This is a genomic window from Rhizobium sp. BK661, from assembly GCF_024808825.1.
Taxonomy (GTDB): Bacteria; Pseudomonadota; Alphaproteobacteria; order Rhizobiales; family Rhizobiaceae; genus Rhizobium.
This window is the reverse complement of sequence record NZ_JANTYT010000008.1, coordinates 57,672-173,014: the sequence shown is the minus strand read 5'-3', so window position 1 is coordinate 173,014 and position 115,343 is coordinate 57,672. Positions and strand designations below refer to the sequence as shown.

Below are 115,343 nucleotides of genomic sequence, written 5' to 3'. Positions count from 1 at the left end.
CGCCCTCGTACAGTTCCTGGAGCGTGACCGCAACGATCCGCTCCTGCGGTTCGAGCGCATAAGCTTTTCAGATAACGACTGCATGCATCGCGTGCCTCGCGAGGCTGAGGCAGCCGTTACGCTGCTTTTGAAGGGACGTCTCGCGCTTGTCTCGGCCAATGCCTTTCGGGCCTTCCCTGGGCAGCCCGCCTGCGTCGACTTTCAGCAGATGACGCGGCCGATCTTTGTTGCCAATTATTTCGTTCGGGCTCCCATTAGCCCTGCGCCGATCCCGGCCGCAATGCTTGCAACCAACATAGACCTTTGAGGAGAAGGCCATGGACATCGAGGAACTGCTCAAACAGCAATCGACCTGGGTCGACCGGTCTGTCGAGATGGCGATGGAAATCACGCGACGCGGCGCCGGCACCACGCCTGACGAAGCTGGCCTCGAACAGGATCGCACGATCCGCGATTTGGAAATCCGGATCAGAAGTCTGGAGACGCGTCGGGAAGCCACGGTGAAGGCCTTCGATACAGCCATCGACGCCGCTCGCAAGACCATCTCCGACATCCAATCAACTCGTCCGAGAAGTGCTCCCCCGACGACGTCAAGAAAACCAACCGCGTCGACGACAAGGTCGCGCAAGAAATAGGTCATTCGTCAGACCGTCGGTGAAGGTATTGTTGAAGCGTTCGCTCCCGCCGGCGGGCGCGAGACAAGTCAAACCGCTCATGCTGCCGGCAGCACCAACCGTCGCGACAGGGCTGAGGGGGGCGAAGTCACACCCGAGGTGCGGCAGGCCGGGGAACCTGACGCCGCCCCTAGCAACTGGTCGGCGGTCGAGTAACCAGAGGCTATGTTGCGTCGCGCTGCCAAGCAGAATTGGAAACGAGGACGCTGTTCTCGATTAGAATGCGCTGGAGGCGGAAGAAGCCCGTCGTGACGTCGTCTCCCTGTCCGGGTCGAGGTGTTGAAGCGACGCCTTAGCACCACCGCCAGGCCGGCCTTCAAGGCGTCGTTATTGTCATTGTCGCCAAGGTGCCGTTGCCGGTGTGGCACTGGCGTTCGGGCCGGCGTTGGAAGCGGACGTATTCGACCGGCTCCAGCTCGCCAGCAGCGATGGCCTCATCCGCCTATGCGCTCGGGATAGCAGCCAAGGCTGCTTGCCGAGCGCATCAAAACTCTTCCAATTTCCATTCCAAAATCCGTTCAAATTATAGGATGCAGGCCATCACTGCCGAAAACTGGCCCTGCCTGCTCCAGATGGTTTCGAAAAAGCCCTTGTGGGTACTTTGCGCCGGCTAGTTTGAACATTTTCCGGCCCTCGAGTCAGGAAGCGCATGTAAGGACTGCCTTACGGATCATCTCGAAGTTAAAATTTTTGCCATGGACATCATAACGGCTGACGCGGCGGTCGTGACAAACGCGCGCAACCGCGCCTCGCTTTCCTCCACCCTGCCCGCGAGCGTTTCTGCTTCGTGACGTCCTGGAATATCACGGCCTGCATCTGCCTCATGCGGACGGCGCGTCTGGGCACCCGAAAGGCGATGGTTTCTTCAGGTCGCATCGCGGTCGTCGCCTGCTATGCCAGCTGGCTAGCGCGGCAGTTTCTTGAACCAGCCTCAATTTTTCACGGGTCCGGCAGAGCGTCGCTCTACAATTCGGGACACCACACGGATGCTGCGTGGCGGCTGTTCCGGCAAGCGTGGCCGTCTGATGCGTTCCAGGAGCAGCTGCAGTGCCGCAGCACCTGTCTCTCTTCCCTCTTGCCTGACCGTTGTCAGTCCTGGCGAAATCTGCATTGCCGCGGAAAAGTCCCCGAAGCCTACGACGGAAACGTCGTCTGGAATACGAAAGCCCTGTCCAAGCAGTTCGGAAACGACAGTCACGGCAAGTCCATCGTGGGCGCAGAAGAAAGCCGTCGGATGCACGCCCTTTCCTCGCAGTTCACCGAGCGCCGTCGCAAACCCCGATTGCTCCTCGAACTGCATGACATGCAGTTGATAATCACTGTTCTGTTCCAGGATCTCGCGCATGCCGTAGTAGCGCTCGTGGCGACCCCGGTAGATCGGCAAGCCATAAACATATGCAATCGACCTATGGCCAAGGCTCGTCAGGTACCGCGCCACCGCCTGCCCGGCCTCATGGTCCGACCCGCTGACGCTGTCGATCTGCTGGAGGGGATCGGTCCAGCCGAGACGTACAATCGTGGCGCCGCCAGCCGCGGCGGCACGCGCTATGCCTTCCGGTGTATGAGGGCCGACAAGGATGAGACCCGCGAAATTGGCACTCAATTCCTCCAGTGCAAGTTCGCTATGTGTCCAGCGAATTCGGATGCCAACGCCAAGCCGCTCAGCCTCCTCCTGTACCCCCGTCTGGATCTGAAAGTTGAGCTCGCTGTTGACGGGGTCGATGTCATGGAAGACGACAGCGATCTCCTCGCTGTCCGACGCCTTGGTGCGAATGACGGGCTTTGTATAGCCCAGTCTTTCCGCGACCCCGGAAATGCGCTTTCGCGTCTCTTCACTGACACCAGACTTGCCGGCGAGCGATCGCGAAACGGCATATTTGGAAAGTCCGACCTCGTCGGCGATGGCCTGGATTGTCACTTTTGTCCTGGTCTTCATATCCGCCTCTTTTCTCGCCGCAGCCCATATGGCGCCCGCAGAAATTAATCTAACATAACGCTTTACCTAACAAAACTCCTATGTAAACCTCACTTACGTCCAAACAATAACAAAAACTATGGACGCTTTTAGGAGGAGAAACCCATGCTTAAGCTGAAACGCCGCGCGTTTCTGGCCGGGACTTCGGCCGTTTTCATTCTTCCAGCCCTGCCAAGCTTCGCTGGCGGCTACAATGAGGCTGTCAGCCTCAAGGAACAGTCAGCCAAGGGCACGCTGCCACCGGTCAAGGACCGGCTGCCTGAGAACCCGCTCGTCATCAAGCCGGTTGAGAGCGTCGGCAAGTATGGCGGCGACTGGAAGCTCGCCCTCGTCGGCGGCGGCTCGCTGTCACACCTTTTCCGCTACCAGGCATATGAGCCGCTGGTGCGATACACTCCTGATTGGTCCGGTATTACTCTCAACGTTGCCGAGGCATTCGACGGCAACGAGGATGCCACAGTCTATACCATCCGCCTTCGCAAGGGCATGAAGTGGTCGGACGGCCAGCCCTATACGACGGCCGACGTCAAATTCTGGTACGACACGGTTCTGACCGACAAGCGCGTTGCCATTACCGGGCAAGGCCACTGGAAAACCGACGGCAAGCCGGCCAAACTCGACATTGTCGACGAACAGACATTCAAGGTGACGTTCCCGAGGCCAAATGGCCTGTTCCCCCTTCAGATGGCCTGGGCGAACAATGACCACACGACACGCTGTCCCAAGCACTATCTGGAGCAGTTTCACATCGACTTCAATCCGAAGGCCGATGAGGTGGCCAAGCAGCGCGGTTTCCAGAGCTGGATAGCTGCGTTCCAGTCGATGGCGGGTTTCCAGGACGACAATTCCTTCTTCCTGAACTCGTCGGCAAAACCCTGTCTGTTCGCCTGGAAGTTCACGGTTGCGCCTGGAGAAAACACCGAAAGGGCGGTCGCCGAGCGCAATCCCTACTACTTCAAGGTCGACACGGAAGGGAACCAGCTCCCGTACATGGACCGCATCGTCTACCAGATGGTCGCCGATCCGCAGGTCTTGTTGCTGAAGACGATGCAGGGCGAAATCGACATGATGGACCTCTACATCGCCACGCCTAACAACAAGGCGGTCCTATATGATGCACGCCAGCAGGGCGGATACGACTTCTATACGCTGACCTCGACAGAGGCGAACGTGATGACGTTCATCTTCAATCTCAATCACGAGGACGAGACAAAGCGGGCGCTCTTTCGCAACAAGACTTTCCGTGCGGCAATGTCGACTGCACTCGATCGCCAGACATTGATCGACGCAGTACTCGTCGGGCAAGGAGCGCCGGCGCAGCCATCCATCAAGCAGGGCGACCCTCTCTACAACGAGCAGCTTGCCACGCAGTTCACCGCCTATGATGTCGAAAAGGCAAACGCCATGCTCGACGAGATCATTCCGAAACGGGATGATCAGAATTTCCGACTGGACGACAAGGGCCGCCGCCTTACGATCATCTTCGAAATCGACCAGGCGCGCGCGATCTTCCTCGATCTGTTCCAGCTTGTTATTCCCATGTTCCAGGCCGTCGGTATCGACGCGCAAATGCGCACGATGGACAGGTCCCTGTGGGAGACACGGGTCAGGCAGGGACGCAGCTTCGACGCAACAGCCCACCAGTTCGGTGCAAACGGCGGCGTCGCGGCCATGCTCGACCCGCGCTATTATGCACCGACCGACAGCAACGCGTTTTATGCGCCGGCCTGGGCCCTCTGGTATGTCGACCCGACGAATGCCAATGCAGAAGAGCCGCCCGCAGAGACCAAGAAGCAGCTGGAGCTCTACAACCAGCTCAAGGCGAAGCCCGACAAGGCGGGGCAGCAGGAGATCATGAAGCAATTGCTTCAAGGTGCGGCCGAGAACTTCTACGTCTTCGGGGTTTCGCAGCCTCCGGACAGCTACGGGATCGTCAAGAACGTGATGAAGAACACCACGAAGACCATGCCGAGCTCGTTCGGCTGGCCGACCCCGGCTCCGACCATGCCGGAACAGTTCTACAAGGCCTGACAGGCCACACCAATCAGATCTGCCGAGGCGCCTGCAAGGCAGGCGCCGAGCGCTACCTCTTTGTCAACAATTCGGATCTCGGATATGCTTGAAGCAAGACGACAGAACATAGACACTCTGAGAACGCCGGAGTGGTACAAGACCGCGACACGCTGGACGCAGTTGACCTTCGTTGAAGACGACCCCGTCCGCTACGACCCGGCGTTCTGGATAGACGTGTTCAAGCGTACCAAGTCCAATGCAGTCTGCCTTAGCGCTGGCGGCTACATCGCCTTTTATCCGAGCGAAATCCCCTACCATTATGTCTCGCAGCACCTCGGAGACAGCGACATTTTCGGTGCCCTTGTCGATGCCGCACGCAAGCTCGACATGCATGTCATGGCCCGCGTCGACCCGCACGCAATCCACGCTGACGCGGCCAAGGCGCATCCGGAATGGGTGATGGTCAACGCCGATGGGACGCCCCGCGAGCACTGGGCCTATCCCGGCATCTGGGTCACCAACGCCTACGGCGAATACAACACCGTCTTCATGCCCGAGGTCGTCAAGGAGATTGTCCGCAAATATGATATCGACGCGATCTTCGCCAATCGCTGGCAGGGGCATGGGGTCGATTACAGCCAGGACAGCGCCCGCAGCTTCAAGAACATGTTCGGCCACGCCCTGCCCGTCAAGGCAGACGCCCAGGATCCGGCCTGGCAGGCATGGCTGCAATGGCGCAGACGCGTTCTGACGGATATCATCGCCCAGTGGGATGATGCCGTGAAGGCGATCAAGCCCCATGCGAGCTTCATTCCGAACATGGCGGGATCGTCACTGATGGAATTCGATCTCGAGGTCATCAAGAAGCATTGCCCGTTCCTCGTCGTCGACCATCAGGGGCGCCGCGGCGTCGAACTTGGCTGGTCGGCCGGCCGCAATGGCAAGCGGATCCGCGCCACCTTCCCCGACCGCCCCGTCGTGCTCATTACCTCGATCGGACCGGAGGAGGAATATCGCTGGAAGGATGCCGTGACAGCCCCGGAGGAAATGCAGCTCTGGGTGAACGACGGCACGGCGCATGGGCTCTATGCCTGGTTCACCAAGTTCAACGGCGTCGTGCCGGACAAGCGCTGGGTGGAGCCGATCGCAGACTCCTTCCACCTTCAGGCTGCCGTCGAACCGGTTTTCGAGGCGACGACGCCGACCGCCGAGATCGCGGTGATCGATCCGTCGACGACGCTTCGCCACTGGGCTCCCGAAGAGCGAAACAACGGCGAGAAACACGATCTCGGCTTCTACCACGCGCTCGTCGAGGCGCGCCTGCCCTTCGAGCTCCTGTCCGACCAGGTCCTGACAAAAGAGAACCTTGATCGCTTCAAGGTCATTGTGCTTGCCAACGCGGCATGCCTGTCCGACGCGCAGATCGAGGCTATCCGGCAATATGTCGGTCGCGGTGGCAGCGTCGTTGGCGCCTTTGAGACCTCGCTCAGGGACGAGAACGGCAAGCTGCGAAAGAACTTCGGACTTTCTGACGTGTTTGGAGCGACATTCGTTGCCGGACCTCGCGGCATCGTCAAGAACACCTATGTCGCACTGTCGGCAAGTCATCCGCTCAATGAAGGCTATGATGGCGCCGAACGGATCATGGGGGGAACGCGCCTCATCGATGTCGATGTCAAGGGCGATGCCACTACGCCCTTCCTCTATGTGCCTGACTTCCCGGATCTTCCGATGGAGGAAGTCTATCCGAGGCACGAGCCAAAGGGTGCCGGCGTCATCGCACGCGAGACCGGCACGGGCGGCCGCGCGGTTTTCGTCCCATGGAACATTGGCGAGATCTTCTGGGAGGTCATGGCTGCCGACCACGGACGGCTGATCGCAAATGCCGTCCGCTGGGCGCTCGGCAAGGCCCCGCGCGTCACCGTGAAAGGTCCAGGGATCCTTGATCTTGCACTGAGAGAGAACGCTGACGGCGTGGCGCTGTCCATGCTCAACCTGACAAATCCGATGATGATGAAGGGGCCGGTTCGTGAGAACTACCCGCTCCCCGCGCAGACGGTTTCGTTGGAGATCCCGGATGGAAAGTCTGTTGCGAAGGCGTGGCTCGTCCTGGCGGATCGCGCTGCACCCTTCAACATCAAGGAAGGTCGCGCAGAAATCGATGTTGCGGCGATCGACCGGCTAGAAGTGCTGCACGTCACCTGGAAATAATGGCAGTACGATTCTTCGCCCCGGCTTGGAGGAAGCCGGAGCGAAGAGAAGACCTGGCAACAGGCGCCTGCAGACGCCTGTCTCGAGGGAGGAGAGACAATCTCATGCTTGCCTACATTTTGAAGCGCATCCTTTACATGATCCCGACCTTGATCGGCATGTCCCTGATCTCCTTCATGATCATCCAGCTGCCGCCGGGCGACTACCTGACCTCGATGATCGCCACCATGAGCGAAAGCGGCCAGGCCGTCGATCCGGGCCAGATCGCCAGGTTGAAGGAAATCTACGGCTTTGATGACCCGTTCTACATCCAATACCTCAAGTGGATGTGGGGGATCGTGAGCCGCGGTGACTTCGGATGGTCCTTCGAATGGAACCAGCCCGTTTCAGGACTGATCTGGGCGCGGATGGGCTCCACGCTGGTGATTTCGCTGCTCAGCCTCATCTTCGTGTGGATCGTTGCCCTGCCAATCGGGATATATTCGGCGGTCCGTCGTCACTCCGTCGGCGACCACGTCTTCACCTTTCTCGGCTTCATCGGCCTGGCGATCCCCAACTTCATCCTTGCCTTGGCATTGATGTATGTCGCTTACCGTTTCCTCGGCCAGAGCGTCGGAGGACTGAATTCCCCTGAATTTGCCGAGGCGCCATGGTCATTTGCAAAGGCCATCGACTTCCTCAATCACCTGTGGATTCCCATCATCATCATCGGCGCCTCCGGTACCGCCGCCCTGATCCGTATCCTGCGCGCAAACCTGACCGACGAGTTGCACAAACCCTACGTCGTGACGGCGCGCGCCAAGGGTCTTCCCGAATACAAGGTCATTTTGAAATATCCCGTCCGCATCGCGTTGAACCCGTTCGTCTCGGCGATCGGATGGGTCCTGCCGCATCTTGTCTCCGGCGTCACGATCATTGCCATCGTGCTCAACTTGCCGACGGCAGGCCCGCTCCTGTTCCGCGCCCTCGTCTCGCAGGACATGTACCTCGCAGGTAGCTTCATATTGCTTTTGTCGGCGCTGACATTGGTGGGCGTCCTGCTCTCCGATTTGCTGCTTGCTCTCCTCGATCCACGCATCCGGTTCAACTGAGGAGGCTGCCATGACCGCGAACAAGAATATTTCCGTGAACGAGGTTCACCCGCAGGCCGCTCTGGAGGGTCCCTCGATCAGCCCGCTCAAACAGGGGCGTGCCGTGTCGACCGCGACGGTCGGCCCGTGGCGGCTGGTCTTCGGCAAACTGGTCCGTCAGAAGGTTGCCATGGTCGCGGGCGCGATCATTGCGCTGCTTTATCTGGTCGCCGTCTTCGCAGAGTTCCTGGCGCCGGCGTTGCCGGCGACCGCAAAGCCCCAGTACACCTATGCTCCACCGCAGGCGATCCGGTTCTTCGTCACCAATCCCGACGGCAGTTCCGATTTCAATCTCCACGTGAAGGGCTACAAGATCGAAATCGACAAGGTGGCACTGCGTCGTACCTTTGTGACCGATGACACCAAGGTTGTCCCGATCGGGTTCTTCGTGCAAGGTCCGGCCTACAGGCTCTGGAACCTCATTCCGTCCACCACGCATTTCATCGGACCGATCAATCCGAACGACCCGATGTATCTGCTGGGAGCGGACCGTCTCGGCCGCGATGTCTTCTCCAGGCTCGTCTATGGCACGCGCATCTCGATGTCGATCGGTCTTGTCGGCGTGGCAATGTCCCTCGTCCTCGGGGTTGTTATCGGTTCGATATCCGGCTTTTACGGCGGATGGGTGGACACGGCGATCCAGCGGGTCATCGAAGTCATCAGCGCAATGCCGACGATCCCGCTGTGGCTGGGGCTGGCCGCTGCCATCCCTCTGACATGGTCACCTGTCAGCGTCTATTTCGTCATCACCGTCATCGTCTCCCTGCTCGGTTGGACGTCACTTGCCCGCGAGGTGCGTGGCCGTTTTCTGGCGCTTCGAAGCGAGGATTTCGTAACGGCGGCCAAACTCGATGGCTCCAGCGAGATGCGGCTGATCTTTCGGCATATCCTTCCCTCGCTGACGAGTCACATTCTTGCGGTCGTCACGCTGGCGGTGCCAACGATGATCGTTGCCGAGACATCCCTGTCGTTCCTTGGTATCGGTTTGAAGGCACCGGTCGTCAGTTGGGGTGTCCTGCTCCAGGATGCACAGAACATCCGCACGGTAGCGACTGCTCCGTGGCTGCTGATCTGGCCCTCGCTGGCGGTGGTGGTCGCCGTTCTTTCGTTCAACTTCTTCGGCGACGGACTGCGTGATGCGGCCGATCCCTACGACAATTGAGGAGGAAGCCATGACCGACAAAACCGACGACGTCGTCCTCAGTGTCGAAAACCTGTCGATCGACTTCAGCCTTCGCACCCATATCCTGCATGCCGTCGAAAGGGTCAGCTTTCAGCTGCGCCGTGGCAAGACACTGTGCCTTGTGGGAGAAAGCGGATCGGGCAAGAGCGTGACAGCGCGGTCGCTTCTCCAGATCGTCGACCGGCCCGGTCGCATTGTCGCGGGGCGCATCGTCCTCAAGCAAGCATCTGGCGAGACCGATATCGCCGCACTTTCACCGACCAGCCGGGCAATGCGTGCCATTCGCGGCAAGCGCATCGGCCTGATCTTCCAGGAGCCTATGAGTTCCCTGTCACCCGTCCACACCATCGGCTCGCAGATCGTGGAGGCGATAAGACTGCACAGCGATCTCGACAGGAAGGCAGCGCGAGCGCGCATGATCGACCTTTTGCGCCAGGTCGAGATTCCAAGTCCCGAGACCATGGGCGATCGCTACACCTTCGAATTCTCAGGCGGCATGCGACAGCGGGCGATGATCGCAATGGCGCTGGCGGCAAACCCGGACATCCTGATTGCCGATGAGCCGACGACAGCGCTCGACGTGACCACCCAGGCAGAGATCCTCGACCTCATCAAGCGCCTTCAGATCGAACGCGGAATGGCGATGCTTCTCATCACACACGACATGGGCGTTGTGGCGGAGGTGGCCGATGAGGTGGCCGTGATGCGCTTCGGGCGGGTCGTTGAGGCTGGCACCGTCGATGCGATCTTTCATGATCCGCAGCATTCCTATACCCGCCAGCTTCTTGCCTCGACGGTAAAGCTCACACATCACGTCGAAGGCGTCGTGCCTGCCACGGCCGCAGCCAACGCATCGCCCGCCCCCGTCCTTTCCGTGCGCAATCTGAGCAAGGTCTTCGGCTGGCACGGTACGACCAATACTCTCAAGGCGGTCGACGATGCGAGCTTTGACCTCTATCCCGGGGAAAACCTCGGCATTGTTGGTGAAAGTGGCTCCGGCAAGACAACACTCGGACGGCTGATCCTGAGGACAGTGGAGCCGACGACCGGCTCCGTGATCTTCCGGGGAAAGGACGGCCAGGAAACCGATGTCACAACGCTCGGGAAAAGGGATCTCCGTGCCTTCCATCGCGAGGTGCGGCTGGTCTTTCAGGACCCGTTCGCCTCGCTCAATCCGCGCATGACCGTAAAAGAGGTGATCGGCGACCCGCTCGTCGTCAATGGCCTTGCAAAGGGCAAGGCCCTGGAGGAGCGCGTTGCCGAACTGATGCGCCTCGTCGGCCTCGATCCACTGGCGATGGAGCGCTATCCGCATGCGTTTTCGGGCGGGCAGCGCCAGAGGATCTGCATTGCCCGGGCGCTGGCTCTTGATCCGAAGATCATCATTGCCGACGAGGCGACCGCTGCGCTCGACGTATCGATCCGCAGCCAGATCCTCGATCTCCTGCTCGACATCCGCCAGCGCCTTGGCTTGAGTTTCCTTTTCATCTCGCACGACATCTCGGTGGTCCGATATTTCTGCGACCGGGTCGCAGTCATGCATCGCGGCAAGATCGTCGAACTGGGTGACGCCGCCCAGATCTGCACGGCCCCGCGCGAGGCCTACACGAGAAGCCTGATCTCAGCCGTTCCCAACCCCGATCCGCGCGACAAGCGTCTCATGCACCGTCAGCGTTTCGTTGCGCCGGCCAATGCATAGGCCGGCCAATGCACAGGAAGGAAAACACGTGCCAAAATTCTCTGCCAATCTTTCATTTCTATACCAGGAGCTGCCTTTCCTCGATCGGTTCGAGGCAGCCGCCAAGGACGGGTTCGGTGCACTCGAATATCTCGGCCCCTACGCTGAACCCAAGGAGAAGGTGGCCGAGGCGCTGACATCAAGCGGACTGAAACAGGCGCTCTTCAATGTCCCTTCCGGCGATTGGGCGGGCGGCGAACGCGGGATTGCCTGCCTGCCCGATCGCGTCGAGGAATTTCGGGCCGGTGTCGCCCAGGCGATCGACTATGCGACGGCGCTTTCCTGCCAACAGCTGAACGTCATTTCCGGCCTTGTCCCACCAGGTGCCGACCTCGGCAGCCTGGAGGAGGTTCTCGTCGAAAATCTCAAATACGCGTCGGCTCGATCAGCGGATGCAGGGATCCGGTTGCTGATCGAGCCGATCAATCTGCGTGACATCCCGGGCTTCTTCCTGTCGACGACGGATCACGCCGAACAGATCCTCGACAAGGTCGGTTCGGACAACCTCTACATCCAGTACGACTTCTACCACATGCAGATCATGCAGGGCGACCTGATCGAGACCTTCGCGCGACTGGAGGACAGGATTGCCCATGTGCAGATCGCAGACAATCCGGGACGAAACGAGCCCGGCACCGGCGAGATCAACTACCCCTTCATCTTCTCCGAGCTTGACCGGCTTGGCTACGACGGCTGGGTCGGCTGCGAATACAAACCGAAATCCAGCACCAGCGAAGGCCTCGGCTGGATGAACCCCTATCGGAGGTGAGCGTGACATGAACATTGGTTTTATCGGACTGGGCGTCATGGGACGTCCGATGGCAGAACACCTGATCGACGCGGGCCATCAGCTCAACCTCAGCCGTGTAAAGGAGGCCTCGGAGTATCTCGTCAAGAAGGGCGGCAAAGCGATCGACAGCGCCAAGGCAGTGGCCGAGACCTCAGACATCGTCATTCTGATGCTGCCGGATACCCCGGATGTCGAAGCCGTCCTTTTTGGCGAGAATGGCGTCGCCTCGGGTCTTTCGGCGGGCAAGCTGGTCATCGACATGAGTTCCATTTCGCCGGTCGCCACGAAGGATTTTGCCGCGCGCGTTGAAGCGCTCGACTGTGACTATCTGGACGCGCCGGTATCGGGAGGCGAAGTTGGCGCCCGGGCGGCCTCGTTGACGATCATGGTCGGCGGCAAGGAACAGGCCTTCGGACGGGCAAGACCACTTCTCGACAAGATGGGCAAGAACATCACCCTTGTCGGCGGTGTCGGTGACGGTCAAACCGCAAAGGTCGCCAACCAGATCATTGTCGGGCTGACAATCGAGGCCGTATCGGAAGCGCTCCTGTTTTCGAAACGAGCAGGCGCAGATCCCGCCAAGGTGCGCGAGGCGCTGATGGGCGGATTTGCCTCTTCCCGGATCCTCGAAGTGCACGGCGAGCGCATGGTCAAGGAGGCGTTCGATCCAGGCTTTCGGATCCGCTTGCACCGAAAGGACATGACGCTGGCGGTGGACGCTGCGCGTGCGCTGGATCTCGCTCTGCCAAACACTGCGGCGACGCAGCAGCTCATGAATGCCGCGGTTGCCTCGGGAGACGGCGAGCGTGACCATTCCGCGCTGATCAAGACACTCGAACGGCTCTCCGGAGGCGCCCGCTAACCTTATCCCCTGACGCTCGGCTGATGCCTCAACAACCGGCGCCGACACGTCGGACGGCGAAGCCATGTCTGGTATTTCCCAAATCTTGGAGGACCATAGAATGGTACGTGATGACATCCAGTTTCCCTACGGGGCCGTTTACTTCCGAAAATCAAATCCCCCGCAGGAGCATTGGGACCGCGACTATGGCGTCGCGGCCGAAGACGGCCTGAACGTTTTCCGCCACTGGTTCATGTGGGGCGCGATCGAGACGGCACCCGGCGTCTACGACTGGGAAGAATATGACCGGCAGCTCGATCTTGCCGCAAAAAACGGAATAAGGACCATCATTGCCGAGATGACACAGACCGTTCCTGACTGGGCGGTCCGCAAATATGCCCATGCGATCCAGATCACGTCAGATGGCAGGAAGCTCAGTTCAAACATGGGCGTGTCGTCAGCGACAGGCGGTTTTGGCAAGAATGGTGGTGGCGTTCTGACCCTGAACTGCCCGGAGGTGCGCGAGGCGGCCGGCCGGTTTCTGACGGCAATGGCCAAGCGCTACAAGGATCATCCGGCGCTCTACGGCTATGATATCTGGAACGAATGCAACTACGCAGAGGACGTCGACTATAGCAGCTATACGAAGGCTGCCTTCAGGACGTGGCTCAAGGCGAAGTACGGGAACCTCAAGACATTGGCCAAGGCATGGTATCGCTACAGCTATGCGGAATGGGACGATATCGAGCCCCCCGTCCAGATGGCAGCCTATCCTGAGTGCATCGACTGGCTGCAGTTCAAGCGTGAGAACTTTTATGAGCAGATGCAGTGGCGCATCGACACGATCCGGTCAGTCGACAGCAAGTGCCTGATTGCCGCGCACGGCGTCTCGGGTGCCATACCCGACATGGCCTCGCATGGCTGCGACGATTGGCTGGCAGCGTCGAAGGTTGAGCTCTACGGCTATACATGGATCCAGGCACGGAAAGGCACGGAGCCGTGGAAAACCTGGTACGGCGTCGACATCAATCGTGCTGCGGCACGCGGAAAACCATTCTGGCATGCAGAACGTCAGGCGGGCCCTCTTTGGCTGCAGCCCCAGGTGATCGGGCGTGACAAGGAGGACGGACGTGTCGCCGAGCCGGAAGACATCCGGATCTGGAGCCTGACGTCACTTGCCGGGGGCGCACGCGGGATGATGAACCTGCGCTACAGGCCATTGCTCGACGGACCTCTGTTTGGGGCCTTTGGTGCGTACGGCATGGACGGCTCGCGTACGCCGCGATCGGAGATGCAGGCGTCGCTCGGCAAGTGGGCCAATGATCCTGCCCAGGCAAACCTCTGGGCGGCAAAGCCCGTTCGCGGAGAAATCGGGATCATCGTCGTGCGCGAGACGCAGGAATGGGACTATCTTCTCAACCACGACCGAAAGGAGAAACCCTACAAGGATGCCATGTGGGGTGCCTACAGGGCGTTCCTTGACCAGGGCGTTCAGCCTGACTGGGTGCATATCGACGACATCGACAGCTATCGTGTGCTCTACTTCCCCTACCCGATCATGTTTACGTCGGAACAGGCGGACCGGTTGAAGACCTGGGTCGAAAATGGCGGAACGTTGATCTGCGAGGCATGCCCCGGATATTTCGGCGACCGCGGCCATGTCGGTCAGCAACAGCCGAACCTCGGGCTCGATGTGATGTTCGGGGCCCGTCAGGTCGATGTCGAATACATGCCCGACATCGGTGACCGGATCCGCTTCAATTTTGGCGGCCGCGACGTCCAGGGCGGGGGCATGCTCCAGTCCTATGAAGTAACCAGGGGAAAAGCACGCGGGACGTTCGACGACGGCCGCCTGGCGGTTGTCGAGAACGGCTATGGCGAAGGGCGCACACTCCTGATCGGCACAAATCCGTCGGTTGGTTACTTCACGACCAACGGAAAGGCCAACCGGGCGTTCTTCGGGGCGCTGATCGACTGGACGAGCATCGAGCGTCACGCCGCATTGTCCAATACCGGCCTTTTCGCCCGGGTACACAAGGGCGAAAACGGCAGCTTCGTGTGGCTCGTCAACCCGACGCGGGAAACACAAATGACGGAGGTCAGGCTTGCCGAGGCCCATGGGTGCATTCAAGCCGGAAAGGCTGCATCCTGGCCGCCCGGCCACCACTACCAGGGCAGCAAGGTCGAAGTCCCGGCCCGGGACGTCGTCATCCTGCAGATCGGCTAGTCATCGAACGGATGCGGGGCGAACCGGTAACCAGCGGCTCGCCCCGTTCTCTTCGCCTGTTGCCGGCTCGATTTCTTGAAAAAGGGCAGACGACACATGCCGACGATGACGCGGAGGTCGATCATTCATGGCAAGGATCGCTCGAGATAACGATTACGGGGCCCTGCAGAAAGTCGTGAGGCTTCTTTGTGGCAGCGAGGATTCAACGCACACGATCTTCTCCTTGACGGGCTGTAAAGCACCCCCGAAGGAACGCCCCTCCGCAGCTGCTAAGCCGGGAGAAACGCGGGCGGGCATGGAGGTTTGCCAAGATTCTTGCAAGGGCAATTGAGTTTTCGGATCACTTGGCGAAGCCGAACGATGGCTGGAAAGATCGTCGACAGGCTGGAGCAGCGACGCCCGGTCGATCTGTTGGGCACACCGGCGACGACGCCAGTCCCCGTGCTTCCGATGATATGGGCAGTCACATGAGAGAGACCCGCATTTGGTGCGTGGATCGGCGCAGGAACGGTGTTTGCGGGAATGATCGCCCTGCTTTAGGAGACCAGCGGCAGTGCGTTCGTCCGTCACGATCAGTCGCGCCCAACGCCGCCTTGCCGGACGGCGTTAGTTATGGCGCATGTCCAAAGACGTAATGGCAGCGAACGAGTAGCCGTAAATGCCCGCAAATGGCCCGTGGTTTTTCACTGCTTCTTGCAGCCCTCTGACTTGTATGAGCATTGCACTTCGGACCGTGCACCGGCTTTGTCGGCTATGGTACAGGCGACGTGATGGTCATCGCTTGTGCAGAGATTGGAACATGAAATGAAAGAGGAGTTCGATGCTTGGGCAAAGTTTGTCGCGCCGAGTTCGGCGATCTTGCTTTCTGCCGAAGTCAAGGTGTATGGCTCCGCACCGTGAGCGGCCCATGCCAACAAGGATAATATGGTGGTACGGATGATCAGTTTCATGATTCGCTCCTTTCATGCGGACACCGGCATTCGTTCGCTAAAAGCTCGTTCGATCACGCGTCATATATTCCACCGTGATCATTCGCTCGTCCACCGGAGATTTCTGGAATTAGATCCCGTGTGAGGGAACCGCCTATGCGGTCAGGAAGTCGCAGCTTTCCATGATGGCGTCTTCCATGAGAGGGCCGCCCCGCACAGGCTCGACCTCCATGGCGAAGCTCGGTCAGTCAGCAGTTAAGGACGAGAACCGTCCTCGGTGGGGCGTCCGGACTTCAAATCCGGGTGGGGCAGCGAGGCTGTCTCGGGTGGGTTCGACTCCATCCTCTTCCGCCATCGCAGATGCGGGGACACCTTGCGGGCGACAACAGGCTCTTCCGGCAAGTAGAGATGCGTGTTGATCCGCACAGAACATTCGGACAGTCTGTTGCAAAGCAAATGAATCCAATATGAAGGTCGGCATGACGTTTTTTTTGAGGACTTTTGGCCGGCTGCAGCTACTCGACCGAAATGGCGATACCGTCGTGTTTCCCGAAAAAGGACTGCTGCTCTTCGTATACTTGCTCACGTCCGATCAGGGCCAGGCAGATCGTCCGGCAATAGCACGCTTTCTATGGGGCGACGCAGATGACGACGTCGCGCGTACTACGCTGAGAAAGGCGGTCTCCAGAATTATGGCGCGTCAGAATGAACTGGGCACCGTAATACTGTCCTCTGAAAACGGACTGCTCTCGATTAACCGACAGGCTTTGTGCTCGGACCTCCTCCTCGAAGCCGGTGGAGCGGAGCGCGAGCCAGTCGCGTTCCTCCAGGACCTTTTGAAAATTCTCAGCCAGCCATTTTTGGGGACCTCTCAAAGTGCGAGCCAGGAATTTAGAAGGTGGTTCGCCGAGCGGGAGAATTATCATGCATGCCTTCTCAAGGAGACGTTGAGAGACGCCTCAAAGCTGCCAAAAGGAAAAGAAGCGCCCGATATCTTGCGACGAGCGGCGACGACACTCTCCTGGCTGGATCCACACAATCCAGAAACAAAGCGCTTTATTTTACAGATCCTCAACGCTGAAGAATACGTGGCATCCCTTAGAAAGGATGTCGAACGTCGTCAGATTTCCCTTTCATTGAAGAGTAGCCGCCTGAGATCTGACGGCGACGTGTTGACATCGTCAACTCAACCGGCCGGACCTTCAGACGACGTTACATCTGCGAGCGAAGACGTGGTAGCCGCGGTCCCCCGCCTGATGTTGCTGCCACCCCGGAGTCAATCCGTGCAGTCAACTGCGTGGCAACTTGCTGGATCACTCATCGAGGACATCACGATTGGTTTCTGCGCCTTCGACAGCGTTCAGGTGATTGCGCCTTACTCAGCAGCTCAAGTGGGCAAGGATGCAAGGACACAGTCAGATTTTTGTGCGCGACATCGCGTTAACTACGTCCTTGACACCAGCACCAGCGGCGACACGGACGACGCCACACTGTTCGTCCAGCTCATCTACTTTGACCAGCACCAGGTCATATGGGCGGAGCGTTTCAGCCTCCACCACATGGCTCTTGCCAAGGACAGAAGGGCGGTTACCCGACAGGTTGCGCTGTCTGTTTGCAGAGAAATAGAACGATATGAAAGCCTGCGAGACAATCTCAGTCCAGTAGCCTATCATCGATATCTGGTTGGCAGGCGCCACCTGGTGCGCTTGACGCTTCCGAACTTGCGGCGTGCGCGTGCAGAGATGAAAGCGGCGCTGAACGTGAGCCCGAACTTCGCGCCAGCGCTAAGTTCAATGGCGCGGACCTATTCGAAGGAATGGCTGTTGACAGCGCGAGGTGATATCGAACTGCTGAACACGGCCGAAACATTAGCGAAGCAAGCAGGCCGGACGCGTTCCGACTTCGCTGACGCTTACCGCGAGTTGGGCGTCGCCAGATTGCTAAAGGGGCAGTTCGACGAAAGCGCCGAAGCAATGGAATTGGCGGAAACCTGTGGGCCGCACTATGCCGACGTCATCGCCGACTACGCTGACACGCTCGTCCATTGCTCCCTACCTGCGATGGCGTTGCAGAAGATCGAGCGAGCAATCGAGCTCAACCCCCTCAGCCCCGACACTTACCTCTGGACGGCTGCAGGGGCGAGTTATGCCCTCGCCGATTTCAACCGGGCACTGGATTACATCGGTCAAATGGCCGACCCCACCCTGGCTGACAGGCTTTCTGCCGCAAGCTGGGCGATGTTGGACAATCAGGAAAAGGCGCGGCTCCACGTGCGGAGATTTCGCGAAGCCAATCCAGACTTTGATGTCGACCGATGGCTTTCTGCGGTCCCGAGCAAGGAGCAATGGCACAAGGATCTCTATCGTGAGGGCCTGAAGAAGGCGGGATTCTAATAGCAAAACCTTCAGAATGGCAGTTTGCGCGACAGGAGGTGCTTGTTTAGCCGCTTTAACGTCGCTGAGGATTGGAAGCAGTGACGTCTTCCTCCCTGACGGACCAAAGTTCTGGTGGTCTCTTGATCACGCCGCATTTGAAAACTGCTACCGTATTCGCTTCACGGCCAAGTCTCTCTTCAAGAGAGGTCCTGTTCACGGTTGCCGATATTCGAGGCCATGGCATCGCCGCAGCGTTACGTTCCTCGACGGGCGCATCGAGATGGATCAGGACGGCGCCCAACGAAGGTCATGACGCTGGAGGGCTGTAAATTTCGGACCGCCCATGCAATCTCGAGGCAAGACTTTGCTGATCGGCATAGCGAGGATTGCCAGTGCGAGGATGGGCTTGCCGCCCATGGCATAAACGTCGGAAATTGCGGTCGTCGCTGCATGCGTCCGAAATCAACAAGGATCATCGACAACCGGCATGAAGAAATCGGTCGTCGTGACGATGCAGGTGTCCTCGTCGACCTGCCATACGGCAGCATCATCCGCCATTCCATCGCCGACCGGGAACTGGGCGAATGGCTGCGTTACAAAAGGACGTAGCGCCGAAAACGGACGAAAAAGCCCAGTCCGTCTTTTTTGCGCGCCCGACCTTCAGGCGATCTGCCTCTTCGGGCCAGAATCGGTCGGAATGCCGTTTTCAAAGGGATTAATCAAAGGAGGCGAGAACCAAATCCGGAGCTGCGTGGCGTTAGCCAGCGTTCCTATAGGCCGTCTGCGCCTTCAACGCCTCTTCCCGCGAAACCAGCGGCCCCTCTTCGTCCGGCATGATCGGCGGCACTTGCACCACAACCGGCTTCGTTTGCCCCGCCTCGATCATTTCGAACATTTTTTCGAGCATGGCCGGCACGTTTTGCCGCACCATTTCGATGTGATGCCCGAGAAGGGCTGCAAACGGATCCCAGTCGAAGCAGCCGATGACGACATCCTGGCGGTCGATCGCCCCGGCCCGTCGCAGCCACCGCATCACGCCTTCGAGCGAGATCGTAGAATTGACGAACATGCCTTTAGCCGGCAAAACGCCGCGGGCGACTAGCTCATCAAGCGCCTTTTCCGCCTTCTCGGGCGCATATCCGCAAGGCAGGATATTCTCCTCGCTGACGGAAACGCCCATTTCGGAATGGGCCTGTCGGAAGCCTCGAATACGTTCGGCCGTATTGTGATCGCTGCCACGGCCGCCGATGAACAGGAGCGGGTTCTTCTCGTTTAGCTGGCGCTCGCAGTTCAGCAGGATTTTTCGGGTCAGTTCCCGTGCGCCTTCAAAATTGTCCGAGATCACGGATGGCGCCAGAGTGCCGGGCAGATCGAGGTTGATGCTGCGAACACCCGCCGCCGAACACATTTCGGTGATCCGGTCTGGATCCGTCGCACCCGTCGAGATCAGGCAGTCCACCTGATAGGAAAGCATGGTGCGCGCTGCCTCGACCTCGAGCTGCGGATCGCGCCGCGTGCAGGTAATAATCGGAAACAGCCCGCGAGCACGCGCCATGTCCTCAAAACTTTCGACGATCGAACCGAAGTACCGATTGTCGTATTTCGGAACGATCATTCCAATGATGTGCGACTTGTCACGCCGAAGAAGGCTTGCCTGCATGTTGGTCGCATAACCCTGCTCCTCGGCCAGGCGTGTAATTTTCTCGGCGAGTTGACTGCTGATACGCCGCTTCTTCCAGTTCCCGTTAAGAACCGCACTGACAGCGCTCGCCGACGTTCCTGCGAGGCTCGCAAGATCGTAGATGGTGGTGCGCTTGGCCTGCTTTGGGCGAGTCAAATTTCAATCTCCATTTCGCCGCCACCTTGACACCTTTATGAAGAGGTGGCAATTGTTGCTTCATCGATTGAGCAAAGAGGTGCAATCGATGAAGCAAGCCGGCGGGAGTCCGGCGCGGGAGGGTGATGCTCTAAAGAAGCCGCAACATCGAATCTCGTGATCTGGCGTCCATGGCCTGCCGTGCGCCCCATGGTGAATTCGCGGCGACCGTCGACAATGCCTCAGCCTGTTTTTGTCGTCATTTAAACGTAGGAGGAGAGAATGAAGTCTTTTAATTTGCTTTTGGCCTCGGCCGCCATTGCCCTTGGCACTGCCGCTGCAGCATCAGCGCAGGAAGCGTCAACTGTGGCGTTTCTGATGCCGGACCAGGCGTCGACGCGCTACGAGCAGCACGATTTCCCGGGGTTCAAGGCGGAGATGGAGAAGCTTTGCCCCAAGTGCACGGTCGTCTACCAGAATGCCAATGCCGACGCGTCGCTCCAGCAGCAGCAGTTCAACTCGGTAATCGCCCAGGGAGCCAAGGTCGTCGTTCTTGACCCGGTCGATTCAGCCGCTGCGGCCGGCCTCGTCGAACTCGCCCAGTCCCAGGGTGTCAAGGTAATCGCCTACGACCGCCCGGTTCCTGACAAGCCTGCCGACTTCTACGTCTCCTTCGACAACGAAGGTATCGGTTATGCAATCGCCAAGTCTCTCGTCGAACATCTTAAGGCAACTGGCGTGGCAGATGGCGCGGGGGTCCTTGAAATCAACGGATCGCCGACTGATGCGGCAGCGGGTCTGATCCGCGACGGCATTCACCGTGGCCTGAAGGAATCTACCTACAAGACGCTGGCTGAATACGACACTCCGGAATGGGCTCCGCCGAAGGCTCAGGAATGGGCCGCAGGCCAGATCACCCGCTTCGGTGGCGACATCAAGGGTGTCGTGGCAGCAAATGACGGCACCGCCGGCGGCGCCATTGCCGCATTCAAGGCAGCTGGTGTCAATCCTGTACCGCCGGTGACAGGCAACGACGCGACGATCGCAGCACTGCAGCTCGTCATCTCCGGTGACCAGTATAATACGATCTCCAAGCCTTCCGAAGTGGTTGCCGCGGCAGCAGCCAACGTCGCAGTCCAGATGCTCAAGGGTGAAAAGCCGGAAGCCAAGACCACGCTTTATAACACGCCGTCGCAGCTCTTCATTCCAGCGGTCGTCACTGCCGAGAACATCAAGGCCGAGATCTTCGACAAGAAGATCCAGACACCAGAGCAGATCTGCACCGGTGAATATGCGGAAGGCTGCAAGAAGCTCGGCATCCTTAAGTAAGAACCGCCTTGTCATTCCGGTCGCACGATGTGCGGCCGGACTTTTCTGGAAGCACAAAGGGCTTCAGCCATGAGCACCACAGCAAGCAATATGCCGGAGCGAGGACAACCCATCCTCCGACTCAAGAACGTGTCGAAACACTTTGGTGCCGTCTCGGCGCTGACCGACATCGAACTGGAAGTGAAGGCCGGTGAGGTCGTCGCCCTTGTTGGCGACAACGGTGCGGGCAAGTCGACGCTGGTCAAGGTCCTTGCCGGGGTTCATCAGCCCTCCGCCGGGTCGATCGAGTTCTGCGGACAGAGTGTTACGCTCGACAGCCCTGGCACGGCGCTTGAACTCGGCATCGCGACCGTGTTTCAGGATCTCGCCCTGTGCGAAAACCTCGATGTCGTGGCAAACCTCTTCCTTGGCCATGAGCTTTCACCCTGGGGCCTCGATGAGGTTGCGATGGAAGTCCGCGCCTGGACGCTGCTCAGGGAGCTTGCGGCACGCATTCCTTCGGTGAGGGAACCGATTGCATCCCTTTCGGGTGGACAGCGCCAGACAGTGGCTATCGCCCGCTCGCTCCTCCTCAATCCAAAGATCATCATGCTTGACGAGCCGACCGCCGCACTCGGCGTCGCGCAGACCGCAGAGGTGCTCAATCTCATCGAGCGCGTCCGCGACCGTGGCCTCGGCGTCATCATCATCAGCCACAACATGGAAGATGTCCGCGCGGTCGCTGACCGGATCGTCGTGCTGCGGCTCGGCAGGAACAATGGCGTCTTTACACCCGACGCGTCCAATCATGAACTCGTGGCGGCCATCACCGGTGCGACCGAAAACTCCGTCTCCCGCCGCATCGAGCGGAAAGCCGGTGGGCCCCAGGAAACCAGCGGGAGACCGGCATGAGCCAGAAACCAACCACCCCCATCAATGCGCCGGCCGCAGCACTCGACCGAAGCGATGAGCGTGTCCGGCATGACGACAGCGTCATGGCGATGGTCGGTGCCTTCATCGACCGCGTGAAATCCGGTGACCTCGGCATGCTGCCTGTCGCTGTCGGATTGATCGTCATCTCGCTGGTCTTTTCGATTCTGAACCCGGTATTCCTGGCACCCAACAACCTCGTGAACCTTCTGTTTGACTGTGCGACTGTCGGCGTCATCTCGCTCGGCATTGTCTGCGTCCTGATGCTTGGCGAGATCGACCTGTCGGTCGGTTCCATGAGTGGATTGTCGTCAGCCATTCTCGGTGTTCTCTGGGTGAACAACGGCTTGCCATTTGCCGTCGCGATCGTTGCCGCGATTGTCGCCGGTGCGCTGGTCGGAACCATCTATGCCGTCCTGTTCAACCGGCTTGGTATGCCGAGTTTCGTCGCCACCCTGGCTGGTCTGTTGGCGCTCCTTGGAATGCAGCTCTATATCCTTGGCCCGACCGGCAGCATCAACCTGCCTTACGCATCGTCCCTCGTCCGCTTCGGCCAGATTCTCGTGATGCCGGACTGGCTGTCCTATATGCTCGCCCTGATCCCTGGTGCCGCCATCATCGCGAAAGGCATCAGAACGCGTCAGCATCGCGCCGCGGTCAACCTGTCGTCGCAACCGTTCGCAGCAACGGCCATCAAGGCCATCGTTCTCACGGCCGCGCTCGAATTTGCGACATACTACCTCAATCTCGGCAGAGGCATCCCGTGGATGTTCGGTCTGTTCGTGGCGATTGCCGTTGTACTCAACTACGCACTGACCCGTACAAAGTGGGGACGCTCGATGTTTGCGGTTGGCGGCAATCGCGAAGCCGCAAGGCGCGCCGGCATCAACGTCCGCCGTATCTACCTGAGCGCCTTCGTGCTCTGCTCGACACTTGCGACCATCGGCGGGATCCTGTCCGCCTCGCGCCTGGCATCGTCCAGTCAGCAGGCTGGTACCGGCGATGTGAACCTGAATGCCATCGCGGCAGCCGTGATCGGCGGAACCAGCCTCTTCGGTGGCCGTGGCAGCGCCTATTCGGCCCTGCTCGGGATCATCGTCATCCAGGCGATCTCCAACGGCCTTACCCTGCTCAACCTCAGTTCCTCGCTGCGTTACATGATTACCGGAGGCGTTCTTGCGACCGCCGTGATCGTTGACTCGCTTGCCCGTCGTTCCCGCGTCAGCCATGGACGCGCCTAATATCATTGGAGTTTCAGCATGACCGACCTCATGAAAGGCAAAGTTGCTGCCATCACCGGTTCGGCGTCCGGCATAGGCTTGGAATGTGCCCGCACGCTTCACGCCGAGGGTGCCACCGTCGTCCTTATCGACCGCGCCAAGGACAGGCTTGAGGCGATCTGTGAGGAGTTGGGCGAACGAGCCTTCCCGCTGGTCGTCGACCTTCTCGACGGCAAGCAGCTGTCGGGAATATTGCCCCGCATCCTGGACATAGCGGGCAGACTCGACATTTTCCATGCCAATGCCGGTGCTTACATCGGCGGGCAAGTAGCCGAAGGCGACCCAGATGCCTGGGACCGGATGCTCAATCTGAACATCAACGCGGCCTTCCGCTCGGTTCACGCAGTCCTGCCGCACCTGATTGCCCAGAAATCCGGAGACATCCTGTTCACCAGCTCGATCGCCGGCATGGTGCCGGTTGTATGGGAACCGATCTATACGGCGTCAAAGTTCGCGGTCCAGGCCTTCGTGCACTCGACACGTCGTCAGGTTGCCCAACACGGCGTAAGGGTTGGCGCTGTACTCCCGGGTCCGGTGGTCACCGCCCTTCTCGATGACTGGCCGAAGGCGAAGATGGACGAGGCGCTCGCGAATGGAAGCCTTATGCAGCCGAAGGAAGTCGCCGACTGCGTGCTGTTCATGCTTTCCAGACCGCGCAACGTGACTGTGCGCGATCTGGTGATACTTCCGAACAGCGTCGACCTTTAAGGGGCGATCTCCGCGACCACGCGGAGACGAGCCATTCATGCCCGGAGACACCAGAGACCATGAGCGACTTAACCCAAATCCCGCCAACCGACGCCAGCTACGTCATCGGAGTTGACGTTGGCACCGGAAGCGCTCGCGCAGGGGTGTTCGACCTTTCAGGACAGATGCTATCCTCGGCCAAAAGGGACATCACCCTCTACCGTGAAGCGGGCTCAATCGTGGAGCAGTCAACCAGCGAAATATGGCAGGCGGTCTGCAATTCCGTCCGCGAAGCCGTTCGCATCGCAGCTATTGATCCAGCCAATGTTGTCGGCATGGGATTTGATGCGACCTGCTCGCTCGTGGTGCTCGGAGACGGGGGTGCGCCCCTGCCCGTCGGGCCGTCCGAGGATCCCGATCGAAACATCATCGTCTGGATGGATCACCGGGCAGTGCCGCAGGCCGAACGCATCAACGAACTCGGTCACCAGGTCTTGCGTTACGTTGGCGGCCGCATCTCGCCGGAAATGGAAACGCCGAAGCTGCTCTGGCTTAAGGAGAACAAGCCACAGGTGTTCGACGCGGCATGGCAATTCTTCGACCTCGCGGATTTCCTGACCTGGCGCGCGACCGGCGATCTCTCCCGATCCACCTGCACGGTCACCTGCAAGTGGACATATCTAGCCCACGAAAGCCGTTGGGATGCTAGCTATTTCCAGGACATCGGCCTGGGGTCGCTTGCAGACGAGGGATTTTCTCGCATCGGCCAGGCAATTGTCGAGCCTGGCTCAGCTCTGGGCCAGGGACTGACTGCACTTGCAGCCGAGGAACTGGGGCTAGTTCCGGGTACGGCAGTCGCTGCCGGTCTTATCGACGCCCATGCCGGAGGGATCGGAACGGTCGGGTTTGGTGGCGGACCGACCTCAAACCTCGCCTACGTCTTTGGCACCTCATCCTGTACCATGACATCGACGAACGAACGGGCCTTCGTGCAGGGAGTGTGGGGACCCTACTACTCGGCGATGGTACCCGGTCTGTGGCTGAACGAAGGTGGTCAAAGTGCCGCCGGAGCAGCGATCGATCAGCTCCTTTCCTTCCATCCTGCCGCCGCCGAGGCAACCGATCTTGCCAAGGCAAAGAGCATGGCGCTTCCCGTCATGCTCGCCGAACTTGCCGCCGAAAAGGCCGCAACGCCCTCGGATGCGGTCTCACTTGTAACCGGCATGCATGTCGTGCCCGAGTTTCTCGGAAACCGCGCGCCACTCGCCGACCCGCACGCCCGAGCGATCATAGCAGGACTTGGAATGGAGCGTGACATCGATAATCTTGTCCAGTTCTATGTCGCAGGCCTCTACGGCATTGGATACGGGCTGCGACAGATCATCGATGCACAGGCAGATGCTGGTGTTGAGTTCGAAAACGTCGTCATCAGCGGCGGCGCCGGCCAGCATGCCTTCGTCCGTCAGCTCCTCGCAGACGCAAGCGGCAAGCCCGTCGTGGCGACGAAGGCTGAAGAGCCGGTCCTGTTGGGGGCTGCGATCCTGGGAGCCGTAGCAGGCGGCTGTTTTGCCAACGTCCGCGAAGCCATGAACAGGCTGACGACGGTTGACAAGACGTACATTCCTTCCCCGGGAGGCGTCGCTGATATTCACGCAAGACGCTATGGTGCATTCAAGGAGTTGCAGCGATTGGCACAGGGTCTGCGGGACGTCTGATCAATCTCGTCACCCGAGATGGGAAAAGACAAAAAGGCGTTTTTAACCTGGCAGGGACCGGCGAGGTCGTCGCTCATATGAACGCGCCGTCTTGGGGGAACCTATCCGGTGTGTAGAGCAGCAGCCTCGCGGACATGAAGTCTTCCCGTTCGTTCCATATCTCGTTGCTGACCATCCATGCGTTGCATCCCTGCCATGGGCGGACGACAACGCCCATCTGATGCATCGACCATATGCTCTCGGATGTTTCCGAGAAACGCTGTTTGCCTCGCCGCATCAGCCATAGAAGCGTGGCAATCTCATTTGCGGTGAGTGTCGCAGGCGACACGGTTTCGGAGGGCTCAGGGGACGCGACGACACCGGGCTCCATCGTGAGCATCGCAAGGGCCAACAACGCCCCAAGCACTGCAAGCGCAATAAGGGCTTTCGCATCGGTCGACAGGTCGGGCTGGACAAGAGCAATACCAATCACGCCGTAGAGGACCACGGCAAGGAGAGAGGTTCTGACATGGCTATGGAACAGGTACCTCATCGCGCTCCACCTTCGATGAAGAGGAAGTTGCAATACTATCAGAGCAAATGCAACTTTTAATGTTCCACTGCCGTTCTCTGTTTGTTTTAAAGTTAATTAGCTTTACCTAATTTACAGTCGAATTGACGTCGGGGCGGGCGAAACCTTCGGCCTATCGCTCTCGCTCGAACGGGCACGCTGCATCCCTTCCCTGAACGGTCAGAACAAATGTTCATATGAACATTTGTTCTTTCAAAATCAACTTTGCCTGATACGGTCCCGGACAAGTTTGGAGCGGGAGGCTCTGAACCAAAAAGGGAGTGAGCATGAAAAAGACGGCTTTGTTCCTGTCCGCAGGTGTAGCGGCAGTTCTTCTGGCGTCGCAGGCTGCGTCCGCGGCGACCAAGATCCAGTGGTGGCATGCCATGGGAGGCGAAAACGGCGCCAAGCTCGAAGAGATCGCCAAGAATTTCAATGCTTCGCAGAGCGACTATGAAATCGTGCCTGTCTTCAAGGGCACCTATGATGAAACACTGACCGGCGCTATCGCGGCGTTCAGAGCCAACCAGCAACCCGCAATCGTACAGGTCTATGAAGTCGGGACGGGCACGATGATGGCAGCAAAGGGCGCCATCTACCCGATCTACCAGTTGATGAAGGACCAGGGCGAAGCCTGGGATCAGAGCAAGTTTCTCACTCCGGTAGTCGGCTACTACTCCGATACGGACGGGAACGTGCTGTCCTTGCCTTTTAATTCCTCGACGCCAATCATGTATTACAACAAGGACGTCTTTCAGAAAGCCGGCCTCGATCCGGAAACCCCGCCAAAGACGTGGGCGGACGTCGAATCCTTCTCGCGGAAGATAGTCACGTCAGGCGCTGCCAAATGCGGGTTCACCAGCGCGTGGATCTCGTGGATCCAGACAGAAAATCTGAACGCCCTGCACGACAAGCCTTATTCAACGAAGGCCAACGGGTTCGGCGGAGTGGACGCCGAATTCACCTTCAACAACGACCTCACGGTGCACCACTGGGACAACCTCAAGAAGTGGCAGGACGAGGGCCTTTTCAAATACGGTGGACCAGGTGGCGGTGACAATGCTCCCCCGATGTTCTACTCGCAGGAATGCGCCATGTACATGAACTCCTCGGCAGGGCGCGCGGGCGTCGTCAACAACGCCAAGAGCTTCAAGGTCGGCTTCGCGCCCCTGCCCTACTACAACGACGTGATCAAGGAACCGATGAATTCCATCATCGGCGGTGCAACACTCTGGACCCTGCAAGGCAGACCGGCAGACGAGTACAAGGGAGTGGCAAAGTTCTACACCTATCTCCAGAAGCCCGAAGTCCAGGCTGACTGGCACCAGTTCTCCGGCTACCTTCCCATTACCGAAGCAGCCTACAAGCTCGGCCAGGACCAGGGCTATTATGAAAAGAACCCTGGTTCGGACGTTGGCATCAAGCAACTGACACGGGTCGCCCCGACGGAAAATTCCAAGGGTATCCGCTTCGGTAACTACGTGCAGGTACGCGGCATCATCGATGACGAGTTCGCAGCTCTTCTTGGCGGCAAGAAATCAGCCAAGGAAGCGCTGGACTCGGTGGTTAGCCGTGGCAACGAGCAACTGCGCGATTTCCAATCGGCCAACGAATAGTCCCCGAGGCCGAGAGCCGGTCAAGCCGGCTCTCTCCTTGCCATCTGTTCTTGCGTGAGGGGACCATGCAGACCAAGCGAACCGTCTTTCCGAACAAGGTACTGCCCTATCTGTTGATTGCGCCGCAGATGCTGGTAACCATTGTATTCTTTCTCTGGCCGGCCGGAACTGCGTTCTGGCAGTCGTTTTTGCGTAATGACGCATTTGGCTTCAAGACCACTTTCGTGTGGTTCTCGAACTACCGAAAGCTGTTTGCCGACCCGATCTACATAAGCGCCTTTGGCAATACCATTGTATTTGCCGTGCTCGTCACCTTTCTTTCGCTGTCGATCTCGCTGCTGCTGGCGGTTGCCGCAATGCGCGTTCTGCGGGGATCGCGGACCTACTCGACGCTGCTGGTCTGGCCTTATGCCGTCGCACCCGCGATTGCTGGCATCCTGTGGTGGTTCATGTTCAATCCATCGATCGGCATCGTGGCTTACATGCTGCGCGCAATCGGGATCAACTGGAACCATCTGGTCAACGCAACCGATGCAATGGTGCTCATTGTCATTGCGGCCACGTGGAAGCAGATCTCCTATAACTTCCTGTTTTTCCTTGCGGGCTTGCAGTCCGTCCCGCGATCCCTGCAGGAGGCTGGTGCAATCGACGGAGCCGGTCCCGTCAAGCGCTTCTGGACAATCGTCTTCCCGCTCATTTCTCCGACGACCTTCTATCTGATGGTCATCAACATCGTCTACGCAATGTTCGACACGTTCGGGATCATCCACGCAACGACACAGGGCGGTCCGGCACGCGCAACTGAGATCCTTGTCTACAAGGTCTATTTCGACGGCTTCGTTGGCCTCAACCTTGGCTCCTCGGCCGCCCAGTCCGTCATCCTGATGCTGATTGTCTGTGGCCTTACGGCAATCCAGTTCCGCTTCATCGAGCGGCGTGTCCAATATTGAAAGCGCTTCGCCCATGGTTGAGAACCGTCCATTCCTGAACCTCCTGGCCCACCTTGTTCTGATTGTCGGTGTTGCCATCGTCGTTTTTCCTGTCTACGTCGCTTTCATCGCCTCAACCCATGGCGGCACCGACTTCCTTTCCGACGTCGTGCCCCTTGTTCCAGGTCCCCACCTTATCGAGAACTATGCAACGATGCTGTCGGCCGGGATGACGAGTTCGGGCGCGCCGCCAATCGGGCCGATGATGCTCAACTCACTCGTCATGGCCGTTGGTGTCGCAGTCGGGAAGATCGTCATCTCCATCCTGTCGGCATTTGCGATCGTCTATTTCCGTTTCCCATTCCGAACCCTTGCCTTTTGGATGATCTTCATCACCTTGATGCTCCCGGTCGAGGTGCGCATTGTACCGACCTTCAAGGTTGTTGCCGACCTAGGGCTCCTCAATAATTATGGTGGACTGATCATTCCGTTGATTGCTTCGGCAACAGCAACGTTCCTGTTCCGCCAGTTCTTTCTGACCGTGCCGGAAGAACTGATGGAGGCCGCACGCGTCGATGGCGCCGGACCGATGAAGTTCTTTCGCGATATTCTTCTGCCCCTCTCGGTGACCAACATCGCAGCGCTCTTCATCATTCTGTTCGTGCTTGGTTGGAACCAATACCTCTGGCCACTTTTGATCACCACCGATCCAAGCCTTTACACGGTGGTCATGGGCATCCAGCGCATGGCGGCGGTTGCTGATGCAGAGCCCCGCTGGAACCTCGTCATGGCGGCGGTCATCCTCGCTGCCCTGCCACCCGTCCTCGTCATCCTCGCCATGCAACGCCTTTTCGTCAAAGGCCTGGTTGAAACGGAGAAGTAAGAATGGCCACGATCGAAATCGTCGACCTCAAGAAGAATTACGGCTCCGTACCTGCCGTCAAAGGCGTCACCCTTTCTGTTGCCGATGGCGAACTGATCGTCCTCGTCGGACCATCTGGCTGCGGCAAGTCTACATTGCTTCGGATGATTGCGGGCTTGGAAACGGTCAGCGACGGGAAAATCGAAATTGCCGGTCGCAACGTCAACAATGCCGAGCCTGCAGAGCGCGATATTGCAATGGTCTTCCAGAACTATGCGCTCTATCCGCATATGACGGTGCGCGGCAATCTGGAATACGGGCTGAAAAACAGGAGAACGCCGCGGGCCGAAATTGACCGACGCGTGCATGAGGCGGCCGAGATTCTCGAGATCGGGCCGATGCTTGAACGAAGACCACGCGAGCTGTCGGGAGGTCAAAGGCAGCGCGTCGCGATGGGCAGAGCGATCGTGCGCGAGCCAGCAGCGTTCCTGTTCGACGAGCCGCTCTCAAACCTTGACGCCAAGCTACGTGTCCAGATGCGTGTCGAAATCCGCCGGCTCCAGCGTCGGCTGAAGACGACGAGCATCTACGTCACCCACGATCAGCTTGAAGCAATGACACTCGCCGATCGGCTGGTGGTGATGAATGGCGGGCTCGTCGAGCAAATAGGCTCGCCTGTCGAAGTCTACGACCGCCCTGCAAGCCTGTTCGTCGCTGGCTTCATCGGATCCCCACCAATGAATCTGATGCCGATTGAGGTCATCGCCGGCTCCAACGGCCAACATAGCTTTGAGTTTCCCACTGGGACCGATATCGTCGGCGTGCGCCCCGATCAGCTGTCGCTGGTCGAGCCAGCCGAACCGTCAATCCGCCTCAACGCGACGGCCGAGCTTCTGGAGCCGATCGGTGGAGAAAGCCATCTTCACGTGCGCCTCGGCGATCGCGGCCATAGCGCAATCCTCAGCGTCCCCGGACGTCCAGAAGTCGCTGAAGCGGCAAAATTTCCAGTCTATGCCCGTGTCAGCGCCATGCATCCGTTTAACCGCGAAACCGGCAAACGAACAGATGTCGCACCGGCATCATAACCGGAATGTAGCAGCCAACAGAAAGCCAGAACATGACGATTTCCCAGCAGCGCATCGGTCCGGCGCGTAACGAGGTCCATGCACATCGGGGCGCTTCGGCCGTTGCTCCCGAGAATACGATTGCAGCCTTCCGGGCCGCTGCTGAGCAGGGCTGCAAATGGGTCGAGCTCGATGTTGCACTCCTGCAGGATGGAACGGCTGTCGTCATTCACGACGTTTCTGTCGATCGATGCTCTTCCTCGCGCGGCAATCTCGGTGACATGGTGGCCGCAGATATTGAAAGCATCGATGCCGGCTCGTGGTTTTCAGAAGCTTACCGCGGAGAGGCGCTGCCAACACTGGCGCTCGCGATCGAACGTCTCGGCGACCTCGGGCTCAATCTCAACGTCGAGATCAAGCAGCACGCGCACCACACATCGCTCGCGCAGTTGACGGAAACCGTCCATTCTCACCTCAGAAAACGCGCACCCCATACTGAAATCGTCATTTCAAGCTTTGATGCCGAAGCGCTAAAAGCGATGCATCGGCTCGATCCAGACTACGAGCTCGCCATGCTGTGGAGCGAACTGCCGCGTGACTGGGCCGATGTTCTGGCCTCTATCCCGGCAAACACGATCCATCTAAATTACAAGTCGTTGAGCTTCGGGTTCCTCGAGGAGGCAAGTCGGCGCGAGATAAAGGTCAGGGCATGGACGTGCAACGCACCACACCTTCTCCGTCCTTTCTGGGGTGCTGGCTTGACAGGTGTCATTACTGACGACCCAAGTCTCTTCCTGACTTGAAAGCGTGCAGGGGGCGGTAATGATATCGAGCAGACAGCGCGACATGCTCGCGCTCATCGAGAACGAGGGGATGCAGTTCATCGAGGATTTGGCGCGTCGGTTCGGCCTGACGACGCAAACGATCCGGCGCGATATAAACGCGCTTTGCGACCTTGGTTATGCCAGGCGTTTTCATGGTGGCGTCGATGTGCCCGTCGAGGGAAGGAACATCTCCGTCAATGCACGCGCTCAGCTCAACAGCGCTGCCAAAAGGCGCATCGCGAGACGCGTTGCAAGCGACATCGGTCCGAATTCCACAGTCTTCCTTGGGATCGGCAGCAGCGTCCAATTTGTTGCCGAGGCGTTGCGGGATCACCAGGGCCTTACGGTCGTTACCAACAATATCCATGTCGCGCTTATCCTTTGCGACGCCTCAAACATCGAGGTGCACCTGACTGGCGGGCTGTTGCGCCATGACGACCGGGATGTGGTCGGCGCCGACGTCATCCGGTTTTTCGAAAAGTTCTATGCCACGCACGCCGTCGTTGGAGCCGGCGCCCTCAGTCACGTTCATGGGCTGATGGACTTCAGTTACAGTGAAGCGCAGATCACCAACGCCATTATCGAAAATTCCAAGAGCTGTTTCCTGGCAGCTGATGCCAGCAAGTGGATGCGCAACGCTTCGGTGCGCGTCGCCCCCTTCAACAAACTGACCCGGTTCTACACCGACCGGCTGCCTGACGACCAAGGTGTTGTCGCCGCTTGCGCGGCAAGCGGCATGGACATCGTGTTGTGCGGCGAGGAGTATTCATGACATTCATAGGCGCTGCCCCATCGCCGGCGGACCTGCGCAATGTGCGTTACCTGTTCACCGATATCGACGATACCCTGACGACAGAAGGTCAGCTGTTACCACAGACTTACCAAGCCCTCTGGGATCTCTACCGCGCCGGGATTTCAATCATTCCCGTCACCGGAGGATCGGCTGGCTGGTGCGAACACATCGTTCGAGCCTGGCCGGTGGCCGCGGTCATCGGCGAGAGCGGAGCCTTTGCTGTTTTCCGGCGAGATGGCGAGGTCGTCTTCGACTATTGGGAAGACGGCGCCCTGCAGGCGCGACGCCAGCGTGAACATCTCGAAGCAATCGGGAAGATTATCAGATCCACGCCCTCGCCATTTCGGATTGCCCATGATCAGGCATTCCGGCTGGCGGATGTTGCCATCGACATCGGTGGTGTACCCTACGAGGAGGTCGATATCCTGGCTGATCAGATTCGGCAGATGGCGGCGACCGTCGCCATCAGCTCCATTCATATCAATACGTGGATCGGAGACTATGACAAGAAAGCCATGAGCGAGCGATTGCTCAATGAAGCTTTTGCGGTGGATCCCCTGACGACGCCTTCAGTCACGGCTTTCGTTGGTGATTCACGCAACGACGCTCCCATGTTCGGCTACATCCGCAATTCTTTTGGCGTGCGCAACATTTTGCCCATAATGGACAAACTTCCGCATAAGCCACGATGGGTTTCGTCGGAACCGGCTGGCCTCGGGTTCAGAGATATTGCGACCACACTTTTGCGCGCGAAAGCATAGAATGTGGCCTCGCGAAATGATGATGATCGGGCACGGGGGGCGGATCGCCTCGACGAACTCTTCGATCGTCTTGCAGGGAATGATCTGCTTCTTCAGATCACCGGCGCTTTCGTAGAATTCGTCGGTCTTCTCAGGCGTGCGGTTGAAGACAGCAATCTTGTTGCCTTTTTCCGCAATGTTGAGCGCCAGGTTAGAACCCATGACGGCAAGCCGATCAGCCCGATTTCTGCCTTCTCCGCGATACATCCGCTTTTTTGGTTTCTCGCAATGACGGGATGCACCGCCAAGTACGCGGCGCCCCAAAGCTGTCCGCTATCGCCCGGCTAGAAGGCCAGCTGTACCTTCATCGATTTGCTCCGATCCCCGGCAGCTTCGAAAGCCTGAACCGCTTCCGTCAGCGGATAAATGCCGCTCAACAGGGGCTTAAGATCGACCCGCCGGCTATTGATGAGATCGACCGCAACGCCGAACTCCTCATGGAACCGGAACGTGCCCTTCATCTCGATCCTTGGCGACGACCATGTTCTGCGGAATCGAGACGTCACCCCCTCGATCAGATGACGCAGCACAATGCGGCCATGGTGAAGACCATGAGTTCGACCAGTGAAGCCCTCGCTGCCGGTGCTGCCCTTTTGGCAAGCCTCGTCGGACGCTTCAAACTCGACCGTCGCCGGTCCATTCGGGAGCCTGGTTCGGCAGCCTGTGGGAAAGGACCAGAATATCGCCAGCGCGTCGCATAAATGAATGAATCGGTCGGGAACTTTCCCCGACCTCGTTTGTTTGCAGGACGCAGCGATTTTTGAAACACGCTGCGGGATCAGCATCGCCCTATGCAGGTCCGCTCAAGGCCCGGCGCTGGTCACCTGATCCGCCGGGCTTTCGATTCAAATCTTTGCCATTAAAGTAGAATCGACTGGGAACCTTTCCTAAGCTGAATGGTTTGAAGCTCGCAATGCTTTCACAGCGGCATTGTCAGCTGGTATCCGTCCCTCAGAGAAACCAGCGCGCAAAGGGCTCGGTGCTCCCAGCACCGGGCCTTTTTCTGCAGGCGGATTTTGTTCGAGCGCGAGGCTTGGAATAAGCGGGAACAAACGAGTCCGAGTTCATTACGAGCAAAGGCGGCGCGTTCGCCCTGCTTCGACGTTCAAAAATGAAGATCATTTCAGCGCTTGCCGCTACTTGCCTACTAACGCTCAGCCTTGCCTCATGCGCAAACACGATCAAAGGTGTTGGACGCGACGCAGCCAATACTGTGACACCGCGGGGCACTAGTTTTGCAAATCGTCACGACGAGGTGGACAACTTCTGTCAGACAGAGATGCTTGACCAGCGATCTCGGTCGTGAGCTGTGCTGGTCATTCATGTCGGCGGTACCTATGGAGATATTCCCAGCAGGCGGTCGAAGACGAGGCTAGAAAGTTGGAAATTCGAGCGTTGCCTTGGCCTAGTGTACGTCTTTTGCCACACCTAATATACATTTTACGCCTCCTCTAATAACCATTCTAAGGCGTCGCTGGTGCTCCCTTGATGACCGGGCAAGCGGGCACATGCAACCCATTCCCTTTCTCCACGTTCGTGCGCACGATCGATCATCTTGATTTCGACCTCATGCTGGAAGGGAAAGCCAAAGACCTTTCTCCTTCGACTTCGGTCAGATGTTCTTCGCTATGCTCCCCACCTCGCATCGCGCTTTGAAAGCGAAACGGATCGGCATCTGCCGGTTTTGAATTAGGGCTACAGGCACTCGGCCGCGTTTCGATTTGAGCGCTGCCTACGCGCCCACAAGAGCCGCAATTGGAGCAGCAGGCAAGTTGGAGGACAACGTCGATCTCAGCGGAGCGACCGTGGGAGTTCCTCGCCATGAATTGGCAACGAGCAGGACGACGAGGGCGAGGAGCAGACCAAGGCCGACAGTGGACCAGACGGAGATGCCCTTGTTCCTGGCTGAGATAGGCGTTCGACGGCCTTGATAGGCTGTGCGCTCCCGATCGCCATTAAACTGCGCTGGTTCCCGCATGTCATTCATCCCGGGCTACGTGGTATTCAATACCGGACCGCCGCTTCGTGGTCTGCGGGGAGAGATAGGCGATAAATGCGGGATGACCAGGCTGCATTTTAGGCGATCACCTTGCACCTGAACAGTCGAAGCGCCCTGATGACAAACCGCGCAATCTCGACCCCTGCCCGATACGGCACCACTGTGGGTGGCTTGCGCCAGCCCAGCTTGTAGCGTGATAGTCTCTCCTGGATTTGAGATTTGGGCTCGGCGTCCTGCCTGGCTGGCAGGGGATCAACAAAAAACGCCCTCAGACCAACCAGATGTTCCATGTCAAATGCCAGATCGTATGGCAATCGCATCGGCATCAGGCGATCGACGATCCAAGCCGCGGCGCGGCGATTTACCAGGTACGCCCCAGCGCCCTTTTCCCGTGTCAGTGAAATCGCCATCGAATGTTGAGAGGTCAGCCGGCGAAACCGGAACTTCCTTCCCTTGTTGACCGTCGAAAGCCTGACGATGTCCCATTGGTTTCGATTAGCCAGCACCTCCTTCAGGACGGCCATGAAATTCGGGTCGAAATTGAGATCGTTCTCGAGGATCAGGGCATGTTCATCAGGTGATGCAATGAGACGCCGGGCGCAGTCGACATGACTGAGGTAACAGCCGATTTCGTATGGATTTGGTCTTCGCCCGTGCCGAAAGAGGTAGCCGCGCTCATCGAAGTCCGAAATCGGCAGTCGAAGGTCAGCTCCATCCACGGCCGAAATCCTTTCGAAATTCAACCCGAAGGTTTTGATCAGAAACGTCATGCGCCTTCCGCGATCGGGCGCCCGATCGAGGTTGATGAGAAAGGTCCGCAGCTGCGGCAGCGCCTGGCGGGCGATTAGATTGTCGTGCTCGGGAAGGTAGTTCATTGAAGGCCCGGGGATGATCACATCTGCCAGACCTTGCCCACCGAATATCTCCCTGCTCTGTCCGCTTGCTTACGTTTTTGTAAGGTCGCTATCTGTCAGGAAGGCTGAAAGCTAGTTGAAAGCTTCGAGAAGCTACGAACGAGCTGCATCGTGGAGGAAGCACCTGTATCGTGATGAAAGGCGATGCGTAACTCGTACCGGAGGAGACTTTGATGCGTTCATCACGCAGGCTTTTTAATTCAATCGCTATATCTGCAATCATTGCCGCGGCATGCGCGCAGCCGTTCATCGCAGGTTAATGCTTGGTAACCGAGACTCACTGCCTGAAAGGATGCCCCGATGAAGACGCTTTTTTCACCTCTCGCAGCCATGGTCCTGGCTGCATCGTTCGCCCTGCCGCTGAGCGCTGCGCCGATCGCGGTGCCGAAAGCAGCGCCATTACACACCACCGATGTCGAGCTTGTCAGGCACAAGGGCCACGGGAATGGCTATGCTTATGGCCACTACAAGAACCGGAATTACGCCTACCGCGACTGCCGGTATTACGGCTCATGCTACCGTCATCGGTATTCCGGCTATCCACGGTATGGATATCCCCGGTACGGCTATCGCGACTACTACTCCTACCAGCGTAGGCCGGGCGTGAGCCTGTACTTTAATTTCTAGTCACAGTCCTACGGGACAGACGTGGGACAAAGAGACTTTTTAGCCCGTCAGCCCGAACGTTGGCGGGTTTCAATTGCCTGACACTCGCCCGCAAGACTTGAAATCCCTCCGCGATCAGCATGTTTCGACCATGCCTATCCCGCGCCACGATCTCGTTCTTGAACGAGCATTTCCGATCGCAGAATCCTGCCCCGGCTTGGTGCGTGGCGCCGTGCCGCGGGGCGACGGCAACGCACCGCGTGACGGATCTGGCGCTGCCACTGACGCGACATAAGCTCCTTACTGCCAGCACGGTCTTTTAGGACGTAGGAAATGGCGTCCCAGACGACGCTTCGACAATCCTCGATCACCCTCACACAGACCGACCACACGCGATTGTCAAAACTCGCGGAGACCCATAGCTCGAAAAGCACTGATATTGCCGGGAATTGCTTTCCGAACTCGAACGCGCTTGCATCGTGTCCGACGAGGCTATCGCCACGGATGTCGTCTACATGGGTTCCACGCTGCGATTGGTGAGCGACCTCGGCGAAGACCGTGCGGTCACGCTCTCTTTCCTGGAGAGGCGAACATCGCAAAGGGCAAGGTTTCGATACTGACCCCGATTGGAACGGCCCTCATCGGAGTTTCAAAAGGACAATCGATCGACTGGCTGGCTCGCGATGGGCAAGTTCATCGCCTCACGGTGAAGGCGGTAGAAGCAGAGGCGATATGATCTTGGTTTGACGGCATCTCCCGCCCTGTCCGGGGGAACTGAACGCAGTTCGAGCACCACCACCTTCTGGCGCGTAATTCAATGCCAAGGGGTCAGAGATCTTTGAGAGGGGGGTTAGCTCCCGCGCAAGACTATAATCGGTTTCGTTGCCCAGCCGGCGCCGCGCCGCTAAAATCGAAAGCATACCTTTCCGTAGGGCGCCCGCAAGAATTTGGGCGCTCTGTTCCCCAAGCGGTAATGGGAGGCCACAAGGGGGTTTCCGCGACACCTTGTGGCCTCCATGTCCTTCCCCCGGACGGAAGAACGATGACAAGATTAGGTCGAGGAAGTCCAACGACAACTGGACTTTGGTCCGACGTTCTGCCTGCGCAATTGTTTGTACGTTATCGTACGGTTGCATTGCCGAGGAGGCTCGCTACATGCCAGCCGCGTGGCGCAAAGGCTGGTTTCTGGGAGACACCCTATTCGTTCTCTTGCCCTTACAGCGTCTCCAGGATCGGCAATCGCAGGGTAACCAACAGGCCCACCACCGGCTGCATCGCTGAGATACGCGGTACCTCCCGCTCCCTGTATGACTTCTCGCACGATGGCGAGACCCAGACCGCCGCCCTCTTCCTGGGTTCCCATGACCCGGTAAAATCGCTCGAAAACGTGCTTGCGTTCCATCGGATGGATTCCGGGACCATTGTCCTCGACGGTAAACAATGCCCTACCGTCGAGGCGGGTCACCGATACCTTGACCTTGCCGCCCACGGGAGTATAGCGGATTGCGTTGTCGACGAGGTTTACAAGCATCTCTCCCAACATCGTGCCGTCACCTGCGACCCTAATCGGACTGGCTTCCTTCAATCCGATATCAATGCCGCGGCGAAGCGCTTCCTCGGCTTGGGCTCCGAGAACGTCTTCGGCCGCTTTTGCGAGGTCAATGACGTCGCAGCGCAGCCGCCTGCTACCCGGCTCCGCGCGCGACAGGGTCAAGAGCTGGCTTGCGAGCCTGGATATCTGTGTCCGTTGAAAGCGACGGGAATTGGTGCCGTTGGTGCGCGAAGAAAAGGCCCAAAACTCAACAAATCACGCCAACCGGCTTGACCACCCCGCCGAGATCCGGTTCTCGACAATGAGCATTCCCATAAACACGATCACGGCCAGCAACCAGCCGAGGAGTGCATCGGAAACGTAGTGCGAGCCAACTGCAACGCGCAAGGCGGCCATCGTCGCTGCATGCCTCGCTTTGACCGGAATAGCGACTGGTGCGTATCCTGCCTATCTGCAACTGTCAGAAAACTTTCATACGGTTGTCGATGGCGAACTCTATCGATCAGCCCAGCCAAGTCCGCAACAGCTTGAAGCCTATGTGCGGGACTATGGAATCAAGACGGTCATCAATCTGAGGGCACGGGGTGATAAGGGCAGCTGGTATGCAGCTGAGGTGGGGACCACAGAGAGGCTGGGCGTAACACATGTGGACTTCCCGATGTCCGCATCGAAAGTGCTGACGCTGGATCGCGCTGATGAACTTATGAAACTGATGGCTTCGCTACCGAAGCCAATCCTCGTCCATTGCCAGGCAGGAGCGGATCGAACGGGTCTCGCCTCTGCGATTTACAGCACCCGTATTGCAGGCCGGGATGAAGAAGCTGCTGAACGTCAGCTGTCCTTCTACTTCGGACATGTTGGCATCCCGCGCCTCTCCGCAGCATATGCAATGGATGAGAGCTGGGAGGATCTTGAAGACAGCTCCCGAACTTCCAGCTAATCGGGCGGAGGGACCGACGACAGTCCCGCGACATGGTTCTGTCGCGGGCCAGATTTCAATCAAAAGCGCTTCAATGAGCGGTGGTCATCTTGTCAAAAGCCCCACGCTTCTTGAGGGAACTGACGAGCCCCGTAAGAGCGATGACCCCCACGAACAAAGCGACGAGAGCAATCGCGTACGACAGTTCCTGGTCTGAAATAGAGTCCGCCGCGATCCGGTAGAACTCTGTTGCCAGAAGCGCGATAAGTGTCGAGGACATGGTGGAATAGTCTTTGGCGATGACCCGCCTGATATTGAAGCTCATACCATCCGTCGATGTCGAGAATGCACTGAGCTTGAGTGCCCATCGGGGTACGTCACGGCAATAGGCGCTATAGGCATCGCCGAACTTGTTGGCGAGGAACTCCTCTTCGGCATGGATGATGCACTGATAAATGAAGGCGAAAAGCAAGCATCCAACAACCACGACCACTGGGTTTCCGTGAAACAGGAAAAGCCCGGAATAGACGAGCATATTCCCGACATACAATGGATTGCGGCAAACCCCGAACATGCCTTCTGTGACCAGATCCTTGGCGTAGACCCGCTTGTTCAAGCCGCCCCGTTTGATATATGCGTATCCGATAACTGTTGCACGCAACAGCAATCCGGCAAGCACGACGAGAATCGCCAGGATATTCTTCCACGCCTCGAGCGCTTCACTTCCGAACACCGTCGTTGTCGGCGGCGTGGAGATGAACAGGGCAACAATAATCAGCGGAAATGCCTGGTTTCGGTATTTGAAGAAGAACGTTCCGATCTTCAGCATAAGGGACTTCATGGCAATGGGTTCTCACTTGATCGCGACGATGCCGCAGAAATTATACCAACGGAAGAACACCTCCGTGCTCTTGAAGCCCACCTCCCGGAGCAACTGGATATTTTCCTCCAATCGATAGGGAATGAGCACGTTCTCCAGCGCTTCTCGTTTCTTTGAGATCTCGATCGACGAATATCCGTTGCGCCGCTTGAAGTCGTAGTAGTGGTCGATGAAGAGCCGGTTGAACGTCGTGTCCTCGCTGGTCAGCTTTTCGATGAGCAGCAGACAACCATGTTCGTTCATACCGTCGTAGATGGTCTTCATCACACGTTCGCGAAACAGCGGTCGCACGAACTGCAATGTCAGCAGCATGGTCACGACGCTGGCATTCTCCAGGGAGAAACCGCGATGGAGATCGCCGGTGATCAAATCGATCGAACGGTTCGTTCCCGACGCTTCAATTTTCTCGGCGGCCTTCTTCAGCATCTCCGGGGCATTGTCGATGCCGACAAAATCCACCTGATTGTCAACGAAATGATCCAGCGCAAGCAGTGTTGTGGCTGTCGAACAGCCAATGTCATAGAGATTGGACTGAGGCTGTGGAAATCCTTTGCCAGTTCGCAGACCATTCGCTGCATCTCGTCATAGAACGGTACAGAGCGGCTGACCATGTCGTCGAAAACATTCGCGACAGTGGAGTTGAATGAAAAGTCTGCGACCGCATCACGTTCGTCGGCGAAAACCTCGTCACGCAAATTCGTATGCAGGACAAGTCGGTTAGACTGATCGGTCATATCCGCTCCAATACACAGCAATGTAAATGGGCGGCTTCGTTCCCCAAGGCACACCCGGCGCATAGCGATTTGGCCATATGTTCCTGACGAGAACCTGAACACCGGGCTGCCCCCGGGGGCCTTCACAAGCGGCGAAGGTGTCCTTCATCCAGCCAAATATGGGCCAAAAAGGAGACTTCCTCGGTCAGCAACCTGTGCGGAATTCTAGTCGCGTTCAGCACGCGAGAGCATCTTAGTGGCGGATGAGCTTCATTCGAGCTGAAAGTTCACGGAGATCGAAGGGTTTGACGAGAAAGTCGTCCGCTCCTCCCTTTATTCCTGCCAGACGATCACTGTACTGGTCTTGTGCGGTCATAATGATGACGCGAACCGTATTGTTTGCCGCCCGAATGTCGCTGAGGAGTGAAAGTCCGTTCCCATCCGGCAGACGCAGATCAAGCAGTACCAGGTCGTAGTTCGCTGATACGAGCCTACGGGAGGCTACCTTCAGGTTCCTGCACCAATCGACAGTGTGTCCCTCGCCAACCATATGAGCTGAAACAGCATCCCCGATCTCTACGTTGTCTTCGACGACAAGAACATTCACCGGCCGGGGCCCCTGATCCACTTCTCATCGTCGGCGGTCTCGCCCATCAGGAATTCCCGCCCCTACACGGTGAAAACACGTCCAGCTCGCGCTGGTAGACCGAGGTCTGCACATTCATCATTCCAAGCACGCTGTGAAAGAGGTTGTCGTGGGAGGTTGGACGAGTTGCCTCCTTGCGAAGGCAGGCGGTGTCCAGCTCCATTGATTTCGTGAAGTCGTCGTCAAGCCACGTCAGGAAAGGCACGTGCGTTTGCTGCGATGGAGCGAAAGTGTACGGCGCACCGTGCAGATAGAGCCCCTTTTCACCCAGGGATTCTCCATGGTCTGACATATAGATCACGCCAGCCGCCATCTGGCTGGACCGGGCCTTGAGGCGATCGATAACGGCGGAGAGGAAATAGTCGGTATAGAGGATGGAATTGTCATAGGCGTTGGTGATTTCGCCTTCCGAGCACCGCCCGAGTTCTGCCGTTCGACAGTCCGGAATAAATCCGCCCATGTGTTCAGGGTATCGAAGGTAGTAAGCAGGACCGTGACTGCCCAACTGGTGGAGCACCAGGACGCTGTCGCCTTGGACGTGATCCAGCCAGTCGTCGAGCTTCTCCAGCAAGATGGCATCCAGACATTCACCTTGCTTGCAGAAGCGCCGATCCTTTGAGCTCGCCAGGTCAACGTACAGGACCCGGTCCGCAACGCCCTTGCTACCCGTGTTGTTATCGAACCAGGCAACGTTGACCCCGGCATGGGAGAGCACGTCGAGTAGGTTTTCGTTGGCGCGTGCCTTTGCGTGCGTGAATTCCGCCCGCGTGAACCGCGAGAACATGCAGGGAATTGATGTTGCGGTAGCCGTACCGCAGCTCTCGGTATCAGGGAAATAGACGACCTTGCGTGCCTTGAGCTGCGGGTTCGTTTCTCGGCCATAACCCCCGAGTGAGAAGTTTTCGGCACGGGCAGTCTCCCCAGCAACAATAATCGTCACTCTCGGCTTGTTGATGCGCGCCAGAGGCGGTTTCACAACAGCGTCGGTCCCGACAGGCTGGACGACAATCAATGCTTCCTTTCGGGCGCTGAGGAAATAGCGCGCCGTGCTTACGATCGGTGTAACGGGATTGAGGCTTTTGGTGATGTCGCGTCGTTCTCTGACAGCGGCACTATACTCTTTCGAGTAGGTGATGCCGCAAACCGCGACAATTCCGAGCGAAATCACGATCGCTGCCAGGTTCCATACGACCTTGCTGACGAACGGTCGGTGATCGACCTTCGTCCACGCAATGATCAAGGACGGTAGGACACCGAAAATCGCAAGATGAAAGGCGAGGTCGCGGGTGATCAGGTGCTGTGCCTCCGCAGGCGTTGTCTCCATCGCATTGCGGATCATGTCGGTGTCCACGACCACGCCAAATCTGTCTATGAAATGGCTTGCCACGGCAGCGACGATGACAAGAAAAATCAGGAACGGCTTTATGAGGTATTTCATCGAGAAGGGAGTGATCGCGGCAACGCAGAGAGCCACCATTGCAAGATATAGCGCCCACAGGGGACCAGTCCCACTTCCGAGATAGTCGTTGGCCTTCTGCCAAAACGTGTTGTTGCAGAAGACAAGAATATAGATAGATACAAAAATGCAAAGCGGAATGCTGCCGATAACGGGCCGTGGCACGCTCACGTTTGCGGGCTCGTTCTTCACTTTCACTTCTCCAACGCAAACGGGCCTTTTGAAGAGGATTGCTGACACCAACCTGAAGCGACGAGAATGAAGGGCGTCCAGATTCATCGCCGGCCGGACGTCGATTCTGTCAAGACATTGCGTCGAACCACGCCCGAATCTGCCGTGCGGACCAACACCAACGGGTCATCGTCCTCCCTTCCCAGGCGATCGCCATTCAATCGAACCGCTCACCGGCCAACGACCGATACCCGCACCGCTTCCGGCCGGTAGTCGTTTGGGAAAAGCCGTTTCAGGCTTTCGATCTTCGGCAGGTCGTTGACGACGATATACGGATACGTCGGATTGTTCGTCAGAAAGTTCTGATGGTAGTCTTCTGCCGGGTAGAACGCCTTCCCAGGTTCAATTGTCGTGACGATCGCCTCATTGTAAACCTTCGCCTGATTGAGTTGGCCGATATAGGCCCTCGCAACTTTTGCCTGCATGTCGTTCGTGGGAAAGATTGCCGAGCGGTATTGGGTCCCCGTGTCAGGACCTTGCCGATTGAGCTCCGTCGGATCGTGTGCGACTGAAAAATAGATCTGGAGCAGATGGCCGTAGCTCACCTTCTTCGGATCAAAGACTATGCGAACTGACTCGGCATGGCCTGTCGTTCCGGTGCCGACCGCTTCGTATTGAGCCGTCGACCTGCCACCACCAGCGTAGCCCGACGTTGCACTGACGACACCGTCAACATGCTGGAAGACCCCCTGCACTCCCCAGAAGCAGCCACCGGCAAGGACGGCGGTCTCAAGCTTTTGTTGGGACGCCATATCCTGAAGCGGTGCTGGAATGGCATGAGCCTCTTCCGCGGCGAGGACGGCGATTTGAAACGCAGACCCGGCTGCAACCGCCATGGCCAGGGTTGGCACGAGAGCCACTTGTCTCAAAAGACCCCCATGACGCGTCATTTCGATCTCCTTAGTCTGATGGGAACAGGTAGGCCTGACGCCAAGGTTCGGGAACGTGATGTCGAGTGCATGGTCGCTGATCGGTGCCGCCTTCGCGTGAGGGCCGGTCGGGCCCGACCGGGTCAGGATGTCGCCGAGCGGAAACGGAATCATGCGAATACCCCTGACCTGTCAGCCCGCGAGTGGATGGAATTTCATGGCGACGCCGTTCATGCAATACCGATGGCCGGTAGGCTTTGGACCATCATCGAAGACATGTCCGAGATGGCCGCCGCAACGACTGCAATGGACTTCCGTACGCACCATTCCAAGTGTCGCATCCGTGGAGGTCCCAACCGCGTCCTTGAGCGGCGCCCAGAAGCTCGGCCATCCTGTCCCACTGTCAAATTTCGTGGTGGACGAAAAGGCATTCTGGTCGCAACCCGCGCAAGCGAAATTGCCTTTTCTATGCTCCTTCAACAATGCACTCGAGAAAGGACGCTCCGTGCCTTCCCTCCTGAGGACGGTGTACTGATCCGGGGTGAGTAGCTTCCTCCACTCGGCATCACTATGCGATATGGCGAAGGTCTCGCGGGCGACCGCAGACTGCCTTCCGAAGCAAAGCCCAAACGCGCCCAGTGCAGCGCCGATCAGAACTTGACGCCTGCCCACCATCTTGTTCTCCTCCTCGGTTCCCTGACCCGCGTCCGACGTGTTCGGGCTGCGGTATCGGAAGATCTGCCTTTTGTTGCACACATGGAAGTGGCAACACTGAAAAGTGAAACCGCCTTTTTCCCGATCTGTTCAGGACGAGCAACACCGGCATCCACGACAACAGGCCTATCTTCGCAGATTCCAAAGTTTCAAAAGCTCGAGCGGTCCCGAAATACCAGCTTCGATGACGAACGGGTCCGATTTCAGAGGGCTTTTGACCGGTAGCCCGTGTCCGAAGCCTCTGAGCGAATAGAACGACACCTGCCCCTTGTGGAACCCATCCCATCGCACCACGTGCCCCCAGGGCTTGTGCAATTGCTTTGCCGTTGCCACTTCGATGCCAACGATATCCAGCCACTGTGAGGCGGCTGCGACAGCGTTGTCCGGATGGACCGTACGATCGCCGCTCCCCTGCCAGATCGATATGGGCGGCCACGTCTTCCGCTCCGGGGAGATCGTGCGTGCCAGATCGCCCCATTCGCGAGGCGAGCGCGAATGACCGGATTTCATCGTTCGAAGCGCCGAAATTGCATCGCGTGCCGCCCCATAGGGCATGCCGGCAAAGATCGCCCCGCCAGCGAACAGATCAGGGTAGGTGACAAGGAGAGCCGATGTCATCGCACCACCGGCCGAAAGTCCCGCCACATAAACGCGGGCGCGATCGACTTGGTATTGCCTGACAGCATGATTGATCATTTGCCTGATCGACATCAGTTCGCCCCGGTCACGGGCGATGGCGCTCGGCCGAAACCAGTTGAAGCAACGCTGCGGGTTGTTCGCTTCTCTCTGCTCGGGATAGAGAAGGATAAAACCGCGCTGGGCTGCAAGCTTTGAAAAGCCGCTCGCAAGGTCGAGGCTCTCCGGTGTCTGTCGGCAGCCGTGAAGGAACAAGACGAGCGCCGGCTTTGGGGGATGCCTTCTGGGCACGAACAGCTTCATTTTCAGGCGGCCGGGGTTTGAGCCGAAATCCGTTACTTCAGTGAGCACGGGCTTTGGACTTGCCGGTCGGCGCCGACGTGTGGTCGGCTGTTTGGGTATGCGAAAGAACGACGTCTCGAAGAGGCGCCGGACCTTCTTGCGATTTTTCAGGAGTCGTGAGAGTGACCTGGAGAGTTTCAACGTCATTGGCGGGCCCCGTTTTGACGTCCTCGACGCTTCTCCCGCGGCACGCCGCCATCGATAGACAATGCGCCAGTTTAACTAGGCGACGATGACCGCTATCCAAGCGGCAGGAGAAAAAACCTCGCAGGCTGCCGATACCTGCTCAACACTGAGGCAGGGGGAATGGGGAGGGGACCAGGCGCACGGTTGATGGCTTCTCCCGGGAGACAAAGATGAAAAAAACGCCCGTCACGATGTGACGAGCGCTTTCAAATTCCAAGTCTGGATGGCGCCGATTAACGGCCCGAGGCTGCCTTGGCAACGCTACGAATTTCGGCGCGATCGATACCGAGATCGTGCAGTTCGCGATTGCTCATGCGGCCGAGCTCTGAGACCGTCTGCTGGTACTTGCGCCAATTGTTGAAAGAGCGTGCTACGTTCATAATGACTCCCCTTTCCTGGGCTTTCAAAGCTCAGCTGCCAGTCCGTGGCGCTTCGTTCGCTTTGTTGAAGTTTATGTAGTGATCTTGGATCTGAATGTGCAGCGCTAAGGGGTGATCCCAGCCCTGCCTTAGGTGCATAGCGCCTGGCTACTCGTTCGGCACGCGCCTCCCTTTCCGCACATGACGTTGTGTCCACCTTTGGGCCAAACGTGGTCAATGCCCTGTCATCAGAAGGGCTACCGGCTCGCTTTCAAGCAATTCCCTGAGGTAGAGGCATTCTCGAGAAAAATCTCGTCCAGTCAGGAGCTCGGTCAGTTTGCCGTTGATCGATGACAGCTCGAGAACCGTATCGTCCCAGAAGTCGGGACCAGCGCTGAAGGCCCTCGTCGTGACATGCCCCAGCATCAGACGGGGTGCGACGACGATGAGCGTAAGATTTCCAAGAGACCGGGCATAGGTGACAATATTCCTGGCACGACAACCTTTTGCGCTGATTGGCAGGTAGTTGCCTCGTTCGAAAAGGCGCGGATGAGCTCGTCGCAACTGCAGGACCGTTCTGATCATGTGCTGCTTTCGACGTTGAAATTCGTTGCCGCAATCTTTGCGACCGTCCTGGTAGACCGCCCCGGCCAGCCGTTTAAAGTCGGCCGGGCGCCTGTTATCAGGATCGACAAGGCTGAAGTCGGACGCCTCGCTTCCCTGGTAGATGTCGGGAATACCCGGCGCGGTAAGCTTTATAAGGGTCTGGGACAAGGAATTCACGGCGCCTGCCGCGACGAACGGACCGATCGTCGCCACAAGATCCTGCCGGAAAGCCGAATTTTCGGCCGATGTCAGGGCCTCGGCGTAAGTCTTGACGGCATCTTCGTAGGCTTCGTCCACATCGGTCCAACTTGTGGTGAGCTTTGCCTCCCGGACGGCCTTCTCGGCGTACGCGGTGAATCGCCGCGTGATGTCGTCAGCACGGTCAGAGTCTGGCCAGATTCCGGCCAGAGCCTGATAGAGCATCCATTCGACATCAGGCTCTGGCACGGTCTTGCCGGAAAGATCGGTCAGATACCTGGCGTTCAAGCTGCGCCAGCGCGCGAAGGCGATTGTCCAGTCAACGGGCGCTTCGCTCAGCGTATACAACAGAGCGCGTGCATCCTCGCCTCTTTTGGTGTCGTGGGTGGAGGTCGCCGACAATCCTTTTGGTTGCCTCTTTTGCCTCTCCATCATCAGGTCGTGGAACGCCTCGATCCCCCCTGGAACGGAACTCGGATCACCCCCGACCTCGTTGGCCGCGAGAAGCAGGGTGAACCTGTAGAAGAGGGTGTCTTCGACAGCCTTGGCCATGATCGGGCCGCTTAACTGCTGCAAACGGGCACGGAACTCCGGTTGGCTTCCGTCGCGGAGCACGGATCCGACCCAATCCAGGGCATCTCTTTGTTCTTGATGTGGCGCTGCTTCGACAAGGACTTTTCGGAGGACGATCGCATCCTCTTCATCGAGAGCGCCCTCTTGCCCGTATGTGCGATAGACCCGAAATGCCACCAGGATTTCCTTGATGGCCTCCCCAATCGCCGCTTCCGACAGGTCGGTGCGCGCGCCGCTTGCGAGCCCTATCAATCTCTGCATTTCGCCTTTGAAATTGTGCTCGACCATCAGGCGTTTGGCCTCGCGCAGATCCTGCTGGTAGTTCGAAGGCGCGGAGGCAATGGTGGCGTAGGTCTCACCAACCGAACGCACCCCCTCCGGATCGATGAAGAGGTTTGAAAGAGCCGCGATGAATTCGTAGCCAGTCGTTCCCTGGACTGGCCAGTTCCGGGGCAGGCTCTCCCCCTTTTCGAGGATTTTTTCCACCACGACGAAGACATCGGCCCCTATCTTCTTTCGAAGCCGGTGAAGGTATGAGGTCGGATCGGTCAGTCCGTCGATATGATCAAGCCGCAGACCCTGAACCTTACCAGAACGGACGAGGTCGAGGATAAGGGCGTGGCTGGCGTCGAACACATGGTCGGCCTCCACGCGCAGCCCGACGAGACCTGTCACCTCGAAGAACCGGCGGTAGCTGAGGTGCGAGGCTGCCTCCTTCCAATGGATCAACCGCCAGGCCTGGGCGTTGTGAACGGCTGCGATCTCGGCAGGGTCAGCAGGGTTGGGAACGGAGACGACGCTTGCCGGATTGAGCGGCAGGCGAGTATCAAAATAGGCGAGGTTCCAGTCGCCGGTCGATTGATCCCGCTGCAGCTCAAGCTCTCCGTCAGCGAGTGTGTCGTCGAACGTTTTGCCGAGAATTGGAAGGGTGAGCGGCTCGCTCCAGTCGATATCGAAATAATCGCTAAAACGGCTACTCTCTCCGAATTTGAGGACATGCGCCCACCATGGGTTTTCCACCGACGCGGCCATATGGTTGGGAACGATATCAAGGATGAGACCAATACCATGGTGTTTCAGGGCCTCCGATAGCCGTTCGAAGCCCTGCCTCCCGCCAAGATCGGGATCGAGCTCGTTGCAGTTCGTCACGTCGTAGCCGTGGGACGATCCTTTCGTCGCGGTGAAGATCGGCGATGCGTAGAGATGGCTTACGCCAAGATCGCGTAGATAAGGCAACGCCTCGACCACCCGGTCAAACGTCATCCCGTTGCGAAACTGTATGCGGTAGGTCGACGTCGGAACAATCATTGACTGATGCTCCAGAGTACGGACCAGGGCGCGAGTGCGCCGCGTGTCATCGATCCGGTTGAAAAGAAGGGTGGGTCCCGTCCGACATCGCCCAGCGACACCCTTTCATCGGTCAGATTGCAGAGGAGCTTTAATATTTCCCCGTCCGACACGCGCCATTCGACGCACAGTGCATCGCCAGGCAATCTCAGGAAGGTCCCGTTTTTCGAAATCATCGTCAGACGCGGGATGACATGCTCGCGCCTTGCCTTGAGTGCTCCCTTGTAGAACTCAAGCCACCCGATGGATGCCGGCATGCAAGCCGTCAACCAATCGAGCTTTGCTGACCTGAAGGAGGCTTCCGCTGTCGGATCCGGAAGGTCGTCGACATCAAATCCGGGAAGCCTGGAAAGCTCGTGTCTGCGCCCAACCCTGACTTTCTCATTCAAGTCGTCATTGAAGTCGCAAAAGTAGGGGAATGGCTCCACCGCGCGCCATTCCTCGCCCATGAAAAGCATCGGTATTTGCGGAGCAACGAGATAGATTGCGGCGATGGCCTTGAGCGCATCGGCAGGAAGCGAGGCGATCCGTCTGTCACCCAAGGCCCGGTTGCCAATCTGATCGTGATTTTGAATGAACGAGACGAAGGCGGTGGGGGGTAACCCCAACGCGGATTTGCCTCTCGCTGCCCTGTGATAGGACATGTACTCGCCCTGATAGACAAAGCCTTCTGCGATCGCCCTGCCGAGCTTTTCCAGATCGTCGGCGAAATCCGCATAATAGCCGGACACTTCACCGGTCGCTGCAGAATGCAGAACGTGATGAATGTCGTCGTTCCATTGCGCGGTGAAGATTAACGCCCGCCCGTCAGTATCGCGTGTCAGAAGATCGCTGTCATTGCTCTCGTTCTCCCCAATCAGGTGGATATGTCGCTCGCCGGCGGCCAATCGGACCCGCCGCGCCAACTCCGCAAGAATGTGTTCTTCGGAATGGTCCTTAATCGCATGGACGGCGTCTAGGCGAAGACCATCGAGCTTGAAGCAGGTGATCCAGTAGATTGCATTCTGAATTACGAACTCCCTGATCAGCCGCGATTGTTCTCCATCATAATTGATGCCATTGCCCCAAGGGGTTTGGTGATGGTCCGTGAACAGTGGCGCATAGGCACCCTGGTAGTTCCCGTCGGGGCCAAAATGGTTGTAGACGACATCAAGAAAGACTGCGAGCCCGCGTCGATGTGCTTCATCGACGAGCTTCTGGAGTTCCTCGGGCCGACCATAGTTGCTGTCAGGAGCGTAGGGCAGCACCCCATCGTAGCCCCATCCCCATCGGCCGGGGAAGTCACCAACCGGCATGATCTGGATCGCGGTGACGCCGAGCTCTCTCAGATGGTCGAGCCGATCGATCGCGGCAAGGAAAGTTCCTTCTTCGGTGAACGTTCCCACGTGAAGCTCATAAAGTACGATTTCTTCCCAAGGTCGGCCGTGCCAGCCCTTCGTGATCCACTCGTAGGATGCGAGGTCGACCACCTCACTGGCCTCATGAACGTCTTCTGGCTGAAACCGGGATGCCGGATCGGGGACGGCAAGTCCGTCCGACAGGATGAACGAGTAGAGCGATCCGGGCGTAACATTGGCAACCTCGCATTCGTGCCAACCATCCGCCCTTCGCGCCATCTCGAAGCGATCCATTCCTTTCACATTCAACCGGACAACGTCCTGCAGTGGCGCCCACAGCCGAAAGGCAACCAAACCGACGCCCCGGACGGACGGACCAAAATCGAAATCCCTCAATCCCGCCTCCTGGAGACCCCGCGACGCTCCATCATTCACGCAATTGACAACATGTCCCTTCAGCTCATCGCAGGCAGAGCCAACCTAATGTCCTTGCCGCGGATTGGTTCCGAGCGCCGGCCATTTCTGCGGGATGGCACGCACAAAATATTTGCCTCGGCCAGGAACTGTGACGCCGATTTGTCGTTTCGAAGCGCGGTCAAACAGCTGCGTTGATCAGCCCCGGCTTTAGATCGGGATCCGCGGTAAAGATTGGAGGCGCGCTCATGAACGATAACAGGGAAGAGTGGATCGCGGCGCGGGCTTACGCGTTGTGGGAGCAGGCAGAAAAACCCTTGTGGCAAGATCAGGCTCACTGGCAGCAGGCGGTTCTTGAGCGCGATCTCCTGGAGCAGACGCGCGCGTCAGCCGATGGACAGGAGGTGATGAGCCGTGTTCGGTCAGCTCGTTCGCGAGGCACGGACGCTTCGAGCATTCTTGTGGTCGAGGACGAGCATTTTCTTCGCTTCGAGACTGTGGATGTTCTCGAGCAGGCCGGATACCGGGTCCTGGAGGCCGCCAACGCCGACGAGGCCCTGGTTCTTCTCAAGACAAACTGCGTCAACACGCTCTTCACCGATATCGACATGCCTGGCACGATGGATGGGCTCGGCCTTGTCAAGACCGTCCGGTCGAAATGGCCGTCCACGAAATTGATCGTCACGTCAGGCCTCATAAAACTCTCACATCGGGACCTGGAGAGCGGCGTTCACTTTATCGCCAAACCTGCACCGAGCCGGGAGTTGCTGAAGCTGATCGTATGAGCGCAGAAAGGCGAACCCAAAGAGGTTGGCGACTGTCTGCTTGGTCACAGCGTTATCGATAGCACAGAGGATGCCGTGACCGGCGACACGCAGTGACTGCATTGAACTCCGCCTTGCGTGTGATCCTGCGTCCCACAAAGCGAGGGGCAGCGGAGGCTTGCAAACTTAATGCCAGCGCCTCACCACGGGTGGTGGATCGTCGTGGGCGGCTGACCCTGGAAAAGGCTTAACACCCGTCTACCAACCCGTTTTCTGGACCAGGCTCCAGCGGCGGCACTGAAAGGCGTGGACCTCACGGGTCCCTTTTTCTTGGACTTGAACAGACGGTGACTTTCCGGATCGCGGGCGTTTCCCGATACCCCGACGAACCAAGCCGTGGTGGGGGTTGAAAAAGCCGAGGCCGCGGCATGTGCAGCGGCCTGGCTGTAAACAGAGTTGCAAAGGCCCCGACTGGGGCATGTCGGGTCCGGTGCGGCCCTGCTCGCAGAGGATTTCAGGACGCACCACAGCATAACCGTTTGCGGCGGAAACGTTATCCAGTCGTTTGGATGAGTGGCTTATCACTTAGATTGGGCGGGGAGAAAGTGCGGGTCCGCAAGGGGTGTTAGAGCGGACCCTTAGCACTGTTGACAGAAGAGGCCAGTTCTGGGCCGAGCTCATATAAGCACAACCAGCCAATGCGTGCACTTACCTCAATAGACGTATAACCGCCTACTGGCAGCTGATTAAAATGACAGGCTCCGGCCTGACGCGCTCGTCGTGCCAATTGAGATCGAACCAGGATGCGTGTTTGTCTGTAAGCTGACAGGCAAGGGCCCGGTCTTCACAGGTGACCGGACCCTCCCGCACCGCCTCATCACGTCAGAGCACGGCGGGAGCGGAATAGTGCGTGAGTCGCAGTCGGTCAAGCTGGTACGGCGAGAAGTCGTTGCCCTCTCCCTCCCAGGCAAGGTCGAGGTGAAAGTGAAGTATGAGCGGGGCCGGCCCGTGCCAGTTCAAAGCCACACGGCCCTTTTTGTCGGCCCGAGCCTGGCCAACAAAGGTCGAGGGGTTATGGTCGACAGAGACGGATGCGAGCACGTTCGCCCGTTTCAAAAAGCCTTGGCAATAAATCTCAACGTGCACGACACCCAAAGGGCGCAATCCTTGATAATTATCCTGCCGTGTTGGTATCATCGACTTGCAATGCCGACTTGCGCGAAGGTTGAGTCTTTAGCCGGGCATTGCCGGCCAGATGAATTCGATAAATCCAGGCCCAAGCACGTCACAACGGACGTGATTTCATAGCGTTCAAGCAAGTGTCTGGAACAAAACCGATCGAGAACTCGTTGCCGTGATCTCGATCAAACGGGGTTTCTCGATGTTCAAGGCGATTAAACTTGCGCCGGTGCTCGGCGTTACTTGCGGGCTTTATGTATCATCGCTGCTACCGGCGCAGGCTCTTAGCGTCATTGCTCCAGCAACGCAGGTCAAATCCGATGACCAAGACACTTTGTCGGCTTTTGCCTCCAGCGGTCAGAGAGAACCTCGCGACAGCTTTCTGCTTTCAAGCAAGGAAATCGCCCACGTCAGGTGGTGCGCCAGACGTTATCCGTCCTACCATGCAACCGATAACACCTACGAAATGCCCGAGGGGGCCAGAGCCGAATGTCGCTCTCCGTATTGACGGCTTAAACCATCCATGCCGTTGACCGAATTGCTGATCGCGTGGTCGGCACCCGGCAGATTATGCCCTCCCCTCCCCGCCTTTTTTCTACGCCTCGGTTGCGGCGGCGTTCGAGAACAGTCCGAGTGCGGCGATGATTGCGGGCAGGACAAATGCGGCTGCTGGTGCAACAACGAAAGCAAGTGCGCCAAGTCCACAGCCGGCTGCAAACGCAATCACTGCGACAACCATGCGCTTGATTCGAGCGGACGCTGCCGCGCTCTGCTCGCCTTTCTCTCCTGCCATGATATCGGCCAGATCGAGCATGATCTGCGTCGTCGTTCCAGTCATGAGCGTCGAAGGCGGTGCCTTGGGAAGATGAACTCTGTGGACAGCGTTCTGGATTGCCATTGCGGCAACAAGCGTCATGCCAACCCCGAGCATCACATCACTCTCGGCTACTGCGAAAGGACCATGCCAAAGTGCGTAAGCAGCAACCGCCGACAGCAAGAGCAACTTTATGAACAGAAGCGGTCTGAGCACCGGCAAATTCCGACGTTCGAGGCAAAGGCCTGCCCAGCGCGTCAAGAATACCACGACACAAAAGACCGGCAATGCCAGCAGCTTTGGAAGTGCACCAGCCGTGCCGAGGGCAAGGGTCGCGCCAAAGGTTACGAAGTTGCCGGTAACATGTGCGGTGAACAGGCCCGAAAGCGCGAGAAAGCCGAGTGTGTCGACATAACCGCCATTGAAACTCAGGAGCAGCGGAAGAGCCGGGAACTTCATCTGTCTATCCAATCCGTTTAAGTCTGTTCGGGAGACTGGTCTGCCAACGCGTCGTCGGCAGATCAGGGAGCCTTGGTCAGGCCTTTACGAAGGCAAGAAGGTCGGCGTTCAGCACATCGGCGTTGACAGTCAGCATGCCGTGAGAAAGGCCAGGATAGGTCTTGAGCGTGGCATTTTTCAAAAGCTTCGCGGCTTTCAAAGCGGAGTCTGCAATCGGAACGATCTGATCGTCCTCGCCATGCAGGACAAGGGTTGGGACCGAAATTGCCGTGAGGTCAGCGGTCTGGTCGGTTTCCGAGAAGGCCTTGATCCCGTCATAGTGCGCCTTGGCGCCACCCATCATTCCCTGACGCCACCAGTTCTGGATGATGCCTTCCTGCACCTTGGCACCGTCGCGATTGAAACCATAAAACGGTCCGGCCGGTACATCACGGAAGAACTGGGCGCGGTTTGAGGCAAGAGCGGCACGGAAGCCGTCGAAGACCTCGATCGGCAATCCCTCCGGATTGGCTTCAGTCTTCAGCATCAACGGCGGTACCGCCGAAACCAGGACCGCCTTGGCAACGCGGCCAGCGGGTTCTCCGTATTTGGCCACGTAGCGAGCGACCTCGCCGCCGCCTGTCGAATGACCGATGTGAACGACATTTTTAAGATCGAGCGCTTCAACAACTGCGAATGCGTCCGAGGCGTAATGATCCATGTCATGGCCATCGGCGACCTGGCCAGACCGGCCGTGACCGCGACGGTCGTGAGCGATGACACGGTAGCCATTTGACAGGAAGAACAACATCTGCGCGTCCCAGTCGTCTGATGACAACGGCCAGCCGTGATGGAACATGATCGGCTGCGCATCCTTTGCGCCCCAGTCCCTGTAGAAAATCTCGGTGCCGTCTTTCGTGGTGATAAAGCCCATTGTCTTGTTTCCTTCGTTTAAAGTGGAATTCGGTGAAGTAGAGGTTGAAATCTGGAGGGGCTGGAAATGGTCGGTCCCCCGTTGCGAGAGGGCCGGTATCGAAATTGCTGCGGTCGCTTCTCCTTCTCCTACTATGCTTTCCCGAGCGGCATGACAGGCGGCTCTCGTCGTTTTGGTGGAGGAAGAATGGCCGGAAAAGGTTGATCATACAATTGCAAGAATAATTCATATTTCATTGCCATTTTTGCAATAAGCCCGGTCCCTGCCGCGTGAGGTTCCGAATGTGCAACAGCAAGGCGGCAAGGCGCCCGGCCGGCGCCGTGTCCCGAACAAAGACCGCAAGCAGCCCTTTATCCGCGTATCGCCTCGAGCTAGACAGCCCAGCAAGAGCAGCCGAGGGCGCCAAAGAAACCCTTCAGATCAGCTATCGGAAGTTTTGCGGTCCATGCGCCGGCATGGTCATGGCCATGGACGCCGCAATTGCTGGCGCAGCCACAGGAAGCAATTGTAGTCTCTCTGAGTGATTTCCTCCCTGCACCATCTGGCTCTCCCCAGGCCGCGTAGCCTCCGAACCCGCGAACGGGCAACAAATCAGGCATGGCTGGCGGGATCTCGTCAAGGAAGTCATTCGACGCCCGACGCAGCGTTCGCAAGGGATGCGGGCGCGACGGGGCACACGAGAACTCGACCATTCGCGCCTGACATTTGCCGGTCCTGGCAAGTTTATAACTGGTAATCCTCTTCGGGTCGCGCCAGCTTGCGAGCGTGATGCAGGAGCGCGTCCCCTGGCCGATGAACTTGGCCTCCTGCTGTCGCGGCGCATCGAAACCGATAAGCATCTTTTCAACGAAGGCATGTCCCCGGAGTCGACACACAGTCAACGTTGACGGCACGGATCCGACATCTTTTTGAAATTCTCCATGCTCCGCCATAAACAGGTAGCGATCATGCCGGACGGCTGAAAGCCTTTGGCACCTATGCTTCCGCTTGGCCAGGTTGATGGCGGGATTTGGCTGCTGCGAGGGTAATAGACTGTACCAAAGGACAGACATCGCTACGCCGAATGGTGGCCTTGCCTTCCTGTCGGGCTTTGGCTCAGTCTCGGAGTCAGGACCACGGGGGTGGCTGATGAATCACGCAGCAAGGCGCGCAGGGCAGATCGATAGGGAGATTGGCGAACGCCTCAGGTTCCTAAGGGAAATGAAGGCACTCAGCCAGACAGAGCTTGGCTCCGCAGTAGGCGTCACTTTCCAGCAAATACAGAAGTATGAACGCGGCATAAGCAGGTTGTCGGTTTCGGCCCTGATCATCATCTGCAGGACACTGGACATCCATCCGCTCGAATTCGTCGGCGGTTATTTCGATGGCGTTGACGGTCTCGCCACGATGGATCTGCTCATGAGGCGCTTGAAGGATGCCGAGGATAGGCTGGGGCAGATCAAGTCGATCGTCACCTGAGCCACACAAACCACCAGATACAAGCCTGCCCGTCGAACAGCGCGTCGGTGCCGTCGAGGTTCGTCGCATGCCCTGGAATGGTATCACGAAAAAGCTTTGAGACCTTCGACAGGAGGCTCTTGAGTTCAGTCTCCTTGACAAACGATGCTGCGTCCAGCGGACGGAACCATTCAAGCTTTCGCTGGCCGCGCTCTGGAAAGAGTGACCTGGTCTGCCGCACATCCACAAGATGGACGTCGACCGTCGCGCGTACTTCACTCCCGCGGCAAGGGTTTTCAGGTATGTGAATTTGCCGAAGACTCGCTTTCGCGCCCTCCCTTGACGCCCGCTTCTTCCCAACCCTCCTGTTCGGCCACCTTGTGCGATTTCAGGCCCGGGATGAGCCATCCCTTGGGAAGGTCCATCTCCCAGTCTCTCGTGTGGTGATTAAAAGGATTCTCCATTGGCCCCTTGCTGCAGATGGCCCCCAAAACCAGCGAGCCTTGTCAATATATTGCGTTCATGAGAACGAAGTGGAGCGGGAACGGACGAGAGCAAGCGTTTGGCTTTTCTGTTTCTCGTTCGCTTTGAACCGCGCAGAGATCCTGTCCCGAAGTGCGGCAAGGTCGTAAGGCTTTGGCAGGTAGACAACGCTTTCACCGAATTCTGAAATGTCCACATCGCGTCCGGAGGTTATCCAGACCGGAAGGGACGGTCGGGTGACGGTCAGCATCCGGGCAAGGTCCAGACCGCTTAACCCACCGGGCATGTCAACATCAGTGACCACAGCCTCGATGCATCCGTTCGTTCCCAGGGCTGCAACCGCTTCGAGCACATTACGGCATTCGATGACGACATGGCCGTCATCGGCCAGTTCGTCGGCGAGTGCGAAGCGGATCAAGGGTTCGTCTTCCACAATCAGGATTCTTGCCATTCTCGGTGTCTCCATTGTCAGACGATGGCTAAACGCAAGGTGGATCAAATTGGTACACGTAGCCCCATCAGTATTTTGATTCATGCTTAACAAAAAACGAATGACGGAGTGAGCAATCGGCATGTCTTTGGCTTTCCGCTTCTTGCGATCAGTTTAATTGTGAACAATGGCATGGAAAATTTGCAATGGGTGTCCGACCGGCGGAATCCCCACGACCGTCGCCGGAAGACAAGGACGACACCGCAGCCGCCCGACGCTCTCGCATGTAGGACAAGACAGTGACCTCCGACCAGAAGCCAGGCATCCTATAGCGTCATTGTTGTCGGATCGGGATTTTCGGTGTGATATAGGATTCAGACGTCGCCGATCATGTGGCGAGGTCTATCGGTGACGAGAAGACCGAGGTCAACTAATCAAACCTTGATGTGACGTGGCTCGGCAATGCCTGGCCGATTTACGAGACAGAATCCAATGGCGCACGTTCAGTCGGTGAATTCGACCACAATGCCGGGCTTGACCATGCCGGCCAGTTCCTGCGCATCCCAGTTGGTAAGCCGCACGCAACCGTGTGAGCCGACCTTGTCGATGAGTGACGGTTCGGGGGTTCCGTGAATTCCGTAGGTCGGCTCTGTCAAATCAATCCAGACTGATCCCACGGGACCATTGGGACCGCCGGGTAGTTTCAGGATCTTCTTGTTCTTGCCCTGCTGGAAGTTGATTTTCGGATTGTAGATATACGGCGGCATCCGCGCGACGCCCTTGACCTTGTGCGTCCCGGTAGGTGATGGCGTCTCTTCGCTTCCGATGGTCGCCGGATAGGCAGCAATTAGTGCACCGTCTGCCGCAAAGGCTAGTACCCGTCCGGATTTTCTGTGAACTTCTATTTTTTTGACGGAGCCAGCCTTGGGACCACCGGGCATCGCAACGAGCACTGTCGCTCCGACTTTAAAGTCCACACCGGAATTCAGTGCCTTCAGCAGGTCTATGTCCATATGGAAACGTTCGGACAGTTTTTCCGCGATGCTTGTGTAGCCAAGATGTTTCATCTTTGCCTGCTTGGCGTAGTCCTTGGGAATTTTGTCTAGCAAGTCAGCGGCATCGTCCTCGGTAATCCGATAGGGTTGGATGACAGCCGCCTTGTCTGAAAGCCGTTGAACGACGTCCGGATCGAGCTTTCCGTCCGATGAAAGATTCTGCAAGGTTTCGAACCCGGCGACCGCCTTTGTAACGTTTTCACCGTAATGGCCGTCAATGACCCCGGGCGACGATCCCGCGCGGTCAAGGAGAACCTGAAGGCGGACAATGGCGGGGTCCGGCTGAGAGGGGGCATTCTGCGCGGGGCGCTCAGGCGGTATTGCCTGCAGCGAGGCGGAGTTGATCGCCTCCGCCGTAAGCTCATCCGCAGCCGCAGTCCCAAACAGTATGAGAACAATGGATGTTGCGAGAGCGATAGTCTTCATCATAGAAGTAAAATTGACATCGCACCAACTTGTTCCAAGCCTTCGCGCGATTTCGCTTTCAACCTGATAGCGCGCGTCGACGATGCCCGTCGGACGGCCTGGCGAGGGTACGCTCTCAGAGCGTGTCGCGCACAAGCTAGTGCTTGGAGCCAAGCGAAACATGCAAGACAGTTTTACGTGTACTACCTTCCAACTAGAGCAACGCTCTGGGGTCAGCGCTAGGCGCTGGTCCGCGGGACATGCCGGCATGAGCCATTCTGCGAAAGGGTCGGAAATGCAGTGCCCGATTTTTCGCCTGGCGACGCCGGGGCGATCAATGCCAATCCTGCCAGCGTCGCGCCCGCTGCTCTAATGCGCCGACGGGATCGTTCATGTCGGCGACGCATCTCCAGCAACTGCAATCCGGCGCGGCTATGTCGGAGCGTCGAGCGTGGCCAGCACCCGCCATTCGTTCCGCGCCGAGATCGCCTCGTCGGCCCTAGATCGACGAGCGCTATGTACCGAAGCAGCTCGACCGGCAAGTATCTGTGTCGGTCCCCTTTGAAGGGCCCTCGCCTGCCGCTACACCCCTCGTAAGGTGAAAACTTCGCGTCGGGGTTTCAGCTGACAGCTTAAATTGAAATCGACAGGTCAAAGGCACAAGAACTGCCCCGTTTACCCAAGCCGTGTAAGCGGGGCAAAATCGGTGGCAGCACGTTTGTCGTTGAAGACGGTGTGATTGTTGGGATGCACTACATCCGAACTAATCGTACCGGCGGAGAAAAACATGTTAGCAACCGCGGCTACGTGACAGACACGGCGGCAAGTGGTCGAGGCTTGGCTCGTCGGATGCACGAGCATTCGTCTGCTCACATAGTGCTTCTTGATTAATTGCAGGACATGGCAAAACGCTCTATTTTCCCTTGCAGGGCGCCTCGACGAGACGGGAGCGGGCTTGCCAGGCCGGACCGTCTCGGTTTCCGCACCAATCCCAGATGCCGTTCGACGATACGATCCAGGAGGAGACGTACGATGGGCGAAACGACGCCGGACAACATCATGCAGCTCGGGATGGGGTTCTGGGCCTCCAAAGCCATGCTCACCGCGGTCGAGCTTGGCGTCTTCACAGCGCTCGCAGCCGGCCCGGCCAACCTGCCCGACCTGCAGGCCAGGCTGCAACTGCATCCCCGCTCGGCCCGCGACTTCTTCGACACCCTAGTGGCCCTGAAGCTGCTCGAACGCGAGGATGGCCGCTATCGCAATGCCCCTGATACAGACCTCTTCCTCGACAAGGGCAAGTCCTCCTATATCGGCGGCATCCTCGAAATGGCTAATGCCCGGCTCTACGGTTTCTGGGGCTCGTTGACCGAAGCCCTGCGCACCGGCGAGCCGCAGAATGAAGCCAAGCAAAGCGAAGACTTCTTCGCCGCGATCTATGCCGAGCCGTCGCGGCTGCGCGGGTTCCTGGAGGCGATGAGTGGAATCAGCGCCGGTGCGGCCCAGGCGATCGCCGCCCGGTTCGACTGGTCGAAGTACAAGACCTTCGTCGATGTGGGCGCGGCGCAGGGCATGGTGCCGGTGGTGATCGCGCAAGCGCATCCGCATCTTCAGGCCATCGGCTTCGACCTGCCCGCCGTGCAGCCTATATTCGACGAGTTCGTCGCCCGGCATGGTCTCGCTGACCGTATCCGCTTCCAAAGCGGAAACTTCTTTGACGGCCCGATGCCGAATGCGGATGTGATCTTGATGGGGCACATCCTGCACGACTGGGATCTTGCCGAGAAGAGGATGCTCTTGGAAAAGGCCTTTGCCGCACTGCCGAACGGCGGGGCCGTGATCGTCTACGATGCCGTCATCGATGACGAGCGCCGCTTGAACGCTTTCGGCCTGCTGATGAGCCTCAACATGCTGATCGAGACCCGTGGCGGGTTCGACTACACCGGCTGCGACTGCCAGGCCTGGATGCGCGACGCCGGTTTCGTGGCCACGCACGTCGAGCCGTTGCTGGGGCCTGACTCGATGGTGATAGGCTTCAAGCCCGACTGAGCGGAAACCGCGACCGCGGCCGGTGTTCCGCAATCTCGACCAAGGATGCGATGTCGATCGCCTGGCGCTGACGTGGTCGATGGCCTCGCGTCGCTCTTGAACTGAACAAGCTTCTCGACGATGAGATACCAAGCAGGCTGCCAGCGCGCAGCAATGAACCCCGCAGCCGCTTGGCTCGGCCGCACTCGGCGAAGTTGCCCCGAAGTGTAACTGGAGCAAATCCGGTGGCATCGGGCATTCCTGTTTTCTGGAAGCCACCATTCACTCCTTTCATGACGAAGCGCCGCCTGCCCATGACCGAGCATGGCGATACGCTGCCGCTGAAGGCGCTGCGGGAGCTTGTGACTGGTCTGGTAGAACGGGCCGACCGGGCAGACATCCGGATCGAAAAACTCGAGACCGAAAACCAAAAGCTTCAAGACGATACCTGCCAGAAGTTGGGCCTGTCGTTCTGGCACTATCTTGGCGGTCGGCTAGGCATAGGCACACCCGGGCGGGCCGCTCCTCTGCTGGCCACGATAGTCGCTGCCAGAACCTCGGCACATCAACGGCGATCAGGATTGGGGAACGCAACGATCCTGTCCGACGCACCAGTCCTGTCTGGCTTGCCCGTCACGACATCATCCAGCGTATCGAGCACATGGGAGCCGGTGAGCGTCAGCAAAGTCGGCGACACATTCCATTGCCGCTCATCATCGGCATGCACCGTCACTGTCTTCTTGTTGCGGCGAATGACAACGCCCCGGATCGTCACCCCGCCTGGCCCTTCGAAGGTCACGCCGCTTCCAACACGGATGTCCTGCAGCGCAGCTGCAGTCCGCTGATGATGCAGCAACTGCAGCCTCTCGACGATACGGGCGTTGAGTTCGACGAGCGCCGCCTCGTCCAGGCTATCAATTTCGATCAGCCGCATTGTCAGCCCCTCGCTTTTGTCGACGAGGCTATCCTGCCAGGGAGTGGTGACAGGACGGACCCCAGTCTCCGATTTGCCCTGTCGTTCGGCGGTGCCTCCGAATTTACCCCGCTTGACCCGAAGTGTTCAACAAAACCGGCAGGGCATCAATCTGTAACCTACTGAAAGAACGAACTCAAACTGCTCAACGGAAGCCACTAGAGCATTTTCTTCCGTTAGTGGATAACCCCCCAATCTCGCCCTTTATGGGTCTGGATGAATGCCGCGGAGAGAAATGAAGCCCTTTGCGAGATCAAGTTACTACGCGCCAGCATATCACCTCGTCGGGACCTGACGAACCGGCTTCTGGTCTTGATCACACGGCATTCGTGCGGCTACCGCCGGAGCGGCGCGTCTTGTATCGATCTAGATGCGGGCCTTGCCTGGCGAGACGTCGAGGATCGGTTCAGTCCCACCTTCGTCGCGACGCCGGAACTGGCCCCTCCACGGTCCCCCGTGCCGACACGGTCATGCTCCCGATCTTGAGGTTTTCGAGATAGGTCACGTCGCAGCGTCTGACGACGTCAGTCGTCATCTTGTGCCTGGGGTCTTTCGCGTAGCGCAGACCCGCGCCTTGAAGGCTGGCAGCGCCCATAGAGCAGCCCGATCAATACGCCATTGCTCGAACCTCGCCATCAGATTGATGATGAAGGTCGCCACAAACCGCGTTCCACATCATCACGAAAGATGGAGGACAGACAGGTGACAGACTGTGCAAGCGGCGCTGCGCTTCCACGTTGCTCAGTCGACCCAAGCCACCTGGAGGCAGATATATGGCGGTACTTTTTGGCATTGGAGTTGATCAGGAGTCTGGAATGAGCTAGCGCGTAAGCCCCCATATACCCCCCGCACTAGCCGCTCTTTAAAGGACCTGCGAATGGAACCGGACACCGTAACAATTGAAAGCCGCAATGACTTTGCCCTCTGGGCGATCGAAAAGGCTCGGGCAATCGTCGCTGAACAAGGCGGCGATCTGGCGATAGCGGCGCGTGACATGGACGAAAAGGCAATTGCGGAAACTGGCAATGCACTCGGTGCCGCGATCACGCAAGCCTTGCTGGAGGTCTATGACGGATTGACTCCTGCGGACGAAGACTAGCCAATGCAAATGCCGCCTGCCCTGACGGGTAGCCCCAAACTTGGCTGGGAAGAACCGGACGGCCGGCTAGGAAGACTTCCTTTCATCACGCTAAGCAATCTGGCTTGGCAACGCTGATTATCGGAGTAAGCGGCGAGATCGAGCACATCGCCTTTCAGCTGCCGAACCGTTCAGGTCTGCTTTTTGCTCCCCAGATTCTTGAATGCAAGAATTGCCAAACATGTTCGTCCGGTCATTCACTACCAGGTCGCAGCATATGACCCGCATAGGCAATGTTGAGGGAAGCTGCGCCGGTTCTTCGGTTCTCCGGGATATAAAGTCCTAGTTCCGGCAGAAGCACACACTCGGGTCCGCCCACACGAGACCAATGCCGGATGCAATCGCGCGGGCGGTTTGCCACCCCGCCAGGGTTCGGCGGTCCGAACCCCGGCTACCCAACGGTCTGGTGGCCGAGGAGCCCTCCCCGCCCGAAGAAGGCAGCGGCCGCCTCCAGCCGCGCAAACACAGTGACCCGCACCAGACCGCTCCGGGAACAAGAGCACCACGGCATCGTTTCCAATTTGGTTGCAATCACGCAACGCTACCAAGGAGGACGAAATGTCCATCAAGCTTGTTACGACGTCACTTCTGATCATCGGCCTTTCAGGCTCAGCATTCGGGCAGTCGAACCCCGCTCCTGCTGGATCCACCATGGACAAGAATCATGGGGCCGCCACTCAAACGACCAAACCCATGAAGATGAAAAAGGTCGACCCGATGAAGACCCACAGCACGACTCAGAATGTCAACAAAGAGAACTGCAAGTCGCTGAAGGGCAAGAACTCGCTGCAGACGCAGGGCGGCAACAGCAACACCGAGAATGTTGAGAATACGTGCGCCGATAACAACAACTGACAGCTCGTTGTTTCGCGCCGGGTGACGGCTCGAACCATGGGCCGTCATCTGCCCCTCCTCTTCATTCACAGGGGCAAGCGACAACCTATGCGTCTCGGCGACTGAATGCTGAATGTCTCAGGAGTTCTTCCAACAACTTCACCGCACCTGCGGTTCGCTTTGCAAAGCTCTTCGAAGCCTTTTTCGCTCCAGGCGACGCAATTCACAGGCTAATATTTTTGACAGCCGTGCAAACATCAAAATTATCGTTGAAAATCATTGAGTTGATTCGCATTTGCCGGATCGCGGCACACCTGCCAGCGTCCGAAGCCAGCCTATGATAAAGAATCGGCATATTAAGCCTTTGTTAACTAAAAACTTCTTGCGCCGGCTAGAGAATCGCATCTAAATCACGCTTATGATGCAGATCGCTTGAGAAAAGCGTTATTCCGGAAGATGGCAAGATATGAACATGGCACCAGTCTTCATCGAAGACCTTGATTTTGACAAGGAAATCCTTGAGCAGGGCGAGCTGATTTCTGACAAGCTGAACATGCTTCGGCTAGAGCAGTACCCCCCTAACGCGATGAAAGGGCTTCGGCAGTTTTCGTTGGCCGAGGTCGCCGAGTATCTCGGCGTCACGCAAAACCACATCAAGAAGCTTCACCTCGAAGGCAAGGGCCCTGCTCCTCAGGTCTCTGGCTCGGGACGTCGGTCTTACACTGCCGAACAGATGATGGAGTTGCGCCGCTATCTCGACAAGCATGGCCGTTCGGATTTCAAAAAGTATGTTCCTCACCGCCGCAATGGTGAAGGCTTACAGGTCATTTCCGTCGTGAACTTCAAGGGCGGCTCCGGAAAGACGACTTCGGCAGCGCATCTTGCCCAGTATCTGGCTCTGACTGGTCACCGTGTCCTCGCCATCGATCTTGACCCGCAGGCATCGATGACAGCCCTCCATGGGATTCAGCCGGAACTCGATCGAAATCCCTCCCTTTACGAAGCACTGCGTTACGACAGCGATCGCAAGTCGATCACGGAACTCATTCGTCCTACCAATTTCCCGGGGCTTGATATTGTTCCCGCCAATCTGGAGCTTCAGGAATACGAGTATGAGACACCGCTTGCGGCATCCAGCAAGAACCTTCAGGAAGGCAAGCTCTTTTTCACGCGGATCTCGAATGCCTTGAAGGAAGTCGACGATCGCTATGACGTTGTGGTGATCGACTGCCCCCCGCAGCTTGGCTACCTCACCCTGACGGCACTCACGGCGTCGACTGCCGTTCTGATCACCGTCCATCCCCAAATGCTTGACGTCATGTCGATGAGCCAGTTCCTCCTGATGCTTGGTGGCATCCTTGAATCGATCAAGAGCGCCGGCGCTTCGGTGAAGCTGAAATGGTTCCGCTACCTCGTGACACGCTACGAGCCTACCGATCAGCCGCAGGCGCAGATGGTCGGGTTCCTTCAAGCCCTTTTCAACAAGCGCATGCTGAAGAACCAGATGCTGAAATCGACGGCAATTTCAGATGCCGGGATCACCAAGCAGACCTTGTACGAGATCGAGAAGTCTCAGTTCACCCGGTCAACCTATGAACGTGCCGTCGAAAGCCTGAATGCGGTCAATGGCGAGATTGTTTCCTTGATCCATAATGCGTGGGGACGGAAGTGAGGTTTTTGACAGCCGTGCAAACCGCGGAAAAATTGTTTTCTTTCAGAGGGATGGGCACTCACAACGGAGACGGAAATGGCTAGAAAAAACCTTCTTGCGAGCGTGACGGCGACGTTGGGCGACGATGTCGACCGCGGCGCCCCGTCTGCGTCCGAGGCCCGGGCGTCCTATACACGGCGCGGGGCCTCCAGGTCGATGATCCAGTCGCTGGATGAGCTCGCCGAGACGTCCATGCGCGTCCTTGATGGCGAGGCAGTCATTTCGCTCGATCCCGGCGATCTCGATGGGTCTTTCGTTGCCGATCGAATTGGTGACGACGATGAGGCCTTTGAGAACCTGAAGGAGGCCATCCGTCAGTCCGGGCAATCGACCCCTATCCTGGTGCGGCCGCATCCGAGCGATGACGGCCGATACATGATCGTATTTGGCCACCGCCGAGCCCGTGCAGCCCGGGAGCTCGGGTTGAAGGTGAGGGCAGTCGTCAAACCGCTCGCCGATATCGAACATGTGATCGCCCAGGGCCAGGAGAACACGGCTCGCGCAGATCTGACCTTCATTGAGAAGGCGATTTTTGCGAGCCGGCTCCAGAGAAGTGGCATGTCGAGGGAGGTTTTGAAGACGGCCCTCACGGTCGATGACAGCCTGTTGTCGCGAATGCTTTCTGTCGCCGAGATCGTTCCGGACACAGTTCTTGACGCCCTCGGGGCAGCCAAGGGTGTTGGACGAGACCGCTGGGAAGAGCTGAAAAAGCTGGTACTGAACCCTTCGATTAACGCGCGCGCGCGCGAGGCTGTGCAGGACCAAGCATTCCTCGCATGTGAAACAGATGAAGCGAAGTTTCTCGTTCTTCTTTCCGCATTGAAATCAGCCGGAAAATCGAATCGCCGTAGCAAGCAGACACGGGCAGGTACCGCGTGGACACCGTCGGACCAGTCCGTGAGTGTCCTGGCAACGCCAAAGGGCAACGGCCTCGTTATGGAATTTGGAAATCCGAAGGGCAAATCCTTCGGGCAATGGCTCTCCAGCAACCTAGAAAGCCTATTCGAGCAGTATTCGCATTCTGAAGAGAAACAGCAAACGGGAGATTGAACAGCAAAAGAAAAAGGCCCCCTCAACGTTGCCGCCGTGGAAGCCTTCCTCTGATCTAGACAACCAGAGAATCGCACTTCCTCGAATCACAGTCAAGAGTCTTTGGCACCGTTTTGGTGAGCAGATTTCTTTTGCCTTCTGAAAGGTGAAGGAAAATGCAAGGTGAACATGTGACGACGCCCTTTGGGCGGCGGCCGATGACGCTTGCGCTGGTGAAACGGCACACCGCCGTATCCGAAATCAGCCAGGGCAAATCGGTAAACAAATGGAGCGTCTTTCGTGACGTCTCTGAAGCTATGCAGTCGCTCGGCCTGAAAGACCGCAGTCTGGCTGTGCTTGACGCGCTGTTGAGCTTCTATCCCGAGAATGAGCTTCGCCAAGACGCCCAACTCGTCGTCTTCCCGTCAAATGCGCAGCTTTCGCTCCGTGCCCACGGCATAGCGGGCGCCACACTTCGCAGGCATCTCGCGTTTCTCGTTGAGGCGGGCGTGATCCTGCGTCGGGACAGTGCCAATGGCAAGCGATACGCCCATAGGGGCAGGGGAGGGGAGATCGAAAGCGCCTATGGTTTCGATCTGTCGCCCCTGCTGTCGCGCGCTGAGGAGTTCGCGGGCATTGCCAAGCAGGTCGTTGCGGAGCGCACAGCCACGCGCAGGGCAAGGGAGAGTTTGACCATCTGCCGGCGCGATGTGCGAAAGCTCTTCGGCGTCGCCAAGGAAGAAGGCATTGAAGGCGACTGGCAGATGATCGAGGTGGCCTATCAGGATCTCGTGGATAGGATTTCCCGCTCACAATCGCTCGATGATATCCATGTCATTCTCGACGGTATGCGCCGTTTGCAGGCAAGGATCATCAATATCCTGAAATTCCACCAAGATTTGGATAATTCGAGCTCCAATGACGCTCACAATGAGCACCACACACAGAGTTCTAATACCGAATCTTATCTTGAATCTGAAGCATCCGCGGAACGGCCAGTTCGCGTCAGCTCGATCGGGGAGGAGCCTCCACCATCCACGTCCAGCCAGGCACTGCCGCTTAGTCTTGTTTTGAAAGCATGCCCTGATATCGCCGCCTATGGCCCGCGCGGTGTGATTAACAGCTGGAGGGACCTGATGAATGCGGCTGTTGTCGTCAGATCGATGCTCGGCGTGAGTTCAGCGACGTTTGAAGACGCCTGCCACGCAATGGGCCCGGAGAACGCGGCTATTGCCGTGGCCTGCATCCTGGAGCGAGGTCGGTGTATCAACTCGGCTGGCGGATACCTGCGGGATCTGACACGCCGTGCCCAGCGAAAGCAGTTTTCACCAGGACCGATGCTCATGGCCCTGGTTCGAAAAAGCATGACCGGAACACGGATAATCTCTCCGTCACCTGATGAGGAATAGCGTCTCTAAACCCACTGTTTCAGCGATCCCGGCGAAATTCCATGGACGTTTTTGACCACAATGCGTATAACAATGTCACGTCGAACGCCGGAAGCTGCTGACCCGATTCGAGCATTCCGAAGCCAGGTGGCGGCCCTTCTCAACACCATCTTCACAAACGGTTCTGCAGGCGATAGAAGCGCCTATACGAACGAGCGGAAGGGAACGGCCGGTTTACTTCCGTTATCGCTTCCGGCTTCAACGGAGCGAAGCGGTTACGGATTGCGCAACTCGGCCACCATCGGTGCCCACGGAGCAGTGGCTAGCGAATGCGACTGGCCACACCCACCTGCGCGCGAGGTAGAAGACCGGCGCGGATCCGATCTGCTTTCGCCAACAAAGGCGCAGCAGGTTCCAACGCAGGAGCATCAGTTCGTCGCAACATTTCATACCGCTCTTGGGCCGCAAGGCGATCCTCATTCGAGACCGGGGCCGCCGGCGCGCCGTCGATGTCGAAGCGCAGGGAGTCGGGTTGCGCCATTGCAAAGAAATATCGTTTTGAATGGAGGTACGCGCCCGTGGCCTTCCGCAACGATGTAACGGAAACACCGGGCCGCAAGCGCAGTCTCAAATGGTTCCAGAGGCCGCATTCGAATGGCTTGATAGGATCGCCGACCCTTACCGGCAATATGCCAACCGGTTCACGGAGGAGATCATTGATCGTGGTTGCTTTTATGATATCCGGTTCCGTTGAACAGATCGGTCCGCGGCTATAGGTCCAAGGCTTCGTCATGAAAGATTACCTCTGCGTCCCGTCCTAGTGGACTCCGTGAAGTGATTTCGACGGCATATAGGCGATCGAATGGACGCATTCGGCCTCTAGCGGCTGAGAGCGATTAAAATTATCGTAAGCATGGTCCTGGGTTTGCGACCGGAAGGAAGGGGGACAGAGCTAGCCACCGGCACCGGGTGGCGCATCGTTTACGAGATATTCCTTGTATTGAACCGTGTCCGCTTCATCGGTATAGACCCTTTCTGCTGGTTTGAGGCGCACGCCTGGTCCACCCTCATTCGAATATTCTGTTAAGAAGACAACACCGCTCCTCTCCACCGAGGCGATGATATCCCTTAAGCCCTCGGTATCGTCAGCAATTATCCCCATCTGGTTTTCCACAAGATCGATAGTGCTTGCCGTTACTCCCGCGGCCCTGGCAAGGTCGCTCACCTGCCAACCCAACAGGGCCCTGGCCGCTTTGATCTGACTGCCCAGTATCATGGTGTTCTCCCACGGCTTCGGTCATGTGTTAGACAAGCAGGGATATTGTGTCCCGGACATATGGCTCGAACGTGCAAATCTCTTTCCCGTTCCGCATTTCATAAGAATTACTGTCGGTCCTGCGATCGAAGGCCGTAATGGTTAGCGGGCAATTCTTTGGCATCAGACAGTATAGCAGTCGTTTGGATACTCGCTAGGACAGCGCATGCATCAAGTGCTGGCGTGCACGGTTGACGCGGCTTTTAATGGTGCCGATAGGGCACTGAAAATGATCCGCAGCTTCCTCGTAGCTGCGTCCGTCAATGAAGACGAACTCGAAGGCGCCCCGATATTTCTCAGGCAGGCGCACACAGGCCGCTTCCAGTTCATGACCTCGAATGCGCCATTCCTGGTCCGGCTGAACGCTTTCCCGCGAGGACACGCATTCCAACGTCCCGACCGCTTCCCTTCTTGTCACTCGATAGCACGAGCAGAAGGTGTTGCGCATGATTGTGAAGAGCCAGGATTTGAGCCGGGTCCCCTCTTCATAACGGTCCAGGTGAATAAGTGCGCGGACCAGCGTTTCTTGAACCAGATCATCGGCATCGGCGGCGTTCCGATAAAAGGTTCTCGCAAACGCGCGCAACGCCGGCATCAGACTCACGATTTCCCGGCGAACGGTTTCGGTTGAACTGTACACGAGTATGGCCTTCCCTTGGAGATACATGAAGGAGAAGGACTGACCGGGTACTTCGTTCCGGCCTCATGCGTTAAGTACGAAACCGCACGAATTGAAGATGGCAGTCTCAGATCGAGGCGACAGTTCCAAAAAGAGCCTCGGCAATCTGCTGGAGTTCTGTCGTCCTTGCGCAAAGATGGAAGCCACCATAGATGCCCGAAAGTTCCGGGCTGACATAGGCTGTGGCGAAGATGAAGGGAATTTCGAGGAATAGCAGCCTTTCGGCTAATGGAAACACTGCGTCACCATCGAATTGTAGATCGAGGATGGCAGCGTCAATGTTCTCATTCGTCAACAATGTCAGGCCTGACGGCACCGATGCTGCAGCGATCACGATGGCACCGCCTGTTTCGAGAAGCAGGCGCGTGTCATCGTCGAGAAGGTGTCCCTCCTCAACAATGAGGACGGTTCGTCCTTTGAACAACAGGGGCGCTATCTGTTTCAGTCGACAAATCCTTGGTTTGCTTCCGGCGTAGACTGCCGGTGGGATGATACGGACAAAGTCCGGTCTTGTCTTTTGCGGGCAAGCTGTTCGTGTCGCCAAGGCGTTCGACACCGCGTTACCCACCTGTTTGAATACGGCTCTGGTGCCCCATCAGCTTACGCACCGAGAAAACTACGAACCGCGGCGGCGTCGTTTAGTTCCCGATCAAACGACTGAATTGATGGGCAGTCTTTTGCACCTTTGGTTTTCCCAACGCGGAGCTCAGCTGGCCACAAGCTATATCAATTCCCGTGTCAGGTGAGATGAGTAGTGGTTCGAACAGGAACCTTATGCTCGCTCAGCCAGACCGTTGCAAATCCAATTCAACCATCAGCGGCAGATGGTCCGATGCCTGGCGGGCGAGAAGGTTGGTCTGGATCTCGGAAGCAGTGACACCAAACCCCTCGGAAACGAAAATATGGTCAAGACGCAATAGTGGGAACCTCGATGGGAAAGTCGGCCGGGGCTTGCGAGGCGCCATCAATTGTGCGTCCTGAAAGTGCTGCGCCAGGTGCCGATAGGCGGCGGACGAGCCCACGGCATTGAGATCGCCACAAATGATGGCAGGCAGTGCGCGAAATGCGGCGCTACCCATCCAGTTCTCACCGAGGAGTGTTGAAACCTGTCGCCTTCGATCTCCTGCTCGCAAGCCGAGATGGGTATTGATCACGTTGAGACGGTGACCCTGGGCAGTCACTTCCGCCCAGATCGCGCCACGCGTCTCGCCGACCGAGGGCAGGGACCCGGCCCTTACCAGTTTTGTGGGAAGCGCTGTTAGGATCGCATCGCCGTAACGCTCTTCGCGCACGTGCAGCGCAGGATGGAAGTGGGATTCCATCTTAAGAAGGCTTGCAATCGTCTGGGCCTGATCGATACGGCCGGTTCGCTTTCTTCCCACATCAAGCTCCTGGAGGGCGATGATGTCGGCTTTCGATTGCGCGATGACCTCTGCTATGCGGTTCGGGTCGAGGCGTCGATCCGTCCCGATGCAACTGTGAACATTGTATGTAAGGATCCTCAGTCCGCGCAGAGGGGCCGGCAATGACGCTGACGTGATACTCATTCGGCGGGAACCCGCGTTGGTTTATTTCGTTCCCATTGAAAGCTCAATGCAATCGGGATCTTCATGACAGCCAAGCGCATTTTCATCAATCTGACTCTTATGTTGGGCCTTCTTCTTGCAGCTTACCTTCTTTACAAGGTCTTCAAGCGGTACTCGCTTGACGAAATCATGGCGTCTGTTGTTGCAATTCCCAAAACGCGACTCATGGCGAGCCTTGGGTGCTCAGCGCTTTCGTATTTGTGCCTGACCGGCTTTGATTGGATGGCACTCCGCTACGCAGGCAGGCCGTTGAGCTATCGGCGGGCTGCCGTTGCATCCTTCACCGGACTTTCGATCGGGCACAATCTCGGCGTTGCAGCCCTTAGCAGCGGAGCCGTACGATACCGATTCTACTCGCGGTGGGGTCTCGATGCTCAGCAAGTGGCCAAGGTCATACTGTTTTGCGGCGTCACTGTTGGCATCGGCTTGTCAACGCTGGCTGGCATTGCCCTGCTCGTCAATCCCGGCGATGCGAGCAATCTGCTCCGCATCGGCTCGGCTGGGCTGCTTTGGATGGGAATCCTTTGCCTCCTTGTTCCCGTGGCTTACGTCATTTTGGCCGGGACAGTGCGATCGGAACTGAAGCTCTGGAGATGGAGCTTCGAAATGCCTAACACTAAATTGGCAGTGGGGCAGGTCATTATCGGTACCTTGAATTTCATTTTCGTGGCGGCCTGCCTGCACCAGCTTCTGGCAGCGAGCGGCGACGTCAATTTTGTCCAGACGGCTACGGCCTTCGTCCTGGCTAATGTGGCAATCCTTGTCACACATGTTCCAGGCGGTCTTGGCGTGCTGGAGGCGACTGTCAACCATGTCTTGCCAGGCTCTGCCTCGATTGGGGCGCTCGTCGCTTTTCGCGTCGTATATTTTCTTCTTCCCCTCATGATCGGCCTGGCTGTCTTCGGGATCAGCGAGCTGACCTTCCGCAAGCGAAAGGCCACATCCTCAACCAAGCCCGCTCAGGATACGACCGAGGCGCAGGCGCAATCGTTGTAGCGGCCAATAGGGTTTGCGTGGATCGACAAACGATGTACCGGGTAACAACTCTGTTTTTCCCTGGATATCGACCGGAAATTCTCTCAGTTTTCGTCGTCCGATATTCAGCTCATCGATTGTTGTCAGCATTGATCTGCAAGATCGTTCCAACTCGGTGACGTCTGCAGGACTTGCGTCCAGATGCTCTGCCATCAGGCGATGCCGCAGGAATGAGATCGCGTCTTGATGCTTCTTTGAATTTGCCTCGAGGGCAAGATCGCACTCGGTGTCCAGGCCCTCTGATCGGTTGTTGAGATTGGACGAGCCAATGCGCATGAAGCGGTCATCCACAATGATCAGCTTCGAATGAACAGTGAGTTCTTGATCTTTATCTTGCTCGTCCGGAACAACGGCATACATGACTTTCAGTCGACCATGACGATCGACGCGCTTCAGTCGGCGGATCAACCTGTCACGATTGTTCCCCATTGCGAGCTTTTCGATGAAGCCGTGCGAGCTTTTCGTAACGACCACCGCGATCTCCGGGCCATCTGGATCCTTCAATCGCTTCGCAAGGGCCCGAGCGACACTGGATGATGCGAGGTACTGCGTTTCGACATAGATAAGACGCTGTGCGGAAGCGATGGCATCCCGCGTCAGCCGCCTTGCCTCATAACGCCCCCTCTTTCCGATGAGACCAGGTTCGGTCAAAGCAATGGCGGCAGGAATGTTCTCCATCTCGGCAGCAACGACTGGCCAGATATCCGATGGCCGCTTTAAGGGCTCGATCTTTTCGCCCGTTGCTTTCTTCCAGCGCCGGCGCGCGACATCGCCGACCAACTCTGCCGCCTTGCCTGAGATGACTGACTGGATGTCGTGAACCGGCTCGTAAGGCGTGCCGTCGGGAGAACGACGCAGCGGATTTGACACGCGATGATCAGGCTCGTCCCATCGTCTGGCGGTAAGGTCGATCCCGCCGAGGAAGGCCAGGTTTCCGTCAATCGATACAAGCTTTTGATGGTGGCATGCGCGAAGCGGGTGCCGGAAATCAAAACGCAAGGAAATCTGCGGATGGGAGACGGGGTTGCGATGGAAGAGCTGGAGCGACTTGCCTGAATAGATCGGGCCCATGCCCCAGACCAAAATCCGGACCTGTAGCTGCGGATGGCTATCGACGATGGACAGAAGCAGTTCGCCAAGTGTTTGGGTGCTCGTCTTTGGCTTCAGCCGGATGTCGGGGTTGAAGTCCCAGCCGACGATCCAGATCTCGCGGCGTGCCTGTCTCAGAGCATGATCGAGGGCGGAAAAATAGGCTGCGCCATCGACGAGGAAGGCTGCTTTATCCGCACATTCGCTGCGCCAGGCGTTCCATCCCGGGCGAATGACCGGTTGGCCAGGTAAGACCGGTTTCGCTCGTCGCAAAGCTGAGCCAACAACCTTGATTGGATTGCCAGCTTTTGGCGCGCCCGTGGTATGAAACTCCAGCATTTGGTCCCGTTTTCTGTTGCCATGGAAGTCTCGCGTAACGCGCAAGCCTGCGTGTGGGTTCCAGCCTCCTATCGAGGTGCACCCAGACAGAGGTGTGTAACATTTTGCCGCTGGAACATTCCGGCCGTCACGTCGTTTGGGCCGAAACTTCAGCCGGATCAATGCCATGTCATCTCACGCCCTGCTTCCCCTTCAACCTGTGGCCCCCAGGACCGCCTTCCGCTCTATTCCCCTCCATTTCTCGGCAACCTGTTTTATCGGTGCCCTGCTGACCGACATCGCCTATTGGAAGACCGCTGAAATGACCTGGGCCGATTTCTCGGCCTGGCTTCTGATGGCAGGCTTGGTATTGGGCGTCGTCGGAGCGATAGGGGTTGTTGCGGATTGGAGCCGTGGGGTTCTGACGACGGCTCCATTGCGCCTTGTCATGTACTTCGGATGTCTTCTGGCAGCGTTTCTCCTCGGTTTTCTAAACACACTCATTCACAGCAGGGATGCCTGGACGTCTGTCGTGCCGACGGGCCTGGCAACCTCGATCGCAACCTTCGTGGCAATCGTCATTGCCGCGTTGCTTGGCGCGGGCATTCAGCGCCATCCGGCAGAGGAGGTAATGGGATGAACAACCTTTCGCCCAATCTGAAGGTCCGAGCCTGTTCGATACTGCTGGCTTCGACGATTTTGGCTGCATGCAGTGACAACGATCCGGATCCATCCGGCGGCATAGGCCCGACGCCCGATCTTCCCGAGCAGTCGCAATATCTCTTTCCTCCGATGCATCTTGCCAAGGTCGTCGGCTGGAAAAGCAACGAAACGCCGTCGGTCGCGTCTGGGCTGAAGATCCAGGCTCTCGCGCAAGGACTACAGCATCCAAGATCACTCTACACGCTGCCGAATGGCGACATCCTCGTGGTCGAGTCAGAGGCTCCTGCCGAGGCACCAGCCAAGCGGCCCAAGGATATCATCATGGGCTTCGTTGAAGCCTTCGCCACCAATAGCGGGGGTGGCAAGCCCGCCAATCGAATTACGCTTCTGCGTGACACGGACGGTGACGGCAAGGCCGATATCAAGCAGACGTTCCTCGAACATTTGAATTCACCGTTCGGTGTCGCGCTCGTCGGGAAAGAGCTGTACGTTGCGAACACGGACGCGATCATGCGATATCCCTACAAGGACGGTGATACGAAGATCTCCGATCCGGGCACCCGCCTTACCGAACTGCCGGGTGGGCCGATTGATCATCACTGGACGAAGAGCCTTGTGGCGAGCGAGGACGGTTTGCGCCTCTATGTTGGTGTCGGTTCTAACAGCAACATTACCGAAAACGGGATCGAGGCCGAAAAGGGGCGGGCCGCCATCTGGGAGGTTGATCGCGCATCGGGACGGGCACGGGTATTCGCCGATGGGCTTCGCAATCCAAACGGCCTCACATTCGAACCGACGACAAAGGCACTCTGGACGGTGGTCAATGAACGTGACGAACTCGGCCCCAACCTCGTTCCCGACTATATGACCTCGGTGAAGGAAGGCGGCTTCTATGGGTGGCCATACAGTTATTACGGAAAGAACGTTGATCCACGCGTAATGCCGCAAAGGCCCGACCTTGTCGAAAAGGCGATCGCACCGGATTATGCCCTCGGCTCTCACGTTGCCCCGCTCGGTCTGGTGTTCAACCAGGGACAGAGCCTTACAGCCGCCTATTCTGGTGGCGCCTTTATCGGCGAGCATGGCAGTTGGAACAGGCATTCCTTCAACGGATATAAGGTCGTCTTCGTGCCGTTCGAAGCAGGTAAGCCGAACGGAAAACCGGTCGACATCGTCACCGGCTTCCTGAGCGACAGGAATGAAGCCAGAGGCAGACCGGTCGGTCTGGCACTGGACAAGGGAGGTGCACTGCTGATCGCTGATGATGCGGGCAATACTGTCTGGCGCGTCACGTCTGGCTGATAGTTTGAGTTTTGCTTCGAAAACGAGCTGTCGTTTCGTCAGTAGAGCTTACAGATCAAGGATCGCGTACGGCTTCCCGTTCGGTTTTTCGACGTGGGCGGCGACATTGTAGACCGGAGCCCCCCGCGGGGTTTTGCCCTCATAGGTACCGTGGTGTGCATGACCGTGAACGACTGCGGCTACATTGAAACGATCGATGGTTTCCGCAAGTCTCGAGGATCCGAGAAACGGATAGATTTCCGGGGGCTCACCTTCCACGGTCTCCGCAATCGGAGCATAGTGAAGCACCACCATTGCCCGGTCCGAACTGATCCTGCGCATTGCGTTTTCCAGCCGCATGGATTCGTCGATGCTTTCGGCGACCATGGCCTTGATGGCGCTTTCTCCAAAAGACCCAAGCATATGGCGGCCAAAGCCACCGGCAAAACCCTTGACACCGACGAACGCCGCACCGTCTATCTCGGTCGGGTTTCCGTCAAGGAGTACCACTCCCGCATCGGTCAGTACCGTGGATACTTCCTCAACCATCCCGCTTTCATAATCATGGTTGCCGAGAACCGCGACAACCGGGATCGTGCAGCTTCTGAGATCCGCCGCCAGCAACTCGGCCTCCTTTGGTTTGCCGAGATCTGTCAAATCGCCGGCTATGACCAAAACGTCCGCGACGCCTGATATTTCTGTGAACATGTCCTTGTAGGAGGTTTTTCCATCCTCCTTCACATGCAGGTCGGCGACTGCCGCCACCTTGAGCTTGCCGGCACTACTGGTCATCATCGATCTCCCAATTGCCTCGCATCTCGCCTTCGCCACCGACATCCGCAAAGCCCCACTCCTTCACGTCGATTTCGTAGTCGACACGGGAGTACATCCGCCCGCGGCAGATGCGCATTTGCGGCAGGGGCATGTCGCATTGGGTCTTCAGGCGATCAATCAGTTCATCCAGGAGCCACTGGGGAACCCTGTCTCGCTCGGTAGGATAAATCCATCGAAAGTTGAGGAGATGGATCAGAAGCACTTCCCACTGCACCTCGAGGTATCCGAGCAGTCTTGCCCAATCGATTTCTTCGCTGGCCCGCAAGATGACGTGGGCGATGTCAGCACCATCATAGCGGTGTCTCAGTTGAATGAAGCATTTCGACCAGATCAGTTCAGTCGGACTGACGATGCGGACGGGAAACCCGCATAATTCAATCATCCGGGCGTCATCGAACCACGCGTCGCCGACCGGCATCGTGCCATTGGATGAGGCGAAGATGACATCAAAAAAGTGCTTTCCTTTCAGCACTTTCCCGATCCAGCGCTCGTCCTCGACCGCGATCTCGTAATCACGCTCCCTGAAGTAGCCAAGGATGCGCCCGCAGTCTCCGGCCTTGCAGAATATGTCCAGATCCTTGGTGAGACGGGAGATGCCCGTATAGGCACTGACGGCGTAAGTCCCTGCGACCAGAAACGGTATTTCGGAGGAAGCAAGTTCCTCGATCGCCTTGGCGACGAATGGCTCGGCGTCAGGATCGATCAGCTGCGGGATGGCCCGTGCCTTCATCATCGGACTGTCTGAAGTCTCGGATGTCATCGGGGGTACGCTCATCCAAATTCCTCTGAAGCGGTCGCTTCCATCAACCCGCGAAAGCGACTGATGTTCCGGAATGGATTCTTAACCGGCCGGGCGGGCGCTTGCGGTTTTCGACAACAGGGGTACGGCGCGAAACACAAGCACGGAGCTTCCGTCTACCGCTCAAGCTCGCCTCAAGATGACAAGGCTTCTGGGTTCCAGGTCATAGTGATCGGTGTCGTTGAGATCGACCCTCTCCACGTCAGGGTCGGCGGTCGTAAGCTCCAAAATCCATTGGCCGTCTTCCAGTGATGGAAGATTGAACGGCACCTGACCGTCGTGAGGGTTGAACAGCACCAGCGCCTCCTTCCAGGCATTTTCATTGCCATCGAGCTTGGTGGTCAGGCGCAGCCCAAGTGTCGTGCTTCCCTCATCGTCCCAATGGTCTTCGGTCTGTTCACCGCCGACAGGGTTGAGCCAGCTAATCGTAAGGTCGTTGCGCCAGCTTTCACGCCGCAGTAGTGGTTGTTCCTGGCGGAGCGCAATCAGCCGAGCTGTAAAGACGCGCAGAGCCTGTGCGCTGTCCGGCAGCCCTTGCCAATGCAGCCAGCTTATATCGCTGTCCTGGCAGTAGCCATTGTTGTTGCCCATCTGGCTGCGGCCGAATTCGTCGCCAGCCAAAAGCATGGGAACGCCATGGGACAGGAGGAGGGTGGCGAGGAAATTTCTCTTCTGGCGATCGCGGACAGAATTGATCCCATCATCGTCGGTGGGGCCTTCGGCGCCGTAATTGAAGCTTCGGTTGTGGTCGTGGCCATCACGATTGGCTTCACCATTCGCTTCATTATGTTTTTCGTTATAGGAGACCAGATCGTTCAGCGTGAACCCGTCATGTGCTGTCACGAAGTTAACACTTGCCCAAGGTCTGCGCCCGCGGAAGTCGTAAATGTCACCTGATCCGAGCACGCGTGCGGCAAAGTCGCGCGCGGTTCCGTCTTCATCCTTCCAGTAGTCGCGCATTGTATCGCGGTATTTGTCATTCCACTCGGACCAGCCGGGGGGAAAACCACCGACCTGATAACCGCCCGGTCCAATGTCCCAAGGCTCGCCAATCAGCTTGAGACGGGAAAGGACCGGATCCTGCCCAACCGCATCGAAGAAGCCTCCTCGCTGGTCGAAACCCTCTGGTTCCCGCCCGAGGATGGTGCCGAGGTCGAAGCGGAATCCGTCGACATTCATGACCTGCGCCCAGTAGCGCAAGGAGTCCGTGATCATTTGCAGGACACGGGGATGCGAGGTGTTGACGGTATTTCCGGTGCCGGTGTCATTGATGTAGTAGCGTGCTTCGTCGGGCATCGTCCGGTAGTAGGAGAAGTTGTCGATACCCTTGAACGAAAGGGTTGGTCCGAGCTCGTTTCCCTCCGCAGTATGGTTGTAGACGACATCAAGGATGACTTCTATCCCCGCATCATGGAAAGCGCGGACCATATTTCGGAATCCTGAAAGGCCATGGGGCCCGTAGTAGCGCGAAGCCGGAGCGAAGAAGCCGATCGTGTTATACCCCCAGTAATTCCTCAGCCCCTTGTCGAGTAGGTGGGCATCATCGGGAAAATAATGGACGGGGAGAAGCTCAATGGAGGTGATTCCCAAGCTTTTCACGTACTCGACGACGTCCCGGGTCGCCAAGCCCTCAAACGTGCCCCGCAGCTGTTCGGGGACGGCAGGATGCAATTGCGTCATCCCCTTCACGTGTGCCTCGTAAAAGATCGTACGTGACCAGGGTATGCCGGGTTTGAGATCGTCGAGTGAAGTGAAGTCGTTCGGGTCGATCACACGGCATTTGGGCATGTCGGGTGCGCTGTCGGCTCCATTGAAGGAAAGGTCCTTTTCCTCGCTTTCGAGATCGTAGCCGAAGCAAGATTGACCCCAATGGATGTCTCCGACGAGCTCCCGCGCGTATGGATCAATGAGAAGCTTGTTGGGATTGAAGCGATGGCCGTTTTCCGGATCGTAAGGCCCGTAGACCCTGTAGCCATAAAGCGCTCCCGGTTTCAGGCCAGGGATGCGACCGTGCCAGATCTCGTTGGTGTATTCCGGAAGCTCGATACGGTGTTCGTTGCCGCCCTCTGCATCAAAAAGACAAAGCTCGACCCGTTCGGCATGCGCCGAGAAGAGAGCAAAGTTGACACCATCAGCGTCAGGTGTCGCGCCGAGAGCCAAATGGTCACCTGCCTCGACGTCGAACCCAGATTTTTGCGGCATAAAAGTCCCCCAAATGTGGTCAGCGGGACAGGAACACAATTTCCGTCCGTTTGTTCCACCGGTGCCCCGACATGAGCAATCGATCAGGTTCGGCTTGGTTCATGACCCCAGAGTAATGCCGGGACGGCTTGCGTTCTGGGCGATCATGACTTTCCGTTGATAGGAGAGAGATCGGACGCACAAAAGCGCAGTCAGGATGACCGGAAGGCAAATGAAAAACGCGGTGCGAATGCCAGCCTGTTCGGCGACGAAGCCGAGGAGAGGCGGGGCCAGGAAAAACACGACGAACGACATCTGACCCAGGGCTGCGACGTTGACATGGGCTGCCCTGTCGACTCGTTGAGCGGCTGCCGAGACAGCAAGAGGATAGACGGCACTGCATCCGGCACCCATCAACGCGAATCCGACCAGTGCGATACTCTGGTGGGGCGACAGTGAAACCGCGCAAAGACCCGCGGCAGATGTAATGAGAAGGACGACGGCCACGGAACGTGAGCCAAAGCGATCGACAAACGGGTCTGCAAATAACCTTGCCAGGGCCATGAAGAAGGTGAAGAGGGTAAGGCCAAGCCCCCCGACGAATGGTTCCGACTGGAATACGTCGCGCATATAGATGGCCGACCAGTCGATGCCTGCTCCCTCGACAAGAAATGCAGCAATTCCGATCAGGCAGAGGGGCAACAGGCCTGCCGTCGGAAGAGCGATATGCCCGGCATCGACATGTTCGGTGTTCGGTTTGGCCGGGGCATTGCGCATTCCACCAATGACGACCCCACCAGCGACAAGGACGAAGGTGAATGTCAGCGCGAGATGGAGTTGCATTGACATTCCCGCCTGACGGAGAGCAGCCGATATGAGCGCGGTGACGAAGAAGCCAAGGCTCCAAAACCCATGGGCCCTGTTCATGACCCCGCGGCCCAGCTGGGCCTCTATGCGATCAATTTCGACGTTTAAATTTATCTCGAGTGCACCGGCCAACAGTCCCTCCAGGAAGAGGAGACCGAATACGAGCGGGGCAGCGGTCATCCATGGCACGAGCGCAAGCAGAGCGGAGGTTCCAAGAACTGTTGCGAATGCCGTCGTGCGTGCACCAAGGCGGGCAACGAGCGGGGAGGAGAATGTCAGTGACAGCAGAGCGCCGATTGCGGCGCCGATCAGTGTCAGGCCCAATTCCGACTTGTCGATCCGCAGGGCATCCTGAAGATCGGGCAGGCGCGACAATGTCGCTCCCATCGACACCGCAAACAGGAAAAAGCAGATATAAATCCGCTGTTGCGGCTGAATGTGCATGGCTCGCTCCGGAGAATCCCTAGCGATTTCTACCCGAATGCGACCAGGGTCTGCAATCGAAGATAGATGTTCGGATCGGTTATTGGCCGATCAATCTCTCATTGCGTGCGATCGGAGCATCCTATGGCTCGTGACCGCGTCTGGCCATCCCTGAGGTGCCAGGGTGTTGCCGGTCTGGCCTCGAGCAGTGCGCGATCAGTCTGCACTGATCATCAGCGCAGGTCGGATGTCCACGGCCGAATCCTTGGTGGTCCTTTCATCGTTAAACTGTCTTTTGGCGTTCCGATTGCCTTGGTTCCTTCGGCTGCCTCTTCCGTCGCCCCGTGGTTTTATTCCGCCCGTGCCCAGTGATCACGATGTCGGCCTTTGGGGCCCGCATCCTCCCATATATGATCGCAGCGCATGCGCCGCCGCTGTTCCTTTTCGTCCAAGCAAAGCTCCTTCTCGCAGTACAGTTGACGATCCTGGAATGAGGCAGACCGGTGACGACAATGTGCAGTTAAGGAGAAGACGGCGTCGCCGTATCATACTCACCCTAGGTGTTCCTGAACGTCGCGTGTAAAATCGGACCCACGTTTTATGAAAAGTCGGCAATATGGGACCAAAGTCTTGCGCCCCCACTCCCATAGGTCTGATGCCCTCCTAGTTTGGAAACAATACAATGATCTAACGCGTATTGACTTGCGTAGCTGATACCGAAATGAGGCATGCCATGATTCTTTCCAAACGCTCTTTGCTGAAGCTTTTTGCAGGCACCGCTGGAATTGCGGTCGCTCTTCCGTTCTCTGCATCAGCGAAAGACAATGGAAACGGCAATGGCAACGGCGGCGGTAACGGAAACGGCGGCGGAAATGGGAACGGCAGCGGCAACGGAGGCGGTAACGGCGGCGGAAACGGAAACGGTGGCGGGAATGGCAACGGCGGAGGAAACGGGAACGGGAAGTCCGGCGGCGGCAACAACAGCAACAACGGCAACGGTGGTGGCAGTGCCAGCACAGGGAACGGTAGCTCGAGTTCTACGTCCAGCGGATCGACGGTGACGCAATCGAGTGAGGGCAGCGATGGCTCGATCAATGTCCGCCACGCCAACGGGATCACGGAAACCCTTCGCAAGGGTCGCTACATCATGCGGGATTCGAAGGGACGGACAATCATCAGTCGGGGTGCAACCGCCGACGATGCGCGGCGGCTTATCGGCATTCTACGCTAGTCTGTCTCGCCACCGCATAGCGGCTTCAGTCCTGTTCGAGACCCCAAGCTTGGTCAGGATCTGGGTCATGTGATGCTTTACTGTCTTTTCCTGCAGGTCGAGCTTCAGACCAATCCGCTTGTTGGACAGACCCATTGAGACGAGATCGACAATCTCGACTTCGCGTGGGGTCAGCACGGTTTCGGCCGAGCGATGACGCTGCAGGGACTTCTCCATGATCTTTGCCGTCATCGCCGGACTCACGGCTCGTGACCCGCGAAGAACAGAAGTGATGGCGTCGATCAATCCCCTCGCACCCACGCCCTTCAGGACATAGCCGAGCGCTCCGAGACGCAGGGCCGTAACCAGGCTTTCGACCTCTTCAGATGCCGTCAGCATGATCACTTTGGTCGACGGACTGGTATCGAGAACGTCTGAGATGGTAGAAAGTCCGTTTCCTGGCATGGAAACGTCAAGAAGCAGGATGTCGGGGTTCAATTCGCGGGCGATCCGACAGGCGTCCGCGCCACTTGCGCCCTCGCCAACGACGACAAAGTCCTTGTTTTCAGACAGGCTTCGCACGACACCCTCACGAAAGAGCGGATGATCGTCGACAACGCCGATACGAGTTGATGCCATTCTAGTCTTCCGCCTCCATCGGTTCAAAGCTCATGGTCAAAGTCGTGCCATCAGGGCCCGACTGCACCTCGAAAACACCTCCGAGGCTGTCGATACGTTCCCTAAGACCGACCAGTCCCAGGCTCGATGGCCTGATTTCCTTCGGATCGAAGCCCTCGCCTCTGTCGCTGACTTCGATGCGCACATATCCATTGTGCGATATTGCCTTGACTGCCTGCTGAACGCCGCCACCATGCCGATAGGCGTTGTTGAGCGCTTCCTGGATGAAGCGATAGATGCAGATCTTTACAGCGGGCGCGAGATCCGGGTCGTCGTCGTCGATGGTCAGTTCGACGACTGTCTCGGTCTTGCTTTGATGAGCCTCGACAACACGGTTGACGATTTCCCGGATCGAGGCGTTTTCGATCTCCGGCAAGACAAGCCCTCGGCAGATGCTGCGGATTTCCGAGATCGCCTCTGCAAGGCTAGAGCGGATCCATGACAGCTCTTCATCCCGAGCGGCAGGCGCGGTTGCCGGATTGACGAGGAGTTCGCTGTCCAGCCTCAGCGATGCGTAAGCAATGTGCTGGGCGGGGCCGTCGTGAAGGTCCGCGCCGATGCTTCGCAGGTAGGTTTCGTTCAAGGCTGCGGCACGCTGGTATGATTTCTGCAGCCGTCGCTGCAGACCGCGGTTTTCGCCGAGCAATACGGAAAGCTCGTCTACGCGTGCTCCGAGTGCCACCCGTTGTGCTTCGATAATGCGGCTACCACGAAAAACCAATGCCGAAAGGGCGAGGAAGAACACCGCTATTACGCCGGCGACCGCAAGCCAGCTTCCCAATCGCGCCTGCGTCAGGCTCTCCTCCAGCCCTTCTGCACTCTCATAGAATTCCAGTACCGCAACGGCCTCTCCCGACCAGGGTTGAAGGACGGGATTGTAGATTTCCATGAGCGGCCTGCCGTAGACCCGCTCTTGCGCGCTTTCTGGATCGGTTGGAATTTCATATCGGGCAACGAGAGTGCCGGAGAAGGCCTCGCGTAACTTGTCAGTGACCGGAAACGTCCTTCCGACCAGCCCTTTTTCGTTTGAATAGAGGATGGTGCCATCCCGGCGCCACAACTTGAAGGAAACGAGTCTGCGGCCCAACGCCCCCTGGCCAAGGGTCTCATCCAGGGCGCGAGCCGTGGCGTCGTCGAGAAGGCCTTCCTTCTGCATGTCCGGCAACAGGGGGGCGACCACACTATCCACATAAAGTGCGGTGGTCGCACCTGCATTATGGATGACGGCCCCCTGGATGAAGTGGGTCACCAGCAGCCCAACCAGGAACATGGCAATGGCGGAGACGATGCCCCCAGCGAGAAAAAACTGCGAAGCGAGCGTTTGGTTCTTCCAGCGGCCGAGCCAGTTCATCGATGACCTGACGGGGAGGGTAGCTGATGGACATGGGATAGATAGGGCATGGATATTACTGCGTACTATCGATGAAACGGGCGCCTGCAACGCCTCCCGCAAGCTTTCCTGCATCACCGGGCATTGTCTAACGACACACATAGAGCAGCCCGGCCGAGAGTACAATCCATGCCGAAAAAGGTGCCTTTCGGCGCGCGCAGGCCATTCGAATTTGCTGTTTATCCTGCAAGACGTCTTTCCCCAATCCGGCTCCTGTTAGCCGAATTGCTCTCAAACGACGGAGCGTGACTTAGGTTCCCGGGCTAGGACTTAAGTCTGATGAAAGCCTCAGGAGCGCATCCAGAAAGGAAGTTTGCGCGGACTGTCTTACCTCCGTTATCGTTCGGCGGTGGTGCCTCGGAGCAACAATCGCGGACGCCGTTCTTCGGACCAGCACAACGATCTGAGTGGTCCTGTTTGGCGGCCACGGATCACGATATATCGACCGTCCGGGTGTGGAGAGGCGTTGTTCTGTCCTTCATCATGATGGGATCCGCTCAACGGGCATTTTCGTCCCGATGCCGCTCCTTGCGCGTTTGCTTTCTCTTCTCCGTTAGGCGAGGCGGATGCCGGACAGGTTGGACGCTCGACTGCCATTTCGTTGGCCGCAGCGAGAAACCGGAAAAACCGCTGCGTTCGCCATCCCTGTCGCGTCCGGTTGACACGGCCCGCGCTCGGGGAGGGAATGGGTAGCAACAGGAAAAGGTTCCTCGCGCGGTCTCCAGATTTGCCTAAGCTTGTTACACCCTCCGCAGGCAGCCATAGCTCGTCAAAGAGAATTCCACAGGCACGGGCGCTGATGCAAAAATTCCTTCAGTGGCGCAAAACCTTCCGTGGCGCAAAGGCGGCATCCTCTTATCTAGGAACTTGATTCATCTGACGAATCCTCATCACACCCCAAAATGAGGAATAATTTCCTGTTTTGAGCATCTTGACGACGTCGGCGGAAAGGAACAGAAGAAGAACATCACCGTTATGAACGACATGAATGTCGTCCCTCTTAATGCGATTTCGGAAGGATTCGCCAACGATGTCGGCTGCTCGCCAGGACATTCTCTCGGATTTGCGCGAGCGCATCTCCTCCTTGGAGGGGGGAGCGTCCAGGCGGGCGGGCAGCCTGTCGTTCGGCGTGCCCGAAATCGATCGGATCCTGCCTGGCGGTGGTCTCGCCTATGGCGCGCTACACGAATTTGCAGGCGGCGGATGCGGGACGGTCGACGGAGCAGCGGCAGCCTTGTTTGCCGCGGGAATCGCCGCGCGTACGCGAGGAAAGATTGTCTGGTGTCTGACACGTCCGGACCTCTTCTTTCCGGCGCTGGCTCAGGCGGGTCTTCATCCCGATCGGGTCATCTTCGTTGAAGGCGATCGGGAGGAGGATGTCCTTTCATCCATGGAGGAGGCGCTTGGGTATGGTGGCCTCGGTGCGGTGATCGGAGAACTTGTTCGGCTACCGATGGTCGCTTCGCGACGTCTGCAGCTGGCAGCCGAAAGGACCGGCACGATGGGGATTGTTGTCCGGCGGTGGCGCCGTCAGACCGAAGCGAACGACTTCGGCCAGCCGACGGCCTCGGTCACACGCTGGCGGGTCAGTGTGCTGCCGAGCGCAGAATTGCCCGTTCCGGGCGTCGGACGTCCAAGGTGGTTGCTTGAATTGATGCGATCGCGGGCGGGCGAATGTGCTGAGTTTGAAATTGGAGCCTGCGATGACAAGGGTCGTATCAATATATCTTCCCTATCTGGCAACCGATCGGATTCGTCGCGCCGATTCCGGCATTCCGGCTGATCAACCGATTGCGGTGATTGAACGAAGAGGCCCGAAGCGATGGGTCTCGGCTGCTGACGCCGCGGCGCAGAAAGCGGGGGTCCGCATCGGCATGCAGGCTGCCAAGGCACAGGCGCTCTTTGCCGGACTGGCGATGATTGACGCAGACGCCGCCGCCGATGCCGAGGCTCTCAGGCGGATAACCTTATGGGCGCTGACGGTGTACTCGCCGATCGTCGCGGTCGATGCGCCAGATGGCATTGTCCTTGACACGGAAGGCGCCGACCATCTTCAGGGAGGAGAAGCGCCGATGTTGACGCGTCTTGGCAATCAGTTCCATGCCAGGGGTCTGACCGCACGCATTGCCGTGGCAGACACCTGGGGCGCGGCGCATGCCTGCGCGCGTGCGGCGAGAACGCAGACAGTTGTTGTCCCTCGCGGCGAAGCCGCCGGAGCAACCGAGCGGCTTCCAATCTCTCTTCTGAGATTGCCGGAGCCGATCGTGTCAGACCTTCGCATGCTGGGTTTCAGGACCATCGGAGAGCTTTCTGCAACGCCCCGTGCCCCGCTGGCGCTTCGGTTCGGACCTGAAATCGGCCGGCGCATTGATCAAATGTTCGGCCGGCTGTCGGAACCTATTGAGCCGATCCGTGCGCCGGAGTGGATCGAAGTCTCGCGCGCTTTCGCCGAACCTATCGGCGCGGCCGAAACAATCAACAAATATGTGGGTCGCCTGATCGTTCAGCTCGTTGCCGAACTGCAGCGCAAGGGGCTCGGCGTTCGCAGGACAGACTTGATCGTCGAGAAGGTCGATGGCAGTAGGCAAGCAATCCGCGCCGGCACGGCGAAACCCGCGCGTGATATCGCATGGTTGACGAAGCTCTTCAGGGATCGCACGGAAAAAATCGAGCCGGGTTTCGGTATCGAGAAGCTTACACTTGCCGCCGTGATCACCGAGCTGCTGGCCGAAGAGCAGCACGCGTCGTCGCTCGTGGAGGAGAAAAACGAGGACATCACGCCCCTCATCGATATCTTTGGCAACCGCGGACAGCGTGTTTATCGTGTAGCTCCGGTCGCGTCCGACGTTCCCGAACGGAGTGTGCGGCGCATTTCGGCTGCGGCAGCCGAAGTCGAGGAAACCTGGGTTCATTATTGGCCGCGTCCTGTCCGATTGCTTGATCGCCCTGACCGGATAGACGCCATTGCCCTTCTCCCTGACCACCCGCCAGCAACCATTACGTGGCGCGGCAAGCGACATCGCGTAAGACGGGCCGATGGACCGGAGCGGGTCTTCGGTGAATGGTGGACGTGCGATGCCGAGTTCACAGCAGTGCGCGACTACTTCATCATCGAAAACGACGCAGGCGAACGACTGTGGATTTTCCGTAGCGGGGACGGCATCGACCCCGAAACCGGCAGCCATAAATGGTTCCTGCATGGGATCTTCGCATGAGATATGCCGAGCTTCAGGTCACCACCCACTTCAGCTTCCTCCGGGGCGCATCATCGGCCGACGAGTTGTTCTGGACCGCGAAGGAGCTTGGAATTGAAGCTCTTGGCGTGGTCGATCGCAACAGTCTTGCGGGTGTCGTGCGGGCCCTGGAGGCATCTCGTGCGAGCGGTGTGCGGCTCGTCGTGGGCTGCAGGCTTGATCTTCAGGACGGCCCCTCCCTTCTTGTTTACCCGACCGACCGATCGGCCTACTCTCGTCTGACCCGCCTTCTCACGCTCGGAAAGAGCCGAGGAGGAAAGGGCAACTGCATCCTGACGCTTGATGATGTCGCCCGTTACGCCGGGGGCCTCATTTGTGTTCTCGTTCCTGATCTCCCGGATGAAACTTGTGCGATCCAGCTTCGAAAGCTGGCTGAGGTTTTCGAAAACCGCACCTACCTGTCGCTGTCGCTGAGGCGACGGCCGAACGATCAGATGCGACTCCACGAGTTGTCCATTCTTGCGGCAAAGTTCAGGGTTCGCACTGTCGTGACGAACGATGTGTTGTTCCACGAACCCAACCGTCGGCAACTCCAGGACGTTGTGACCTGCATCCGCAATCACACCACCATCGATGATGTCGGCTTCGAGAGGGAACGCCATGCCGACCGATATCTAAAGCCGCCTGAAGAGATGGAACGTCTGTTTCCGCGCCACAGCGAAGCACTCGCGCGAACGATGGAGATCGTCGAGCGATGCAGGTTTTCCCTTGAGGAGCTGACTTACCAGTACCCCGAGGAAGCCATCATGCCAGGCATGGATGCTCAGCAGTCGCTGGAGCATTATGTTCGCGCGTGTATTCCGGACCGCTATCCTGAAGGTTTGCCGCAGAACGTGCTCAGGGTCATCAGACATGAGCTCGAGCTCATCAAGGAGATGCGTTACGCTCCCTATTTCCTGACGGTTTTCAGCATCGTCAGGTTCGCCCGCAGCCAGGGGATACTTTGTCAGGGCAGGGGATCGGCAGCAAATTCCGCCATCTGCTATATCCTCGGCATCACCAGCATTGACCCGGAGACCAACGATCTCCTGTTCGAGCGCTTCGTCTCCAGGGAACGCGACGAGCCTCCCGACATCGACGTGGACTTTGAGCATGAGCGTCGGGAGCAGGTCATCCAGTGGATTTATAGGACTTATGGTCGCGACAAGGCCGCGCTCTGCTCGACCGTAACCCGATACCGTGCCAAGGGTGCCATCCGCGATGTCGGAAAGGCCCTCGGCCTGCCAGAGGACGTGATCAAGGCGCTTTCGTCGGGCATGTGGTCCTGGTCAGAAGAAGTGAGCGATCGCAACATAAGGGATCTCAACCTTAACCCTGCGGACCGGCGCCTGGTGCTGACATTGAAACTGGCTCAGCAGCTCATGGGCGCCCCGCGGCACCTTGGCCAGCACCCCGGCGGCTTCGTTCTTACCCATGACCGACTGGACGATCTCGTTCCCATCGAACCGGCGTCGATGGTCGACCGGCAGATTATCGAATGGGACAAGGACGATGTCGAGGCACTGAAGTTCATGAAGGTCGACGTTCTTGCCCTTGGCATGCTCACCTGCATGAACAAGGCGTTCGACTTCATCCGGACCCATAAGAACGACGATCTAGATCTCTCGAATATCCGGCAGGAGGACAGCGCGACATATGCGATGATCCGCAGGGCCGACACGCTCGGGACTTTCCAGATTGAGTCCCGCGCCCAGATGGCGATGCTCCCGCGGATGAAGCCACGGACATTTTACGACCTTGTCGTACAGGTCGCGATCGTCCGGCCTGGTCCCATCCAGGGCGACATGGTCCATCCATATCTGCGTCGGCGCGAGGGCAAGGAAAAGGTCGAGTATCCGACCCCCGAGCTCGAAGCCGTGCTTGGCAAGACCCTCGGCGTCCCGCTTTTTCAAGAGAGTGCCATGAAGGTCGCGATGGTGTGCGCAGGTTTTACCGGTGGTGAGGCTGACCAACTGCGCAAGAGCATGGCGACCTTCAAGTTCACGGGCGGCGTCTCGCGCTTCAAGGACAAGCTTGTCAATGGCATGATCAACAATGGCTATACGGCGGAATTTGCGGAGAAGACATTCTCTCAGCTCGAGGGTTTTGGCTCGTACGGCTTTCCTGAAAGCCACGCGGCATCCTTCGCGCTCATTGCCTATGCGTCCAATTTCGTGAAATGTCATTACCCGGACGTCTTCTGCGCTGCGTTGCTGAATTCACAGCCGATGGGGTTTTATGCGCCGGCTCAGATTGTCGGCGACGCACGAAATCACGGTGTCGAAATACGCCCGGTCTGCATCAATCGCTCGCGATGGGACTGTACGCTTGAGCGCATTGGCAATACGGAACGCCACGCCGTCCGGCTTGGCATGAGACTGGTCATGGGACTGGCGGTCGTCGATGCCGCCCGCATCGTCGCAGCGCGGATGAATTCGCAATTTGAGAGTGTCGACGATGTCTGGCGCCGGTCGGGTGTTCCGTCGGAAGCCCTTGTCCAGCTCGCCAAGGCAGATGCCTTCCTTCCTTCGCTGACGCTGGAACGCCGCGATGCAATGTGGGCGATCAGAGCCCTGAGAGATGAGCCCCTTCCCCTATTTGCGGCCGCAGCCGAACGCGAGATGAAAGCGATCGCAGAACAGCACGAACCCGAGGTCAAACTGCGACAGATGACCAGGGGTCACAACGTCGTGGAAGACTACGGCCATGTCGGCCTGACGCTTCGCGAACATCCTATAGCGTTCCTGAGGAAGGATTTGATAGATCGCGGGATCGTCACCTGCAATGACGCGATGAATGCGGGTGATGGCCGCTGGCTTATGACGGCGGGCCTCGTGCTGGTGCGGCAGAAGCCAGGCTCCGCGAAGGGCGTCATGTTCATCACGATTGAAGATGAAACCGGTCCTGCCAACATTGTGGTCTGGCCGAGCCTGTTCGAGAAGTGCCGCCGCGTGGTCCTCGGCTCTTCGATGATGGCGATCAACGGCCGCGTGCAGAGGGAAGGGGATGTCGTTCACCTCGTTGCACAGCAGCTTTTCGACCTCAGCGGCGAACTGTCAGGCCTTGCCGACCTGGATATGTCAGTCCGGATCCCGACCGGACGCGGCGATGAGTTCACCCATGGCTCGCCAGGCAGTCCGGATTCGCGCGAAAGATCACCATCGACCGTCCGGCCCAGAGATATCTTCGTTCCTGATCTGCACATCGACACATTGAAGGTGAAGAGCCGGAATTTTCACTAAGGTCACTTTCGCCATGAGACCAAATCAAGAACTCTGTTCAAAGCCCTATCGGCGCTGAGGGCAACGCTCGAGCGATATCACGCGTGAGCAGTTCGAATTCCACGGCATGCCATTAAAGGTGCATCAACAGCAAAAAACGAAAACATCTTTTGAACTCAATAAATTACTCGATGAAAAGGCGCTAAAAAGGCCCGACGTTTTCGACGGGCCTTGGTATTTCAGTCGCGATGCTCGGGCATCGCCTTTAGCTGATCCTCCGTCCACGTGGTCACGGCGTGGACTTCGCCGTCTTCATCTCTCATGAAATCAAGCTGGCTTGCAGGCACTGCCACTGGTTTGGCGCCGAGGCCGAGAAACCCACCGACATCGATAATGACAGTGCTGGCTTCGCCGACGCCGTGAACGTGATCGACCTTTCCGACCTTTTCCGCCATATACGCTCGCCCCTTCAAGATTATCAGGGACGAGATCCGCAGTGCTAAGCCGAACGTGATTGGTATGGTCCATTTCTGAAGCCTCCGCCTTGTTGGAGTTATCCAACCCATATCCGGCGGTATTGTTCCTGCAACAGTGGGTGGACAAGGGCGTTCGGCGGACCCTCACGCCGTCTCGTGCAGAGGGCGCTCACGTCTTACCGAGAAGTCGTTCGAATTCCTGCTCCGGCGTTCCATAGCAACCTGCGGCGAGGGCTTCGAGACCCCTTCGATCCCGCACGATCACAGAACCACGGCTAGAGCGAATGAGGCGCTTGCCTTCGAGGACATGCAAGGTCGTGGTCACGCTTGGTCTGCGCACACCAAGCATAAGGGCGATATACTCGTGGGTAATGGCCATCTCCTCGGAGTGAAGCCGATCGTGACACATCAGGATCCAGCGCGCGAGCCGTTGTTCCACATCGAATTTGGCGTTCGCCAGCGAGGTATAGGCCACCTGGGTGGCAAAAACGTGCATAAATTTGATCATCGGAACCTGAAGGGTCGAACTTTTCAGGGTTGTCTGGCGCATCGCCTCGACCGACACCCTGTATCCGGTTCCGGCCACATGAATTTCAATCAGGTACGGAACAATGTCGTCGCCTATGATCGTGGCAGTCGGAACAAATCCTTCCCGGCCGAACATGCCAGCTTCCGCCATCTGTCCTGTAGGGCCGACCGCCATCACCGATCCGATGCCGCTTTCCGGAAAGTACAAGAAGTCGAGTGTCTTGCGCGGCTCCGCTATCCGGAAGTTGGCGGGCAGATCGACGGCTTCCAAATGCTTCGCGAGAAGATCGAAATCGTCGGCTGTCAAAGCCTTGAGCATTCGGTTGCTAACGTCTCCTTGCGACGGCATATCAGACTCTCCCCTGCCCGTGATCACCCGTTACCAACCGAGACAAGGCAACAGGTAGCGCCCCACATGCCAGAATAGGTCTCGCACTGTTCGGTTCAAGTACGATCACGTACACACGTTCTTCATTGACCTCCAATATACCGTCGCTGCCATTTATCCTGCTAAACCAGATCGAAAGGTTGGTGATGTTCAACAGGCGCATTCGAGACAGTGAAATGGCAATGCTTCAGTGAGCCTTGAAAAGCCATTGCCGGCTGCTCATAACGGAAACGCGTCGAGAATCCTTTGCATCGAAGCGATGGATCTTTTCGCTCATGGTCACCGGACCCAGAAGAACTTACCAGCCTGTTGATTTCAATTTCCCGGACTACCAGCGGCTCTGACCGACGCCCGACCTTCGCCATCCAGCAGCGTCAGCGGCTGCAATCGATGATCGTCCATGCTGCTGACCGTGCGGCCCGCCGCGCAGGAGTGTCGGGTCGCGTTCAGGCTGAGGTGCCTGAGGTATGGCCCTTTAGAATGAAGTCCCGATTCCCAGCTTCCGGAATTGGTCGAATAAAAACCGAGCGCGGGCCCGGAGCGATTGGCTCCTAAAGGCAACGCGTGGCTACTGTTTCCCTGTGCCGAGTGACCCGACCATGTTCAGCGATCTCATAGGACAGCGCGTGCTCGTCGTGGAAGACGACTATCTTCAGGCCGTCGATATGACGCTGGCGCTGGAGGAACAGGGAAGTGATGTCGTCGGGCCCTTTCCCCACCTCGATGGCGGCTTGGCCGCACTCAATCTCGCGAGCATCGATGCCGCTGTTCTCGATGTTCATCTGTTGTATCGACACGTCTTCCAACTCGCTGATTGCCCTATGAAGCAAGACATTCGGTTCCTTTTCGTTACCGGCTACGACCCGATCGAGATCCCGGATCGCTTCAGAGGGGTACAATGTCTTCTGAAACCAGTGGGACCCGGAGAGATAATGGTGAGGCGTGCTGCGGTTATAGCCGGGCGCCATTAGATTTCGTCAGATCCCACGGATAAGGAGTCGCGATTTGGAGACCGCTTGTGTTGCCTGGCGCGCCTCATGCCGCATCGCTATGACAATCCAGGATGACTGGCGAGACGTCTGGAACTTTCGTGTCGCAAAGTTGCTGGGCCATCCATTCAAATCGCAGTGGGCGACCGATGCCAGTGCTGCCGGCGAATATATTGCCGAGGCGACCCTCGAACCTACCTGGAGGTCCAGATGCCGTTTTTGAGCAGTTCCGCTTTTGCGAACGGAGGCCCAATTCCCAAAAAGCATACCAGGCTGGGTGAGAAAATAGCGCCGGCATTGTCCTGGTCCGGAGCGCCGGACAATGTCAAAAGCTTCGCCATTGTCATCGAGGACCCGGATGCTCCTTATGGAACTTTCCGGCATTGGGGCGTCTATAATATTGCGCCAACAAACAACGGCCTGCAGGAAAGCAGCGATACAGCTAACGGCAGCGGGTTGCGGTTTTCAGACAACAATTTTGGCAATAGACGTTACGATGGACCAGAACCGCCGCGAGGACATGGTGTCCATCACTACCACTTTACAGTTGCAGCGCTCGACGTGCCGAATCTCACTGTGCCGGCATCAGCAGCTATCGAAGCGATGTGGGAGGAGGCGCAAAATCAAATGCTGGCAAAATCGTCCTTGATGGGAACATTCCAGCAGGTGTGAACGGCAGGGAACGGGCGATCGCACCCATCCCTTGATCGCAAGCAAATTCCCGACGGCGGCCGGGCAAGGGAAAGGGTAGGAAGGCGATGCCGTTAAAGCGCGGAAGAAGACCGCCAGGTCCACGCAATCTCAGCCGAACCGTTTCGAACCGGCCAGGGATGCGTTAAAGGACATCCGGCTTCGGTGCCTTTCGCGCATCCCTGCTTTCATCCCGTTCCGTCAGCTAATGCAATTGCTTGGTCCGGTGAACCACCTTTTTTCTCGCACCTGCGGTAATTGTCATATGATTAATTAACGCTAAATAATTACAGAAATCAGTTGCTTAATGGATGGTTCTGGCATAAATTTTTCTGGCTGCCGTTGGCCTTGCCAAAGGGAGTGATGTCTTGTCCATCCGACTAAAGTTCTTTGTGACGGTGCACCATGTGCGTTCGATCCGATACCGGCTCTCGAGCGTGTATTGACGCGTCCTCTTTGTTCATTCCACTTGCTAGATGTGACGCCCATGACGGGCCAGGGATTGGTTATGCAAAGACAAGCTGTCGTCTTTAACGGTCAGGAAGTCGGTATTGCGGTTCCAGTGGATAACCGCCTCAAATTCATCGCGGTCCGTTTCCAGGTCATCGACCTGGACAACGAGGTGTTCGACACGGTGACTGAAATCAGGCGTGCAATAAGAGACCACCTAGCATCTCGTGCTGAAACCACGGCCACCTCACACTGACCCTTGGTATAAAGAACCTTCCAAAGGGACAGCGCGGGTATTATCGTGGATTTTCGGTGGCCGCACTACTACTGATGGTTGCTCTGTCGTAAATCCTTCATTCGATCTTGCTAAAGATGCGCCGAGGTTCAGTGTGCAGGGCGTTTATGCAAAGGCAAGCAGTCATTTTTGGTGGTCAAGAGGTCGGTATCGCTGTCCCCGCCGACAGCCGGCTGAGATTCATCGCCGTTCGTTTCCACGTGATCGACCTGGATAATCTGGTGTTCGACACGATCACGGATATCCATCGGGCGATCAGGCAGCATCTTGCCGTCGCTCGCGCTGCGAAGGCTGCGGCATAAGAACACGGCATTCTCACCTCTTCTGCTCGATCACTTTCAGCAATTTTGCCAAGTGAACAACGCATGGCCGGCGTGAAGAAACCAGGTCTGTCGTTGCGGCCGGATTGCGAAGGATGATCATCGTCCTCAACGCTCGAACGCGCGATCATCGCGCAACGATGCTTGACGCTTAACACCGTTGCTCTTTATTGGCGCGAAATCAGGAGGCCATAAACGGATCGTCCCTGACGGCTTCGACGAGGAAGTCGAGAACGGTGCGAACCCGCAAGGGCAGGTTCTTTCGTGACGGATAGACAAGGTTGATCGGCAGCCGCACGGGTGGATAGTCCGGCATTGCATTGATCAGCCGGCCTGCCTCCATATCGGGATATGCCAGAATATGCGAAAGCACGGCAAGGCCGCCTCCGCTCAAGACCACGCGGTGCACCGCAAGGGCGCTGTTTGCGACCAGACGCGGCGAGATGCGAACGGAAATTTCGTTTGAGCCGTCTGAAAACAGCCAGGATCGGCCATCTCCGGCTCGGCTGTAACAGATACAGTCGTGCGTGTTGACCTCGGCCGGAGCCTTTGGAACTCCCCGGCGTTCGAGGTAGGCGGGGGCTGCGCAGAGAAAGGCTGTCGTCCACCCGATCCGGCGACACATGAGGCTGCTGTCAGAGACAAGACCGAGCCGTACCTCAAGGTCGATGGCTTCTCCGATGAGGTCTGATGGCTCCTCCCGGAAAAGGAGTTCGACCACCAGGCCAGGATGGTGGTCGAGAAGCTGCGCAAGTCGGTCGCTCACATAAAGGCCAAGTGGGGCGGGCAAGGCGAGGCGCACACGGCCCATGGCATTGGCTGCTTCGGCACCCGACGCCTCATTGAGTGAGTCCACTGCGTCGATCACCTTCAAGGCCATCGTAATGATCTGCTCACCCTCGAGGGTCAGGGCGAGCGCATTCGTGGTGCGATGGAAGAGGCGGATGCTGAGGTGCTCCTCGAGCGCGGAAACCTGCCTTGAAACGGCTGGCTGCGTCAGGCCGAGATCGGCTGCCGCTGCAGAAAAAGATCCTGTCTCGGCGACCCTCATGAACGTCCTCAGCGCGCAAACGATGTCCATCCCACTTTACCCGTACCGTTCGACATAACCCTTATGTTCCGAGACTAGACCGCAAACGCTTTACTGTCCAGCAATTACGGATATCTTATATCCATAAGGATGACAAATATCCTTAAATAAGGAGACGGACATGACCCAGCGCCTGAACTACGCACAGCAATCCCCGGAACTTTTCAAGAAGCTCTCCGAGCTCAGCATGAGCCTCAAGGAAAGCGTCATCGAGCAGAAGCTCCACGATCTGGTGCAGATCAGGGCGTCGCAAATCAACGGGTGCGGCTTTTGCCTCGATATGCACGTGAAGGAAGCCAAGTTGCATGGCGAAACAGAGCTACGCCTTTACCACGTCGCGATCTGGCGCGAATCGAACCTGTTTGCCCCGCGCGAACGCGCCGCACTCGCCTGGACTGAAGCGCTGACGAAGCTTCCGGAGGGTGGAATTCCCGACGAGCTTTACGAACGCGTTCGAGGCCAGCTCTCAGAAAAAGAGATCTCTGATCTGACCTTTGTAGTTATGGTGATCAATGCCTGGAACCGCGCCAGCATTGCGTTCAAGTCGGTGCCGGGCTCCGCAGACAAGCTTTACGGCCTCGACAAGGCAGGCTTGAACTAAGCCCCTGTCCTTTAGCCACCAACCACCGCGGCCTGGCCGCAAACCGGGGAGAAGTCCCATGAAAATCGTTATTATTGGCGGAACCGGCCTGATCGGTTCGAAGACGGTCGAACGCCTGCGCAAGCAGGGGCATGATGTCCTTGCTGCCTCTCCGAACACGGGCGTCAACACCGTGACCGGGGAAGGTCTGGCTGCGGCATTGGTCGGTTGCGATGTTGTCGTCGACCTCGCCAACTCACCATCCTTCGAAGATAAGGCCGTCCTCGAGTTCTTCGAGGCCTCCGGGCGCAATCTTCTTCGGGCCGAAAAGGATGCCGGCGTCAAACATCACATCGCGCTGTCGGTTGTCGGAACCGAGCGCCTGCAGGAGAGTGGCTATTTCCGGGGCAAGCTTGCGCAGGAAAAGCTGATCAAGGCATCGGCGATCCCCTACACCATCGTACACTCCACGCAATTCATGGAGTTTGTGGGCGGCATCGCCAAGTCCGGAACGGTCGGCGATACAGTGCGGTTGTCACCGGCCTACATCCAGCCGATCGCATCTGACGACGTCGCCGCCGCGATGGCCGAAGTTGCCGTCTCTGCCCCGATCAACGGGACGGTGGAGATCGCCGGCCCCGAGCGTTTCCGGCTCAACGAACTCGTTGCGCGCTATCTCGAAGCAACTGGCGACGGGCGGAAAGTGCAGCCGGACCCGGAAGCTCGATACTTCGGCGCCCGGCTCGACGACGGTTCGCTCGTCTCTGACAACAATCCCCGACTTGGCCAGATCACGTTCGAACAGTGGTTTGCAATGGCCCAGCGCAATTGATCGGCCGACTTGTGCCGCCAACAGGTGCGCAATCGTCCAGAACAGGAGAATGACAATGATCAGATCAATCATCGCCTTTTCGTTTCTCGTTGCGGGACTGTCGGGACCGGCCAGCACTCACGATGCAGTTGCCGGCGAAGCGTCGAAAGTGACCCTTGTGTACGAACATGAGCTTCCGAATGTACCCGGTAAAAGCATCAAGGGCGTGCTCGTGGAGTACGGCCCCGGCGGATTTTCAGAGGGGCACACCCATCCGAGCACGGCCTTCATCTATGCGACAGTGCTGGAGGGTTCGATCCGCAGCCAGGTCAACGATGGACCGGTCAAGGTCTACAAGGCAGGTGAAAGCTTCTCGGAAATGCCGGGGGATCGCCATGGTGTGAGCGAAAACGGCAGCAAGACAGAACCTGCCAAGCTTCTTGCTGTCTTCGTGGTCGATACCAGTGAAAAGGAACTCACCTTTCCCATGAAGAAATAGTGAGGGGAAAGCGGGGCGCGGTGCGGTTGAGCATCGTGCCTCTTTTACCTTTCTTTTGGGGTGCCAAAGAATATGAAAGAGGGAACATCCGTTGCTGCCGCTGACGTTGATCAATCTCCTGGGAATTGCCGGCATTGCTGTCTGGCATCTTCAGGGCAGCGGCCGACCGACGGCCAGACTTGTCGTGCAAATCTTCTTCTTCACTGCCATGACCGTCGTTCTGGCAGTAGCCGGAATCATGCCGCACCGGGTCGACGACTTGCAGCTCACGGGCTTCAGGGCCGGCATGGCTACCACTGCACGCGTCCTGTGGTGGACTCACCTCGCCTGGACGCTCATCGGTTTTGTCCGCATTTACATCGTTCTTGAACGACGTCCGCGCGAGGCGCGACTGTTGCAGGACCTCATTGTTGCGATCGTCTATCTCGGCGTAGCGCTGTCCATACTGGGCTTTGTGTTCCAGGCGCCCATCGGCACTCTGATCGCAACCTCGGGCGTTGTCGCGATCATCTTCGGCCTTGCGCTGCAGAATACGCTCGGTGACGTCTTTTCCGGGGTTGCATTGACCTTGGGACGGCCCTTTGCAATTGGCGACTGGATCGTGCTCGGCGACGGTACCGAGGGAAGGGTTATTGAGAACAACTGGCGGTCCATCTCCCTGATCACCGGCGCTCACAATGTCGTAGTCTTGCCCAACAGCGTGCTCGCCAAGGTTGGGCTCACCAATCTCAGCCGGCCCGACGAAAGTCATCAGATCGCGCTTCTTATAAGAATTGCGGCAAGCCACGATCCGGAGCAGGTCGAAGAACTCATGCTCACCGCGCTTCAAGCCTGTGATGCGATCGTCAAGGATCCGCCGCCCGTCGTCGCACTGAAAGCGATTGACGCAGTAGCGATCGAGACGGAGCTTCAGTTTCGTGTCACGAGCCCGGCAGCCCGGACGCCCGCCCGAAACGAAGTGATCGCTTCTGTTCATCGCCATTGCAGGGAGAAGGGATTTTTCCTGGCGATGCCGCTCCAGTCCTTTCCCGCCAGGATTCCCGGAACACCATCATCCGGCGCGCTCTAGCACCCATTCAAAACTGCTCTTCCAAAGATCGCGCGGAATATCCCTGGAAAGCGTCTCCACTAGGTCGGAAAGTCTCACGCTGCGGAGCTTGTCCCGCCACGCTTCGTCGGCCTCCCACATTATCCGCGCGACCGCGCAAGGTTGGTCTTCGCAGTATCCTGGAGGTCTGCAGGGGTTGTTTGCCCGGATGTTGTTGCAAACGAAGGTTCTGGCCTTGCCTTCCACGGCTTCGACGATATCGAGAAAGGTCAGTTCGGCGGGCGTTCTGGCCAGCCGATACCCGCCCGTCGGGCCAAGGGTCGTATGCACCAGTCCTGCCTGCGAAAGTCCTTGCAAGGCCTTCGAGAGGTATTCCTTCGGAAGCCCATGGAACTCCGCCAGAGCTTTGGTGGATAGATAACGGCCCTCTGGCAGGCCTGCGAGAATGGCACAGCAGTGGAGCGCCCATTCGACTTGGCTCTTGAGATTCATTGAAAGATCCGAAAGATGCTGATTTGCATCTATTAAGGATATAGACTATCCCTATTGGTCGCAGGTGTAAACTGCCAGATCACTACCATGAAACCGAGAATTAAGGCAGGCCCGAAGGACTCGAAGCGGGCCTTCACAAGGTTGCGCTCGATGAGCTTCAAGCGCGGCGCCTGAAGATCGATTGATGGTTTCCACTCGCTAGACTTGCGTTCGCCGTGGCGGGCTTTGCAAAACCGGAATTCGGCCCGCGTCTCCTTCGCCAACGGGTTCTCCTTGAAGGATCGACGGGGGTCTGGATGTTCCTTTAGCGTGTCGACGATTGAACTGAGGCGGCCGCTACCCATCTATCGGGGAGGTTGAGCGGATGCCCGAATTGGAGAGAGACCATGTTGGTACACCGATGGGAAAAGCCTCTCGTGTTAGGAGACAGCCGCATTCGTATTGTTGTCGGCTCCCCAGAGGAGGCGTTGACGTGGCTCATCCATGAGCCGCACCAGAGCGCTGCCAAGTGGCAACGAGCATGGAACGCGTGCCAAGCGGTGGTTGACGGTCGGATGAACGCTGAAGACGCCAAGACCGCCGTCGAGCTCGCGGCTGCGCATTAAGGCACTGGTCATATCCATATGTCCTCCATCCTTCGATGATTGACTTACAGCTTCTCGCAGCTCGCGCTGTTTCGTGTCGCGCTCGTTCCATGTCGGCGCCGATGACGACTGGACGCACTCTAAACGACTTTGAAAGCGCCAGCACTTTCCTTGGGGGGCGTTCTCATTGATCCCGGACTTATGTTCGCCCTTCCGGCCGTTTTGAGCCTGTCGATCCGCCAGCTTCGAAAGGCCTGAATTTCCATGCTGTAGAATTCGAAGCTGAAAATGACGGGAACTGGCCGGAAGCATTTTGTCGCCACCTTGCTGCACTCGGCATTCACCTTGCCGAGCAGCTTGTCGCTACATCGGTTGTCATCTTGTGCCTGGCATTTCCGCCGAGCCTTGAAGGCCGGCGCGCCCGCATCACAACAATGGGAACGGATCCGATCCGGAGGACGGACGTGACATGTACATTTGCGCTGCCGAGAATTCCGCTATATCCCGATCCGAGATAGCCGCGGATAAAATCCGAATTGGACGAGCTTGAAATCCGAATTGGACGAGCTTAGAATCCGAATTGGACGAGAGAAGGTTCCGAATTGGACGGGATAGGGCAGGCCGTTGTGCGCCGCATGTCTGGGGGATTCAATGACTGGAAGACAAGCACAAATGCTCTATCCCAGGGGCGCAGCAGAGCGGATCCGCACCGCCTTGAAGGACACTCCGGTCGTCTTGATCAATGGACCACGCCAATGCGGAAAAACGACGTTGGCACGAACCCTGCTGGAGCCGGATCGACCCTATTTTACCTTTGACGACGAAACAACATTGTCGTCCGCCAGGACCGACCCTGTCGGGTTCATTCGGCAGATCGACACTGCCGTCATCGACGAGGTTCAGCGGCTTCCTGAGATCCTGCGCGCGATCAAACAGGCCGTCGACAATGATCGCCGACCCGGCCGCTTTCTGTTGACAGGGTCGGCGAATATCCTTGCTTTGCCGACGGTATCGGAAAGCCTCGCCGGGAGAATGGAAGTCGTTACCTTGCTTCCGCTTGCCCAGTCAGAAATCCGAAACGTCACATCGAATTTTCTCGATACGGCATTTGCTGGCGAGGTAACCGCTCCACGCGAGCCGTTTACCGGAGACACATTAATCGAGCGCTGCCTGATGGGCGGCTATCCCGAAATGCTTGCCCGCCAAGATCCGCGGCGCCGCTCCGCCTGGGCCCGAGACTATATCCGCGCCATTGTCGAGCGGGACGTGCGCGACATTGCCGATGTCGAGCGCCTGGATCGGATGCCGCAACTACTGCGCGCACTCGCGCATCATTCCGCACAGCTGCTGAATTTCACCCAACTAGCCGGCCAGGTTGGCCTCGATGACAAAACAGCCCGCCGCTATATTGGCCTGTTTGAGCAGGTATTCCTTGTCCGGCGCATAGAACCCTGGTTTCGCAATCCCCTCAAACGTCTCGTGAAGACCCCGAAGCTCCTGTTTCTTGATAGCGGTCTTCTGGCATCCCTGATCGGGGTCACAGCAGATCGGATCAGACAGGACCGTTCCTTATTCGGGCCGATGCTCGAAACCTTTGTTACAAGCGAGGTTCTAAGGCTCTCGACCTGGAGCGACGTCCAAACGCGGATCCATCATTACCGCGACAAGGACCAGGACGAAGTCGACATCGTCCTCGAAGACGAAATAGGTAACATTGTAGCATTTGAGATCAAGGCCTCGGCCACCGTGACACCGGCCGACTTTAAAGGTCTCAGAAAGGTCGCCGCAGCGACGGGAGCGGCTTTCACAGCGGGATGGGTACTCTATGACGGCGACAAGGTTTTGCCGTTCGGGGACAGTCTTGCAGCAGTGCCTCTCTCTTGCCTGTGGAGCGCTTAGTCGCACGGCTGGCGACTGGCAGGCGAGCCCGTGATAGGCGACGTCGATTCCTCCCCTCGACGCTCTTGGCAATACCAACAAGGCACGCATTACCGAAAGTCCAAGATCGACATCGCTCCGCTCATCTTCTGATAGCGGCATAGTGGCCCGTGTTGGCGATCTGACCTTATCGAAACCTGAAGGCGTTCTACTCCGGGTTTGAACTAGTCATGGCTTCGACCGCCTGGGTTTTGAAAATCCTCCTTTTCAAAGCCTCCCGAATGGTCTGCACATAGAAATACGAGAGCGGAATCACAAGAAGGCCGAGGATGGTTCCAAGCAGGAGCCCACCCAGGACCGTTATCCTGATGGCCTGGCGGCTACCGGCCCCTGCGCCTGTTGCAACAACCAACGGCAGCACCCCCAGCACCGAAGCCATTGCGGTCATCAGCACGGGTCGGAACCGCTGGGAGGTGCCTTAGATTGTTGCATTCATGATGCGTGCGCCTTGCTCGCGCCGCTCCTTGGCGGATTCGACGATGAGGATGGCATTCTTAGCCGCAAGGCCTATCAGGAGCTGCAATCCGATCTGGGCGTACATATTGAGGTTAACGCCGGAAAGCGCGAGCCCGGGTGAGTGCCCCAAGCACGGCAACGGAGACGGACATCATGACCACTACAGGACACTCCAGCTCTCGTACCGGGCGACGAGAAGGAGGTAGGTAGAAGCCATTCCCATCAGAAGGATCACGGCGGTCTGTCCACCGCCTGCTTTCCTGCAGTGCCAGAACAGTCCATTCAAACCCGAAGCCGGGCGGAGGTTTCTCTGCGGCGAGCGTCTCCATGGCGACGAGCGCCTCGCCTGCACTGGTGCCCGCCGATGCCTGTCCGTTGATTACTGCAGATGGCTTTAAGCGCCTTCATTGACCCGTCTCCGCTAGGACGTTGAACCTGGTCGAGGTGCATGACTATCTAGGTGATCGGAAGCTGCAGTCATCGATCACGTCCGTCGATGTGGCCGTACATTGGGCCGAACAGCTATCATCCTGGCGATCGCCGCCGATCCGAAATCTTGAGCAAATCTCTCCGCGGATATTCTCGCAGCCACATAGCTGCCTGCTGGAGAAGGGGGCTGGCGCATTTCCAGCCAGTGTCATGAACGAGATGCTGATACTTCCTGCCCGATCGGAACATCGCATTCTCCTGAACGCACGCCAAAAACCTACCATGTCGCAGGCGGCCAATCTACCGACAGTTGTTCGGCTGCTCAATTCGCAATGGAGCACGGTCGAGCGTCTGTCTCATACGTCGCGCCCACAAGGAGGAGGCATCGAACCAAATTGCCTCGCATCGCGTTTGTGTCTCAAGGAATTGATAGGAGACGGAGGACCTGCGGGGGAGCCATGTCAGACATTTCTGGGTGCACCTCGCACTGCTAGCACGCACCAGGAAGTTTGCAGGAATATATGGACCTGCGATCGTCGCTAGACCGGTTCAACCCGGCCTTCAACCGAGCGGGAGGTATTGATGGAAAGTAGGGTCGACGCAGGACCGACGGAAGCAGGGTGCAAAAGGCTATGGACGCTCACCAGGGCGGACTCACCGGTGATCGGTACAGCAATCCATGACGGAAGCGGTGTCAGGGAAAGTCTACAGGACCGATTTGCGCTGTCAGCCCATCAAAGACAACGCGAGGAAGATCCGTTTACCGCATTCCTGATCAATGACGTGCCGAACCAGGTCGTTGGCCACCGCTCGCGTTTTGAATTCGACCTCAACCGGAGCCGGGACGGCGCCCTCTACCTCACCCCCGAACAGGCGTGGGGGCTGAAGGTCTGGCGCGAGCCTCTGCCACAGGAGGAAAAAGCCCGATCGCTCGCTCTTCACGATAGCTACTACACGATGCTTCGGACCTTCCTCAAACAGATTGAGCTCGACTTTGGCAGATTCGTTGTTCTGGACGTCCATAGCTACAATCATCGGCGGGCAGCGCCTGACGTCGAGACCAGCCAAGAGGATGCGCCGGATATCAATATTGGCACATTCTCGATGGACAGGGACCGGTGGGCCTATGTGGTGGACCAACTGATCGAACACCTCCAGACCATCGTCGTGAACGGCAGGCCTTTGGATGTGAGAGAAAACGTTGCCTTCCAAGGCAGGGGAGAACAGACACGCTTTATCCATGAGGCATTTCCGGAGACAGGCTGCGCCGTCGCGATCGAATTCAAGAAAATCTTCATGGACGAATGGACGGGCGAGCCCAATCGCGTCGTCCTTGATGAATTGCGTCGTGGTCTTGCCGCGGCAGTACCCCTGCTGGAACGCATTCTGGGGTACGGCTCATGACTGGCCCGGTCCACTTTGATCAGATCGACTGGCTGGTTGATGTCGTGAGCTCTCTGAATGAAGGCAAGGCCATCCGCAAGGATTTCGGTGACGGCAGTCGCCTCCATGTCGATCGATTGCTACCCTTTCTGTTCCTCCACATCGATGGCGGTCGCAACGAGGACGTTGCCCGATCCGTGGTGCAGGCGAACGCCTCCTACCTTGTCGCATCGGATCCGAGGTCCGTCCTGCCGATCGTCAAGGCACTGTCAATGATGGCGGCCAAACAGTTCGGGGCCTTTGTCATTGTCCGGTTTGCTGAGCTCGATCGCGACAGGTTCCTGACAGATGATGCACCGTACCTCCCACCATTCGAGGTTTCGGTCTGGTCGTCAGGCAATGCGCCGGAAGTCAGGGAAACCTTCTCGAAGGCTGTCAGTGCCAGCGAAGCACGCTTCCGCACGCCCCAGGTCGAGGAGCGGCGCATGGCATCCTCGAAGATTGACGGGGATCTGGCCGGGCTTGCCGGCTGCGCCCTTCTGGTTGCGGAGTTCGCCCCGATCTACCGTGCTCCCCAGTCCGGTAACACCTTTCCGGAGGTGCGCGACCAGCTCATTGCGACGCTGTTCGATGCCGGGCTTCAAGCGTGCGCGGCTTTCATAGAGGCGCGTGGAATTATGAAGCCTGCGTCCCATCGTTCGCTCGGACGCCGCGCGTTGGTCGAGGCGGTCAACCGTGTGGATCGTGGCATCGATGAGATCGCCACGGCATTTGACGTCCTTTTGGCAGTGACCCCGATCAATGCAGGTCAAGCTTTCCATCGCTTCGAAGCCAACGGGTTCGTAGGTGATCCAGGCTTCCTGTATCGGCCATTGACCGTGCAGGTCGAGGATGCAAAGCAACGCCTCTTTTCCATTGCCTTTGACCGGATCGAGGACCCGGTGCTTTACGAACTGTACAGGCAAAAGCAGCAGGAAGTGGATCTGCAGTTGTCCCTGGTTGCTGCGCGCAATCGCCAGACCTTCATCGAGTTTGGACGAGCGCTCTATGGACCTGTCGAACCATTGTTGCTGGCTGAAGCCGAACGCATTCTGGACTACCTCAGTGAAGACGGGCCCGACACGGCGTCAAGGAGCGACGACGTTGAGGCGGCCGACAGTGTGTACCTTGAACGGCAGGCGCAGTCGATGATCGCCGCCTACCAGGAAAAGTTCCCCGACTTCCAGGTCGACGTTGAGGTCCGGGACGACTTGCCGTCGGGACTGATGGTATCGAACCACCGTCTTCTCATCTCGAGAAAGACATTGATGGATCCCCGCCGGGTGGCGCCGCTTCTCTCCCACGAAATAGGGGTCCACCTTCTTACGTTTTTCAATGGCGGGTGCCAGGGACTGAGGCTCTTTCGTTCAGGGCTTGCAGGATATGAGGGCATGCAGGAAGGTCTTGCAGTCTTTGCCGAGTATCTAGCCGGCGGAATGACGGCAGGACGTCTCAAGTTGATCGCGGCGCGCGTGGTCGCATGTGCCGACATGCTGTCCGGTGCAAAATTCGATCAGACCTTCCATCGGCTGGTGCGGGACTACGGCTTTTCACGAGCTGCCGCGTTCAATCTGACTCTGCGTGTCTACCGGGGTGGTGGGCTGGCAAAGGACGCGATCTACCTGCGGGGGCTTCTTGAGCTTCTCGACCATCTCAAACGAGGGGCAGCGCTCGATCCATTCTGGATGGGAAAAATCTCATCCGGCCATTTTGGTGTGATGGAGGAACTGGCGTCACGTGGCTTGTTGAAGCCGCCGGCGATTTATCCGCTGTTTCTGGCCACCAAGGATGGCCGCGACAGGCTTGAGAAAGCACGCCAGGGATTAAGGCCGATCGATCTTCTTCAATCGAAGGAAATGTAGAATGAGGATAGCTTTTTTCGTAAATTCCATTGAGAGCGAGTCATCGTACTATACCACGACATCGCTGGCGATGTCCGCCCGGGCACGTGGTCACGACGTCTGTTACCTTACACCTGATGATTTTGTGCTTCGGCCTGACGACCACCTCCTGGTCCGCGCGGTAATCCCGCCTCCGTCCAAAACCAGGGATCAGGACGCTTTCATTGCCGGACTGCGGGCTGAGGTTTCAAGGGAAACAATCGACGTCTCCAATATCGATGTCCTGTTCCTGCGCAACGATCCCTCTGAGGATGCAGATGAGCGAGCATGGGCTGTCAATGTCGGGGCAATGTTTGGACGATTGGCTGTCGAGCGCGGGGTGCTGACGGTGAATGATCCGAATGCGCTCGCCACTGCTCAAAACAAGCTCTATTTCCAGGATTTCCCCGAAAGCGTCCGTCCGACCACGCTCATTTCCAAGAGCCTGGATGAAATCAGATCGTTTATCGACAGCCAGAAGCGCGGCGTGATCCTGAAACCTCTTCAGGGATCAGGCGGCAAGCATGTCTTCAAGATCAAATCCAACAAGGAATCCAATCTTAATCAGATCTTCGAGGCGGTCAGCGGGGAGGGGTACCTGATTGCCCAGGGATACCTGCCGGACGCAGTTGAAGGTGATGTACGATTGTTCGTGATGAATGGCAGGCCACTCGAAAAGGATGGAGCCTATGCCGCCTTCAGGAGGGTACCGGCCAAGGGTGAAGTGCGATCGAATATCCGTGCCTCCGGAAAGGCGGCCAAGGTGAAGGTCACTCCGGAAATGCTGGCCGTTGCCGAGATGGTTCGGCCCAAGCTTGTGGCTGATGGCATGTTCCTTGTAGGCCTTGATATCGTGGGATCAAAAATCCTTGAGATCAACGTTTTCACACCGGGCGGACTTCAGAATCTGGAAAATCTCTATGGCGTGGATTTTTCCGCCCTCGTGATCGAAGCACTCGAGAAAAAGGTCAGCATTCGCCAGAGCTATGGTGCCCAGATCTCCAACGCGACGCTCGCGACCTTGTAAGGTCGTGAGCGTGGGACATGGCCAAAGGGCGCTAGCCTTTACGCTTCGACCCTGAGGTTGGCGTGGCGGGCTGCAGCGATCAGGGCAAGTCGGGCATAGGTCGCCGATTTTTTCCCATCGAGGCTCGCCGAACAGGCTCGCAATGCCCTGGTGAAGGAGTTTCCGCTCACAACAGGCCATTTGTCTGCAAGCAGCCACGCGGCTTCTCGGGTGTTGCGGACAATATGCATTGCGGATCCGATCACGATGACGACCGGCCTGTTCCAGAAAGTGATTTCAATCATGCTTACCTCGTTCGCGCCACCTAATGCGCGAGCGTGGCAATGGTTCCGAGATCATTGAGGCCCGCCACATGCCGCTTGGCGGGGGCGACAGCGAGTGGGAGGATCTTCGGCGAGTTTGAACGCTGCCAGGCACCGTGCTGATGATGGAGATTGGTTCCCGCTATCGTAACGATCAGAGTGCATCGCTTGAGCGGGCAAGGACGCTCGTTGCACTGAACAGCAATCGTGTTGCTTTTGCTGCGGAATAGCCGAACGATCGATTGAGACGTACCCGCCGAAGGACTTCGGCTCGTCCGGTGACATTGTCAGCGCGCAGCGGATTCGATGGACGACTGCCTGACGCCAACTCGACACACTCGATGGTTTTTGCTCCGAAGAGATCCGAAGATAGGAACTCCGGTCGTTTCGGCGCGTTACGATGCTTTCATCTGCCGAGAAACAAAACCTGGAAGAATTGCCGCCGTGTCGGCCCGCCCTATTTTGATGATCCATTCCTCAGAAAGAAGATTCGTTCCCTGGGGAAGAGCACGAAGCCGCAGTCGAGTGCCTCAATAGATGCAGACAACAAACTTCGCAGCTATCTTTCAGGGGATGCCACAGCCCTATCTTGTGCTTGATCCCGGTCTGACGATCGTCGCCGCGAGCGACGCATATCTCTCGCTCACATCGCGCGCGCGAAACGACATTGTCGGTCGTCACATTCTCGAAGCGTTTCCCGAAAATCCCGAGGCTGCCGGGACCGTGGAGCAAGGGCCGCTTGAAGTTTCCCTCCGCCACGCCCTTGCAACTGGCAAACCGCACGAAATGGCGGTCATTCAATACGACATCCCCCAACCCGGTGGCGGATTTTCGCAGAAGTTCTGGACACCTGTTCACACGCCGGTCATCGGCGATGATGGCCATGTCCAGTACATCATACAAAATCCGATGGATGTTACAGATCGCGTCCTGAAGGCGAGGGAGGCTGATATCCGTCTGAGGATTGCCTTGCATGCCGCCGATCTTGCGACCTGGGAATATGAGCCGGAAACCGATATCTGGCGACGCAGCAACGCCGTCGATGAGATGTTCGGGTTCCTGCCCGGGGAGGGCGGGCCAGTGGCCGCGCCCTTTTTCGCGCGGATTCACCCGGAGGATCTTGCGGCGGTGCAAGAGGGCCTTCGCCGCATCCAGTCAAGCCCGGACCAGACTGCCGCGCGTTTTGACTATCGTATCGTTCTGCCGACGGGGGGCGTGCGACACGTGGAATCCCGCGGCGAGGTTCTAAGGACGTCCGACGGCAAGGTTAGAATGATCGGTGTGTTGATGGATGTTACCACCGAGCGGCAAAGGGAGGCTGCGCTGACTGTGTCCGTAAAGACCCAGGGCGAGCTCCTCGAGCAAAAGGATGCGTTGCTCGCTGAGGTCAATCATCGCGTCAAGAACAGCCTCCAGCTCGTCGTGAGTACGCTGAGGCTGCAAGCGCGCCGGTTGCGGGACTCCAAGACGAAGGAGGCCTTCGATCAGGCAATCTCACGGGTCAGAGCCATCATATCGGTTCATGAGCATCTGTATCGGACCGCCAATTCGCTTACAGTCGACATGGCCGATCATCTGACAAAACTCTGCCTCGATATAACGAATGAGCGACCGTCTCGTCCGATCGCGGTGGAAGTAGAGCAGATCGAGTTGCCAACAGAACGTGCAATTCCGCTATCGATCATCGTGAACGAGCTCGTCACTGCGGCATTGAAGGCGGCTCCAGCCCATGGCAGCCGTCTCCTCGTCAAGCTGCGAGAACTCCCAGAGGACGGCGTCCTGGCATTGAGTGTCACCAATCCGGATCCTCGCCAAAGCGACGATAACGGTCTGTCCGACCTCGGGAGCAAGCTTGTCACATCCATGACCGCACAGATACGAGGTGTTTTCATCGAAGAGGAGGATCCGACGCAAGGTTTTCGGGCCACTGTAACGTTTCCAAGGGAACTGTCGTGATGCCTCTTCAGGTCATGATCGTTGAAGACGAAATGCTGCTTGCCCTCGATCTCGAGGACATGCTCCTCAAAGCCGGCCATATCGTCGCAGGCCAGGCATCCGACATGCTCCAGGCATTGTCGCTGGCTGAACAGCTTGGTGGCAGGATCGATGTCGCCATCATGGACGTGAACCTGGCGCGGGGGTCGAATGGGATCGAGACGGCGGCGGCCCTGCGGCAGCGCTGGAATATTCCATCCCTGTTTGTCAGCGGCAACCTCGACGAAAGGACGCGGCAGCTTGCTCAACAGTGGCATCCTGTCGGCTTCGTCGGAAAGCCCTATTCCGAACGTGAGCTGCTTTCGTCTCTGAGCGCCCTGTTCGCGACGACGGTCGATTGATCGTGAATATGCTGGAGGTGCCCATAATATGCCCCATCAACTCTTTTACATTCATACCCTTTTCTGGCGCTTCGCCGCTTTTACATAATCAAGCAGATTGAAATTCTATTGATACCATCTGCGGCTGAGGGAGCGGACCTATAATGACGAAAGGCAGAGAGGAAAAGGCAAGAACGGGTGTCGCTGGTCTCGACGAGATACTGTCGGGAGGATTGACCCGCCGTCATGTCTTTCTTCTCGAAGGGGCGCCCGGTACGGGAAAGACCACCATTGCATTGCAGTTCTTGCTCGAGGGGGCTGCACTTGGCGAGCGCTGTCTTTACATCACCTTGTCGGAAACAGAAGAAGAACTGCGGAGCAGCGCAGCGTCTCATGAGCTTGAACTGAACGACAGCATCGAGATATTCGAGCTGGTGCCGCCGGAGAGCCTGCTTGACGCTGACCAGCAACAAAGCCTGCTTTACTCCTCGGATCTGGAACTTGGCGAGACGACCAAGATGATCTTCGAGGCGTTCGAGCGGCTAAAGCCCGCACGCGTCGTCATAGACAGCCTGTCTGAAATCAGGCTTTTGGCACAAAGTTCGCTCCGCTATCGCCGCCAGATCCTGGCCTTGAAGCATTTCTTTGCAAAGTCCGGTGCGACCGTGTTGCTGCTCGATGACATGACATCGGACACGATGGACAAGACAGTCCATAGTGTCGTTCACGGCGTGGTGCACCTCGAACAGTTGGCGCCGGACTACGGTTCAGAGCGGCGGCGATTACGCATCGTCAAGTATCGTGGGCAGGCTTTCCGGGGTGGGTACCATGATTTCATCATCAACACCGGCGGCGTCGTGGTTTTTCCGAGATTGCGCGCTATCGAGCACAGAACCGACTTTCACCGAAGCACGCTTGGAAGTGGCGTTGCCGAGCTTGACGGTTTGCTTGGGGGAGGGATCGAACAGGGATCCAGCACGCTGCTGATCGGGCCGGCCGGAACCGGCAAGACGTTTTTTGCGCTTCAGTTCGTGGACGCTCTCGTCAAGCGCGGAGGGCGAGCTGTGGTTTTCGTGTTCGATGAGGAACTTTCCCTCCTGTTTGACCGAACGAAGGCTTTAGGAATCGATCTCGAAAAGATGAGAGATCAGGGGCTGATCCATATAGAGCAGCTCGATGCGGCCGAGGTCTCACCCGGCGAGTTCGCTCAGCGCGTGCGTGATCGCGTGTCCGATTTCGACGCTAAGATTGTCGTGGTGGACAGCATCAACGGCTATCAGGCCGCTATGCCGGAAGAGAACGCGCTCATCCTGCATATGCATGAGTTACTTCAATACTTGAACAGGCAGGGCGCGACGACGTTCCTGACCGTCGCTCAGCACGGTCTCGTCGGCGACATGAAGACGCCGGTCGACGTTACCTACCTTGCCGATACGGTTGTGCTTCTGCGCTATTTCGAGGCGCTCGGAAAGATCCGTCGTGCTGTTTCCGTAATCAAGAAGCGCACCGGAAAGCACGAGGACACGATCCGGGAATTCACGATCAGCGAATGTGGCCTGACCCTTGGAGCCCCGCTTTCCGAATTTCAGGGCGTCCTAAGAGGGGTTCCGAGTTACATGGGCAAAGGCGAAGAGCTGCTGTCTCAGCCGGAGGATGATTAAGATTCCTGACCTATCGACGACCATTCTTGTGCTTGCTCCATCCGGCCGTGACGCCGAGATTGCAAAGGCACTACTTGCCGAAGCCGGATTGGCTTCGGAATCGGTCAATGACCTACAGCAACTGCTGCAGAGGATCGGCGAGAACACGGGATTTGTCGTTCTGACGGAAGAGACGCTCCGTTCCGCAGATCTGAAACCGCTTGCCGAATGGATCAGGAATCAGCCCAGCTGGTCGGATATGCCGTTTATCGTCTTCACCCATCGCGGGGGTGGACCCGAACGCAACCCCGCCGCCGCGCGCCTGTCTGAGGTTCTCGGCAATGTCAGCTTCCTCGAGCGGCCTTTTCATGCCACGACATTTGTCAGCATCGCACATACCGCGATGCGCGGCCGCCGCAGACAATTTGAGGCTCGGCTGCGCATCGAGGCCCTGAACGAAAGCGAGCGACGGCTCCAGACCGCACTCAAGGCCGGCAGACTCGGCGCGTGGGAGCTCGACCTCGCTACCAACGTCCTCACCACATCTCAGACTTGCCGCGCGATATTCGGCAGAGGGGCTGAGGACCGATTCACCTACGAGGATCTTCTCTTCACGATCCATCCCGAAGATCTCGACCGAATGAAAGCTGCGGTCGCTACCACCATCGACACGGGTGCTGATTACTCAATCGAATACCGTACCATCTGGCCGGACGGTTCTGTACACTGGGCGGAGATGAGGGCGCAGCTCTATCGAAATCGTAGTGGCGAGGCTGTCAAACTTGTCGGCGTATTGGCCGACATCACAGATCGGCGCAATGCCGAGGAGCAGCAGAAAAAGCTGAACGAAGTCCTCGAGGAGCGCGTTGCAGCCCGAACAGCGGAACTGGAAGCGGCCCACGCAGCTGTCATGGCGGAGGTCGCACAGCGCGAAAAAGCGGAAGAGCAACTCCGACAGGCCCAGAAGCTGGAAGCGATCGGTCAACTCACCGGGGGTGTCGCCCACGACTTTAATAATCTCCTGATGGCGGTCCTCGGTAATCTCGACCTCATTCGCAAGAATGTTGGTGACGATCCTCGCATGCAGCGTTTGATCGAGGGCGCGGTTCAGGGTGCAAAGCGAGGCGCCTCGTTGACGCAACGGCTGCTGGCATTCGCCCGGCGGCAGGACCTGCAGGTCAAGTCCGTCGACATGAGGTCGTTGGTGGCCGATATGGAAGAGCTATTGAAAAGATCAATCGGACCGATGGTCACTCTCCTCCGAGAAATACCGGAAGACCTGCCACGGGTTTTGGCGGATGCCAATCAGGTGGAATTGGCGCTGCTCAATCTGGCGGTCAACGCCCGCGATGCCATGCCCGAGGGAGGCACGTTGACGGTCGCCCTCAGGGAGGAGGCCGTCGACGATTTGGATGATGATCTCGGACCTGGCCGATACGTGGTCCTGTCGGTGACCGATACGGGTTACGGCATGGATCCGGACACGCTCAGCAAAGCCATCGAACCGTTCTTTTCGACCAAGGAGCTCGGCAAGGGAACGGGCCTCGGTCTCTCGATGATCCACGGGCTGGCTTTACAACTCAATGGTCATTTTCGGCTGAAAAGTTCGCCGGGCGCCGGAACGACGGCGGAATTATGGATGCCCGTCGCACAGGCCAGGGAAGAACAGCTGCTAAAACCGTTGCAACTACAGATCGAGCCTCCGACTGATAGTGGCCCGAAGCGCATCCTGCTGGTCGATGATGATATTCTGATCGCGATGAGCTCTGCGGACATGGTGACCGATCTCGGCCACGAAGTCGTTGAAGTTCACTCCGGCGCAGAGGCAATTCAGGTCCTTCAAAATGGTCAGGATTTCGATTTGATGATCACGGATTTCTCCATGCCTGGAATGAATGGGGCCGATCTGGCCAAGGCGGCTCGTGAAATTCGTCCCGATCTTCCCGTCCTGCTCGCGACTGGTTATGCGGATTTGCCAAATGGGATGCACGTTGACGCTCACAGGCTGAGCAAACCATATTCCCAGGATCAACTGGCGTTGGAAATAGCCAAAGCGTTGAGTCACTGATGGCGAGGCAAACCCTGCGGAGGGGCCGCTTCTAAGGGACATCTTGAGTTGTCGCCATGTCATCGATGACTGAAATCACAAGCCCTCGTGTACGGGTCATCGATCTTGGGACGGCCGGAACTGGCCGCTTCGATGTTTGTGAGGTGGGTAGCAAGACGTCGAACTTCAAGCAGACGCCCTGTAGCACGTGTCAAGGTCGCGTGGTGCGCTCTTGGTCAATCCTGGCCAGGGATTTCGGCCGACAGGCCGTCCATCACCTCATCGATGCCAATGTGCCATCAGCGCCGTTTTGGAAGGCGTCGCATCTGGCCTACTCAAACCCACCGGTGGCATTTGTGCCCTCGCGGCTCATCGGCCAGGACCGAGATCCAGACATTCGGTTCAGCGCGAGGACTGAATTGCGTCGCCGAGGAGAAGCTGCCGTATTGCCCCAGCCGCACCCGCTCGGGGAACATTGATGTGACGCACATTTGACTCGGTAGGGGCAGTCGACCAAATCATCCGGAGTTAAGCCAGCTTGCCGAGAGGCCATAAATTACAATCCAGATGTAAAGCAGGAAAAAGGTCGCTACTGCGACAATGATGATTCCAACCAAACCGCTGGCTGCTCGTCGCTTTCTCTGGTTTTCCTTCGGGCTGTCTGCAGATGGAGCAATGAATGGCTCATTTTTCCGCTCCGTGTCAGGTTTGATCACGCTCGATCTCCTGTCTAATATCTTAAACCGCGTCTCAACAAGCAGCGAGAACGAAGGTTCCCGAACAGCCTTCGCACGTCGGCCGAGGCAGGTATCGAGCGACATCGGAATGAGGTAGCCATCAATGCCAAACAGGCTGGTTCGGCACCCGATCATGTCTGGGTTGTGTGTCCTGACGCTCGAACCATCGATCATTCGCACGCTCGGCTACTTCTCTGGTTCGTACGACAGGTACGCTAGCGTACTGAACACTCTTCCTTGCCGAAGCGTTTTCCCTGGGGAAACAAAGGAGATGTTTCATGTCCAGAAGAGAACTCGTCGATACCGCCTCAGACAAAAGATACGTGCGTCGCGACGAAGGCGGCCGATTCAAGGAGTCGACTGACGTCAGCAAATCACTGTCGGCGGATCGCCGACATAAAGCGCAACATGCAGCCAAACCAGGCCAAGGCGACCGTGGCGATAAGGTGAAGAAGCAGTGAAACCATCGCCGTCCATAAGAGCCGGCAGTCGAGTATAGCTATAAACGGGACGATCGAATGTATGAAGGCGACACCCGCAAACCTTCAAGAAGTAGCAAGCAGCAGCGCTTGGAGGCATTTGAGGAAACCTCCCGCTTCGCAAGGCAGGTCGCAGATGAGGAGCGACGGAAGCGCGAAGCAAAGACCGAGCGTTTGAGGAAAGCGCGGCTGTTGGCGAAGAAGCAGGAGAGTTAGAGCCACCCAATCGGACAAGGGCGCGCATCGCCCCATGGGCTGCGGGCGTGTCCTTTCCGTCTCTTCGCGGGCGACAGCCTTTGCTCCGGCAATCGCGGCTTCGCAATCCTGCAGAACAGAACCTTTGGGATCCTCGACAAAACGGTCGCGTGCTCGCCTAACATTGTACTCATTCGTGCGTCCGACAACCTGAGATTCGGCGGTTACCGAACGCCGCGGGCTGTTGGCAGTCGCCGCAGAGCATCGGGTTAGAGGTTTTCGGAAACCTCTCGCCATCGCTGATGTGGTGGGTGGGTAATTTCGTCGACAGATAGTCTGATCAAGGTTCGCTGCGTCACTGTTCTCCAGCGCTACGAGAATTTTGTGGTGCTGACTGTCAAGCTCGGTCGGTACCGTCCTTTTTCGCTGCATCGCTCAGCTGCTTTCCACGGTCTTTGAGCATGTCCTGCGCGAACTACCTGGCATCTTCCGGCCCTTCCTTGGGCAATATCGATTTTCGCTGTCTCGATCTCGAACATGTTGACATAGCCGCCTTCCCAGCGAAGTCAGAGGCGTGCTGTCCGTCGACGTCGCCCGAAGTGAAAGCGGGGAGGGCAATCAGGCAAGCCAGAAGAGTGCG

Annotated in this window: 98 protein-coding genes, 1 tRNA gene and 7 pseudogenes (1 of these 106 only partly in view); 60 read left to right on the top strand and 46 right to left on the bottom strand. The window is 57.8% G+C overall.

Annotation, left to right across the window (positions count from 1 at the left end; all coding sequences use genetic code 11):
- Together FHX16_RS18235 and FHX16_RS18230 are read left to right on the top strand one after the other, a co-directional pair.
- Window positions 1-307, top strand: partial view of a DUF6519 domain-containing protein gene (locus FHX16_RS18235; protein WP_183863956.1) — the 3' end only. The gene continues 2,933 nt to the left of window position 1, outside the view; the window shows 307 of its 3,240 coding nt (coding positions 2,934-3,240); the start codon falls outside the window, past its left edge; the stop codon is at window positions 305-307.
- A gap of 10 nt (window positions 308-317) precedes the next feature.
- Complete coding sequence (locus FHX16_RS18230; protein ID WP_183756054.1) at window positions 318-635, top strand: hypothetical protein; 318 nt, start codon at window positions 318-320, stop codon at window positions 633-635.
- Window positions 636-1,605: 970 nt separating this feature from the next.
- Here the strand turns inward: FHX16_RS18230 and FHX16_RS18225 are convergent.
- Window positions 1,606-2,610, bottom strand: coding sequence for a LacI family DNA-binding transcriptional regulator (locus FHX16_RS18225; protein ID WP_183756055.1), 1,005 nt, complete (start codon window positions 2,608-2,610; stop codon window positions 1,606-1,608).
- 144 nt (window positions 2,611-2,754) lie between these two features.
- On the opposite strand from FHX16_RS18225, the gene FHX16_RS18220 reads away from it, so the two are divergent.
- From FHX16_RS18220 to FHX16_RS18185, 8 genes are all read left to right on the top strand, one after another.
- A complete protein-coding gene (locus FHX16_RS18220) occupies window positions 2,755-4,680 on the top strand; it encodes an ABC transporter substrate-binding protein (RefSeq protein WP_183863957.1) in 1,926 nt (641 codons plus the stop codon).
- 84 nt (window positions 4,681-4,764) lie between these two features.
- Complete coding sequence (locus tag FHX16_RS18215) at window positions 4,765-6,873, top strand: family 10 glycosylhydrolase (RefSeq protein WP_183756057.1); 2,109 nt, start codon at window positions 4,765-4,767, stop codon at window positions 6,871-6,873.
- Between the two features lie 104 nt (window positions 6,874-6,977).
- Complete coding sequence (locus FHX16_RS18210; RefSeq protein ID WP_183756058.1) at window positions 6,978-7,964, top strand: ABC transporter permease; 987 nt, start codon at window positions 6,978-6,980, stop codon at window positions 7,962-7,964.
- A 10-nt stretch (window positions 7,965-7,974) separates the two neighbouring features.
- A complete protein-coding gene (locus tag FHX16_RS18205) occupies window positions 7,975-9,165 on the top strand; it encodes an ABC transporter permease (RefSeq protein WP_183863958.1) in 1,191 nt (396 codons plus the stop codon).
- 10 nt (window positions 9,166-9,175) lie between these two features.
- Entirely contained in the window at window positions 9,176-10,885 is a 1,710-nt protein-coding gene (locus FHX16_RS18200; RefSeq protein WP_183863959.1) for an ABC transporter ATP-binding protein, read from the top strand.
- Window positions 10,886-10,913: 28 nt separating this feature from the next.
- Window positions 10,914-11,693 (top strand): 2-oxo-tetronate isomerase, encoded by a 780-nt coding sequence (gene otnI, locus FHX16_RS18195; protein WP_183863960.1) that lies wholly within the window; start codon window positions 10,914-10,916, stop codon window positions 11,691-11,693.
- A 7-nt stretch (window positions 11,694-11,700) separates the two neighbouring features.
- Window positions 11,701-12,576 carry a 2-hydroxy-3-oxopropionate reductase gene (locus FHX16_RS18190; protein ID WP_183863961.1) on the top strand — a complete coding sequence of 292 codons (876 nt, stop codon included), beginning with the start codon at window positions 11,701-11,703 and terminating at the stop codon, window positions 12,574-12,576.
- Window positions 12,577-12,676: 100 nt separating this feature from the next.
- Window positions 12,677-14,782 carry a beta-galactosidase gene (locus FHX16_RS18185; RefSeq protein WP_183863962.1) on the top strand — a complete coding sequence of 702 codons (2,106 nt, stop codon included), beginning with the start codon at window positions 12,677-12,679 and terminating at the stop codon, window positions 14,780-14,782.
- 683 nt (window positions 14,783-15,465) lie between these two features.
- Here FHX16_RS18185 and FHX16_RS18180 read toward each other — a convergent pair.
- Complete coding sequence (locus FHX16_RS18180) at window positions 15,466-15,732, bottom strand: hypothetical protein (protein WP_183863963.1); 267 nt, start codon at window positions 15,730-15,732, stop codon at window positions 15,466-15,468.
- Window positions 15,733-15,970: 238 nt separating this feature from the next.
- On the opposite strand from FHX16_RS18180, the gene FHX16_RS18175 reads away from it, so the two are divergent.
- Together FHX16_RS18175 and FHX16_RS18170 are read left to right on the top strand one after the other, a co-directional pair.
- Window positions 15,971-16,065: transfer RNA gene (locus FHX16_RS18175), tRNA-Sec, on the top strand.
- 125 nt (window positions 16,066-16,190) lie between these two features.
- Window positions 16,191-18,104 (top strand): hypothetical protein, encoded by a 1,914-nt coding sequence (locus tag FHX16_RS18170; protein WP_183864008.1) that lies wholly within the window; start codon window positions 16,191-16,193, stop codon window positions 18,102-18,104.
- Window positions 18,105-18,434: 330 nt separating this feature from the next.
- Here the strand turns inward: FHX16_RS18170 and FHX16_RS18165 are convergent.
- Window positions 18,435-18,656, bottom strand: a pseudogene (locus FHX16_RS18165) (AIR synthase related protein); the annotation flags it as partial.
- 187 nt (window positions 18,657-18,843) lie between these two features.
- Window positions 18,844-19,923 (bottom strand): LacI family DNA-binding transcriptional regulator, encoded by a 1,080-nt coding sequence (locus tag FHX16_RS18160; protein ID WP_183863964.1) that lies wholly within the window; start codon window positions 19,921-19,923, stop codon window positions 18,844-18,846.
- Between the two features lie 261 nt (window positions 19,924-20,184).
- Here FHX16_RS18160 and FHX16_RS18155 point away from each other — a divergent pair, with 261 nt between their 5' ends.
- The 5 genes from FHX16_RS18155 (at window position 20,185) to FHX16_RS18135 (ending at window position 25,822) form a co-directional block, all read left to right on the top strand.
- Complete coding sequence (locus FHX16_RS18155; RefSeq protein WP_183756066.1) at window positions 20,185-21,231, top strand: sugar ABC transporter substrate-binding protein; 1,047 nt, start codon at window positions 20,185-20,187, stop codon at window positions 21,229-21,231.
- 69 nt (window positions 21,232-21,300) lie between these two features.
- Window positions 21,301-22,122 (top strand): ATP-binding cassette domain-containing protein, encoded by an 822-nt coding sequence (locus FHX16_RS18150; RefSeq protein WP_210280939.1) that lies wholly within the window; start codon window positions 21,301-21,303, stop codon window positions 22,120-22,122.
- On the top strand, window positions 22,119-23,381 hold the full coding sequence (locus FHX16_RS18145; protein WP_183863965.1) for a sugar ABC transporter permease: 1,263 nt from the start codon (window positions 22,119-22,121) through the stop codon (window positions 23,379-23,381). The genes FHX16_RS18150 and FHX16_RS18145 overlap by 4 nt, the downstream gene beginning before the upstream one ends.
- 18 nt (window positions 23,382-23,399) lie before the next feature.
- Window positions 23,400-24,128, top strand: a complete 729-nt coding sequence (locus FHX16_RS18140) for an SDR family oxidoreductase (RefSeq protein WP_183863966.1) — start codon at window positions 23,400-23,402, stop codon at window positions 24,126-24,128.
- A 59-nt stretch (window positions 24,129-24,187) separates the two neighbouring features.
- Window positions 24,188-25,822, top strand: a complete 1,635-nt coding sequence (locus FHX16_RS18135; protein WP_183756069.1) for an FGGY-family carbohydrate kinase — start codon at window positions 24,188-24,190, stop codon at window positions 25,820-25,822.
- A 73-nt stretch (window positions 25,823-25,895) separates the two neighbouring features.
- Here FHX16_RS18135 and FHX16_RS18130 read toward each other — a convergent pair whose 3' ends face one another.
- The gene (locus FHX16_RS18130; RefSeq protein WP_183863967.1) at window positions 25,896-26,354 is read right to left on the bottom strand and encodes a hypothetical protein; all 459 of its coding nucleotides are present in this window, start codon (window positions 26,352-26,354) and stop codon (window positions 25,896-25,898) included.
- A gap of 305 nt (window positions 26,355-26,659) precedes the next feature.
- Here FHX16_RS18130 and ugpB point away from each other — a divergent pair, with 305 nt between their 5' ends.
- From ugpB to FHX16_RS18095, 7 genes are all read left to right on the top strand, one after another.
- A complete protein-coding gene (ugpB, locus tag FHX16_RS18125; RefSeq protein WP_183756071.1) occupies window positions 26,660-27,988 on the top strand; it encodes a sn-glycerol-3-phosphate ABC transporter substrate-binding protein UgpB in 1,329 nt (442 codons plus the stop codon).
- Between the two features lie 65 nt (window positions 27,989-28,053).
- Window positions 28,054-28,938 (top strand): sn-glycerol-3-phosphate ABC transporter permease UgpA, encoded by an 885-nt coding sequence (gene ugpA, locus FHX16_RS18120; RefSeq protein WP_183863968.1) that lies wholly within the window; start codon window positions 28,054-28,056, stop codon window positions 28,936-28,938.
- Window positions 28,939-28,951: 13 nt separating this feature from the next.
- Window positions 28,952-29,800: a sn-glycerol-3-phosphate ABC transporter permease UgpE gene (gene ugpE / locus FHX16_RS18115; RefSeq protein WP_183756073.1), complete on the top strand. Its 849-nt coding sequence runs from the start codon at window positions 28,952-28,954 to the stop codon at window positions 29,798-29,800.
- A gap of 2 nt (window positions 29,801-29,802) precedes the next feature.
- Entirely contained in the window at window positions 29,803-30,864 is a 1,062-nt protein-coding gene (gene ugpC, locus FHX16_RS18110; protein ID WP_183863969.1) for a sn-glycerol-3-phosphate ABC transporter ATP-binding protein UgpC, read from the top strand.
- Between the two features lie 32 nt (window positions 30,865-30,896).
- Entirely contained in the window at window positions 30,897-31,646 is a 750-nt protein-coding gene (locus FHX16_RS18105; protein ID WP_183863970.1) for a glycerophosphodiester phosphodiesterase family protein, read from the top strand.
- 19 nt (window positions 31,647-31,665) lie between these two features.
- Window positions 31,666-32,439, top strand: a complete 774-nt coding sequence (locus FHX16_RS18100; protein ID WP_259129608.1) for a DeoR/GlpR family DNA-binding transcription regulator — start codon at window positions 31,666-31,668, stop codon at window positions 32,437-32,439.
- Complete coding sequence (locus tag FHX16_RS18095) at window positions 32,436-33,221, top strand: HAD-IIB family hydrolase (protein WP_183756194.1); 786 nt, start codon at window positions 32,436-32,438, stop codon at window positions 33,219-33,221. Before FHX16_RS18100 ends, FHX16_RS18095 begins: the two co-directional genes overlap by 4 nt.
- 15 nt (window positions 33,222-33,236) lie before the next feature.
- Here FHX16_RS18095 and FHX16_RS18090 read toward each other — a convergent pair.
- The 3 genes and pseudogenes from FHX16_RS18090 to FHX16_RS18075 form a co-directional block, all read right to left on the bottom strand.
- Window positions 33,237-33,463: pseudogene (locus FHX16_RS18090) on the bottom strand (NAD(P)-binding domain-containing protein); the annotation flags it as partial.
- A gap of 81 nt (window positions 33,464-33,544) precedes the next feature.
- Window positions 33,545-33,770, bottom strand: a pseudogene (locus FHX16_RS18085) (L-idonate 5-dehydrogenase); the annotation flags it as partial.
- Between the two features lie 1,566 nt (window positions 33,771-35,336).
- Window positions 35,337-36,134, bottom strand: a complete 798-nt coding sequence (locus FHX16_RS18075; RefSeq protein WP_183863971.1) for a glycosyltransferase family 25 protein — start codon at window positions 36,132-36,134, stop codon at window positions 35,337-35,339.
- A gap of 339 nt (window positions 36,135-36,473) precedes the next feature.
- Here FHX16_RS18075 and FHX16_RS18070 point away from each other — a divergent pair, with 339 nt between their 5' ends.
- Complete coding sequence (locus tag FHX16_RS18070) at window positions 36,474-36,800, top strand: hypothetical protein (RefSeq protein ID WP_183756078.1); 327 nt, start codon at window positions 36,474-36,476, stop codon at window positions 36,798-36,800.
- 418 nt (window positions 36,801-37,218) lie between these two features.
- Window positions 37,219-37,515, top strand: coding sequence for a GreA/GreB family elongation factor (locus FHX16_RS18065; protein WP_310503135.1), 297 nt, complete (start codon window positions 37,219-37,221; stop codon window positions 37,513-37,515).
- A gap of 479 nt (window positions 37,516-37,994) precedes the next feature.
- Here the strand turns inward: FHX16_RS18065 and FHX16_RS18060 are convergent.
- Window positions 37,995-38,535 (bottom strand): annotated as a pseudogene (locus tag FHX16_RS18060) (sensor histidine kinase); the annotation flags it as partial.
- A 211-nt stretch (window positions 38,536-38,746) separates the two neighbouring features.
- Here FHX16_RS18060 and FHX16_RS18055 point away from each other — a divergent pair.
- On the top strand, window positions 38,747-39,271 hold the full coding sequence (locus tag FHX16_RS18055) for a dual specificity protein phosphatase family protein (protein WP_210280941.1): 525 nt from the start codon (window positions 38,747-38,749) through the stop codon (window positions 39,269-39,271).
- Between the two features lie 70 nt (window positions 39,272-39,341).
- Here FHX16_RS18055 and FHX16_RS18050 read toward each other — a convergent pair whose 3' ends face one another.
- The 10 genes from FHX16_RS18050 to treZ all read right to left on the bottom strand — a co-directional run bounded on the left by FHX16_RS18050 (window position 39,342) and on the right by treZ (window position 50,739).
- Window positions 39,342-40,091 (bottom strand): isoprenylcysteine carboxylmethyltransferase family protein, encoded by a 750-nt coding sequence (locus FHX16_RS18050; protein ID WP_183756079.1) that lies wholly within the window; start codon window positions 40,089-40,091, stop codon window positions 39,342-39,344.
- Between the two features lie 12 nt (window positions 40,092-40,103).
- Window positions 40,104-40,622, bottom strand: coding sequence for a methyltransferase domain-containing protein (locus FHX16_RS18045; RefSeq protein WP_259129630.1), 519 nt, complete (start codon window positions 40,620-40,622; stop codon window positions 40,104-40,106).
- A 474-nt stretch (window positions 40,623-41,096) separates the two neighbouring features.
- Window positions 41,097-41,450, bottom strand: a complete 354-nt coding sequence (locus tag FHX16_RS18040; protein WP_183863972.1) for a response regulator — start codon at window positions 41,448-41,450, stop codon at window positions 41,097-41,099.
- Between the two features lie 46 nt (window positions 41,451-41,496).
- Window positions 41,497-43,137, bottom strand: a complete 1,641-nt coding sequence (locus FHX16_RS18035; protein ID WP_259129607.1) for a phosphoethanolamine transferase — start codon at window positions 43,135-43,137, stop codon at window positions 41,497-41,499.
- A gap of 209 nt (window positions 43,138-43,346) precedes the next feature.
- The gene (msrA, locus tag FHX16_RS18030) at window positions 43,347-44,012 is read right to left on the bottom strand and encodes a peptide-methionine (S)-S-oxide reductase MsrA (RefSeq protein ID WP_183864009.1); all 666 of its coding nucleotides are present in this window, start codon (window positions 44,010-44,012) and stop codon (window positions 43,347-43,349) included.
- A 225-nt stretch (window positions 44,013-44,237) separates the two neighbouring features.
- Window positions 44,238-44,720, bottom strand: coding sequence for a peptide-methionine (R)-S-oxide reductase MsrB (gene msrB / locus FHX16_RS18025; RefSeq protein ID WP_183756083.1), 483 nt, complete (start codon window positions 44,718-44,720; stop codon window positions 44,238-44,240).
- A gap of 165 nt (window positions 44,721-44,885) precedes the next feature.
- A complete protein-coding gene (locus FHX16_RS18020; RefSeq protein WP_183863974.1) occupies window positions 44,886-45,884 on the bottom strand; it encodes a PHB depolymerase family esterase in 999 nt (332 codons plus the stop codon).
- 272 nt (window positions 45,885-46,156) lie between these two features.
- Entirely contained in the window at window positions 46,157-46,303 is a 147-nt protein-coding gene (locus tag FHX16_RS18015) for a DUF1127 domain-containing protein (RefSeq protein ID WP_183756085.1), read from the bottom strand.
- Between the two features lie 213 nt (window positions 46,304-46,516).
- Complete coding sequence (gene treY, locus FHX16_RS18010) at window positions 46,517-48,967, bottom strand: malto-oligosyltrehalose synthase (protein ID WP_183863975.1); 2,451 nt, start codon at window positions 48,965-48,967, stop codon at window positions 46,517-46,519.
- Entirely contained in the window at window positions 48,964-50,739 is a 1,776-nt protein-coding gene (treZ, locus tag FHX16_RS18005) for a malto-oligosyltrehalose trehalohydrolase (RefSeq protein WP_183863976.1), read from the bottom strand. Before treZ ends, treY begins: the two co-directional genes overlap by 4 nt.
- Window positions 50,740-51,005: 266 nt before the next feature.
- Here treZ and FHX16_RS18000 point away from each other — a divergent pair, with 266 nt between their 5' ends.
- On the top strand, window positions 51,006-51,542 hold the full coding sequence (locus FHX16_RS18000; RefSeq protein ID WP_183863977.1) for a response regulator: 537 nt from the start codon (window positions 51,006-51,008) through the stop codon (window positions 51,540-51,542).
- Window positions 51,543-52,902: 1,360 nt separating this feature from the next.
- Window positions 52,903-53,208: a BA14K family protein gene (locus FHX16_RS17995; RefSeq protein ID WP_183863978.1), complete on the top strand. Its 306-nt coding sequence runs from the start codon at window positions 52,903-52,905 to the stop codon at window positions 53,206-53,208.
- An 87-nt stretch (window positions 53,209-53,295) separates the two neighbouring features.
- On the opposite strand, the gene FHX16_RS17990 is transcribed toward FHX16_RS17995, so the two are convergent.
- From FHX16_RS17990 to FHX16_RS17980, 3 genes and pseudogenes are all read right to left on the bottom strand, one after another.
- The gene (locus tag FHX16_RS17990) at window positions 53,296-53,973 is read right to left on the bottom strand and encodes a YoaK family protein (protein WP_183756090.1); all 678 of its coding nucleotides are present in this window, start codon (window positions 53,971-53,973) and stop codon (window positions 53,296-53,298) included.
- A gap of 76 nt (window positions 53,974-54,049) precedes the next feature.
- Complete coding sequence (locus FHX16_RS17985) at window positions 54,050-55,021, bottom strand: alpha/beta fold hydrolase (RefSeq protein ID WP_405049293.1); 972 nt, start codon at window positions 55,019-55,021, stop codon at window positions 54,050-54,052.
- Window positions 55,022-55,257: 236 nt separating this feature from the next.
- Window positions 55,258-55,503: pseudogene (locus tag FHX16_RS17980) on the bottom strand (amidohydrolase); the annotation flags it as partial.
- Between the two features lie 511 nt (window positions 55,504-56,014).
- Between FHX16_RS17980 and FHX16_RS17975 the strand changes: the two are divergent.
- On the top strand, window positions 56,015-56,344 hold the full coding sequence (locus FHX16_RS17975; RefSeq protein WP_183756092.1) for a helix-turn-helix domain-containing protein: 330 nt from the start codon (window positions 56,015-56,017) through the stop codon (window positions 56,342-56,344).
- 499 nt (window positions 56,345-56,843) lie between these two features.
- Here the strand turns inward: FHX16_RS17975 and FHX16_RS17970 are convergent, their stop codons facing one another.
- Both FHX16_RS17970 and FHX16_RS17965 read right to left on the bottom strand, forming a co-directional pair.
- Complete coding sequence (locus FHX16_RS17970; RefSeq protein WP_183756093.1) at window positions 56,844-57,257, bottom strand: response regulator; 414 nt, start codon at window positions 57,255-57,257, stop codon at window positions 56,844-56,846.
- Between the two features lie 482 nt (window positions 57,258-57,739).
- Window positions 57,740-58,720, bottom strand: a complete 981-nt coding sequence (locus tag FHX16_RS17965) for a L,D-transpeptidase (RefSeq protein WP_183756094.1) — start codon at window positions 58,718-58,720, stop codon at window positions 57,740-57,742.
- Window positions 58,721-59,728: 1,008 nt separating this feature from the next.
- Here FHX16_RS17965 and FHX16_RS17960 point away from each other — a divergent pair.
- Complete coding sequence (locus tag FHX16_RS17960) at window positions 59,729-60,742, top strand: methyltransferase (RefSeq protein WP_183863980.1); 1,014 nt, start codon at window positions 59,729-59,731, stop codon at window positions 60,740-60,742.
- Between the two features lie 544 nt (window positions 60,743-61,286).
- On the opposite strand, the gene FHX16_RS17955 is transcribed toward FHX16_RS17960, so the two are convergent.
- A complete protein-coding gene (locus FHX16_RS17955; RefSeq protein ID WP_183863981.1) occupies window positions 61,287-61,655 on the bottom strand; it encodes a hypothetical protein in 369 nt (122 codons plus the stop codon).
- A gap of 916 nt (window positions 61,656-62,571) precedes the next feature.
- Here FHX16_RS17955 and FHX16_RS17950 point away from each other — a divergent pair.
- From FHX16_RS17950 to repC, 5 genes are all read left to right on the top strand, one after another.
- Window positions 62,572-62,793, top strand: a complete 222-nt coding sequence (locus FHX16_RS17950) for a hypothetical protein (RefSeq protein ID WP_183756096.1) — start codon at window positions 62,572-62,574, stop codon at window positions 62,791-62,793.
- A 597-nt stretch (window positions 62,794-63,390) separates the two neighbouring features.
- Window positions 63,391-63,687, top strand: a complete 297-nt coding sequence (locus FHX16_RS17945; RefSeq protein ID WP_183756097.1) for a hypothetical protein — start codon at window positions 63,391-63,393, stop codon at window positions 63,685-63,687.
- A gap of 445 nt (window positions 63,688-64,132) precedes the next feature.
- Window positions 64,133-65,338, top strand: a complete 1,206-nt coding sequence (gene repA / locus FHX16_RS17940; protein WP_183863982.1) for a plasmid partitioning protein RepA — start codon at window positions 64,133-64,135, stop codon at window positions 65,336-65,338.
- A 75-nt stretch (window positions 65,339-65,413) separates the two neighbouring features.
- Window positions 65,414-66,427: a plasmid partitioning protein RepB gene (gene repB / locus FHX16_RS17935; protein WP_259129599.1), complete on the top strand. Its 1,014-nt coding sequence runs from the start codon at window positions 65,414-65,416 to the stop codon at window positions 66,425-66,427.
- A gap of 155 nt (window positions 66,428-66,582) precedes the next feature.
- On the top strand, window positions 66,583-67,815 hold the full coding sequence (gene repC, locus FHX16_RS17930; RefSeq protein WP_259129597.1) for a plasmid replication protein RepC: 1,233 nt from the start codon (window positions 66,583-66,585) through the stop codon (window positions 67,813-67,815).
- A 301-nt stretch (window positions 67,816-68,116) separates the two neighbouring features.
- Here the strand turns inward: repC and FHX16_RS17925 are convergent, their stop codons facing one another.
- From FHX16_RS17925 to FHX16_RS17905, 5 genes are all read right to left on the bottom strand, one after another.
- Window positions 68,117-68,587 (bottom strand): ProQ/FINO family protein, encoded by a 471-nt coding sequence (locus tag FHX16_RS17925; RefSeq protein ID WP_183863985.1) that lies wholly within the window; start codon window positions 68,585-68,587, stop codon window positions 68,117-68,119.
- 159 nt (window positions 68,588-68,746) lie between these two features.
- Window positions 68,747-69,070, bottom strand: a complete 324-nt coding sequence (locus FHX16_RS17920) for a helix-turn-helix domain-containing protein (protein WP_183863986.1) — start codon at window positions 69,068-69,070, stop codon at window positions 68,747-68,749.
- A 193-nt stretch (window positions 69,071-69,263) separates the two neighbouring features.
- Complete coding sequence (locus FHX16_RS17915) at window positions 69,264-69,749, bottom strand: sigma-70 family RNA polymerase sigma factor (RefSeq protein ID WP_310503134.1); 486 nt, start codon at window positions 69,747-69,749, stop codon at window positions 69,264-69,266.
- A gap of 106 nt (window positions 69,750-69,855) precedes the next feature.
- Entirely contained in the window at window positions 69,856-70,212 is a 357-nt protein-coding gene (locus FHX16_RS17910) for a response regulator (protein WP_246712690.1), read from the bottom strand.
- A gap of 358 nt (window positions 70,213-70,570) precedes the next feature.
- Window positions 70,571-71,335, bottom strand: a complete 765-nt coding sequence (locus FHX16_RS17905) for an endonuclease/exonuclease/phosphatase family protein (RefSeq protein WP_259129595.1) — start codon at window positions 71,333-71,335, stop codon at window positions 70,571-70,573.
- Between the two features lie 63 nt (window positions 71,336-71,398).
- On the opposite strand from FHX16_RS17905, the gene FHX16_RS17900 reads away from it, so the two are divergent.
- Window positions 71,399-72,370: a lysylphosphatidylglycerol synthase domain-containing protein gene (locus FHX16_RS17900; protein WP_259129593.1), complete on the top strand. Its 972-nt coding sequence runs from the start codon at window positions 71,399-71,401 to the stop codon at window positions 72,368-72,370.
- Here the strand turns inward: FHX16_RS17900 and FHX16_RS17895 are convergent.
- Window positions 72,320-73,837, bottom strand: a complete 1,518-nt coding sequence (locus FHX16_RS17895; protein ID WP_259129591.1) for a phospholipase D-like domain-containing protein — start codon at window positions 73,835-73,837, stop codon at window positions 72,320-72,322. The two genes, FHX16_RS17900 and FHX16_RS17895, sit on opposite strands and share 51 nt — an antisense overlap.
- Before the next feature lie 166 nt (window positions 73,838-74,003).
- Between FHX16_RS17895 and FHX16_RS17890 the strand changes: the two genes are divergently transcribed.
- Both FHX16_RS17890 and FHX16_RS17885 read left to right on the top strand, forming a co-directional pair.
- On the top strand, window positions 74,004-74,456 hold the full coding sequence (locus FHX16_RS17890; protein WP_259129590.1) for a DUF2231 domain-containing protein: 453 nt from the start codon (window positions 74,004-74,006) through the stop codon (window positions 74,454-74,456).
- Window positions 74,453-75,781, top strand: a complete 1,329-nt coding sequence (locus FHX16_RS17885; protein ID WP_183756121.1) for a sorbosone dehydrogenase family protein — start codon at window positions 74,453-74,455, stop codon at window positions 75,779-75,781. Before FHX16_RS17890 ends, FHX16_RS17885 begins: the two co-directional genes overlap by 4 nt.
- Before the next feature lie 48 nt (window positions 75,782-75,829).
- On the opposite strand, the gene FHX16_RS17880 is transcribed toward FHX16_RS17885, so the two are convergent.
- The 4 genes from FHX16_RS17880 to FHX16_RS17865 form a co-directional block, all read right to left on the bottom strand.
- On the bottom strand, window positions 75,830-76,552 hold the full coding sequence (locus FHX16_RS17880; protein ID WP_183756122.1) for a metallophosphoesterase: 723 nt from the start codon (window positions 76,550-76,552) through the stop codon (window positions 75,830-75,832).
- Window positions 76,542-77,369, bottom strand: a complete 828-nt coding sequence (locus FHX16_RS17875) for a hypothetical protein (RefSeq protein WP_405049292.1) — start codon at window positions 77,367-77,369, stop codon at window positions 76,542-76,544. The genes FHX16_RS17880 and FHX16_RS17875 overlap by 11 nt, the downstream gene beginning before the upstream one ends.
- 147 nt (window positions 77,370-77,516) lie before the next feature.
- Window positions 77,517-79,595, bottom strand: a complete 2,079-nt coding sequence (glgX, locus tag FHX16_RS17870; protein WP_259129586.1) for a glycogen debranching protein GlgX — start codon at window positions 79,593-79,595, stop codon at window positions 77,517-77,519.
- 99 nt (window positions 79,596-79,694) lie between these two features.
- On the bottom strand, window positions 79,695-80,885 hold the full coding sequence (locus FHX16_RS17865; protein ID WP_183756124.1) for an MFS transporter: 1,191 nt from the start codon (window positions 80,883-80,885) through the stop codon (window positions 79,695-79,697).
- A gap of 712 nt (window positions 80,886-81,597) precedes the next feature.
- Between FHX16_RS17865 and FHX16_RS17860 the strand changes: the two genes are divergently transcribed.
- Complete coding sequence (locus FHX16_RS17860; protein ID WP_183756125.1) at window positions 81,598-82,095, top strand: hypothetical protein; 498 nt, start codon at window positions 81,598-81,600, stop codon at window positions 82,093-82,095.
- Here FHX16_RS17860 and FHX16_RS17855 read toward each other — a convergent pair.
- Together FHX16_RS17855 and FHX16_RS17850 are read right to left on the bottom strand one after the other, a co-directional pair.
- On the bottom strand, window positions 82,087-82,713 hold the full coding sequence (locus tag FHX16_RS17855) for a response regulator transcription factor (RefSeq protein WP_183756126.1): 627 nt from the start codon (window positions 82,711-82,713) through the stop codon (window positions 82,087-82,089). The two genes, FHX16_RS17860 and FHX16_RS17855, sit on opposite strands and share 9 nt — an antisense overlap.
- Window position 82,714: 1 nt before the next feature.
- On the bottom strand, window positions 82,715-84,103 hold the full coding sequence (locus tag FHX16_RS17850) for a sensor histidine kinase (RefSeq protein WP_183756127.1): 1,389 nt from the start codon (window positions 84,101-84,103) through the stop codon (window positions 82,715-82,717).
- 1,069 nt (window positions 84,104-85,172) lie between these two features.
- Between FHX16_RS17850 and FHX16_RS17845 the strand changes: the two genes are divergently transcribed.
- Genes FHX16_RS17845 through FHX16_RS17835 form a run of 3 tightly spaced genes read left to right on the top strand, consistent with a single transcriptional unit; the run spans window position 85,173 to window position 90,617 of the window.
- Window positions 85,173-85,925, top strand: a complete 753-nt coding sequence (locus FHX16_RS17845) for an ImuA family protein (RefSeq protein ID WP_183756128.1) — start codon at window positions 85,173-85,175, stop codon at window positions 85,923-85,925.
- Window positions 85,846-87,357, top strand: coding sequence for a DNA polymerase Y family protein (locus FHX16_RS17840; protein ID WP_183863995.1), 1,512 nt, complete (start codon window positions 85,846-85,848; stop codon window positions 87,355-87,357). The genes FHX16_RS17845 and FHX16_RS17840 overlap by 80 nt, the downstream gene beginning before the upstream one ends.
- Window positions 87,354-90,617 carry an error-prone DNA polymerase gene (locus FHX16_RS17835; protein WP_183756130.1) on the top strand — a complete coding sequence of 1,088 codons (3,264 nt, stop codon included), beginning with the start codon at window positions 87,354-87,356 and terminating at the stop codon, window positions 90,615-90,617. Before FHX16_RS17840 ends, FHX16_RS17835 begins: the two co-directional genes overlap by 4 nt.
- A gap of 218 nt (window positions 90,618-90,835) precedes the next feature.
- Here FHX16_RS17835 and FHX16_RS17830 read toward each other — a convergent pair.
- The 3 genes and pseudogenes from FHX16_RS17830 to FHX16_RS17820 all read right to left on the bottom strand — a co-directional run bounded on the left by FHX16_RS17830 (window position 90,836) and on the right by FHX16_RS17820 (window position 92,956).
- Window positions 90,836-91,124: pseudogene (locus FHX16_RS17830) on the bottom strand (PRC-barrel domain-containing protein).
- Between the two features lie 117 nt (window positions 91,125-91,241).
- Window positions 91,242-91,919, bottom strand: coding sequence for a Crp/Fnr family transcriptional regulator (locus FHX16_RS17825; protein WP_246712692.1), 678 nt, complete (start codon window positions 91,917-91,919; stop codon window positions 91,242-91,244).
- Between the two features lie 620 nt (window positions 91,920-92,539).
- Window positions 92,540-92,956 carry a hypothetical protein gene (locus FHX16_RS17820; RefSeq protein WP_259129583.1) on the bottom strand — a complete coding sequence of 139 codons (417 nt, stop codon included), beginning with the start codon at window positions 92,954-92,956 and terminating at the stop codon, window positions 92,540-92,542.
- Between the two features lie 231 nt (window positions 92,957-93,187).
- Between FHX16_RS17820 and FHX16_RS17815 the strand changes: the two genes are divergently transcribed.
- The 3 genes from FHX16_RS17815 to FHX16_RS17805 all read left to right on the top strand — a co-directional run bounded on the left by FHX16_RS17815 (window position 93,188) and on the right by FHX16_RS17805 (window position 94,714).
- Complete coding sequence (locus FHX16_RS17815; protein ID WP_259129581.1) at window positions 93,188-93,649, top strand: YbhB/YbcL family Raf kinase inhibitor-like protein; 462 nt, start codon at window positions 93,188-93,190, stop codon at window positions 93,647-93,649.
- A gap of 526 nt (window positions 93,650-94,175) precedes the next feature.
- Entirely contained in the window at window positions 94,176-94,373 is a 198-nt protein-coding gene (locus FHX16_RS17810; protein ID WP_183756135.1) for a hypothetical protein, read from the top strand.
- Between the two features lie 146 nt (window positions 94,374-94,519).
- Window positions 94,520-94,714, top strand: a complete 195-nt coding sequence (locus FHX16_RS17805) for a hypothetical protein (RefSeq protein ID WP_183756136.1) — start codon at window positions 94,520-94,522, stop codon at window positions 94,712-94,714.
- A 199-nt stretch (window positions 94,715-94,913) separates the two neighbouring features.
- Here the strand turns inward: FHX16_RS17805 and FHX16_RS17800 are convergent, their stop codons facing one another.
- Window positions 94,914-95,813 carry a LysR family transcriptional regulator gene (locus FHX16_RS17800; RefSeq protein ID WP_183863999.1) on the bottom strand — a complete coding sequence of 300 codons (900 nt, stop codon included), beginning with the start codon at window positions 95,811-95,813 and terminating at the stop codon, window positions 94,914-94,916.
- Window positions 95,814-95,943: 130 nt separating this feature from the next.
- Here FHX16_RS17800 and FHX16_RS17795 point away from each other — a divergent pair, with 130 nt between their 5' ends.
- From FHX16_RS17795 to FHX16_RS17780, 4 genes are all read left to right on the top strand, one after another.
- On the top strand, window positions 95,944-96,423 hold the full coding sequence (locus tag FHX16_RS17795; protein WP_259129579.1) for a carboxymuconolactone decarboxylase family protein: 480 nt from the start codon (window positions 95,944-95,946) through the stop codon (window positions 96,421-96,423).
- Between the two features lie 58 nt (window positions 96,424-96,481).
- The gene (locus tag FHX16_RS17790) at window positions 96,482-97,234 is read left to right on the top strand and encodes an SDR family oxidoreductase (RefSeq protein ID WP_183756139.1); all 753 of its coding nucleotides are present in this window, start codon (window positions 96,482-96,484) and stop codon (window positions 97,232-97,234) included.
- 55 nt (window positions 97,235-97,289) lie between these two features.
- Window positions 97,290-97,712 (top strand): cupin domain-containing protein, encoded by a 423-nt coding sequence (locus tag FHX16_RS17785; RefSeq protein WP_259129575.1) that lies wholly within the window; start codon window positions 97,290-97,292, stop codon window positions 97,710-97,712.
- Window positions 97,713-97,803: 91 nt separating this feature from the next.
- Complete coding sequence (locus FHX16_RS17780; protein ID WP_259129573.1) at window positions 97,804-98,781, top strand: mechanosensitive ion channel family protein; 978 nt, start codon at window positions 97,804-97,806, stop codon at window positions 98,779-98,781.
- Here the strand turns inward: FHX16_RS17780 and FHX16_RS17775 are convergent.
- Both FHX16_RS17775 and FHX16_RS17770 read right to left on the bottom strand, forming a co-directional pair.
- Entirely contained in the window at window positions 98,764-99,252 is a 489-nt protein-coding gene (locus tag FHX16_RS17775; RefSeq protein ID WP_183864001.1) for an Rrf2 family transcriptional regulator, read from the bottom strand. The genes FHX16_RS17780 and FHX16_RS17775 overlap by 18 nt on opposite strands.
- A 32-nt stretch (window positions 99,253-99,284) precedes the next feature.
- Window positions 99,285-99,515, bottom strand: a complete 231-nt coding sequence (locus FHX16_RS17770; RefSeq protein ID WP_259129570.1) for a hypothetical protein — start codon at window positions 99,513-99,515, stop codon at window positions 99,285-99,287.
- Window positions 99,516-99,638: 123 nt separating this feature from the next.
- On the opposite strand from FHX16_RS17770, the gene FHX16_RS17765 reads away from it, so the two are divergent.
- Window positions 99,639-99,857: a DUF982 domain-containing protein gene (locus FHX16_RS17765; RefSeq protein WP_259129567.1), complete on the top strand. Its 219-nt coding sequence runs from the start codon at window positions 99,639-99,641 to the stop codon at window positions 99,855-99,857.
- A gap of 630 nt (window positions 99,858-100,487) precedes the next feature.
- Window positions 100,488-101,735 (top strand): ATP-binding protein, encoded by a 1,248-nt coding sequence (locus tag FHX16_RS17760; RefSeq protein WP_259129566.1) that lies wholly within the window; start codon window positions 100,488-100,490, stop codon window positions 101,733-101,735.
- Between the two features lie 187 nt (window positions 101,736-101,922).
- Here FHX16_RS17760 and FHX16_RS17755 read toward each other — a convergent pair.
- Window positions 101,923-102,628, bottom strand: a pseudogene (locus FHX16_RS17755) (efflux RND transporter permease subunit); the annotation flags it as partial.
- 613 nt (window positions 102,629-103,241) lie between these two features.
- Here FHX16_RS17755 and FHX16_RS17750 point away from each other — a divergent pair.
- Genes FHX16_RS17750 through FHX16_RS17740 form a run of 3 tightly spaced genes read left to right on the top strand, consistent with a single transcriptional unit; the run spans window position 103,242 to window position 106,988 of the window.
- Window positions 103,242-104,063, top strand: a complete 822-nt coding sequence (locus FHX16_RS17750; protein WP_183756145.1) for an N-formylglutamate amidohydrolase — start codon at window positions 103,242-103,244, stop codon at window positions 104,061-104,063.
- A complete protein-coding gene (locus FHX16_RS17745; protein WP_259129565.1) occupies window positions 104,060-105,943 on the top strand; it encodes a flavohemoglobin expression-modulating QEGLA motif protein in 1,884 nt (627 codons plus the stop codon). Before FHX16_RS17750 ends, FHX16_RS17745 begins: the two co-directional genes overlap by 4 nt.
- A gap of 1 nt (window position 105,944) precedes the next feature.
- Complete coding sequence (locus FHX16_RS17740; RefSeq protein ID WP_183756147.1) at window positions 105,945-106,988, top strand: glutathione synthetase; 1,044 nt, start codon at window positions 105,945-105,947, stop codon at window positions 106,986-106,988.
- 38 nt (window positions 106,989-107,026) lie between these two features.
- On the opposite strand, the gene FHX16_RS17735 is transcribed toward FHX16_RS17740, so the two are convergent.
- A complete protein-coding gene (locus FHX16_RS17735; RefSeq protein WP_259129563.1) occupies window positions 107,027-107,272 on the bottom strand; it encodes a DUF982 domain-containing protein in 246 nt (81 codons plus the stop codon).
- A gap of 555 nt (window positions 107,273-107,827) precedes the next feature.
- Between FHX16_RS17735 and FHX16_RS17730 the strand changes: the two genes are divergently transcribed.
- From FHX16_RS17730 to FHX16_RS17715, 4 genes are all read left to right on the top strand, one after another.
- Window positions 107,828-109,246, top strand: a complete 1,419-nt coding sequence (locus FHX16_RS17730; protein ID WP_259129561.1) for a sensor histidine kinase — start codon at window positions 107,828-107,830, stop codon at window positions 109,244-109,246.
- Window positions 109,246-109,626, top strand: a complete 381-nt coding sequence (locus tag FHX16_RS17725) for a response regulator (protein WP_183756150.1) — start codon at window positions 109,246-109,248, stop codon at window positions 109,624-109,626. Before FHX16_RS17730 ends, FHX16_RS17725 begins: the two co-directional genes overlap by 1 nt.
- Before the next feature lie 143 nt (window positions 109,627-109,769).
- Window positions 109,770-111,266: an ATPase domain-containing protein gene (locus tag FHX16_RS17720; RefSeq protein WP_259129557.1), complete on the top strand. Its 1,497-nt coding sequence runs from the start codon at window positions 109,770-109,772 to the stop codon at window positions 111,264-111,266.
- Window positions 111,259-113,313: a response regulator gene (locus FHX16_RS17715; protein ID WP_259129555.1), complete on the top strand. Its 2,055-nt coding sequence runs from the start codon at window positions 111,259-111,261 to the stop codon at window positions 113,311-113,313. The genes FHX16_RS17720 and FHX16_RS17715 overlap by 8 nt, the downstream gene beginning before the upstream one ends.
- A 497-nt stretch (window positions 113,314-113,810) precedes the next feature.
- Here FHX16_RS17715 and FHX16_RS17710 read toward each other — a convergent pair whose 3' ends face one another.
- The gene (locus FHX16_RS17710; protein WP_183756153.1) at window positions 113,811-114,203 is read right to left on the bottom strand and encodes a hypothetical protein; all 393 of its coding nucleotides are present in this window, start codon (window positions 114,201-114,203) and stop codon (window positions 113,811-113,813) included.
- 104 nt (window positions 114,204-114,307) lie between these two features.
- Here FHX16_RS17710 and FHX16_RS17705 point away from each other — a divergent pair, with 104 nt between their 5' ends.
- Complete coding sequence (locus tag FHX16_RS17705) at window positions 114,308-114,490, top strand: hypothetical protein (protein WP_183756154.1); 183 nt, start codon at window positions 114,308-114,310, stop codon at window positions 114,488-114,490.
- Window positions 114,491-115,343: the final 853 nt, after the last annotated feature.

What these genes read in the sequence shown, in the direction of transcription:
- FHX16_RS18230 (WP_183756054.1), top strand. Translation starts at nt 318, where the DNA reads ATGGACATCGAGGAACTGCTCAAACAGCAATCGACCTGGGTCGACCGG.
- FHX16_RS18225 (WP_183756055.1), bottom strand. Translation starts at nt 2,610, where the DNA reads ATGAAGACCAGGACAAAAGTGACAATCCAGGCCATCGCCGACGAGGTC.
- FHX16_RS18220 (WP_183863957.1), top strand. Translation starts at nt 2,755, where the DNA reads ATGCTTAAGCTGAAACGCCGCGCGTTTCTGGCCGGGACTTCGGCCGTT.
- FHX16_RS18215 (WP_183756057.1), top strand. Translation starts at nt 4,765, where the DNA reads ATGCTTGAAGCAAGACGACAGAACATAGACACTCTGAGAACGCCGGAG.
- FHX16_RS18210 (WP_183756058.1), top strand. Translation starts at nt 6,978, where the DNA reads ATGCTTGCCTACATTTTGAAGCGCATCCTTTACATGATCCCGACCTTG.
- FHX16_RS18205 (WP_183863958.1), top strand. Translation starts at nt 7,975, where the DNA reads ATGACCGCGAACAAGAATATTTCCGTGAACGAGGTTCACCCGCAGGCC.
- FHX16_RS18200 (WP_183863959.1), top strand. Translation starts at nt 9,176, where the DNA reads ATGACCGACAAAACCGACGACGTCGTCCTCAGTGTCGAAAACCTGTCG.
- FHX16_RS18190 (WP_183863961.1), top strand. Translation starts at nt 11,701, where the DNA reads ATGAACATTGGTTTTATCGGACTGGGCGTCATGGGACGTCCGATGGCA.
- FHX16_RS18185 (WP_183863962.1), top strand. Translation starts at nt 12,677, where the DNA reads ATGGTACGTGATGACATCCAGTTTCCCTACGGGGCCGTTTACTTCCGA.
- FHX16_RS18180 (WP_183863963.1), bottom strand. Translation starts at nt 15,732, where the DNA reads ATGAAACTGATCATCCGTACCACCATATTATCCTTGTTGGCATGGGCC.
- FHX16_RS18170 (WP_183864008.1), top strand. Translation starts at nt 16,191, where the DNA reads ATGACGTTTTTTTTGAGGACTTTTGGCCGGCTGCAGCTACTCGACCGA.
- FHX16_RS18155 (WP_183756066.1), top strand. Translation starts at nt 20,185, where the DNA reads ATGAAGTCTTTTAATTTGCTTTTGGCCTCGGCCGCCATTGCCCTTGGC.
- FHX16_RS18150 (WP_210280939.1), top strand. Translation starts at nt 21,301, where the DNA reads ATGAGCACCACAGCAAGCAATATGCCGGAGCGAGGACAACCCATCCTC.
- FHX16_RS18145 (WP_183863965.1), top strand. Translation starts at nt 22,119, where the DNA reads ATGAGCCAGAAACCAACCACCCCCATCAATGCGCCGGCCGCAGCACTC.
- FHX16_RS18140 (WP_183863966.1), top strand. Translation starts at nt 23,400, where the DNA reads ATGACCGACCTCATGAAAGGCAAAGTTGCTGCCATCACCGGTTCGGCG.
- FHX16_RS18135 (WP_183756069.1), top strand. Translation starts at nt 24,188, where the DNA reads ATGAGCGACTTAACCCAAATCCCGCCAACCGACGCCAGCTACGTCATC.
- FHX16_RS18130 (WP_183863967.1), bottom strand. Translation starts at nt 26,354, where the DNA reads ATGAGGTACCTGTTCCATAGCCATGTCAGAACCTCTCTCCTTGCCGTG.
- ugpB (WP_183756071.1), top strand. Translation starts at nt 26,660, where the DNA reads ATGAAAAAGACGGCTTTGTTCCTGTCCGCAGGTGTAGCGGCAGTTCTT.
- ugpA (WP_183863968.1), top strand. Translation starts at nt 28,054, where the DNA reads ATGCAGACCAAGCGAACCGTCTTTCCGAACAAGGTACTGCCCTATCTG.
- ugpE (WP_183756073.1), top strand. Translation starts at nt 28,952, where the DNA reads ATGGTTGAGAACCGTCCATTCCTGAACCTCCTGGCCCACCTTGTTCTG.
- ugpC (WP_183863969.1), top strand. Translation starts at nt 29,803, where the DNA reads ATGGCCACGATCGAAATCGTCGACCTCAAGAAGAATTACGGCTCCGTA.
- FHX16_RS18105 (WP_183863970.1), top strand. Translation starts at nt 30,897, where the DNA reads ATGACGATTTCCCAGCAGCGCATCGGTCCGGCGCGTAACGAGGTCCAT.
- FHX16_RS18100 (WP_259129608.1), top strand. Translation starts at nt 31,666, where the DNA reads ATGATATCGAGCAGACAGCGCGACATGCTCGCGCTCATCGAGAACGAG.
- FHX16_RS18095 (WP_183756194.1), top strand. Translation starts at nt 32,436, where the DNA reads ATGACATTCATAGGCGCTGCCCCATCGCCGGCGGACCTGCGCAATGTG.
- FHX16_RS18075 (WP_183863971.1), bottom strand. Translation starts at nt 36,134, where the DNA reads ATGAACTACCTTCCCGAGCACGACAATCTAATCGCCCGCCAGGCGCTG.
- FHX16_RS18070 (WP_183756078.1), top strand. Translation starts at nt 36,474, where the DNA reads ATGAAGACGCTTTTTTCACCTCTCGCAGCCATGGTCCTGGCTGCATCG.
- FHX16_RS18050 (WP_183756079.1), bottom strand. Translation starts at nt 40,091, where the DNA reads ATGAAGTCCCTTATGCTGAAGATCGGAACGTTCTTCTTCAAATACCGA.
- msrA (WP_183864009.1), bottom strand. Translation starts at nt 44,012, where the DNA reads ATGGCGGTTGCAGCCGGGTCTGCGTTTCAAATCGCCGTCCTCGCCGCG.
- msrB (WP_183756083.1), bottom strand. Translation starts at nt 44,720, where the DNA reads ATGGTGGGCAGGCGTCAAGTTCTGATCGGCGCTGCACTGGGCGCGTTT.
- FHX16_RS18020 (WP_183863974.1), bottom strand. Translation starts at nt 45,884, where the DNA reads ATGACGTTGAAACTCTCCAGGTCACTCTCACGACTCCTGAAAAATCGC.
- FHX16_RS18015 (WP_183756085.1), bottom strand. Translation starts at nt 46,303, where the DNA reads ATGAACGTAGCACGCTCTTTCAACAATTGGCGCAAGTACCAGCAGACG.
- treY (WP_183863975.1), bottom strand. Translation starts at nt 48,967, where the DNA reads ATGATTGTTCCGACGTCGACCTACCGCATACAGTTTCGCAACGGGATG.
- FHX16_RS18000 (WP_183863977.1), top strand. Translation starts at nt 51,006, where the DNA reads ATGAACGATAACAGGGAAGAGTGGATCGCGGCGCGGGCTTACGCGTTG.
- FHX16_RS17995 (WP_183863978.1), top strand. Translation starts at nt 52,903, where the DNA reads ATGTTCAAGGCGATTAAACTTGCGCCGGTGCTCGGCGTTACTTGCGGG.
- FHX16_RS17990 (WP_183756090.1), bottom strand. Translation starts at nt 53,973, where the DNA reads ATGAAGTTCCCGGCTCTTCCGCTGCTCCTGAGTTTCAATGGCGGTTAT.
- FHX16_RS17975 (WP_183756092.1), top strand. Translation starts at nt 56,015, where the DNA reads ATGAATCACGCAGCAAGGCGCGCAGGGCAGATCGATAGGGAGATTGGC.
- FHX16_RS17970 (WP_183756093.1), bottom strand. Translation starts at nt 57,257, where the DNA reads ATGGCAAGAATCCTGATTGTGGAAGACGAACCCTTGATCCGCTTCGCA.
- FHX16_RS17965 (WP_183756094.1), bottom strand. Translation starts at nt 58,720, where the DNA reads ATGATGAAGACTATCGCTCTCGCAACATCCATTGTTCTCATACTGTTT.
- FHX16_RS17960 (WP_183863980.1), top strand. Translation starts at nt 59,729, where the DNA reads ATGGGCGAAACGACGCCGGACAACATCATGCAGCTCGGGATGGGGTTC.
- FHX16_RS17955 (WP_183863981.1), bottom strand. Translation starts at nt 61,655, where the DNA reads ATGCGGCTGATCGAAATTGATAGCCTGGACGAGGCGGCGCTCGTCGAA.
- FHX16_RS17950 (WP_183756096.1), top strand. Translation starts at nt 62,572, where the DNA reads ATGGAACCGGACACCGTAACAATTGAAAGCCGCAATGACTTTGCCCTC.
- FHX16_RS17945 (WP_183756097.1), top strand. Translation starts at nt 63,391, where the DNA reads ATGTCCATCAAGCTTGTTACGACGTCACTTCTGATCATCGGCCTTTCA.
- repA (WP_183863982.1), top strand. Translation starts at nt 64,133, where the DNA reads ATGAACATGGCACCAGTCTTCATCGAAGACCTTGATTTTGACAAGGAA.
- repB (WP_259129599.1), top strand. Translation starts at nt 65,414, where the DNA reads ATGGCTAGAAAAAACCTTCTTGCGAGCGTGACGGCGACGTTGGGCGAC.
- repC (WP_259129597.1), top strand. Translation starts at nt 66,583, where the DNA reads ATGCAAGGTGAACATGTGACGACGCCCTTTGGGCGGCGGCCGATGACG.
- FHX16_RS17925 (WP_183863985.1), bottom strand. Translation starts at nt 68,587, where the DNA reads ATGACGAAGCCTTGGACCTATAGCCGCGGACCGATCTGTTCAACGGAA.
- FHX16_RS17920 (WP_183863986.1), bottom strand. Translation starts at nt 69,070, where the DNA reads ATGATACTGGGCAGTCAGATCAAAGCGGCCAGGGCCCTGTTGGGTTGG.
- FHX16_RS17905 (WP_259129595.1), bottom strand. Translation starts at nt 71,335, where the DNA reads ATGAGTATCACGTCAGCGTCATTGCCGGCCCCTCTGCGCGGACTGAGG.
- FHX16_RS17900 (WP_259129593.1), top strand. Translation starts at nt 71,399, where the DNA reads ATGACAGCCAAGCGCATTTTCATCAATCTGACTCTTATGTTGGGCCTT.
- FHX16_RS17895 (WP_259129591.1), bottom strand. Translation starts at nt 73,837, where the DNA reads ATGCTGGAGTTTCATACCACGGGCGCGCCAAAAGCTGGCAATCCAATC.
- FHX16_RS17890 (WP_259129590.1), top strand. Translation starts at nt 74,004, where the DNA reads ATGTCATCTCACGCCCTGCTTCCCCTTCAACCTGTGGCCCCCAGGACC.
- FHX16_RS17885 (WP_183756121.1), top strand. Translation starts at nt 74,453, where the DNA reads ATGAACAACCTTTCGCCCAATCTGAAGGTCCGAGCCTGTTCGATACTG.
- FHX16_RS17880 (WP_183756122.1), bottom strand. Translation starts at nt 76,552, where the DNA reads ATGACCAGTAGTGCCGGCAAGCTCAAGGTGGCGGCAGTCGCCGACCTG.
- FHX16_RS17875 (WP_405049292.1), bottom strand. Translation starts at nt 77,369, where the DNA reads ATGAGCGTACCCCCGATGACATCCGAGACTTCAGACAGTCCGATGATG.
- glgX (WP_259129586.1), bottom strand. Translation starts at nt 79,595, where the DNA reads ATGCCGCAAAAATCTGGGTTCGACGTCGAGGCAGGTGACCATTTGGCT.
- FHX16_RS17865 (WP_183756124.1), bottom strand. Translation starts at nt 80,885, where the DNA reads ATGCACATTCAGCCGCAACAGCGGATTTATATCTGCTTTTTCCTGTTT.
- FHX16_RS17860 (WP_183756125.1), top strand. Translation starts at nt 81,598, where the DNA reads ATGATTCTTTCCAAACGCTCTTTGCTGAAGCTTTTTGCAGGCACCGCT.
- FHX16_RS17855 (WP_183756126.1), bottom strand. Translation starts at nt 82,713, where the DNA reads ATGGCATCAACTCGTATCGGCGTTGTCGACGATCATCCGCTCTTTCGT.
- FHX16_RS17850 (WP_183756127.1), bottom strand. Translation starts at nt 84,103, where the DNA reads ATGAACTGGCTCGGCCGCTGGAAGAACCAAACGCTCGCTTCGCAGTTT.
- FHX16_RS17845 (WP_183756128.1), top strand. Translation starts at nt 85,173, where the DNA reads ATGTCGGCTGCTCGCCAGGACATTCTCTCGGATTTGCGCGAGCGCATC.
- FHX16_RS17840 (WP_183863995.1), top strand. Translation starts at nt 85,846, where the DNA reads ATGACAAGGGTCGTATCAATATATCTTCCCTATCTGGCAACCGATCGG.
- FHX16_RS17835 (WP_183756130.1), top strand. Translation starts at nt 87,354, where the DNA reads ATGAGATATGCCGAGCTTCAGGTCACCACCCACTTCAGCTTCCTCCGG.
- FHX16_RS17825 (WP_246712692.1), bottom strand. Translation starts at nt 91,919, where the DNA reads ATGCTCAAGGCTTTGACAGCCGACGATTTCGATCTTCTCGCGAAGCAT.
- FHX16_RS17820 (WP_259129583.1), bottom strand. Translation starts at nt 92,956, where the DNA reads ATGGCGCCCGGCTATAACCGCAGCACGCCTCACCATTATCTCTCCGGG.
- FHX16_RS17815 (WP_259129581.1), top strand. Translation starts at nt 93,188, where the DNA reads ATGCCGTTTTTGAGCAGTTCCGCTTTTGCGAACGGAGGCCCAATTCCC.
- FHX16_RS17810 (WP_183756135.1), top strand. Translation starts at nt 94,176, where the DNA reads ATGCAAAGACAAGCTGTCGTCTTTAACGGTCAGGAAGTCGGTATTGCG.
- FHX16_RS17805 (WP_183756136.1), top strand. Translation starts at nt 94,520, where the DNA reads ATGCAAAGGCAAGCAGTCATTTTTGGTGGTCAAGAGGTCGGTATCGCT.
- FHX16_RS17800 (WP_183863999.1), bottom strand. Translation starts at nt 95,813, where the DNA reads ATGGACATCGTTTGCGCGCTGAGGACGTTCATGAGGGTCGCCGAGACA.
- FHX16_RS17795 (WP_259129579.1), top strand. Translation starts at nt 95,944, where the DNA reads ATGACCCAGCGCCTGAACTACGCACAGCAATCCCCGGAACTTTTCAAG.
- FHX16_RS17790 (WP_183756139.1), top strand. Translation starts at nt 96,482, where the DNA reads ATGAAAATCGTTATTATTGGCGGAACCGGCCTGATCGGTTCGAAGACG.
- FHX16_RS17785 (WP_259129575.1), top strand. Translation starts at nt 97,290, where the DNA reads ATGATCAGATCAATCATCGCCTTTTCGTTTCTCGTTGCGGGACTGTCG.
- FHX16_RS17775 (WP_183864001.1), bottom strand. Translation starts at nt 99,252, where the DNA reads ATGAATCTCAAGAGCCAAGTCGAATGGGCGCTCCACTGCTGTGCCATT.
- FHX16_RS17765 (WP_259129567.1), top strand. Translation starts at nt 99,639, where the DNA reads ATGTTGGTACACCGATGGGAAAAGCCTCTCGTGTTAGGAGACAGCCGC.
- FHX16_RS17760 (WP_259129566.1), top strand. Translation starts at nt 100,488, where the DNA reads ATGACTGGAAGACAAGCACAAATGCTCTATCCCAGGGGCGCAGCAGAG.
- FHX16_RS17750 (WP_183756145.1), top strand. Translation starts at nt 103,242, where the DNA reads ATGGAAAGTAGGGTCGACGCAGGACCGACGGAAGCAGGGTGCAAAAGG.
- FHX16_RS17745 (WP_259129565.1), top strand. Translation starts at nt 104,060, where the DNA reads ATGACTGGCCCGGTCCACTTTGATCAGATCGACTGGCTGGTTGATGTC.
- FHX16_RS17740 (WP_183756147.1), top strand. Translation starts at nt 105,945, where the DNA reads ATGAGGATAGCTTTTTTCGTAAATTCCATTGAGAGCGAGTCATCGTAC.
- FHX16_RS17735 (WP_259129563.1), bottom strand. Translation starts at nt 107,272, where the DNA reads ATGATTGAAATCACTTTCTGGAACAGGCCGGTCGTCATCGTGATCGGA.
- FHX16_RS17730 (WP_259129561.1), top strand. Translation starts at nt 107,828, where the DNA reads ATGCAGACAACAAACTTCGCAGCTATCTTTCAGGGGATGCCACAGCCC.
- FHX16_RS17725 (WP_183756150.1), top strand. Translation starts at nt 109,246, where the DNA reads ATGCCTCTTCAGGTCATGATCGTTGAAGACGAAATGCTGCTTGCCCTC.
- FHX16_RS17720 (WP_259129557.1), top strand. Translation starts at nt 109,770, where the DNA reads ATGACGAAAGGCAGAGAGGAAAAGGCAAGAACGGGTGTCGCTGGTCTC.
- FHX16_RS17715 (WP_259129555.1), top strand. Translation starts at nt 111,259, where the DNA reads ATGATTAAGATTCCTGACCTATCGACGACCATTCTTGTGCTTGCTCCA.
- FHX16_RS17710 (WP_183756153.1), bottom strand. Translation starts at nt 114,203, where the DNA reads ATGATCGATGGTTCGAGCGTCAGGACACACAACCCAGACATGATCGGG.
- FHX16_RS17705 (WP_183756154.1), top strand. Translation starts at nt 114,308, where the DNA reads ATGTCCAGAAGAGAACTCGTCGATACCGCCTCAGACAAAAGATACGTG.